At 45.1% G+C, this 115,343-nt stretch carries 105 protein-coding genes, 1 tRNA gene, 1 other RNA gene, 1 pseudogene, 1 riboswitch and 3 other annotated features (2 of these 112 cut by a window edge); of the genes and pseudogenes, 91 read left to right on the top strand and 17 right to left on the bottom strand.

The window, feature by feature from the left end; genetic code table 11:
- A protein-coding gene (gene ileS, locus BLV66_RS00610) for an isoleucine--tRNA ligase (protein WP_086985416.1) crosses the window boundary here: on the top strand, positions 1-2,355 show its 3' portion. It extends 426 nt beyond the left edge of the window; only the last 2,355 of its 2,781 coding nucleotides appear in the window; the start codon falls outside the window, past its left edge; the stop codon is at positions 2,353-2,355.
- Positions 2,356-2,635: 280 nt separating this feature from the next.
- On the top strand, positions 2,636-2,836 hold the full coding sequence (locus BLV66_RS00620) for a cold-shock protein (RefSeq protein WP_068560061.1): 201 nt from the start codon (positions 2,636-2,638) through the stop codon (positions 2,834-2,836).
- A 170-nt stretch (positions 2,837-3,006) separates the two neighbouring features.
- Here BLV66_RS00620 and BLV66_RS00625 read toward each other — a convergent pair whose 3' ends face one another.
- From BLV66_RS00625 to BLV66_RS00635, 3 genes are all read right to left on the bottom strand, one after another.
- Positions 3,007-3,255, bottom strand: coding sequence for a GlsB/YeaQ/YmgE family stress response membrane protein (locus tag BLV66_RS00625; protein ID WP_086985414.1), 249 nt, complete (start codon positions 3,253-3,255; stop codon positions 3,007-3,009).
- A 242-nt stretch (positions 3,256-3,497) separates the two neighbouring features.
- Positions 3,498-4,721 (bottom strand): toxic anion resistance protein, encoded by a 1,224-nt coding sequence (locus tag BLV66_RS00630; protein ID WP_086985413.1) that lies wholly within the window; start codon positions 4,719-4,721, stop codon positions 3,498-3,500.
- 11 nt (positions 4,722-4,732) lie between these two features.
- Positions 4,733-5,452, bottom strand: coding sequence for a 5-bromo-4-chloroindolyl phosphate hydrolysis family protein (locus tag BLV66_RS00635; protein ID WP_086985412.1), 720 nt, complete (start codon positions 5,450-5,452; stop codon positions 4,733-4,735).
- A gap of 211 nt (positions 5,453-5,663) precedes the next feature.
- Here BLV66_RS00635 and BLV66_RS00640 point away from each other — a divergent pair, with 211 nt between their 5' ends.
- The 9 genes from BLV66_RS00640 to BLV66_RS00680 all read left to right on the top strand — a co-directional run bounded on the left by BLV66_RS00640 (position 5,664) and on the right by BLV66_RS00680 (position 13,662).
- On the top strand, positions 5,664-6,224 hold the full coding sequence (locus BLV66_RS00640; protein WP_086985411.1) for an NUDIX domain-containing protein: 561 nt from the start codon (positions 5,664-5,666) through the stop codon (positions 6,222-6,224).
- Position 6,225: 1 nt separating this feature from the next.
- On the top strand, positions 6,226-6,633 hold the full coding sequence (locus BLV66_RS00645; protein ID WP_086985410.1) for a hypothetical protein: 408 nt from the start codon (positions 6,226-6,228) through the stop codon (positions 6,631-6,633).
- A 33-nt stretch (positions 6,634-6,666) separates the two neighbouring features.
- Entirely contained in the window at positions 6,667-7,359 is a 693-nt protein-coding gene (locus BLV66_RS00650) for a 5'-methylthioadenosine/adenosylhomocysteine nucleosidase (RefSeq protein ID WP_086985409.1), read from the top strand.
- Between the two features lie 189 nt (positions 7,360-7,548).
- Positions 7,549-9,057: a helicase HerA-like domain-containing protein gene (locus BLV66_RS00655; RefSeq protein ID WP_086985408.1), complete on the top strand. Its 1,509-nt coding sequence runs from the start codon at positions 7,549-7,551 to the stop codon at positions 9,055-9,057.
- Between the two features lie 239 nt (positions 9,058-9,296).
- Positions 9,297-10,250 carry an ABC transporter permease gene (locus BLV66_RS00660; protein ID WP_086985407.1) on the top strand — a complete coding sequence of 318 codons (954 nt, stop codon included), beginning with the start codon at positions 9,297-9,299 and terminating at the stop codon, positions 10,248-10,250.
- Positions 10,247-11,209: an iron chelate uptake ABC transporter family permease subunit gene (locus tag BLV66_RS00665; protein WP_086985406.1), complete on the top strand. Its 963-nt coding sequence runs from the start codon at positions 10,247-10,249 to the stop codon at positions 11,207-11,209. The genes BLV66_RS00660 and BLV66_RS00665 overlap by 4 nt, the downstream gene beginning before the upstream one ends.
- Positions 11,206-11,967, top strand: coding sequence for an iron ABC transporter ATP-binding protein (locus BLV66_RS00670; protein WP_086985405.1), 762 nt, complete (start codon positions 11,206-11,208; stop codon positions 11,965-11,967). Before BLV66_RS00665 ends, BLV66_RS00670 begins: the two co-directional genes overlap by 4 nt.
- An 18-nt stretch (positions 11,968-11,985) precedes the next feature.
- A complete protein-coding gene (locus tag BLV66_RS00675) occupies positions 11,986-12,954 on the top strand; it encodes a siderophore ABC transporter substrate-binding protein (protein WP_086985404.1) in 969 nt (322 codons plus the stop codon).
- An 81-nt stretch (positions 12,955-13,035) separates the two neighbouring features.
- Positions 13,036-13,662, top strand: coding sequence for a DUF1054 family protein (locus tag BLV66_RS00680; RefSeq protein WP_245826651.1), 627 nt, complete (start codon positions 13,036-13,038; stop codon positions 13,660-13,662).
- Between the two features lie 425 nt (positions 13,663-14,087).
- Here the strand turns inward: BLV66_RS00680 and rpsD are convergent, their stop codons facing one another.
- Positions 14,088-14,699: a 30S ribosomal protein S4 gene (gene rpsD / locus BLV66_RS00685; protein WP_086985403.1), complete on the bottom strand. Its 612-nt coding sequence runs from the start codon at positions 14,697-14,699 to the stop codon at positions 14,088-14,090.
- Between the two features lie 416 nt (positions 14,700-15,115).
- Between rpsD and BLV66_RS00695 the strand changes: the two genes are divergently transcribed.
- From BLV66_RS00695 to BLV66_RS00795, 21 genes are all read left to right on the top strand, one after another.
- On the top strand, positions 15,116-16,834 hold the full coding sequence (locus tag BLV66_RS00695; RefSeq protein WP_086985401.1) for a septation ring formation regulator EzrA: 1,719 nt from the start codon (positions 15,116-15,118) through the stop codon (positions 16,832-16,834).
- 164 nt (positions 16,835-16,998) lie between these two features.
- A complete protein-coding gene (locus tag BLV66_RS00700) occupies positions 16,999-18,135 on the top strand; it encodes a cysteine desulfurase family protein (RefSeq protein ID WP_086985400.1) in 1,137 nt (378 codons plus the stop codon).
- Positions 18,136-18,164: 29 nt separating this feature from the next.
- On the top strand, positions 18,165-19,379 hold the full coding sequence (thiI, locus tag BLV66_RS00705; protein ID WP_086985399.1) for a tRNA uracil 4-sulfurtransferase ThiI: 1,215 nt from the start codon (positions 18,165-18,167) through the stop codon (positions 19,377-19,379).
- Between the two features lie 84 nt (positions 19,380-19,463).
- Complete coding sequence (gene tpx, locus BLV66_RS00710; protein ID WP_086985398.1) at positions 19,464-19,958, top strand: thiol peroxidase; 495 nt, start codon at positions 19,464-19,466, stop codon at positions 19,956-19,958.
- Between the two features lie 44 nt (positions 19,959-20,002).
- Positions 20,003-20,227, top strand: a binding site (T-box leader).
- A gap of 65 nt (positions 20,228-20,292) precedes the next feature.
- Entirely contained in the window at positions 20,293-22,941 is a 2,649-nt protein-coding gene (locus BLV66_RS00715) for a valine--tRNA ligase (RefSeq protein ID WP_086985397.1), read from the top strand.
- Positions 22,942-23,036: 95 nt separating this feature from the next.
- Positions 23,037-24,347 carry a bifunctional folylpolyglutamate synthase/dihydrofolate synthase gene (locus tag BLV66_RS00720; protein WP_086985396.1) on the top strand — a complete coding sequence of 437 codons (1,311 nt, stop codon included), beginning with the start codon at positions 23,037-23,039 and terminating at the stop codon, positions 24,345-24,347.
- A 1-nt stretch (position 24,348) separates the two neighbouring features.
- Positions 24,349-25,008 carry an HAD family hydrolase gene (locus tag BLV66_RS00725; RefSeq protein ID WP_086985395.1) on the top strand — a complete coding sequence of 220 codons (660 nt, stop codon included), beginning with the start codon at positions 24,349-24,351 and terminating at the stop codon, positions 25,006-25,008.
- A gap of 59 nt (positions 25,009-25,067) precedes the next feature.
- Positions 25,068-25,757, top strand: a complete 690-nt coding sequence (radC, locus tag BLV66_RS00730) for a RadC family protein (RefSeq protein ID WP_176974078.1) — start codon at positions 25,068-25,070, stop codon at positions 25,755-25,757.
- Between the two features lie 190 nt (positions 25,758-25,947).
- Positions 25,948-26,148 carry a cold-shock protein CspD gene (cspD, locus tag BLV66_RS00735; protein WP_086628303.1) on the top strand — a complete coding sequence of 67 codons (201 nt, stop codon included), beginning with the start codon at positions 25,948-25,950 and terminating at the stop codon, positions 26,146-26,148.
- A gap of 291 nt (positions 26,149-26,439) precedes the next feature.
- Entirely contained in the window at positions 26,440-27,453 is a 1,014-nt protein-coding gene (locus tag BLV66_RS00740) for a rod shape-determining protein (RefSeq protein ID WP_086985997.1), read from the top strand.
- 46 nt (positions 27,454-27,499) lie between these two features.
- Positions 27,500-28,354, top strand: coding sequence for a rod shape-determining protein MreC (gene mreC, locus BLV66_RS00745; protein WP_086985394.1), 855 nt, complete (start codon positions 27,500-27,502; stop codon positions 28,352-28,354).
- Positions 28,354-28,878 carry a rod shape-determining protein MreD gene (gene mreD / locus BLV66_RS00750; protein WP_086985393.1) on the top strand — a complete coding sequence of 175 codons (525 nt, stop codon included), beginning with the start codon at positions 28,354-28,356 and terminating at the stop codon, positions 28,876-28,878. The genes mreC and mreD overlap by 1 nt, the downstream gene beginning before the upstream one ends.
- A 79-nt stretch (positions 28,879-28,957) precedes the next feature.
- Positions 28,958-29,208 (top strand) — a binding site (T-box leader).
- Between the two features lie 103 nt (positions 29,209-29,311).
- The gene (locus BLV66_RS00755; RefSeq protein WP_176974080.1) at positions 29,312-30,109 is read left to right on the top strand and encodes an amino acid ABC transporter substrate-binding protein; all 798 of its coding nucleotides are present in this window, start codon (positions 29,312-29,314) and stop codon (positions 30,107-30,109) included.
- A 30-nt stretch (positions 30,110-30,139) separates the two neighbouring features.
- On the top strand, positions 30,140-30,940 hold the full coding sequence (locus BLV66_RS00760; RefSeq protein WP_086985392.1) for an amino acid ABC transporter substrate-binding protein: 801 nt from the start codon (positions 30,140-30,142) through the stop codon (positions 30,938-30,940).
- A 32-nt stretch (positions 30,941-30,972) separates the two neighbouring features.
- Positions 30,973-31,608: an amino acid ABC transporter permease gene (locus BLV66_RS00765; RefSeq protein WP_086941783.1), complete on the top strand. Its 636-nt coding sequence runs from the start codon at positions 30,973-30,975 to the stop codon at positions 31,606-31,608.
- Positions 31,609-31,623: 15 nt separating this feature from the next.
- Positions 31,624-32,304 (top strand): amino acid ABC transporter ATP-binding protein, encoded by a 681-nt coding sequence (locus tag BLV66_RS00770; protein WP_086985391.1) that lies wholly within the window; start codon positions 31,624-31,626, stop codon positions 32,302-32,304.
- 175 nt (positions 32,305-32,479) lie between these two features.
- Positions 32,480-32,553 (top strand) — a sequence feature (ribosomal protein L21 leader region).
- Between the two features lie 16 nt (positions 32,554-32,569).
- Entirely contained in the window at positions 32,570-32,878 is a 309-nt protein-coding gene (gene rplU / locus BLV66_RS00775; RefSeq protein ID WP_086628296.1) for a 50S ribosomal protein L21, read from the top strand.
- A 14-nt stretch (positions 32,879-32,892) separates the two neighbouring features.
- Positions 32,893-33,228, top strand: a complete 336-nt coding sequence (locus BLV66_RS00780) for a ribosomal-processing cysteine protease Prp (protein ID WP_086985390.1) — start codon at positions 32,893-32,895, stop codon at positions 33,226-33,228.
- Positions 33,229-33,262: 34 nt separating this feature from the next.
- Positions 33,263-33,547 carry a 50S ribosomal protein L27 gene (gene rpmA / locus BLV66_RS00785; protein ID WP_068560128.1) on the top strand — a complete coding sequence of 95 codons (285 nt, stop codon included), beginning with the start codon at positions 33,263-33,265 and terminating at the stop codon, positions 33,545-33,547.
- A 130-nt stretch (positions 33,548-33,677) separates the two neighbouring features.
- Positions 33,678-34,691: a class I SAM-dependent methyltransferase gene (locus tag BLV66_RS00790; RefSeq protein ID WP_143033071.1), complete on the top strand. Its 1,014-nt coding sequence runs from the start codon at positions 33,678-33,680 to the stop codon at positions 34,689-34,691.
- 50 nt (positions 34,692-34,741) lie between these two features.
- Entirely contained in the window at positions 34,742-35,932 is a 1,191-nt protein-coding gene (locus BLV66_RS00795) for an acetate/propionate family kinase (RefSeq protein ID WP_086985388.1), read from the top strand.
- A gap of 405 nt (positions 35,933-36,337) precedes the next feature.
- Here BLV66_RS00795 and BLV66_RS00800 read toward each other — a convergent pair whose 3' ends face one another.
- The 4 genes from BLV66_RS00800 to BLV66_RS00815 form a co-directional block, all read right to left on the bottom strand.
- Positions 36,338-36,805 carry a universal stress protein gene (locus BLV66_RS00800; protein WP_086985387.1) on the bottom strand — a complete coding sequence of 156 codons (468 nt, stop codon included), beginning with the start codon at positions 36,803-36,805 and terminating at the stop codon, positions 36,338-36,340.
- A gap of 98 nt (positions 36,806-36,903) precedes the next feature.
- Positions 36,904-37,206 carry a hypothetical protein gene (locus BLV66_RS00805; RefSeq protein ID WP_086985386.1) on the bottom strand — a complete coding sequence of 101 codons (303 nt, stop codon included), beginning with the start codon at positions 37,204-37,206 and terminating at the stop codon, positions 36,904-36,906.
- A 113-nt stretch (positions 37,207-37,319) separates the two neighbouring features.
- Positions 37,320-37,509: non-coding RNA, 6S RNA (ssrS, locus tag BLV66_RS00810), on the bottom strand.
- Positions 37,510-37,613: 104 nt separating this feature from the next.
- Positions 37,614-38,885 carry a replication-associated recombination protein A gene (locus BLV66_RS00815; RefSeq protein WP_086985385.1) on the bottom strand — a complete coding sequence of 424 codons (1,272 nt, stop codon included), beginning with the start codon at positions 38,883-38,885 and terminating at the stop codon, positions 37,614-37,616.
- A 193-nt stretch (positions 38,886-39,078) separates the two neighbouring features.
- Between BLV66_RS00815 and gshAB the strand changes: the two genes are divergently transcribed.
- The 22 genes from gshAB to BLV66_RS00925 all read left to right on the top strand — a co-directional run bounded on the left by gshAB (position 39,079) and on the right by BLV66_RS00925 (position 63,899).
- On the top strand, positions 39,079-41,370 hold the full coding sequence (gshAB, locus tag BLV66_RS00820) for a bifunctional glutamate--cysteine ligase GshA/glutathione synthetase GshB (protein WP_086985384.1): 2,292 nt from the start codon (positions 39,079-39,081) through the stop codon (positions 41,368-41,370).
- Positions 41,371-41,380: 10 nt separating this feature from the next.
- Positions 41,381-42,472 carry a hypothetical protein gene (locus tag BLV66_RS00825; RefSeq protein ID WP_086985383.1) on the top strand — a complete coding sequence of 364 codons (1,092 nt, stop codon included), beginning with the start codon at positions 41,381-41,383 and terminating at the stop codon, positions 42,470-42,472.
- Between the two features lie 30 nt (positions 42,473-42,502).
- A complete protein-coding gene (locus BLV66_RS00830) occupies positions 42,503-43,645 on the top strand; it encodes a cysteine desulfurase family protein (RefSeq protein ID WP_245826650.1) in 1,143 nt (380 codons plus the stop codon).
- A 54-nt stretch (positions 43,646-43,699) separates the two neighbouring features.
- Positions 43,700-44,047, top strand: a complete 348-nt coding sequence (locus BLV66_RS00835) for a cysteine desulfurase (protein WP_086985381.1) — start codon at positions 43,700-43,702, stop codon at positions 44,045-44,047.
- A gap of 273 nt (positions 44,048-44,320) precedes the next feature.
- Positions 44,321-45,097 (top strand): formate/nitrite transporter family protein, encoded by a 777-nt coding sequence (locus tag BLV66_RS00840; protein WP_086985995.1) that lies wholly within the window; start codon positions 44,321-44,323, stop codon positions 45,095-45,097.
- A 267-nt stretch (positions 45,098-45,364) separates the two neighbouring features.
- Positions 45,365-45,940: a xanthine phosphoribosyltransferase gene (locus tag BLV66_RS00845; RefSeq protein ID WP_086985380.1), complete on the top strand. Its 576-nt coding sequence runs from the start codon at positions 45,365-45,367 to the stop codon at positions 45,938-45,940.
- Between the two features lie 172 nt (positions 45,941-46,112).
- The gene (locus BLV66_RS00850) at positions 46,113-47,405 is read left to right on the top strand and encodes an O-acetylhomoserine aminocarboxypropyltransferase/cysteine synthase family protein (protein ID WP_086985379.1); all 1,293 of its coding nucleotides are present in this window, start codon (positions 46,113-46,115) and stop codon (positions 47,403-47,405) included.
- Between the two features lie 120 nt (positions 47,406-47,525).
- On the top strand, positions 47,526-48,119 hold the full coding sequence (locus BLV66_RS00855; protein WP_086985378.1) for a TraX family protein: 594 nt from the start codon (positions 47,526-47,528) through the stop codon (positions 48,117-48,119).
- 137 nt (positions 48,120-48,256) lie between these two features.
- Complete coding sequence (gene mnmA, locus BLV66_RS00860; protein WP_086985377.1) at positions 48,257-49,381, top strand: tRNA 2-thiouridine(34) synthase MnmA; 1,125 nt, start codon at positions 48,257-48,259, stop codon at positions 49,379-49,381.
- 394 nt (positions 49,382-49,775) lie between these two features.
- Complete coding sequence (gene recD2 / locus BLV66_RS00865) at positions 49,776-52,274, top strand: SF1B family DNA helicase RecD2 (protein WP_086985376.1); 2,499 nt, start codon at positions 49,776-49,778, stop codon at positions 52,272-52,274.
- Positions 52,275-52,485: 211 nt separating this feature from the next.
- A complete protein-coding gene (locus BLV66_RS00870; protein WP_086985375.1) occupies positions 52,486-53,592 on the top strand; it encodes a DUF7278 family profilin-like fold-containing protein in 1,107 nt (368 codons plus the stop codon).
- A gap of 320 nt (positions 53,593-53,912) precedes the next feature.
- Complete coding sequence (gene alaS, locus BLV66_RS00875) at positions 53,913-56,564, top strand: alanine--tRNA ligase (RefSeq protein ID WP_086985374.1); 2,652 nt, start codon at positions 53,913-53,915, stop codon at positions 56,562-56,564.
- A gap of 211 nt (positions 56,565-56,775) precedes the next feature.
- Complete coding sequence (locus tag BLV66_RS00880; RefSeq protein WP_086941762.1) at positions 56,776-57,045, top strand: IreB family regulatory phosphoprotein; 270 nt, start codon at positions 56,776-56,778, stop codon at positions 57,043-57,045.
- Entirely contained in the window at positions 57,042-57,458 is a 417-nt protein-coding gene (gene ruvX, locus BLV66_RS00885; RefSeq protein WP_086985373.1) for a Holliday junction resolvase RuvX, read from the top strand. The genes BLV66_RS00880 and ruvX overlap by 4 nt, the downstream gene beginning before the upstream one ends.
- An 85-nt stretch (positions 57,459-57,543) precedes the next feature.
- A complete protein-coding gene (locus BLV66_RS00890) occupies positions 57,544-57,876 on the top strand; it encodes a DUF1292 domain-containing protein (RefSeq protein WP_086985372.1) in 333 nt (110 codons plus the stop codon).
- Positions 57,877-58,151: 275 nt separating this feature from the next.
- A complete protein-coding gene (mltG, locus tag BLV66_RS00895) occupies positions 58,152-59,324 on the top strand; it encodes an endolytic transglycosylase MltG (RefSeq protein WP_086985371.1) in 1,173 nt (390 codons plus the stop codon).
- A gap of 41 nt (positions 59,325-59,365) precedes the next feature.
- Entirely contained in the window at positions 59,366-59,995 is a 630-nt protein-coding gene (gene udk, locus BLV66_RS00900; protein WP_086985370.1) for a uridine kinase, read from the top strand.
- Positions 59,996-60,246: 251 nt separating this feature from the next.
- Positions 60,247-60,726 (top strand): transcription elongation factor GreA, encoded by a 480-nt coding sequence (greA, locus tag BLV66_RS00905; RefSeq protein ID WP_086628273.1) that lies wholly within the window; start codon positions 60,247-60,249, stop codon positions 60,724-60,726.
- A gap of 286 nt (positions 60,727-61,012) precedes the next feature.
- Positions 61,013-61,747 (top strand): cell wall-active antibiotics response protein LiaF, encoded by a 735-nt coding sequence (gene liaF, locus BLV66_RS00910; protein ID WP_086985369.1) that lies wholly within the window; start codon positions 61,013-61,015, stop codon positions 61,745-61,747.
- Complete coding sequence (locus tag BLV66_RS00915) at positions 61,744-62,814, top strand: sensor histidine kinase (protein ID WP_086985368.1); 1,071 nt, start codon at positions 61,744-61,746, stop codon at positions 62,812-62,814. The genes liaF and BLV66_RS00915 overlap by 4 nt, the downstream gene beginning before the upstream one ends.
- Positions 62,815-62,859: 45 nt before the next feature.
- Positions 62,860-63,492: a response regulator transcription factor gene (locus BLV66_RS00920; protein WP_086985367.1), complete on the top strand. Its 633-nt coding sequence runs from the start codon at positions 62,860-62,862 to the stop codon at positions 63,490-63,492.
- Positions 63,493-63,590: 98 nt separating this feature from the next.
- Positions 63,591-63,899, top strand: a complete 309-nt coding sequence (locus tag BLV66_RS00925) for a HesB/YadR/YfhF family protein (protein ID WP_086985366.1) — start codon at positions 63,591-63,593, stop codon at positions 63,897-63,899.
- Between the two features lie 61 nt (positions 63,900-63,960).
- On the opposite strand, the gene rnjA is transcribed toward BLV66_RS00925, so the two are convergent.
- Both rnjA and BLV66_RS00935 read right to left on the bottom strand, forming a co-directional pair.
- On the bottom strand, positions 63,961-65,637 hold the full coding sequence (gene rnjA / locus BLV66_RS00930) for a ribonuclease J1 (RefSeq protein WP_086985365.1): 1,677 nt from the start codon (positions 65,635-65,637) through the stop codon (positions 63,961-63,963).
- Positions 65,634-65,852, bottom strand: a complete 219-nt coding sequence (locus BLV66_RS00935) for a DNA-directed RNA polymerase subunit epsilon (protein ID WP_086985364.1) — start codon at positions 65,850-65,852, stop codon at positions 65,634-65,636. Before BLV66_RS00935 ends, rnjA begins: the two co-directional genes overlap by 4 nt.
- 363 nt (positions 65,853-66,215) lie before the next feature.
- Between BLV66_RS00935 and BLV66_RS00945 the strand changes: the two genes are divergently transcribed.
- From BLV66_RS00945 to BLV66_RS00960, 4 genes are all read left to right on the top strand, one after another.
- Entirely contained in the window at positions 66,216-67,946 is a 1,731-nt protein-coding gene (locus BLV66_RS00945) for an ABC transporter ATP-binding protein (RefSeq protein ID WP_086985362.1), read from the top strand.
- Positions 67,943-69,724, top strand: a complete 1,782-nt coding sequence (locus tag BLV66_RS00950) for an ABC transporter ATP-binding protein (protein WP_086985361.1) — start codon at positions 67,943-67,945, stop codon at positions 69,722-69,724. The genes BLV66_RS00945 and BLV66_RS00950 overlap by 4 nt, the downstream gene beginning before the upstream one ends.
- 14 nt (positions 69,725-69,738) lie before the next feature.
- Complete coding sequence (locus BLV66_RS00955; RefSeq protein ID WP_143033072.1) at positions 69,739-70,521, top strand: Cof-type HAD-IIB family hydrolase; 783 nt, start codon at positions 69,739-69,741, stop codon at positions 70,519-70,521.
- A 69-nt stretch (positions 70,522-70,590) separates the two neighbouring features.
- A tRNA-Ala gene (locus tag BLV66_RS00960) sits at positions 70,591-70,663 on the top strand.
- A 204-nt stretch (positions 70,664-70,867) separates the two neighbouring features.
- Here BLV66_RS00960 and BLV66_RS00965 read toward each other — a convergent pair.
- A complete protein-coding gene (locus BLV66_RS00965) occupies positions 70,868-71,779 on the bottom strand; it encodes a DNA/RNA non-specific endonuclease (RefSeq protein WP_176974081.1) in 912 nt (303 codons plus the stop codon).
- Between the two features lie 146 nt (positions 71,780-71,925).
- On the opposite strand from BLV66_RS00965, the gene BLV66_RS00970 reads away from it, so the two are divergent.
- Together BLV66_RS00970 and BLV66_RS00975 are read left to right on the top strand one after the other, a co-directional pair.
- Positions 71,926-72,915, top strand: a complete 990-nt coding sequence (locus BLV66_RS00970) for a hypothetical protein (RefSeq protein ID WP_086985359.1) — start codon at positions 71,926-71,928, stop codon at positions 72,913-72,915.
- A gap of 779 nt (positions 72,916-73,694) precedes the next feature.
- Positions 73,695-73,916, top strand: coding sequence for a hypothetical protein (locus BLV66_RS00975; RefSeq protein ID WP_086985358.1), 222 nt, complete (start codon positions 73,695-73,697; stop codon positions 73,914-73,916).
- A 29-nt stretch (positions 73,917-73,945) separates the two neighbouring features.
- Here the strand turns inward: BLV66_RS00975 and BLV66_RS00980 are convergent, their stop codons facing one another.
- Positions 73,946-74,128, bottom strand: coding sequence for a hypothetical protein (locus tag BLV66_RS00980; protein WP_143033073.1), 183 nt, complete (start codon positions 74,126-74,128; stop codon positions 73,946-73,948).
- Between the two features lie 378 nt (positions 74,129-74,506).
- Positions 74,507-74,644: a hypothetical protein gene (locus tag BLV66_RS15480; RefSeq protein WP_086985356.1), complete on the bottom strand. Its 138-nt coding sequence runs from the start codon at positions 74,642-74,644 to the stop codon at positions 74,507-74,509.
- 404 nt (positions 74,645-75,048) lie between these two features.
- On the opposite strand from BLV66_RS15480, the gene panB reads away from it, so the two are divergent.
- From panB to panD, 3 genes are read left to right on the top strand one after another with little or no spacing between them, the layout of a single operon-like run.
- Positions 75,049-75,888 carry a 3-methyl-2-oxobutanoate hydroxymethyltransferase gene (panB, locus tag BLV66_RS00990; RefSeq protein WP_439848965.1) on the top strand — a complete coding sequence of 280 codons (840 nt, stop codon included), beginning with the start codon at positions 75,049-75,051 and terminating at the stop codon, positions 75,886-75,888.
- A gap of 15 nt (positions 75,889-75,903) precedes the next feature.
- The gene (gene panC / locus BLV66_RS00995; protein WP_086985354.1) at positions 75,904-76,746 is read left to right on the top strand and encodes a pantoate--beta-alanine ligase; all 843 of its coding nucleotides are present in this window, start codon (positions 75,904-75,906) and stop codon (positions 76,744-76,746) included.
- Between the two features lie 15 nt (positions 76,747-76,761).
- On the top strand, positions 76,762-77,148 hold the full coding sequence (gene panD / locus BLV66_RS01000) for an aspartate 1-decarboxylase (protein WP_086628237.1): 387 nt from the start codon (positions 76,762-76,764) through the stop codon (positions 77,146-77,148).
- A gap of 72 nt (positions 77,149-77,220) precedes the next feature.
- Here panD and BLV66_RS01005 read toward each other — a convergent pair whose 3' ends face one another.
- Together BLV66_RS01005 and BLV66_RS01010 are read right to left on the bottom strand one after the other, a co-directional pair.
- Complete coding sequence (locus tag BLV66_RS01005; protein WP_086985353.1) at positions 77,221-78,180, bottom strand: lactate/malate family dehydrogenase; 960 nt, start codon at positions 78,178-78,180, stop codon at positions 77,221-77,223.
- Between the two features lie 3 nt (positions 78,181-78,183).
- Positions 78,184-78,897 (bottom strand): HAD family hydrolase, encoded by a 714-nt coding sequence (locus BLV66_RS01010; protein ID WP_086985352.1) that lies wholly within the window; start codon positions 78,895-78,897, stop codon positions 78,184-78,186.
- A 200-nt stretch (positions 78,898-79,097) separates the two neighbouring features.
- Positions 79,098-79,252, top strand: a riboswitch (Lysine riboswitch).
- Positions 79,253-79,444: 192 nt separating this feature from the next.
- On the opposite strand from BLV66_RS01010, the pseudogene BLV66_RS15955 reads away from it, so the two are divergent.
- Together BLV66_RS15955 and BLV66_RS01025 are read left to right on the top strand one after the other, a co-directional pair.
- A pseudogene (locus tag BLV66_RS15955) lies at positions 79,445-81,123 on the top strand (ABC transporter substrate-binding protein/permease).
- A gap of 22 nt (positions 81,124-81,145) precedes the next feature.
- On the top strand, positions 81,146-81,883 hold the full coding sequence (locus BLV66_RS01025) for an amino acid ABC transporter ATP-binding protein (RefSeq protein WP_086985349.1): 738 nt from the start codon (positions 81,146-81,148) through the stop codon (positions 81,881-81,883).
- A gap of 55 nt (positions 81,884-81,938) precedes the next feature.
- Here the strand turns inward: BLV66_RS01025 and def are convergent, their stop codons facing one another.
- The gene (gene def, locus BLV66_RS01030) at positions 81,939-82,499 is read right to left on the bottom strand and encodes a peptide deformylase (RefSeq protein WP_086985348.1); all 561 of its coding nucleotides are present in this window, start codon (positions 82,497-82,499) and stop codon (positions 81,939-81,941) included.
- Positions 82,500-82,719: 220 nt separating this feature from the next.
- On the opposite strand from def, the gene gdhA reads away from it, so the two are divergent.
- The 22 genes from gdhA (at position 82,720) to holA (ending at position 108,706) form a co-directional block, all read left to right on the top strand.
- Positions 82,720-84,066 (top strand): NADP-specific glutamate dehydrogenase, encoded by a 1,347-nt coding sequence (gdhA, locus tag BLV66_RS01035; RefSeq protein WP_086985347.1) that lies wholly within the window; start codon positions 82,720-82,722, stop codon positions 84,064-84,066.
- 612 nt (positions 84,067-84,678) lie between these two features.
- On the top strand, positions 84,679-85,788 hold the full coding sequence (pdhA, locus tag BLV66_RS01040) for a pyruvate dehydrogenase (acetyl-transferring) E1 component subunit alpha (protein ID WP_086985346.1): 1,110 nt from the start codon (positions 84,679-84,681) through the stop codon (positions 85,786-85,788).
- A gap of 2 nt (positions 85,789-85,790) precedes the next feature.
- Complete coding sequence (locus BLV66_RS01045; protein ID WP_086985345.1) at positions 85,791-86,768, top strand: alpha-ketoacid dehydrogenase subunit beta; 978 nt, start codon at positions 85,791-85,793, stop codon at positions 86,766-86,768.
- Positions 86,769-86,874: 106 nt separating this feature from the next.
- A complete protein-coding gene (locus tag BLV66_RS01050) occupies positions 86,875-88,518 on the top strand; it encodes a 2-oxo acid dehydrogenase subunit E2 (protein WP_086985344.1) in 1,644 nt (547 codons plus the stop codon).
- Positions 88,519-88,527: 9 nt separating this feature from the next.
- Positions 88,528-89,934, top strand: a complete 1,407-nt coding sequence (gene lpdA, locus BLV66_RS01055; RefSeq protein WP_086985343.1) for a dihydrolipoyl dehydrogenase — start codon at positions 88,528-88,530, stop codon at positions 89,932-89,934.
- Between the two features lie 102 nt (positions 89,935-90,036).
- Entirely contained in the window at positions 90,037-90,315 is a 279-nt protein-coding gene (locus BLV66_RS01060; RefSeq protein ID WP_086985342.1) for a UPF0223 family protein, read from the top strand.
- 48 nt (positions 90,316-90,363) lie between these two features.
- Positions 90,364-91,137 (top strand): inositol monophosphatase family protein, encoded by a 774-nt coding sequence (locus BLV66_RS01065; protein ID WP_086985341.1) that lies wholly within the window; start codon positions 90,364-90,366, stop codon positions 91,135-91,137.
- A 466-nt stretch (positions 91,138-91,603) separates the two neighbouring features.
- Complete coding sequence (acnA, locus tag BLV66_RS01070) at positions 91,604-94,315, top strand: aconitate hydratase AcnA (protein ID WP_086985340.1); 2,712 nt, start codon at positions 91,604-91,606, stop codon at positions 94,313-94,315.
- Positions 94,316-94,367: 52 nt separating this feature from the next.
- Positions 94,368-95,516: a citrate synthase gene (locus BLV66_RS01075; RefSeq protein WP_086985339.1), complete on the top strand. Its 1,149-nt coding sequence runs from the start codon at positions 94,368-94,370 to the stop codon at positions 95,514-95,516.
- On the top strand, positions 95,513-96,787 hold the full coding sequence (icd, locus tag BLV66_RS01080) for an NADP-dependent isocitrate dehydrogenase (RefSeq protein WP_086985338.1): 1,275 nt from the start codon (positions 95,513-95,515) through the stop codon (positions 96,785-96,787). The genes BLV66_RS01075 and icd overlap by 4 nt, the downstream gene beginning before the upstream one ends.
- Positions 96,788-97,156: 369 nt before the next feature.
- On the top strand, positions 97,157-98,995 hold the full coding sequence (typA, locus tag BLV66_RS01085; protein WP_086985337.1) for a translational GTPase TypA: 1,839 nt from the start codon (positions 97,157-97,159) through the stop codon (positions 98,993-98,995).
- Positions 98,996-99,212: 217 nt separating this feature from the next.
- Complete coding sequence (locus tag BLV66_RS01090; protein WP_086985336.1) at positions 99,213-99,512, top strand: Fpa/YlaN family protein; 300 nt, start codon at positions 99,213-99,215, stop codon at positions 99,510-99,512.
- Positions 99,513-99,520: 8 nt separating this feature from the next.
- A complete protein-coding gene (ftsW, locus tag BLV66_RS01095) occupies positions 99,521-100,690 on the top strand; it encodes a putative lipid II flippase FtsW (protein ID WP_086985335.1) in 1,170 nt (389 codons plus the stop codon).
- A 185-nt stretch (positions 100,691-100,875) separates the two neighbouring features.
- The gene (locus tag BLV66_RS01100) at positions 100,876-101,904 is read left to right on the top strand and encodes a CAP-associated domain-containing protein (RefSeq protein WP_086985334.1); all 1,029 of its coding nucleotides are present in this window, start codon (positions 100,876-100,878) and stop codon (positions 101,902-101,904) included.
- 94 nt (positions 101,905-101,998) lie between these two features.
- On the top strand, positions 101,999-102,442 hold the full coding sequence (locus tag BLV66_RS01105; RefSeq protein WP_086985333.1) for a YlbF/YmcA family competence regulator: 444 nt from the start codon (positions 101,999-102,001) through the stop codon (positions 102,440-102,442).
- 4 nt (positions 102,443-102,446) lie between these two features.
- Positions 102,447-102,767 carry a YlbG family protein gene (locus BLV66_RS01110; RefSeq protein ID WP_086985332.1) on the top strand — a complete coding sequence of 107 codons (321 nt, stop codon included), beginning with the start codon at positions 102,447-102,449 and terminating at the stop codon, positions 102,765-102,767.
- 44 nt (positions 102,768-102,811) lie between these two features.
- On the top strand, positions 102,812-103,378 hold the full coding sequence (gene rsmD, locus BLV66_RS01115) for a 16S rRNA (guanine(966)-N(2))-methyltransferase RsmD (protein ID WP_086985331.1): 567 nt from the start codon (positions 102,812-102,814) through the stop codon (positions 103,376-103,378).
- A 4-nt stretch (positions 103,379-103,382) separates the two neighbouring features.
- Positions 103,383-103,898, top strand: a complete 516-nt coding sequence (gene coaD / locus BLV66_RS01120; protein ID WP_086985330.1) for a pantetheine-phosphate adenylyltransferase — start codon at positions 103,383-103,385, stop codon at positions 103,896-103,898.
- Positions 103,899-104,049: 151 nt separating this feature from the next.
- Positions 104,050-104,742: a helix-hairpin-helix domain-containing protein gene (locus BLV66_RS01125; protein WP_086985329.1), complete on the top strand. Its 693-nt coding sequence runs from the start codon at positions 104,050-104,052 to the stop codon at positions 104,740-104,742.
- A gap of 60 nt (positions 104,743-104,802) precedes the next feature.
- The gene (locus BLV66_RS01130) at positions 104,803-105,312 is read left to right on the top strand and encodes a ComE operon protein 2 (protein WP_086985328.1); all 510 of its coding nucleotides are present in this window, start codon (positions 104,803-104,805) and stop codon (positions 105,310-105,312) included.
- A 20-nt stretch (positions 105,313-105,332) separates the two neighbouring features.
- Complete coding sequence (locus BLV66_RS01135; protein ID WP_176974082.1) at positions 105,333-107,648, top strand: DNA internalization-related competence protein ComEC/Rec2; 2,316 nt, start codon at positions 105,333-105,335, stop codon at positions 107,646-107,648.
- Between the two features lie 23 nt (positions 107,649-107,671).
- Positions 107,672-108,706: a DNA polymerase III subunit delta gene (holA, locus tag BLV66_RS01140; RefSeq protein ID WP_086985993.1), complete on the top strand. Its 1,035-nt coding sequence runs from the start codon at positions 107,672-107,674 to the stop codon at positions 108,704-108,706.
- A 338-nt stretch (positions 108,707-109,044) separates the two neighbouring features.
- Here holA and rpsT read toward each other — a convergent pair whose 3' ends face one another.
- Positions 109,045-109,299, bottom strand: coding sequence for a 30S ribosomal protein S20 (gene rpsT / locus BLV66_RS01145; protein WP_068562182.1), 255 nt, complete (start codon positions 109,297-109,299; stop codon positions 109,045-109,047).
- Between the two features lie 262 nt (positions 109,300-109,561).
- Here rpsT and uvrB point away from each other — a divergent pair, with 262 nt between their 5' ends.
- The 4 genes from uvrB to citX all read left to right on the top strand — a co-directional run.
- A complete protein-coding gene (uvrB, locus tag BLV66_RS01150; protein ID WP_086985326.1) occupies positions 109,562-111,553 on the top strand; it encodes an excinuclease ABC subunit UvrB in 1,992 nt (663 codons plus the stop codon).
- 138 nt (positions 111,554-111,691) lie between these two features.
- Positions 111,692-111,961 (top strand): 30S ribosomal protein S15, encoded by a 270-nt coding sequence (gene rpsO / locus BLV66_RS01155; protein ID WP_086628176.1) that lies wholly within the window; start codon positions 111,692-111,694, stop codon positions 111,959-111,961.
- Between the two features lie 223 nt (positions 111,962-112,184).
- The gene (pnp, locus tag BLV66_RS01160) at positions 112,185-114,293 is read left to right on the top strand and encodes a polyribonucleotide nucleotidyltransferase (RefSeq protein ID WP_086985325.1); all 2,109 of its coding nucleotides are present in this window, start codon (positions 112,185-112,187) and stop codon (positions 114,291-114,293) included.
- Positions 114,294-114,900: 607 nt separating this feature from the next.
- Positions 114,901-115,343, top strand: partial view of a citrate lyase holo-[acyl-carrier protein] synthase gene (gene citX, locus BLV66_RS01165; RefSeq protein ID WP_176974083.1) — the 5' portion only. It continues 121 nt past the right edge of the window; only the first 443 of its 564 coding nucleotides appear in the window; its start codon is at positions 114,901-114,903; the stop codon falls past the right edge of the window.

Consider the following 115,343-nt stretch of genomic DNA (forward strand, 5'->3'; position numbering starts at 1 on the left):
GGAATCGCAGGTGATTGGGAAAATCCATACGTGACCTTGTTGCCTAAATATGAAGAAGCGGAAATCCGTGTGTTCGGAAAAATGGCGGAAAAAGGCTACATCTATAAAGGTCTAAAACCGATCTATTGGTCGCCTTCAAGTGAATCTTCGCTGGCGGAAGCCGAAATCGAATATAAAGATGTGAAGTCTGCTTCCATCTATGTGGCTTTCCAGGTCAAAGACGGCAAAGGCCTGTTGGATAACGATACAGCACTCGTCATCTGGACGACGACGCCGTGGACTTTACCGGCAAACTTGGGCATTTCCGCTAATGCTGATTTCGAATATGTGGTTGTTTCCGCTGATGGAAGAAAATTTGTTGTTGCAAAAGAATTGCTGGGAACAGTCAAGGAAGCTATTGGATGGGAATCTGTGGAAATCCTGCAAGAACTGAAAGGCTCGGAGCTGGAGTACATGACTGTGCAGCATCCGTTCTACGATCGCGAATCATTGATCATGGTAGGCGAGCACGTAACGCTTGAAGCAGGTACCGGTTTGGTCCATACGGCTCCTGGACACGGTGAGGATGACTACCTGGTCAGCAAAAAATATGGTCTGGAAGTATTATCACCGATCGACAACAAAGGTTGCTACACGGCTGAAGCGCCAGGTTTCGAGGGCGTATTCTACGACAAAGCCAATAAGCTTATCACCGAATTGTTGGCTGAAAAAGGCGCTTTGCTGAAACTGGACTTTTTCGTCCACAGCTATCCGCATGACTGGCGCACAAAGAAACCGGTCATCTATCGTGCAACACCGCAATGGTTCGCATCAATCGACAAATTCCGTCAAGACATCCTGGACGAAATCGAAAATGTTGAGTGGCTGCATCCATCCGGTAAAGTCCGCTTGTTCAATATGATCCGCGACCGTGGGGATTGGGTCATTTCCCGTCAACGTGTTTGGGGCGTTCCGTTGCCGATTTTCTATGCGGAAAATGGAGAACCTGTCATCACGCCAGAAACAATCGACCACGCTGCGAAACTAATCGGCGAATTCGGATCGAACGTCTGGTTCGAAAGAGAAGCGAAAGATTTGCTTCCTGAAGGGTTCACGCACCCAGGGAGCCCGAACGGCACATTTACGAAGGAAATGGACATCATGGACGTATGGTTCGATTCCGGGTCTTCGCACGAAGCCGTACTGCGTGCAAGAGAAGATTTGACATTCCCAGCTGATATGTACTTGGAAGGCTCCGATCAATACCGTGGTTGGTTTAATTCGAGCATTACGACCAGTGTTGCGATCAACGGAGTAGCACCTTACAAAACAGTCCTTTCCCAAGGTTTTGTTCTGGATGGGGAAGGCCGCAAAATGAGCAAATCATTGGGCAATACTGTCCTGCCGGAAAAAGTTGTCAAGAACATGGGCGCAGACATCGTCCGTCTCTGGGTATCCAGTGTCGACTACGAATCCGATGTCAGAATCAGTGACGACATACTGAAACAGGTTTCCGAAACTTACCGTAAAATTCGCAACACTATGCGTTTCCTGATCGGAAATACGGAAGATTTCCAACCGAAAGAACATACAGTGGCTTATGCGGATCTGCGCAGTGTCGATCAATACATGATGACACGGTTAGATCAAGTTGTAGAGACATGTGTGACAGCCTATAAAGAGTACGAGTTCTCGACCATCTACCAAACAATCATGAACTTCTGTACAGTTGATTTGTCGGCATTCTATCTTGATTTTGCAAAAGATGTTGTTTATATCGAAAAAGAGGATAATCTAGAAAGACGCGCCATGCAGACCGTATTTTACGAAGTATTGGTTAAGTTGGCAAAACTTTTGACGCCGATCATTCCGCACACAACCGAAGAAATTTGGAGTTTTCTGAAGGAAGAGGAACAATACGCTCAACTGGCTGAATTGCCGGAAATCAGCGTTCGTGAAGACCAAGCGGAGGTTTTAGGCCAATGGGAGAAATTCATGGCTATCCGCGATGCAGCATTGAAAGCATTGGAAGTAGCGCGAAATGAAAAGACAATCGGAAAATCTTTTGAAGCGCATCTGACTCTGTTTGTTGACGAAGATACAAAAGCATTGTTCGCGTCTCTTGATGCGAACTTGGAACAATTATTCATCGTTTCACAGCTTGACATCAAAGAATTGGTAGCTGCTCCAGCTGAAGCGATGCAATTCGATAATCTTGCCATTCTTGTGGAGCATGCACATGGGGAAACCTGTGAAAGATGCCGTGCCATCAAAGAAGAGGTCGGAACAATCGAGGATGCCACATCCTTATGCGAACGTTGTGCAGATATTGTGAGATCTGAATTTCCAGAAGCACTCGTGCAGGAAGAAGCATAACCTATCTCGCCTTGAATAAAATAGTTTAAACTATGTAAACAATTAAGTTGAAAGCACGCAAGAGGACGTCATTTGACGTCGTTCTTGCGTGCTTCTGTTGATTTTAGGCCGAAGGAGCAGTTTTGCCCACTGTCGATTCATTTTCCAAAGAAAGCGCATAACTTTCTCTTGAAATCGGATGAGATATTCGTTATAATTATATTAGTAATTTGTGCTAATATGATAGCAAATAATTGTATTAGCATTTTACCAATGAAAATTTTGGAGGTATAACACGATTATGGAACAAGGCAAAGTAAAATGGTTTAATGGCGAAAAAGGTTTTGGTTTTATCGAAGTTGATGGAAAAGACGATGTATTCGTGCATTTCTCAGCTATCCAAGGCGAAGGTTTTAAAACTTTAGAAGAAGGCCAAGATGTTGAATTCGAAATCGTTGACGGCAACCGTGGTCCTCAAGCAGCTAACGTTGTAAAATTATAATCCTATTTTTTTAACATTAGCGAATTCAAAGCGTACTGGGAGTTTTGTGACTCCTGGTGCGCTTTTTACATGCAAAAAAAACGTTGTTTCGACAATCCTTTTCAGGATCGCAAAACAACGCTTTTATCACAAAAACAGACAGACGTCTGCTAAAATTCGGTGGGGAAAGGTTACTTTTTCATGCTTCTCATAGCAAAGGATACGATGAAAATCAGGATGACCGCCCCGACTAATGCAGGAACGATATAGAATCCTCCGATTTCAGGACCCCATGCTCCAAATAAAGTTGTTCCTAACCATGAACCGATGAAACCAGCAACGATATTTCCGATAATGCCGCCCGGAATATCTTTACCCATGAACGATCCTGCTAAAGCGCCTAGGATACCACCAACAATTAAAGACCAAATTAAGCCCATTTCTTTTCCTCCTCTTTCTAATTACAAGTGCGGTAACAATATAGTTATTTCCAATTAACTATACTCTTATTATATATAAAATGAGTCACATTACAAATAATATGCCCTCGAGATGAGAGGTTTTCTGAAAATGGATAGAATAGTATTTTAAATTTCGCTCCCGAAAAAAGGAGTTCCATCGTACGAGATTGCATTAAGGAGAAAACAAAAGGCCGTCTCAATTGCGAGACAGACCTCTAATATTAGTTGATTTGTTGTTCCTGTTGGTGGATATTCAACAATTTGACTTTTAAATCATTCTCCATCAGCGACAGTTCCTTTTCGGCTTCTCTGCGTTTGATTCGGCCTTCCTGCTGAATCTTCAGCGTCTCTTCCAATGTTTCAATCAAATCTTGCTGCGTCTGTTTGAGTGTTTCGATATCGATCACACCCCGTTCATTTTCTTTAGCGGTTTCGATGGCTGATATTTTCAACATTTCGGAGTTCTTGCGCATCAGATCATTCGTGGTCTGAGATACCTGTCTTTGAGCCGTTACTGCATCTTTTTGTCGCAGAAGGGTAAGGGCGATAGCCACTTGGTTTTTCCATAAGGGAATGGCGGTGTGAATCGAAGATTGGATTTTTTCTGCTAATGCCTGGTTTGTATTTTGAATCAAACGGATCTGTGGCGCTTGTTGGATCGTCATCTGCCTGGTCAAGCGTAAGTCATGGGTCCGTTTTTCGAGGCGGTCAAGGAACTGCTTCAGATCATTGACGATCTGCACATCCATTTGGCTTTGGGAAACCTCCGCAGTCTGGATTGCTTTCGGGATCGCATTTTTCTGGAGATCCTCCATTTTCACTTCACCGGCCGCGATGTAGATGTTTAAGGCCTCAAAATAATCTTTGTTTTTTTGGTAAAGCTGTTCCAGCGTAACGTTGTCGTTCAGCAGACCATTCTTTTCTTTATCCAGTTTGATTGCAATTTTGTCGATTTGGGCGCCTATCTTTTGGTATTTTGCCGTCATTTCATAGGCGGATTGCTTTACCTTGCCGAAGATTTTGCGGAAGACATTGTTGTCCTCGGCCCGCAGGTCTTCCGGTTTAGCTTCGTTGAGCCTGTACATAAGGTCGTTCAAGGAATCGCCGATTTCACCAGTGTCCTGGTTCTGCACATGGTCCAACATCGAATGGGAGAATTCCCCTAATTGTTTTTGAGCCGCAGCGCCATAGCTGATGATGGCTTGCATATTGTTCTCATCGATTTGGCTGGCTAATGCCATCGCTTGTTTTTGTCTTTCTTCCGGCAACCGGTCGATCAGCCGGTCCGGGTTTATTACCTCGGCCGCAGCTGTAGTTTTATCAGCAACCACTATTGGTTGCGCAAATGGATCCGAAAAAGGATTGGCCAGTAAATCGTCCAATTCTTGGTTAACATCCTTGCTGTCTGTTTGTTTGTTCAGTCCGGTAGCATCAAATTGATCCATCAGTATTCCCCCTATATCTCTTCGTCCAAAGCATTTTCGTTGCCTTTTCCTTCATTATCCCTTTTCAAAACTTGCTTGGCAAGTTCCAACTCGATATCCATATCTTCGATATCATTGGACATGAAGCGCACGTAATCTTCAGCAACCAGACGACACATATCATCGATTGTTTTCGAGCAGTTATCCAAGGCTGTGTAGGTTTCTTTCGTCTTCGAAACGTGGTTATCGATTGCGATGTATTTTTCTGTCAGCTCTTTCAGATTGGGAAGATTGGTGTATAGGAATTTATCGACTTCGTGCAATCGGTTAGGCTGATTGACGATATTTTTGAAAAAATCTTTCAGTATGTCCACCGTATCGTTTCGTGCCGCGATAGCTTTTAATTTTGATCGCTGCTGTAGATTCGATTCGATGTCTTGAATCGTATTTTTGGCTTGCTCCATCGTGTTGCGGAAATAGGCAATCTGTTCCTTGGTCATCCCTTTTGAGTGGTAGAAAGCTTCTTTTTCCGTACTAACTTTTCCCAGTGCTCCCCGTTGTTTCGCGGTTTTCCGTGGCCATTGCATGCTTCCACCGCTTTTGACGTAATATAGGATGATGCCCAAGCCGATGGTCATCCCAATCGAGGTCCAGAAATCGAATTCGAAGATGAAAAAGAATATCACTAATGCAATCAGGCAAACTACGCTGGAAAACGTATATTTCAATATATCCTTGATGTTGCTCCACATAAATTTTTCCTCCTTTAATAACGTGCTGTTCACTTCGTCTGTGCTTATGCTATTATTTTAGCATAAAAGCCTATTAAGCACCTATCGGCCGAAAGGATGATTTTCAACGGCAACACCCATTTGGGCTGAATCTCTCGCGGCTCTTGTAAATAGCGGAAAAGATAGGTTATGATAATACGTGATCAGGATAGTAGATTTGGAGGAACATAAAATGGAATTTGAAGAAAAAACATTGAAAAGTGAAAAAATATTTGACGGTGTCTTGCTGCATTTGGTGAGGGAAGAAGTATTGTTGCCAAACGGAAAAACTTCTGTCAGAGAGATGATCAGGCATCCGGGTGCTGTAGCGATGATACCATTCACCTTGGACGGGAAAATGGTCATGGTCAGACAGTTCCGCAAACCATTGGACCGGACCGTTGTCGAAATCCCGGCAGGTAAATTGGAGACATCCGATGCTGAACCTTTGCTGGCAGCGATTCGTGAGCTGGAGGAAGAAACAGATTATCGTGCCGAGAAATGGTCCGAATTGACGGTTTTTTATCCAACACCTGCTTATTTGGATGAGCGGATCACAATCTATCTGGCGGAGGGCTTGACGAAAGTCGCTAATTCTTTGCCGATGGATGACGATGAATTCATTGAGATCTTGGAATTAACATACGACGAAGCGAAAGTCTTGCAGGAATCCGGAGAAATCTGCGATTCGAAAACAATTTATGCCATGCTGTACTGGGAGATGCGTCTTTTGCGTGAAAGAATAGAGGGATAGTATGTCAGAACCAAAGAAACCGCTGATCACCCGGGAGCGTTATCGTCAGTACAAAAGAGACCAAACAACAAAAACGGGGACAGATGAAAAGAAAGTCGCTCCGCGGATAAAAGATACAGAGCGTTCCGCTCCGACAACGGAAAAGAACAACAAACAGCAAACTGTTTCTGCGGGAGAGAAAAAAAATATTCCGACCGAAAAGAAAAGGTCGGAGAACGGTAATAAAGTCAAAACAGCCAAGCCAAAGGCGATGCTGTTCCGTAAAGCAGACAAACCTACGACTTCTATGAAGGTGGAGCGTCTGACGGACAAAGAAAGAGGCAGAAAGTTGGACAACTATCTGAACAAAGCCATCCTGATCGTCATTTTGTTGATCATCTTGGTTTTTGTGATAGCCTTTGTCTTATGATCTAACAATGCAGCTACAAGGAAGGAAACACTCATGATTGGAATTATTGGAGCAATGGAAGAAGAAAATCGTATTTTGTTGGAAAATATGACTGAAAAGATAGAGGAAGTACACTTTCATCTCGCCTTTACACGAGGCAAAATCGAAAATCAGGATGTAGTATTGGTGCAGTCAGGCATCGGTAAAGTCAACTCGGCCATAGCGACCGCCTTCATCATTGATCGTTATCGTCCCGATTTCGTCATCAATACCGGTTCGGCTGGCGGATTAAACGCAGCCTTGCATGTAGGGGACGTCGTTGTGGCGGATAAAGTTGCTTATCATGATGTGGATGCTACGGCATTTGGTTATTCGGTGGGACAAGTACCCCAAATGCCCCATTATTATACAGCTGATAAAAAAATCGTTGAAAAAATTACGCGGGCAGCTGAAAAAGTCGGTTTGCATGCTGTGCAAGGGACGATTGTTTCCAGCGATTCTTTTATCGCTTCTGAAAGCGGCACAAACCGTATCAAGGAACATTTTCCTGACGCTTATGCGACCGAAATGGAGGGCGCATCAATTGCCCAGGCTTGCTACGTATTGGGCACACCCTTCGCGATCATCCGCGCCATTTCGGACGGAGCAAGTGAGGGGGCGGCGCTGACGTTCGACGAGTTCATAGTCGAAGCCGGAAAGAAATCCGCGGAAATGGTCATCGAATTACTGAAGAATAACGAAGAATAGAAGCTTTCCGTGAAGGAAATCCAGTAGCTTACGAATGGGACCACTCAACCGAAAATGGCGGAGTGGTCCTTTGTTTTCTGTAGCGCTTCAGGGTACTATTACTTTTCAAAAGAAAGTGTTTACTGTTGTACGGGTTTTTCAAAATATTGTACAATAAGGATGAGATGTCAGGCTAAGGAGGGGTTTTGGATGCGCCAAGAACTGGTGATCGGGAAAGGGGACAAACCGGCAATCATCCATTTGGACAAGCTGAATCGCCACGGTTTGATCGCCGGAGCGACCGGTACGGGAAAAACGGTGACTTTGAAAGTGATAGCGGAACAATTGAGCAAAGCGGGGATTCCGGTATTCCTTGCGGACGTCAAAGGTGATTTGGCAAGCATCGCGGAACCGGGTGAGTTGAGCGGGAAAATAATGGAGCGAGTAACGAAACTGCAGCCGGAGGATTTTGAGCCGCGCGCTTACCCTGTTGAACTTTTGGATATCTTTGGATCGAACGGTGTACCGGTTCGGACAACCATTTCCGATATGGGGCCGATCCTGTTGTCGCGTCTGTTGGGGCTCAATGAAACGCAGGAAGGAATCATGAACATTGCGTTCAAAGTGGCGGATGAGAAACAACTCTTGCTCATCGATATCAAAGATTTGCGGGCGATACTGAATTTTGTCGGAGACAACGCCACAGAATTACGCCGGGAATACGGAAATATTTCAAAGCAATCGATCGGTGCAATCTTAAGAGGTTTATTGGTGATCGAGGAACAAGGCGGTGATCTATTCTTTGGAGAGCCGATGTTCGATATCCAGGATTTATTGAAAACAGATGCAGCCGGGCGCGGTTATGTGAACATTCTGATGGCGAATCGCCTGTTCATGTCTCCAAAACTCTACTCGACATTCCTGCTGTGGTTCCTTTCTGAACTGTATGAGCAATTGCCGGAAGTCGGCGATCTTGAAAAACCCAAGCTTGTCTTCTTTTTTGATGAAGCGCATGTCCTATTTCAAGATGTTCCGGATGTTCTTGAGGAAAAAATCGAACTCATCGTCCGGCTGATCCGTTCCAAAGGGGTCGGTGTTTATTTTGTGACGCAAAATCCCACCGACTTGCCGAATGCTATTTTGAGCCAATTGGGCAACAAAATTCAACATGCTCTGCGAGCCTTTACCCCTAAGGAGCAGAGGACCGTCAAAGCGGTTGCCGAAACGTTCAGGCAGCTGGATGGGGAAGAATTGGACAAGAAATTGATGGAGCTGAAGGTTGGTGAAGCGTTAGTCTCCTTTCTCGATCCGGAAGGAATTCCCGGCTATGTTCAGCAAGTCATGATTTATCCTCCAGAGAGCAAAATGGGCATCTTGGATCCGCTCGTCAAAGAAGAAAAGATCAACCGTTCTTTGCTGTACTACAAATACAGTGAGGAAATCGACAGGGAATCCTCCTACGAACAACTGCAGCGGCTGTCAGAAATCAAAGCGATTGAGTTGGAAGAAAATGAAGAGCTTGCCGCAAGGGACAAGGAAAAAGCCGAACAGTTGAAGCAACATAAAAAAGAGCGCCAAAAAGAACAAACCCAGCAAAAATGGTCGAGCAGTTCCCGCGATTCGACGATGGATAGATTCACAAAAAATTTGATGTCGCAAGTAGGCAGGGAAGTCGGGCGCGTCATTTCGCGTGGCATCTTGGGCATCCTGAAAAAATGAAGACAGACCGAAAAGACCAGTCCCACACAAGGGCTGGCCTTTTTCGTTTCTTTTTTTGATGAACTGAAGAAATGAAAACGCTCCCCTTTTAGCCACTTACTTTTTTTCATGAAAATCTCATATTTGGTATTGTGTTTTATTTCAGTATCCAGTAGAATAGCACCTATACCGTCAATTGAGAATGATTCTCAATTAGAAACGTTATCATTAAGGAGTTGTTCTTGGAAGATGGTGAATAGATGTTGAGAAAAATGTTGCTCGTTCTGGCGTTGGTAGGAGCGATGGTGCTGTCTCTGGGTGTGGGGACTGCTGCATTTTCGGTGGAACAGTTTCTGGTCGGGAGCAACACTGACCGTCTGATACTGTTGTCGTCACGGCTGCCTAGGACGATTACGGTTCTCTTGGCTGGAGCAGGATTGTCCTTATCCGGGCTGATTATGCAATCATTGACACAGAACCGATTTGCCGCTCCCGATACTGTCGGAACGGTGGATGCGGCGAGAGTGGGCATGCTGTGCGGCATGATTTTCTTTCCGGGCTTATCTGTTGTGGGGAAGATGACTCTTTCATTCCTCTTTGCAGCGGCAGGAACCTTCCTGTTTTTGGTGGTCGTGAATCGCTTGCCTTTCAAGAGCCAGATGACGATCCCTTTGCTGGGTCTGATGTACGGAAATATTTTGGGAGGGATTGCCAATTTTTTTGCCTTCCGCTTCAACGTCACGCAAAATCTTTCCGCTTGGATGCAAGGGGATTTTTCATTGGTCATCAAAGGACAATACGAGGGGATGTACCTCATTTTCCTGTTGTTTTTGGCACTTTATTTTTTTGCCGATCACTTTACGATTGCGCGCTTCGGGAAAGATGCGGCCAAAAATCTCGGACTGCCTTTTGAAGCCGTCTTGTTCCTCGGGACACTGTTCGTCGCCGTGGCTGTCGCTGTCATCCTGAGTACGGTCGGTAATCTGCCGTTTTTGGGAGTCATTATCCCGAATCTCGTATCGTTGCGCTTCGGCGATAATATCCGCAATACGCACGGTAAGGTTGCGTTGTTCGGAGCGGTTTTTTTGTTGCTTTGTGATGTGTTCGCGCGATCGGTCATTCCTCCATACGAAATACCGGTGGAAACGGTATTGGGTGTTTTCGGCGGCGGCTTGTTCCTGTGGTTGCTGCTGAAGGGAGGGCGAACCGCATGAAAAACGTGCTGAAAAACCGCATCGTCATGAAAAGGTTGGCTATCCTGGCGGTGGCTTTGGCTTTCCTTTATTTTTTTTGGAATCAAGGCTACGGAAATGTATTCATTATGAAGTTGCGGATCACGAAGCTTTTGACGTTTGCGGTCATCAGCATCAGCACTGCCTTTGCAACAGTCAGCTTTCAGACGGTCGTGCATAGCAATTTTTTGACCCCCAGCATCCTTGGGGTTGAATCCTTCTATCGCCTCCTGCAGACAGTGTTGATGTTCTTCAGCTTCTCGCTGCTGGGCAACCAATTGAATGCTGAATGGCAGTTCATTTTTCTGTTGTTGCTGATGCTTGGCAGTTACTTGTTGCTGTACCGGCTTTCTTGGAACCGGAAAAATTACGATATGCAAGTCATCCTGATGATTGGGCTCGTTATGGGTACCTTCTTCAACAGCATCAGTTCCTTCATGCAAGTGTTGATGGACCCGAATGAGTACGATAAACTGCAGACGAAACTGTATGCCAGTTTTCAGAACATCAATGATTCCGTGCTTATTTTGGCTGTTCCGATTGCCTTGTTTTCGATTATAAGTTTGTGGCGTAAGCGGAAGGTATTGGAAGTTTTGGGACTGGGTACACAAACGGCCAAAAATTTAGGGGTCGCCGTCGAAAAAGAGACGAAATTTACCTTCATGCATGTCATCCTATTGATGACAGTCTCCGCAGCGCTCGTTGGACCTATGATGTTTCTCGGTTTTGTGGCAGCGAACATTGCTTATCGTCTGTTCAGGACGTATTGCCTGAACTACCTGCTGCCTGGTGCGAGTCTGCTAAGTTTTGTGATGGTCGTGGCCGGACAATTCCTGGCAGAGGAAGTTTTCAAGTTGCAGACGAATTTGAGCATTCTGGTCGAACTGTTCGGAGGAATCTATTTCTTTTGGTTATTATGGAAGGAAAGGGGCAAATTATGAAAATCAGTCATGTCAGCAAAGCCTATGAGGATGAAAAAGTATTGGATGACATCTCATTGGCGATCGAGAAAGGTAAGATTACAGCTTTTATCGGTCCGAATGGGGCAGGCAAAAGTACGCTCCTTTCGGTCATCAGCCGGCTTTTGATAAAGGACGAGGGTCTATTGACGATAAATGGGAAAGAAATCGAGGCCTGGCAATCTGATGAACTGGCGAAGGAGCTTTCGATCCTGAAACAACAAAATGCCTATCAAGTGCGCATGACGGTCCGCGAACTGGTCTCGTTCGGTAGGTTCCCCTATACGAAGGGCAGGCTGAATGAAGAAGATCATGCAATGATCGACAAGGTTTTGGGCTATCTGAACCTGGTAGAATTCTCAAACCGCTATCTTGATACTCTGTCTGGTGGGCAACTCCAGCGGGCGGCCATCGCGATGATACTGGTACAGGATACCGAGTACATCTTATTGGATGAACCGCTGAACAATCTCGACCTGAAACAAAGCATCGTGACGATGCAGACCATCCGGAATTTGGCGGATGAATTGGGTAAAACCATTCTGGTCGTTATCCACGACGTCAATTTTGCTTCCGTTTTTTCGGACAACATCATTGCCATGAAAAACGGAAAAGTGTTCCGGAGCGGTACGGTCGAGGAAGTCATCCGGACACAAGTTTTGCAGGAATTATATGAAGTACCACTGGAAGTCATTACAACTGCGGATGGGAAAAAACATTGCACCTATCAAGCAATTTAACATAGAGGAGAATGGAAAATGAAAAAATGGCAAAAAACAATCATAAGTTTGGCTTCAATCTTCGCACTTGGGGCTTGCGGCGCCCGCGAGGTGGCTGATGATGCGGCGGATTCAACAACAGCGATTTTGAGTACGGAATCCGAAGCTACGATGACCATCGAGGACGCACGCGGCTCCGTAGAAGTGCCGAAAGACCCTGAAAACGTCGTTGTTTTGGATTTCGGACATTTGGACACACTGATCGCATTGGGTAAAGCGGATGCAGTCACTGGCACGGCAACCGAAAACATGCCGGCTTATCTGGCTGATACGGCAGATCAATTCGAAAATGTAGGGACGCTTAAAGAACCGAATGTTGAAGCATTGGCTAATTTGGCGCCGGAACTCATCATCATTTCGAACCGATTGGTGGACTTTGCGGAACAACTGGAGGAAATCGCACCTGTTGTCGTGCTCAGTGTTGATTACACGGATTATTGGGGGTCGGTTCAAAAAAACATCACTACCTTAGGGACGCTCTTCGATGAGGAGGACGCAGCCAATGAGGCCATCGCTACCTTGAACGATGAGATTGAGGCCGTGCAAGCGAAGACAGCCGGAATCAGCGAGAAAACATTGACGTTGCTCCTGAACGATGGCAGCATGTCGGCCTTCAGCACAGGCTCACGCTTCGGATTCATTTATGATACATTGGGCTTCACACCTGTCGATGCAACGATCGAGGATTCCACGCATGGACAGTCAGTCGGGTATGAAGGGTTGCTGGAAATCAATCCGCAGATTTTATTTGTCGTCGACCGCACAGCAGCGATCGGGACGGCATCCAATGAGAACGCAGCGTTGTTGGAGAATGATTTCGTCTACCAAACGGATGCTTATAAAAACAATAAAATCATCAACCTGTCTTCTGACTTGTGGTATCTCTCCGGTGGTGGGATAGAGTCGATCCACTTGATGGTCGAAGAGATCGTAGCGGATTTCCAGTAATCAAAAGCGGAATCAAAAGATTGTCCATCCTCTGATTTTTTCTCTATAATGATGGGAGGAAATCAGAAAGAGGTGCACGGTTTGGCAGAAAATTACTTCAATATGGAAGACTTCAACGTTTTTGACATTCAGGGACTCGACGAGAGGATGACAGGCATCCGCGAACGGATCCAACCCAAGTTCCAGCATTTCGCAGCAGCGGGGGCCCGCTTCATCGTTTCGGAAGAGCATGCTGAATCGGTTCCCGTGCATGTTGCCAAACACCTGCGCCGCACGAAGTATGCACCCGAGAATACTTGGTGCGCCATCGGTGGGGACGCGAGGGGCTACAAAAAGTATCCGCATTTCCAAATCGGGATTGCAAAAGAGGGGGTCAGCTTTTATCTTTGCCTGATTGATCAACCCGTCAAAGAAAAAGAGATGGCTGCTGCTTTATTGGAAAGGATTCCTGAATTGGAGCAGTTGCCGCGTGATTACGTCGTTTCTGTCGATCATACCGTGCCGACTGTTCAGCGGATAGAGGCTGTCGATTGGCAGCCTATCCTGGTCCGGCTGCGGGATGTGAAGAAGGCTGAACTGCTGATCGGCCGCAAATTGGCGCCAGCCGATCCGCGGTTAGCGACGGAAGCAAGCACGCTGGCAGTGATGAAGGAAACACTCCGTGAACTGCTGCCAATCTACCGGACCTGCATGGAACAGTATCGCTAAACGCGAAACCCAAGACAAAGCAAAAAGGACTGAACAGCAATCCCGCTGTTCAGTCCTTTTTGCTTTGGAAAATGATTTATCTTTCAAAAAAGTTGGCTAGCTTCACGGGTAAGCCCTTCGGAAAGGATAAAGGAACCCCTTGTCTCTACGAGCCAAGATACTATTCGACTAACCTGCTGACGCAGGAAGTCTCTCAGCATATTGCGCTCTACGATGCTCAGTTGCATGGGACTCTAAGGGATTCATCCCTTAAACTCCCAGTACAAGGTGACCGTAGGGAACGTTGCGTGGCAGGAAACACTGTGACCGTTTAGGTCACAGTGTTTCCTTAACAAGGGCTGAACGAACCCGTTTCGCTTTTCTAACAAAAAGAAACGGCAAATTGCTTTGCCGTTTCTTTGATGCAGAGCTGATCTCCGGGGAGATTAGCCTAATTTGTTGTAGTATTCTACTACGAATGACTCATCGATTTCAGCTGGCAATTCTTCGCGAACTGGCAGACGGTTCAATGAACCTTCGAATGTTTCTGTGTCGAAGGTGATGAAGTCTGGACGTCCGAACAAAGCTTCAGCAGCAGCTTTAACAACTACTAAGTTTTTAGATTTTTCGCGCAAGCCGATTACTTGGCCGACAGCCACTTCGTATGAAGGGATATCAACACGTTTGCCATCGACAGTTACGTGACCGTGGTTAACTAATTGACGTGCTTGACGACGAGTAGAAGCTAAACCTAAACGGTAAACTACGTTATCCAAACGTTGTTCCAATAAGATCATGAAGTTAACACCTTGTTTACCTTCTTTGATTTTACCAGCTTTTTTGAATAAAGTTGCAAATTGACGTTCGTTCATGCCGTACATGTGACGCAATTTTTGTTTTTCTTGCAATTGCATAGCATATTCAGATAATTTTTTACGGTTGTTAGGGCCGTGTTGACCTGGAACGTATGGACGACGCTCCAATTCTTTACCTGTTCCCAAAAGGGAGATGCCTAAACGACGAGCCTGTTTCCAGCTTGGTCCTGTATAACGTGACATAATAAAATTCCTCCAATAAATGTTTGATTTTTGGAGTAAAATAAGAATGATAAGTCAGCAATGCGTGCAGTTGATCCTTCAATCTTCACCTTATGCAGCCGCAAGGGTACGCAATTGAACCATCTAACCGATGGCGATGAACTGTTGACGCGGGTGCTTCTTTCTCGCTGCATTATTTTACACAAAGATTATTGTACCAAACAACAGAAGTTAATGCAATGGAAACGTGATGTTTTTCAGACTTTTCCCGGCAACGCAACGCGCTCACTGTTCAAAGAAAAGGAATTCCGTTCCCTTATTATTTTCTGGTTTCTGATTGGTTCTTTCTATGTTATACTAAAAAATGAGATATATTGGGCGTTTTCAATTTTCAGATCAAATAAACGAAATTGTCGGAATAGGTGGAGGATTTATTGATGGAGTTTATATACTGGTTAGTAGCGATAATATTGTTAGTGTTGATCGGGTACGGTGCGATCATGTATTTGACGAGGCAACAAGCGAATCGAATCAAAGAAATCGATGAGAAGAAGCAAAAGGCGATGGCCATACCTGTGGCCGATAACCTGTTCACATTGAAAAATATGAATTTGACAGGGCAAACAAAGCGTACATACGAAAGTTGGCAAGCTACATGGCAGACCATCACGCGTTTTCAGTATCCTGAAATTGAGGCGGCACTTGTCAGTGCTGAACAATACATCCAACGCATGAACTTCATCAAGGCGAAGCAAGCCATTTCGCAAGCGGATCAACTGATTGACGAAACGAAAAACAGCGTTGAAAAAGTGAACAAGGCACTCGAAAAACTATTAGAAAGTGCACAGGAAAACCGCAAAGAGTTGGAAGAAATCCAGGAACGCTATAATAAAATCCGCAAACAATTATTGGCTCACAGCTTTACATTCGGTCCAGCCATCGAAACGTTGGAAAAGAATCTGAATTACATGGAGTTGGATTTCACGAAATTCAATTCATTGACGAACGAAGGCGACCATATGGAAGCTAAAGAAATCTTATCCCGTATCGAGCAGGATCTGCTTGTTATGGAAGAAGTCGTTGAAAAGATCCCTCAGTTGAACGAAAAAATCAAAACAGAGTATGAGGAACAAGTAAATGATCTGAAAGACGGCTACCAACGCTTGTTGGATGAAAAGTACATTTTCGAAGGTGTGGATGTCTCCGTTGAGATAGCCGCTGTTGAAAAAGAAATTCAGGAAGCAAAAGATTCCATCGCCCTTGCCGATATCAATGAAGCAGGCAAGAAGATGGATAAGGTAGAACGCGATATCGAGGCGGTCTATGCCATCATGGAAAAAGAAATGGAAGCTAAAGAATTTGTGGGCCGTCACACGGCAAATCTGCAAAAGAAAATGGATCATGTCCTGCAGAGCAACCGTTATGTGCTGCTTGAAATCGATCGTGTCTCCCAGAATTATTTCTTGAATAAAAATGAATTGGGCCGTGCACAAGAATTCGAAGAGCAGTTGCTGAAGGAAAATGAAGCCTTGCGTTACTATGATAAGATGATGAAGGAACATGAAATTTCCTACTCGGTTGTCCGCGAATATTATGAAAAAATCAGCCAACGCCTTTCGGAAATCGACAAGGAACAGTCTGAATTGGTGAGCAACCTCAGTGACTTGCGCAACCGCGAAAAGGAAATCAAGGACAGCATCGATTTGTACGAGTTGGATATGCGCAACATGAAACGGACAATCGAGAAATACCATCTGCCGGGATTGCCGAAAATCTATTTGGATCTTTTCTTCTCGGTCACGGATCGTATCGAGGATTTGGCTTCCAAGCTTAACCGGGTGAAAATCGACATGGACGAAATCGATGCCATTTCCAAGATGTGCGAAGAGGACATTGAAATGTTAGATAACCAAACGCAAACGATTGTGGACAACGCGATGCTGACAGAGTATATGATCCAGTACGCAAACCGTTTCCGTCATTCGCATGTAGAGATCGAAAATGCCATAAACAAAGCTTTGGTGCTTTTCCATCGTGAATATGACTACGCAGGTGCGTTGGAAGCAATCAAAATCCCGTTGAATCGCATCGAAGCAGGGGCTGCACGCAAAGTGGAAGAGTCTTACCAGGAAGAAAAAAATCGTCACTACTATTAAATGCAGAACAAATAAAGCTAAGGGGTCGGGACAATGTCTCGGCCCTTTTTTTACGGGAACAGAATAAAATTCAGCCGTATGCTTTAAATGGTCAGGCATTTTCTATATAATAGATAGGATGTCCCGATGAGAGTGCAAAGTTATTTAAGGAAGTGTAGATAAAGATGATTTATTTTGACAACAGTGCAACAACAAAAATGTATCCGGAAGCTATAGATACATACCGGAAGGTCAATGAACAATTTTTTGGTAATCCTTCCAGTCTGCACAGATTAGGCAATGAAGCGGATGCTTTGTTGCAGCAATCGCGCAAACAGATTGCACTATTGCTGGGTGTCCAGCCGGATGAAATATTCTTCACGAGCGGTGGTACAGAGAGTGACAACTGGGCGATCAAAGGGACCGCGATGGAGAAGTTTGCAGTAGGGAAACACATGATCGCTTCTTCCGTTGAGCATCCTGCCGTATCAAAGTCGTTGGAGCAGTTGGAAAAGTTAGGGTTTGAAATCAGCTACGTGCCTGTCGACGCGAACGGAATCGTGTCTATTGAGGAGCTTGAAAAAACCATAAGAAAAGATACGATCCTGCTGAGCGTTATGGCCATCAATAACGAAGTCGGCAGCATCCAACCGATCGAGGCTATCGGCGAGTTGCTGGAAAATTATCCTTGGGTCCATTTCCATGTGGATGCCGTGCAGGCTGTCGGTGAATGCGAGCCGCTGATCCGACATCCAAGAGTGGATCTTCTGTCGCTTTCAGCGCATAAATTCCATGGCCCCAAAGGCGTCGGCATCCTCTATAAGAAACATGGCAAACGGATCGCGCCGTTGTTGACGGGAGGCGGGCAAGAATCGGGCATGCGCAGTACGACGGAGAATGTCGGGGGAGTCGCAGCGATGGCGAAAGCTTTGCGTATGACGCTTGAAAATAGCGCGTTCAGCCGAAAACAAGAACAGTTGGTTCGTGGTAAATTAGTTGCCGCTCTTTCGGAATATAAGGATGTCCGTATTTTTTCTCCTGAAGATGGCGCCGGCCACATTCTCTGTTTTGCTATGAAAGGCGTCAGGGGAGAAGTGATGGTCCATGCTTTCGAAAGCATAGGTATCTTCATCTCAACCACCAGCGCCTGCTCAAGCAGAAAGAAGGGGACGCCATACACGCTAGGTTCAATGGGTGTACCGGTTTCCTGGAGCCAGTGCGCTGTCAGGATAAGCCTTTCCGGCGAGAATACGATTTCGGAAGCGGAAATCTTCATAGAACATTTCCGGACACTGCATCAACAGTTCAAAAAGATACAATAGAATAACTAACAGATTGGAAGAGAACATAAATGGAAACGCACATTCAAATCCGCTTTGGCGAACTGTCGACCAAAGGGAAAAACAAAAAACGTTTTGTCCAACAGTTGGCGCAAAACGTCAGAATGGTCACAAAGGATCATCCTCAGATCAAAATCAAACCCGAGCACGATTCTATGTTATTGGATCTGAACGGAGCTGACGAGGCTATCATTATCGAACGCCTGCAGCATGTGTTCGGTATTCAAAACTTTTCGCCCGTCTATCTCGTTTCGCGCGATCTTGATGAAGTGAAACGGGTATTGGTGGAGTTGCTTGCCAAAATGGAGACGGCCGGAAAGACATTCAAGATAGCTACGCGTCGCGCGGATCACGCCTACGAGCATGACACGACCTTCATGAATGCCGAGTTGGGGGCAACTGTGCTGAATGCTTTCCCTGGTATTTCAGTCAAGATGAAGCAGCCGGATATCCTTGTACGCGTAGACATCAAAACCAACGGAATCATGCTCAGCACGCAAACCTATCAGGGGGCTGGAGGATTGCCTGTCGGTTCCAGCGGCAGAGGGATGCTGATGCTTTCCGGAGGCATCGATTCACCGGTTGCAGGTTATCTTGCCATGAAACGCGGCGTAAAGATTGAGGCAGTACACTTCCACAGTCCGCCTTACACAAGTCCGCAAGCGTTACAGAAAGCCAAGGATCTGGCTGCCAAATTGACTAAATTCGGCGGTGAAATCCAGTTCATCGAAGTGCCGTTCACGGAGATCCAGGAAGAAATCAAAGAGAAGATTCCTGCGGATTATCTGATGACGATCACACGCCGGATGATGCTGCGCATCACCGATGCTATTAGAGCCGAGCGCAAAGGCCTGGCTATTTTTAATGGAGAATCTTTGGCTCAAGTCGCTTCCCAGACGCTGGAGAGCATGATTGCCATCAACGATGTCACAACGACACCGATCATTCGTCCTGTCGCAACGATGGATAAATTGGAAATCATCGATTTGGCACAAAAAATCGATACCTTTGATCTATCGGTGCAACCGTTCGAAGACTGTTGTACGATTTTTGCGCCACCGTCACCCAAAACGAAACCGCATTTGGATAAGGCCAGACGATTTGAAGCGATCCTTGATGTGGAACCGCTCGTGGCACGCGCGGTTGCAGGCATTGTCATATCAAGCATAACCGGCCGAGAGGATACCGCCAGCCAAGACGAAGCTCTCTTTTCGAATTTGCTGTAACCTGCACGGCAAGAGCGTATCCTTACCATAAATCACCACTTATCTGTATAATGAGATTACTATCGGATAAGGGGGAATGTTTTCATGCAAGTAACATTAAAAGGTGAAATTGTTGAAGTTTTAGGAACTCAACCCGTAGTTGGGGAGAAGGCACCAGCATTTTCGTTGTACAATACAGAAGACGAAAAGGTATCTTTGGATGATTTGCGCGGTTCGGTTGTCTTGATCAGCGTATTCCCGGACATCAACACGAGCGTTTGCGACAAACAAACACGCAAATTCAACGAGACGGCAGCAAATATCGAAGGTTTGACCTTGTTGTCAGTTTCGAAAAATACAAAAGAAGAATTGATCAACTGGTGCTCGGCAAACGGCATCGATATGCAGATGTTGCATGACGATGCAGGCGAGTTTGGGGAAGCGTATGGGCTGAAAGTGCCCAAATTAGGCAATAAGTTGGCCCGCAGCGTATTCGTCATCGACAAAGAAGGCGTTCTTTCCTACATGGAGATCGTGCCTGAAATCGCGACGGAACCGAATGAAGAAGCAGCATTGGCAGCTGCGAAAAATTTACTTTAATCGCATTGAGATTTCAATCAAAAGGTGCTAAACTAGTGAAGTATAAATAAGCGTCGATCAAGAAGAGTAGCTTACCCGGAACTACATAAGAGAGAAAAGCGTTTGGTGAAAGCTTTTTTGGGGAAGGAAAGTGAAGTAGCTTGTGAGCAAGTTGCGTGAAGGTCTGTGGACTGGGTAGCGCAGCTCGGAGTATTCTCCGTTATCAAAAAGAGAGACAGGGATTTGATTCCTGTAATTTAGGTGGTACCGCGATTCATATCGTCCTGCATATTCGTATGCAGGGCGATTTTTTTTCGCAACAAATCGATGAAAAAAAGAGAGAGGAAGTGGCTGAATGTCTAAAGCAGATGCAATGCCGACAAAGTATCAACCCCAGCAAGTAGAAGCAGGGAAATATCAAAAATGGGTGGAAGCGGGGCTGTTCAAGCCTAGCGGCGACAAAAGCAAAAAACCGTATTCGATCGTGATTCCGCCTCCGAACGTAACCGGCAGACTGCACTTGGGCCATGCCTGGGATGTGACGCTGCAGGATATGTTGATCCGCCAAAAACGCATGCAAGGATTCGATACGCTGTGGTTGCCTGGGATGGACCACGCCGGCATCGCCACCCAAGCCAAGGTTGAAGCGAAATTAGCCGAGGATGGACTTACCCGCTATGACCTGGGCCGGGAAGCCTTTGTCGACAAGGTATGGGAATGGAAAGAGGATTACGCTAGCGTTATCCGCGAGCAATGGGGAAAAATGGGCATTTCCGTTGATTATGACCGCGAGCGATTCACGCTCGATGAGGGTTTGTCGGATGCAGTTCGCAAAGTCTTTGTTGGATTGTACGAAAAAGACTTGATCTATCGCGGCGCATACATCATCAATTGGGATCCCAAAGCGAAAACAGCCTTATCCGATATTGAGGTAATCCACAAGGACGTTCAGGGCGCTTTCTATCACTTCCGCTATCCGATGACGGATGGCTCAGGCTACCTGGAGTTGGCGACTACCCGTCCCGAAACCATGTTGGGTGACACAGCCATCGCAGTTCATCCGGAAGATGCAAGATATCAGCAGTTCATCGGCAAGACCGTGACATTGCCGTTGGTGAATCGGGAAATCCCAGTCATCGCTGATGATTATGTTGAGATGGACTTCGGGACTGGTGTTGTTAAGATCACACCCGCTCATGATCCGAACGACTTTGAAGTCGGTTTACGCCATGATTTGCCGCAAGTGAACGTCATGAACGATGATGCGACGATGAACGAAGCAGCCGGAAAATATGCAGGCATGGATCGTTTTGCAGCGCGCAAAGCGATCATAAAAGATATGAAAGAACTGGGCTATTTGGTCAAAATTGAAGAAATGACCCACAGCGTCGGACATTCGGAACGAACAAACGTTATTGTGGAACCACGCATCTCAACGCAATGGTTCGTCAAAATGCAACCATTGGCTGAACGTGCGGTCGAAAATCAATCCACAGAAGAAAAAGTTTCCTTCTATCCTGAACGATTTGAGAATACTTTCCTGACTTGGATGGGCAACGTCCATGACTGGGTCATCTCTCGCCAATTATGGTGGGGACATCAAATCCCGGCTTGGTATCATAAGGAAACCGGCGAAATGTACGTAGGCATGGAAGCTCCGAGCGACAGCAAAAACTGGACGCAGGATGAGGATGTTCTGGATACGTGGTTCAGTTCAGCACTTTGGCCGTTCTCGACAATGGGCTGGCCGGATGAAGATGCGGAAGATTTCAAACGTTATTTCCCTACCAGCACGTTGGTTACCGGCTATGACATCATCTTCTTCTGGGTAAGCCGGATGATCTTCCAGAGTCTGGAGTTCACCGAAAAGCGTCCGTTTGAGAATGTACTGATCCATGGTCTGATCCGTGACGAGGAAGGCCGCAAAATGAGTAAATCGCTCGGAAATGGAATCGATCCGATGGATGTGGTCGAAAAATACGGAGCGGATGCCTTGCGTTGGTTCTTGGCGAACGGTTCTGCACCGGGTCAGGATGTCCGCTTCAGCTATGAGAAGATGGATGCATCCTGGAACTTCATCAACAAAATCTGGAATGCAAGCCGTTATGTGCTGCTCAATTTGGAGGATCTGACTTTCGACGCTATCGACATCTCAGGGGAAAAGACGATCGCCGATAAATGGATCCTTTCCAGCTTGAACAAGACCATAACAAAAGTGACGGATCTGTTCGAGAAATTTGAATTCGGTGAAGCAGGCCGTTTGTTGTACCGTTTCATCTGGGATGATTACTGCGACTGGTATATCGAAATGTCCAAAGAAGTTCTGCAAGGGGAAAATGAAGAGGCAAAACGGACAACCCGCAGCATCTTGGCGTATGTTTTGGATAATGTCTTGCGCTTATTGCATCCGGTCATGCCTTTCGTCACCGAAGAGATTTGGCAGAATGTACCGCATCAAGGCGATTCCATCGTGACGGCAGCCTATCCGGAAGCAAAGGCCAGCTATATCGATGAAGCAGCTGAAGAAGCGATGGAAAAACTGATCGAATTGATCCGCGGCGTCCGCAATGTCCGCGCTGAAATGAACACACCGTTGTCCAAAAAAGTTCCGATGCAGCTGAAAGTGAATGACGAGGCAACCGAAGCGATTTTCCGCGCCAACGAATCGTACATCTTCCGTTTCTGCAATCCGGATACGCTGGAAATCGGTCTACACATCCAAGCAGCCAGCGACGCTGTCACCGTAGTTTTCTCAGGTGGAGAGGTGTACATGCCGTTAGCCGGTCTGATCAAATTGGAGGATGAGATTTCCCGTCTCGAGAAGGAAGCGGAGAAATTGACCAAAGAAGTCGACCGTGTGGAAAGCAAATTGAATAACGAAAAATTCGTCAGCAAAGCCCCGCAGGCTGTAATCGAGGGTGAGAAACAAAAAGGAACGGAATACCGCGAAAAATTGGTGGCCGTGGAAGAACGCATCGCTGCCCTGAAAGAACAGTTGGCTTGACCATAGAATTAAATTGAATTGAACAGGAAGAACCCTATTAGCAAGCGCCTTTGTGGATAGGGTTCTTCTTAAATGGAAATGGAGTGAAGCGGTAGATGTTTGCAACTTATGAAGAAGCGATGGAATGGATCCATACCCGCAAAGGCATGGGTCCTAAACCGGGAATAGTCCGAATGAAATGGTTGATGGAAAAACTGGATCACCCGGAACGTAAATTCAGATCCATCCATATTGCCGGAACAAATGGAAAAGGGTCGAATGTTGCTTACTTAAGGAACCTGTTTATGGCGGCTGGCTATACGGTGGGAACCTTCACCTCGCCGCATATCGTCAGTTTCAATGAAAGGATCGGCGTGAATGGAGCGAACATCCCAGATGAGGACGTATTGGAACAAGCGAACATTCTGTACGCACTCTATGAGGAAATCGGCCTGACGGATATGGGCCCGCTGACAGAATTCGAAGTAGTGACCGCCATGATGTTCTCCTATTTTGGCTCCCATCCGTGCGATGTCGTATTGTTGGAAGTCGGCTTGGGCGGTCTATACGACAGCACGAATGTTGCTGAGCCGGATTTGTCGCTCATCACGACGATAGGCAAAGATCACAGCAATATTCTCGGAAATACAATTGAGAAAATCGCCTATCAAAAAGCGGGCATTATCAAGAAAGGGACACCGGTCGTCATTGGAAGATTGCCTGAAGCTGCTTTGTCGGTGATGCGGGACACTGCGGAAAAAAAGGCCGCGCCCTTGCATATATTCGGCCCGGATTTCAAAGTCTCCAATTGGCATGAGGGTTCTGATTACCATGAAGTCTTTGACTTTGCCTCTCCGTTGGGCACGTTTGAAAACCTGGAAATTGCCTTGATGGGTGGCCATCAAGTCGATAATGCAGCCACTGCGCTGCAAGCTTTCTTGTTGTTCTGCCAAAAATACGCTTTAGACTATTCGGAAATCACGATAAAAGCAGGACTTCTGGGGACAGCTTGGCCGGTTCGAATGGAAATCGTTTCGCAAGAACCGTTTGTCATGCTGGATGGTGCCCATAATATCCCGGCTATGGAAGTTCTGACTGAAGCGATCAAGAAGAAGTTTTCGGATAAGGACATCACCATTCTGTTGGCGGCGTTGGCGGATAAGGACCTGGAGGAAATGGGCCGGTTGATCAAGTCAATCCCTGACAGCAAGCTTTACGTGACTAGTTTTGATTTCCCCAGAGCTGCATCGGTCAAGGAACTGTGCGAGCGGATGGGCGTACCCGAAGCTGCAGCCTATAAAGATTGGAGCATTGCAATCGATGATCTGAAGGCGAAGCAATCCGAAGAGGGGCTGTTATTGATTACAGGCTCACTGTATTTTCTTTCCGAAGTAAGACATTATTTATTAAAGAATAAGGAGTTTTGAGATGCGTAAAAAAGCGGTCATTTTTGATATGGATGGATTGATGTTCGATACGGAGACGTTGGGATACCAAGCACAAGGTGAATTGGCTGAAGAGCTGGCTTTGCCGATAGCTTTCGACTTCGATTATTACCTGAAACAAGTAGGACGATCCGATAGGGATGTGATGCCTGAATTGGCCTCTGACTTCGGTGACGCTGAACTGGCGGAGCGATTCCTGAGAAAAATGAAAAAAAGGCAGACAACCATCGCTTCCGAGCAGGGACTTCCAATCAAAAAAGGCCTGTATGATTTGCTGGCCTTTCTGAAGGAGGAAGGTGTGGTATGCGTCGTTGCTTCCAGCAGCCGAAGGAGAGAGGTCAGCTTCTACCTTGAATTGGCTGATATTTCGCAATATTTCCGCTACCAAGTCTGCGGTGATGAAGTGTCCTTCGCCAAACCGGATCCGGAAATTTTCCTGAGTGCCTGGAAACCCCTCGGCATTCCGAAAGAGGACTGTCTGATCTTGGAAGACTCGCTTAACGGCATCCGTGCGGCCTATGATGCGGGCATTGAAGTAATCATGATCCCGGATCTGATTGTTCCGGATGACGAAGCGAAAGCAAAAACGACGGCCATTTTGCCGGATCTGCACGCGGTCATGGATTGGTTGAAAGAGAAATAACCTGTTTTGACCCTTCCTGCGTATCTATTGAGTAGACGGAAGGAAAGGGGTAAAACAGGATGGTGCAAGAAACAAATCTACTGATGGAGGTTCCGAAAGCCTCTCGCCCGCGTGAAAGGTTGGATCAATTCGGAGAAAAAGCTCTAGCGACGCATGAATTATTGGCGATCATTCTGCGTACAGGGCCCAGGGACAGCAATGCTATGCAGTTGGCTTTACGAGTGCTGAATGAGTTCGAGGATTTGCATTCTTTAAAGCTGGCCTCGCTGGAAGAATTGACTTCGATCCACGGAATCGGCCGAACCAAAGCGATCGAAATAAAGGCCTGTGTCGAATTGGGAGTCCGTGTAGCCAATGCCACGCAATTGAAGTGCGGTACGATCACCTCGACGCAAAGCGCCGGAACACTTTTGCAGAAAGAGATGCGCGACCTCCAGCAGGAACACGTGGTGGCTGTCTATCTGAACACAAAGAACGAAATCATCAAGAAAAAGACGATATTCATAGGCAGCCTGAACAGTTCGGTTGCGCATCCACGCGAAATTTTTCGTGAGGCGGTAAGGTTTGCCGCGGCTAGGATCATCCTTGCGCACAATCATCCTTCCGGAAATCCCGATCCCTCTGAAGCTGACTTGGTGTTTACTCGCCGAATGGTGGAATGTGGAGAAATGATGGGTATTGAGATTCTCGATCATTTCATCATCGGGGTCGATGATTATCTCAGCCTGCGGGAATACGGGATCATTTAGTCGCTGATTCCGCAAATATTTCCATTAGCTGAAATGAAAATTTGATGGCAAAAAACTTGCAATATCGGAAAACCTGATATATCATTATATTAGTGTTTTTGTTTGGTAAAGAGAAGATTGTCTTGAACATTCCTATCGTACCAAAAGCAAGAATCACATTTTTAGTGCTTTGCACGAGGAGGAATTTTTCATGGAAAAAGGAACAGTAAAATGGTTTAACGCAGAAAAAGGTTTTGGATTTATCGAACGCGAAAGCGGAGACGATGTATTCGTACATTTCTCAGCTATTTTAGGCGACGGATTCAAATCATTAGAAGAAGGACAAGCAGTTTCATTCGAAATCGTTGATGGAAACCGTGGACCGCAAGCTTCTAACGTAGAAAAAATCTAATTTTCCTTAACTTAAACGATCAAAGGGTCCGGGACACTGTCTCGGGCCCTTTTTAAATGCTGAGCTGCTTTATGCTTTACAGCGACAAATGTATAAATATTGCGTCAATTTGAATGGTTTTATTGCGTCAGTATTACCGATCGACGGCATTCCTGTCAAATAGATTAATTCTTTCTTTTGTTTGTTACATTGATGTTTTTCTTGTTCCGGTTTGTGGTAAAATAGAAAAGAATTTGTTTGTGGGAGAGTTTGTAGTCAATCAGACGGAAGGATGAGAAGTACTTGGTAAGTTTGAATTTTAAGGGTAAAAACATCGGAATTGATTTAGGTACGGCCAATACGATCGTCTTCATAGCAGGCAAGGGCATCGTAATCAGAGAACCTTCTGTCGTTGCTAAAAATATCCATACGGGGGAGATTCTGTCCGTTGGGGAAGAGGCTTTCCAGATGCTTGGTAGGACACCCGGCACCATTGTGGCATCCCGCCCGATGAAAGAAGGCGTCATTGCGGATTATGATACAACTGTCGCAATGATGAAATATTTCATCAAAAAAGCGACTGGTAATGCATTCATAAAACCATATGTGATGGTCTGCGTACCGAGTGGTGTGACGGAAGTCGAGAAACGTGCAGTGCTGGACGCTACCCGGACCGCCGGCGCCAAAGAAGCATTCATCATAGAAGAACCTTTCGCTGCCGCGGTGGGCGCGGGACTTCCCGTGCATGCACCTACAGGCAATATGGTTGTGGACATCGGTGGTGGGACGACGGATGTCGCGACAATTTCCCTTGGTGGAATCGTTACAAGCCGCTCGAGCACCGCTGGGGGTGATCGTATGGATGAGGCGATCATTCAATTCATACGCAAAAAATACGGTCTGCTGATCGGTGAGCGCACTGCCGAAAACATCAAAATAACAATCGGCTGTGCCGACATCGAACAGGCAGCTTCTTACGGCTCCATGGAAATAAGAGGCCGGGATATGGTGAACGGCCTGCCCAAAACTTTGGAGATCCATGCTGAGGATGTAGCGGTTGCGATTCATGATGTGGTCGAGAACATCATCCTTTCTGTGAGGGAAGTGCTGGAAGAGACCCCTCCCGAAATATCAGCTGACGTCATTGACCATGGTATTGTTCTGACAGGCGGCGGCGCTTTGTTGAAAAACATAGCTGAAGTCATTTCCGCGGAAGCGGAAGTTCCTGTGTTTATCGCCAACGATCCATTGGATTGCGTTTCCATCGGGACAGGCGAAACATTGAAGAATATTAACGTGTACAAACGTAAGAATTTAAGGCCTTAAGCATAATGAATGTAATTGAAAGTGATGTACGAAATGAGGTGTCAATGTGAATCAGTTTTTTAACAATAAAAAATTGATCATCCTATTGATCAGTGTGATCACCTTTATCAGCTTGATAGCATATTCTCTCACCAACAACAGAGAAGATACATCGATACCGCAACAAGTAGGGAACGATGTGACAGGCTCCATTGCGAGAATATTTTCGAAGCCGGCGGAAGTAGTGGCGAATTTTGTTGATTCAGTCGATAACCTGATGAATACGTATGAAGAAAATCAAGCTTTAAAAAGTAAAATTGATACCGTTTATGAGCTGCAAGTGAAAGTCTATAATCTGGAGCAAGAAAATGCACGGATGCAGGAAGAACTTGAATTAAAAAGCACTTTATCAGAATATGAACAAATCAATGCATCTGTAGTATCCCGCAACCCGGATAGTTGGTTGAACCAAATCGTCATCGACAAAGGGTCACAGGACGGGGTAGAGGTCGACATGTCGGTGATGGCAGGAAACGGTCTGATCGGTCGCGTATCTGAAGTCAATTCAACCAGCGCGAAAGTTCTTTTGTTGACTACTTCGAACGATACGACCAACCGGGTATCAGCTGAAATCCAAACGGAATCCGGTCCCGTTCATGGCATCGTCAATGGCTATGATGAGAACACAAAGATGCTATCCATGTCCCAGATTGCCCCTGATGCGGTGATCAATCCGGGCGACAGTGTGATCACTTCAGGATTGGGGGGCGTTTCGCCAAGCGCCTTGTTAATCGGAACCGTTAAAGAAGTATCCATGGACAGCTACGGCTTGTTCAAACAGGTGACGATTGAGCCTGCCGGAGAGGTTTATAATATCCGATTTGTGACGGTCATCAAACGGCTTAGCGGGAGTGGTGAGTGATGGTGCAGAATAGATCTTTGCATCACACTTATTTCATCCCCGTGATGCTTTACTTACTGATGATTTTGGATGGCTTTTTGATCAATGCCTTCCCGGGCCAGTTCGTCAGTGAAGAGTATATCCTCGTGCCCCACCTGGCGCTGTTCGGATTCGTGCTCTTTTCCTATTATTTCCCAAAGCAGCCGATGCAGTTGTACGCGGTTCTGTTCGGGCTACTGTTCGACAGTTATTACAGCGGCATTTTGGGCATTTACGCAGTGGCTTTTGCGGTGATCGTGTATTTCGTGAAGAAAATGCAAAAATATCTGACGGAAAATGTTTTCGTGTTGGCCTTGTTGTTCATCATGGCAATTGTAGCGGTAGATTCATTCGTTTTTGGCTTTTACAGCTTGATGGACATTACGCAGCTTGATTTCAGCGCTTTCGCTTCAGAACGCCTAGGACCCACAATCGTGTTGAACATTGTGTTGTTTATTGTAATATATTATCCATTGTTTAAGCTTGTATCCTGGATGTATGATTAAACAGGATGAGAAATGAATGAGACTTTTTTTAATGAAATACTTGCATTTAACGAACGCTGTGGTATTATTGTCTTAAATTCTAAATGCATTGAAGAGAAAAAGTAACTTTTGCCTATTTCCAGAGAGTTTGCGGGTGGTGCGAGCAAACAATAGCGATCAGTGAAATCACGTCTCTGAGCAAGAATACCGAAAAGACAGTATCCGCTGCCCTTAGTAGGTTGACTCGGTTGTGCCCGTTACAGCACTGACGTTTCAAATGGAACGTTATGAGGCGGTTTCTGTGAAGATGCCGCAAAAAAAGGTGGAACCACGACTTCAATCGTCCTTTAACTTCAGCAGGAAGTTAAAGGGCTTTTTTTATTGGAAATGGCTTGATGAGGGGCCACCACAAAATATGGTAATAAAAAAGTACACATATATGGAGGAGAAGAATATGAAAAAATTAGCATTAATGTTATTGGCGTCTACAAGTTTATTGGCTGCGTGTGGTGGAGGAGCTACTGAGGATTCTTCTGCAACCGGATCTGAAGCTTCAGGAATCAAAGAAACATTGGTGATGGGGCTGGACGATACCTTTGCACCGATGGGCTTTAAAGATGAGAGCGGTGAAATCGTCGGTTTCGATGTCGACTTGGCGAAAGAGGTTGCTGAACGTTTGGATGTGGATATTACTTTCCAACCGATTGATTGGGCAATGAAGGAAACTGAATTGGATTCCGGCAACATCGACATGATCTGGAACGGCTATACCATCACGGAAGAGCGCAAAGAGAAAGTACTTTTCACAGAACCTTATCTGAACAACAGCCAAATCATCGTCACAATGGCAGGAAGTGATATTGAGACAAAAGCCGATTTGGCTGGGAAAGTAGTCGCGACGCAACAAGGGTCTGCAGCATTCGATGCCATCAATGCCGACGAAACAGGAATTGCGGCTAAGTTTGATGGGGGAACGCCGATCTTGTACCCTACTTTCAATGACGTGTTCAACGACCTGGAAAGCGGCCGCAGTGATGCAATCGTCGTTGATGAAGTGTTGGGCCGTTACACAATGAAACAAAAAGGCGAGGAAAAGTATGCCGTTCTTACCGATAATTTTGGCGATGAAGAATATGGTGTGGGTGTCCGCAAGGAAGATGTCGCACTGAAAGAAGCGATTGATGAAGCGTTGAATGATATGCGTGAAGATGGAACGTACGATGAAATCTATACAACTTGGTTCGCTGAATAACATAATTGTTTGTTGAAGGAGGAAAGCCGCATGTTGGATGAGTTAAAAAAAGCTGCCTTGATCGGAGCGGGTTTATTGTTGTTGGCTGGATGCAACGGCGGGACTGCTGATGACGATTCCGCCAGCTCGGAAGCTGTTGCCGAGGAAACGCTTATTGTGGGTTTGGATGACACGTTTGCGCCGATGGGATTCCGTGACGACAACAATGAAATCATCGGATTCGATGTCGATTTGGCGAAAGAGGTCGGTGAACGGATCGGAGCCGAAATGATTTTCCAACCGATTGATTGGGCAATGAAGGAAACCGAACTGGATTCCGGTAACATCGACATGATCTGGAATGGCTATGCCATCACGCCGGAAAGGGCCGGAAAAGTACTCTTGAGCGAACCTTACATCGTGGATGCACAATCCATCATCGTTTTGAAGGACAGCGATATCCATACGAAAGCTGACCTGGAAGGGAAGCTGGTTTCGACACAACAATCCTCCAGTTCTGTTGATAAAATCATGGAAGATGCATCAGGGATATTTGAAAAATTGGGAGGGGATCTGGTGCTCTATCCTTCCAATAACAATTCCTTCAGCGACCTGGAATCGGGCCGCGTGGATGCCATCGTCGTAGGTGAAGTATACGGGCGTTACTACATGAAACAGTCCGGTAAAGACATCTACCGTGTTCTTGATGATAACTTCGGGGAAGACGAAATGGCAGTTGCCTTCAAAAAGGATAACACGGACTTGCAGGAGCGTGTCGATGCAGCTTTGGCCGACATGAAGGACGACGGAACCTTCGATGAAATATACGATAAATGGTTTTATAATGAATAACGAAAATATAGGGTAAGAAAGAGGTTTATGAAATGGACTTGATACAGACGATACTGCCATCATTGCTTGACGGCTTGAAGATGACACTTACGTTGTTCTTCATCATTGGGATCTCCAGCATTCCATTAGGGTTTCTGATTGCCGTCATCCGGGTTTACGGACCGAAGTGGCTGGGTTTTCTGATTCAGATATATGTCTTCATCATGAGAGGGACGCCATTGCTGTTGCAATTGATGTTTGTTTTCTTCGGTTTGCCACTGATAGGCATCACGTTGGATCGTTTTTCAGCAGCAATTTTGGCATATATGATCAACTACGCTGCCTATTATGCGGAAATCTTCCGTGGAGGTATCACTGCTGTTCCAAAAGGACAGTTCGAGGCCATTTCGGTGTTGGGTATTGGTAAGGTCAGAGGGTTTTTCAAAATCATCATTCCGCAGGTCACTAAGATCGTGTTGCCATCTGTAGGGAATGAAGTGATTGCGCTAGTAAAAGATACATCTTTGGTTTATGTCATCGGTCTCGGGGAACTGTTGCGCGCAGGGCAGATTGCTGCGAATACATATGCCTCGTTAGTGCCTTTCTTGGCTGTAGGTATCGTCTATCTATCCGTCACGGCGGTCATTACGGTGCTGCTGAATAAACTTGAATCCAAAGGGAACTTTTAGGGGGGAGCGGCAATCATGTTATTAAATGCGATGAATTTAAAAAAGTCTTATCATGACATAACCGTTATCGATGATTTTTCTTTCCACATCGATTCCAACGAGATCGTTGTGCTTGTGGGGCGTTCCGGAACGGGTAAAACAACATTGATGCGTTTGCTCAACAATCTTGAAAAAACAGACCAAGGCACCATTTCAATCGAGGATGCCGTCTTATGCAAACAAGGTTTGAAGGGCGCAGAATATGCAGACCGCAAAAAAAGGCGCCTTTACCAAAATAAAATCGGCATGGTGTTTCAGGATTACGCTTTGTTCCCTAACCTTACTGTGCTGGACAACCTGCTCGAGGCGCCGCTTGCGCAAAAGTTGGGCAGCCGTGTAGAGTTGGCGGCGAAGGCAGCCGGATTATTGGAGCAAATGGGATTGGAAGACAAACTGGAGGCGATGCCGTCGACTTTGTCTGGAGGCCAGAAGCAAAGGGTCGCAATCGCTCGGGCGATGATGCTGAATCCACGCGTACTTTGTTTTGACGAACCCACTTCTGCGCTCGATCGCGAATCCTCTGACAGCATAGGCAAGCTGATCCAGGAAATCGCTGCTGGAGGAACCGGCGTCCTGATTGTAACGCATGATATCGAGTTCGGGGAAAAATACGGCACCCGGATAGTATCATCAAGCGAATTCTTAAGAAATCATTGATCAAAATGCAGAAAATCGGACAGTCCGAACAAAAAACAGGGTAGCTACCCTGTTTTTTATTTAACCATTTTTTTATCCTCAGTGGAACAAATGATAGCTTATTTGATGAATGTTTTGATTTAGGTTGACTTGAGGCTCAATTTTTGATAAGCTATTAATGTTGTAAATGTGCGCACCACGGCTACAACCGCACGAATGGGAGTCATAAGACCTTAAAGGGCACTTCGTTTGGCGAGTCTAAGTAAAATAAGGAGGTGCAGAGAATATGTACGCAATTATCGTAACAGGTGGTAAACAATTAAAAGTTGAAGTTGGACAAGCGATCTACATTGAAAAATTAGATGCTGAAGCTGGTGATAAAGTAACTTTTGATGAAATCGTATTTGTAGGTGGAGAAGAAACCAAAATTGGCGCTCCATTCGTAACAGGTGCTTCTGTAGAAGGCACTGTTGAAAAACAGGGCAAAGAAAAGAAAGTAACTACTTTCAAATACAAGAGAAGAAAAGATACACACCGCAAGCAAGGTCATCGTCAACCTTATACAAAAGTAATCATTGACGCAATCAAAGCATAAGAGTGTGAATAACCATGATTGAAGTGAAATTTAAAGAAGATGACCATGGCAACCTGCTTTCTTTCGAGATTACGGGACATGCCGGGTATGGAGTAGCAGGTGAAGATATTATCTGTGCCGCTGTTTCCGTACTGGCCATCGAAACTGTGAATAGCGTTGAACGTTTAGCCGGTTACCAGATGCTTGTTGATGAAGCAAATGATGAAGGCGGGTATCTCTATGCGGAAATACTTTCCGAAAGGGAAGCGGAACAGCAATACATTACGCAGATTTTACTGAAGCATCTATTCTATTCGCTGGAAGATGTCGCTCAGACATATCCTGATTATGTGACCATAAAAATGCAATAAAAACTGTACTACTTAATAAGGAGGTGCAAACCACATGTTGAAATTGAATCTACAATTGTTCGCTCACAAAAAAGGGGGCGGATCTACTACCAACGGACGTGAGTCCCAATCTAAACGTTTAGGCGCTAAACGTGCAGATGGACAAACAGTAACTGGCGGATCGATTTTGTACCGTCAACGCGGAACAAAAATCCATCCAGGTACTAACGTCGGTATCGGTGGAGATGACACTCTATTTGCAAAAGTTGACGGTGTCGTTCGTTTCGAACGTTTAGGCCGTGACAAAAAACAAGTTTCTGTATACCCTACAGCTAAATAATACTTGTACTTTTGCCGATCAACCAATTACATACACACAAAAAACCTTGCGGGGGCAAATGATCAGTCACTTCCTTCGCAGGTTTTTTTGTATTTTATAGAATGACAAAAAGTAAGGGACGGTGAATGACTTGAAAGCAACAAATGTCGAGAGTCTTTTCGGATTAATGGATGAAGCTATCAAATTACTTCAAACGGAAGCTGAACTTTCATATGTAGAAGCGTTGTCCGAAACGTTGGAAAATCTTTCCTTTGAAGGGAAAGCACAACAAGTGGAAGGTTTGCCCTCAAAAGAGGCAGTCGAACGTTTGAACAGCCTCTACAAAAAGATGAATTTGGAAGCGTTGGATAAAGAAATCATCCGTAAGAGCATACAATTGACTTTCATCAAAGCAACGAAAGAAGATAAGCTCCAGATGAATCATCAAATGACACCGGACACGATTGCATATCTGATCGCTTATTTCATCGGAGAAATAAAAAAAGATAAGACAGAAAAACTGCATGTTTCAGATCTGGCAGCAGGAACAGGGAATCTTCTCAATATCGTTCTGGAGCATTTGACAAGCAGAGGCAATGAGGTGACTGCGGAAGCAGTTGACAACGATGACCTGTTGATCAGTGTCGCGGCGAACAGCGGATCCTTGATAGGATTATCCGAAAAAATCCATTATACCCACTCGGACAGCCTGCAGGAACTGTTGATTGAACCATCGGATATCATGGTATCGGATTTTCCAATCGGCTATTATCCAGTAAACGACCGCGCAAAAAACTACAAAACAGCTTTTTCGGAAGGGAATTCTTTTGCTCATTTCTTAATGTTTGAACAAAATGTGAACTATTTGAAAGAATCCGGCTGGGGGATTTTTATCGTTCCATCGGATATTTTTGAAACAGATAAAACATCTGTATTAATGGGGTGGCTAAAGGAAAACGTTCATATACAGGCATTTTTGAGCCTTCCAGCAGATCTGTTCCACAAAAATGGAATGAAAAAATCAATCATTATTGTTCAAAAAAATGGTGAAAAATCGATTCAAGCCGAACAAGTGCTTTTGGGGGAAATTCCAGATCTTAAAAACGCACAAAAGATGCAATCTTTCCTGGATATTTTCCACAATTGGAGCGCAAAGATGATATAATATTTATTAGAGATATAATAAAAATCAGTCAATTTAAAGGAGAGAAAAAAATGTCAAAAATCATCGCTATCAATGCTGGTAGCTCAAGCTTGAAATTTACATTATACGCTATGCCTGATCAGGAAGTTCTTGCAACCGGAATTATCGAAAGAATCGGTTTGAACGATTCCGTCTTCACCATCAAACACGGAGAAGGCGAAAAATTCCAAGTAACGGAAGATATTGCGAACCATGAGATCGCAGTGCATAACTTACTGGATCAATTATTAGCACTAAACATCATTTCAAGCTACGATGAGATCACAGGCGTCGGCCACCGTGTCGTTGCCGGCGGAGAAATCTTCAAAGATTCTGCGCGAGTGGATGATCTTGTTCTGGAACAAATCGAAGAATTGGCTGAATTGGCTCCATTGCATAACCCAGCTAACGCTACAGGAATTCGTGCGTTCAAAAAATTGTTGCCTGACATCACAAGTGTTGCTGTATTCGACACTTCTTTCCATACAACAATGCCGAAAGTAAATTACCTTTACAGCATTCCTATGGATTACTATGAAAAATATGCTGCCAGAAAATACGGCGCACACGGAACAAGCCACAAATACGTTGCTGAACGCGCTGCTGAAATGTTGGGCAGACCGATCGAAGAGTTGAAGATCGTTACGTGCCATATCGGAAACGGCGGTTCCATAACTGCTGTTCAGGGCGGAAAATCAATCGACACATCCATGGGCTTCACACCATTGGCAGGTATCACAATGGGAACACGCTCAGGTGACATCGATGCATCTTTGATCGCCTATTTGATGGGCAAACTGGGCATCACAGACATCAATGAATTCGTAGACATCCTGAACAAAAAATCAGGCCTGTTGGGACTTTCCGGCGTATCAAGCGATATGCGCGATGTTGAGACAGCAGCAGAAAACGGCAATGATCAAGCTCAAATCGCATTGGATATCTTCTACAACCGTATCCAAAAATACATAGGGCAATACGTTGCAATCATGAACGGTGTGGATGCGATCGTCTTCACTGCCGGCGTTGGTGAAAATTCTGCACCTACCCGTAAAATCATCATCGATGGCATTTCTTGGTTCGGTTGCGAAATCGACGACGAAAAGAACAATGTCCGCGGTGTTGAAAGAATCATTTCAACTGATGATTCAAAAGTTAAAGTATTGTTGATCCCAACGGACGAAGAGGTAATGATCGCTCGTGATGTTGTGCGTTTCAGCTAAAAATAAGAAAAGCGGAACGGGTTCGCCTCGCCCTTGTTAAGGAAACACCGTGACCTAAACGGTCAAGTACGCTGATGTCACAGTGCGAGATCAGAGGGCCTCCCTGTGAGGCCAGTTGCTGAGAGACTTCCTGCGTCAGCAGGTTAGTCGAACAGTGTCCTTGGCTAGTAGGAGACAAGAGGTTCCTATATGCCTTTTCTGAAGGGCTAACCCGTGAAGCTGACCATCTAATTTGGAAGCATGAAACATTTTGCAAACCTGCGAAAGACCAAAGATGATGAACTTTAGGATTCAAAAATAAAGGACGCTTTCTTATTACAACAAAAAAATTCCGTTATGCCAGTAATTGGCATAACGGAATTTTTTTGTTGAATACTTTTAAGCAGAAGGCTAGGCCGTTGCTTGTCATTTTTTGGGTTTTGGTTTATTCTCCAGGTCGGTCCGGACGACTAGCACATCGCAAGGTGCGTTGCGGATGACGTACTCCGAAACGGAGCCGATGAATAGTCTTTCGACGGCATTAAGGCCGGTCGCGCCGATCATAATCAGATCAACGCCGTATTCGGCAGGCAAATCTTTTGCGATGATGGCTTTTGGTGACCCATATTCGATGACGGTTTGAACATCCGTTATGCCTTCGTTTGTGGCATAGGTTTTGTATTCTTCCATCAACGTTTTGGATTGGCGGACAATTTCATCTGTGAAGCTGCCTTCAAACCCTGTAGGGGTCTGTATGGCTCTTGTATCGATAATATGAGTGATGATGATGGCTGCTTTATTCCGTTTGGCCACTTCCACTGCTTTACGGAAGGATAATTCTGATTCTCTCGATCCGTCAACCGGTATCAAAATTTTCTTATACTCTTGAAACATATTAACCACTCCTCTAAACTAGTATCGCTTACAAGTTTATTTTACTTCACTTTCCATAAAAATGAAAGCGTATGCGATTCTTTGCGGGAATTTATTGGTCAGCGACCCTGATTTTTCATCATGCCGGCCAGCCGGATACTGAAGAGTGCGGTATAGCCTGAAGCAATCAGCACAGCAAATGCATAAAGCAGAGCACTCCTGAAGAAAATTGTAAGCAGGCAGAGAAAACCAATCAACATGTACAGGGCTCCGCCGTTACGGAAAAAGAGCCAAATCTGATGGCGTTGCTGTTCGGTGATCCGATCTGGAGTCAATACGAAAACAGTGGGGCCTTTCAATGTCATGAAAAGTCCGGTCGAAACCAATAATAATGAAAAAAGGGCAATCAACAATTCAACCAAAGTGCGTCCTCCTCAAGGAAATTGCGGGATATTTGCTGAAAAAATGCTTTCCCATATTTTTAGTCTGCAAAAAAAGCTGCTCAAAGAGCAGCTCCAAAAGTATAAAACTTTATTAGAAATCCGATGGTGCCGGTGAGTATATTCTACTAGTTTTGAACCCGCATATAAGCAGGTGGGCTCCAATATCCAGTCTCTAACTACCAAATGATAAGGCGTGTTATCCACTGAGATAAACAGGATCCCAAGGTAGTAATAAATTGTTCGGTCAACACATTGAGAATATGTCGAACACCTCAGAAATCTATATACGTATAGTAGCATACTAATCAATAGTTGGCAAGCAAAACACAAGCATTTTAATCGGTAAACGTCACAGTAGCAACAGGTTAAACGCTACCAAATGGTACTCATGAATCTTTGTTGAAGCGGTGCTGCAATTGGTTAGCCAATGCTTGCTCGTATTTGCCTGTCGCAGCCGGCTCATAGTAGCGACGATTCTTCAGCGAATCCGGCAAATATTGTTGTTTGACCCAGTGATCCGGGAAATCATGCGGGTATTGATAACCGATGCCGCGGCCCAACTTATTAGCGCCGCTGTAATGGGCATCGCGCAGACTATCCGGTATGTTCCCAGACTTTCCGGCGCGCACGTCCGCGAGAGCACTGTCCAAGGCAAGATAGGCCGAATTTGATTTCGGCGAAAGGGCCAGATCGACGACAGCATTGGCCAAGGGAATCCGTGCTTCCGGCAAACCTAGCTTTTCTGCAGCCTGAACAGCCAAAACGGTTCGGGCCACAGCTTGCGGATTGCCTAAACCGATGTCTTCATAGGCACAGACCATCAACCGCCTGCAGGCGATCAGCAATTCGCCAGCTTCCAACAACCTGGCCAGATAATGCATGGCTGCATCGACATCGCTGCCGCGGATCGATTTTTGGAATGCCGATATAACATCGTAATGGGCATCGCCGTTCTTATCGTGGACCAAAGCTTTCTTTTGAACACATTCCTCAGCGATGTCGAGGGTGATGTGGATGGTGTCGTCTGCATCCGGTTTGGTGGATAGGGCTGCCAACTCCAAGGCGTTGAGAGAACCGCGGACGTCACCCATCGTGCTCCTGGCAAAATGGAGCAAGGCGTCTTCATCGATCACAATTTTTTCTTTCCCCAAACCGCGCTTTTCATCTGCAATGGCCCGTTCCAGCGCTAATATGACATCCTGTGTTGTCAGGGATTTCAACTCGAAAATCTGGGTTCGGCTCCGGATTGCGGGACTGATGCTGATGTATGGATTTTCAGTGGTGGCGCCGATCAGGATGACCTGACCGCTTTCAAGGTGCGGCAAGAGAAAATCCTGTTTGGGCTTGTCCAGTCGGTGCACCTCGTCCAACAAGAGAATGACCTGGCCGGAAAATTTGGCTTCCTCCACGACGATCTGCAGGTCTTTTTTTGTGTCGGTGGCGGCGTTCAGTTGACGAAAAGCCGAATGGGTCGATCCGGCGATGGCGCTCGCGATACTGGTTTTGCCGATTCCAGGTGGGCCGTACAGTATCATGGAAGACAACATCTTGGCATCAACCATGCGGCGGATGATTTTATTTTCACCCACCAGATGGCTTTGGCCTATGACTTCATCGATGTGGACGGGACGCATACGATATGCTAAAGGTTGTTTCATTATTCTCCGCTCCTTTTTCTCTACCCATTATATGCCATCTCCTAAAAAAGAACAAACATTCGCCCGGCTATTTCTTTTTGGCAGATTTGTGAAAATTGATTGAAAAGAAAAGCAGGCAACATCTTTACTATTTACAAGCAGAAAAGCTATAATGAATACATTGAAAATTGGAAGCAGAAAGTGAGAGCACACAATGACAGATTTCAAGGAGATTATTCTAACACATAAATTATCGGCATTATTTTCGAAAGCCTCTTTTGGAATCGAAAAAGAAAGCCAGCGGATAACGGGTGCAGGCACGATCGCTAAGACAAACCATCCTGCAATATTCGGGAATCGCAGTTTCCATCCGTACATCCAGACTGATTTTGCGGAAAGCCAACCGGAATTGATCACACCGCCGATGCAGTCGATAGAGGAAACACATGAATGGCTGACGGCTATACATGATGTCGTGCTGCGGTCGTTGCCGGAAGATGAATATCTGTTGCCTTGCAGCATCCCGCCGACCATGCCGGCGAGCGAAGAAATTAAAGTAGCCAGGTTGGACAGTGCGGATGATGTGGCGTACCGGGAGTACCTTGTATCTGTTTACGGGAACAAAAAACAGATGGTAAGTGGCATCCATTTCAACTTCGAGTTGAATCCTGCCCTCATCAAAGAGCTTCATCAGCTTTCCTGTTCTGCTGGGACGCTTAAAGCGTTCCAATCGGATGTCTACTTGAAGATGGCTCATAACTTCATCCGTTATCAATGGATTATGACTTATCTTATGGGAGGATCCATTTCCGCGGATAGGTCCTATTTCGAAAAAGAAATACAGGATGATTTGCCTTTGGATGGGTACACAAGAAGTATCCGCAGCAGCAAATATGGATACGTAAATAAAGCGGATGTGCATGTTTCTTTTGAATCGATTGATGCCTATGTGCAGGATATCGAACAGATGGTAATAAGCGGTAAGCTTATTGCCGAAAAGGAGTTTTATTCCACTGTCCGTTTCAGAGGGGCCAACAAAGCGCGTGATTTACTGACGAACGGAATCGCTTATCTCGAATTCAGGTTGTTCGATTTGAACCCCTTCGCTGAGTTTGGAATGCATAAAGAGGATATGTACTTCATCCATTATTTCTTACTCTATTTATTGTGGATCGAGAAGGATGCCAGCGAAGAAGAGATGAAAATCGGAAAAGAAATGAATTACAGCACTGCATTGGAGAATCCTCTGCAGCCATCCGCGTTCCAAAAGGAAGGACTGTCCGTCCTGGAGGGGATGTTGCAGATGCTGGAAGCGATTGGCGCAGAAGAGAAAATCAACGCCATCGTCAAAGAAAAAATCGAAGCATTCTACAATCCGGAGAAAACAGTGGCAGGCCAGATGGTCAAAGCAGTGGACGCGGCAGAGGACAAAACGACTTGGGCCACATCATTGGCCAAAAAGTACAAAGAAGCTGCTTGGAAACGTCCGTATGCCTTGAGAGGCTTTGAGGACATGGAACTCTCCACACAGATCCTGATGTTCGATTCCATCCAAAAAGGCTTAAAAATCAACATGCTCGACCGCTATGACCAATTCATCTCGCTGACCTACAAGAACCATCGCGAATACGTGAAGAACGGTAATATGACGGCAAAGGACAGTTATATCGGCCCACTCATCATGGAAAACAAAGTCGTCACAAAAAAAATACTGGCGGAGAACGGATTCGCGGTGCCGGACAGCGGTGAGTATCATTCTGTGGCAGCCGCCCTACGCGACTATTCTATCTTTGCCGGGAAAGGCATCGTCGTCAAACCAAAGTCAACCAACTATGGACTAGGTATTTCCATCTTCAAGGACGGTGCAACAGCTAAAAACTACGAAAAAGCGGTACGCATCGCATTTGAAGAGGATGAGGATATATTGGTCGAGGATTTCTTGGCCGGAACCGAATACCGATTCTTTGTCATCGGCAATGAAACAAAAGCCGTGTTGCTGCGTGTCCCTGCCAACGTGGTAGGCGATGGCAGCCACACGATCCGTCAATTGGTCGAGGAGAAGAATAAAGACAGTCTCCGCGGAAAAAATCACCGGTCCCCTTTGGAATTGATAGCGACTGGGGAACTCGAAAAATTGACGATCCAAGGGCAAGGGTATAGTTTTGACAGTGTTCCGTCTGCAGGGAAAACTGTCCGTCTGAGGGACAATTCAAACATCAGTACCGGTGGTGATTCAATTGATTTTACAGATCAGATGGACGACAGCTACAAAAAGCTTGCTGTGCAGATGGCAGCCTCACTGGGTGTGGCGGTCTGTGGAGTGGATATAATTATCCCGGATCATTCGGTCCCGGCTACGAAAGAGGAGCCGAACTACGGGGTGATCGAGGCGAATTTCAACCCAGCCATGCTGATTCACATTTATCCGTACCAAGGGAAAAGCCGACGCTTGACGATGGAAATCCTTCGCTTATTGTTCCCGGAAATGCAGCTGGAGGAAGAGTAGGGGGAACTTCATGAAAAAATCATTTCTGAGAATTGCCAGCCATATTACCATTGCTTTCATCATGTTTTACGGATATCTCATCGCGAAGGGATTCAACGACTGGGGGAATCTGTCGTCATTTGATCCCCTGCTCGTTCCAGCTCTGTCGGCAGGCCTGTTCCTATCAATCCACGTGCATGTCTTTCTTCATGAAGGGGGACATTTTCTCTTTGGAAAATTGAGCGGTTATCAGCTAGTCAGCTTTCAAGTCAGACGTTACAAATATAGCCAAGCAGATCACAGCCTGCATCATATGCAGGCTGCCTCCCCGTTACTGGCGGGCCAATGCTTGATGGCACCGCCTGAAGGGGACTATGCGGAATTGCCGTATCGCAGTTATCTGCTGGGTGGCATTATGGCCAATGCTTTGACGGGCACAATCTTGTACTGCTTGGCTTTTTTGATGGAACTGAAGACAGGTTCCCTGTTCGTTTTGTTCAGTTTGGTGCCTGTCTGGATGACTTTAGCGAACCTGCTGCCGAAAGCGCAGAATGATGGAGCCTTGCTGAGGGAAGCAAGCCGATCATTGCCTGCGCGCAGGCTCCTGTTCCAGCAATTAGAGATGGCACAGCTTATCGAAGAAAAAGTACCTTTTGCCGACTTACCGGACGCCTATTTCGAAAGTATACACGATGCTCAGTATCAAAAAACCTTCCTGGTGGACTACTTCTACATGGTCGCATATGTCCGCGCTTTGGGGGAACTGGATTTTGAAGAAGCCGATTCATTGTTGCAGACTTTTTCGGCCAACCGTCCAGTAGAAGAGTCGGTCTATTGGCCCGTTTATATGATGGAATCTTTGTTTTGCGATGCGCTGTTCGGTCGGCTCGCTAATGCAGAGGAAAAATACATCCAAATACAAGCCCATCCTTTGTTGAAAAGGTACTGGATCGCAAACAACAGAATAAGGGCAGCGTATGCGTTTTTCTGTCTTACTGATATTGCAGAAACGAAGAAATTGCTGGGACGGGGTCCAGCAACTGCCCAAGATTCCTCGAAGGAAATGGAAACCAGCATCGAACTGCGCCTATACCGTTGGCTCAACAGTTATTTTGAACACTAGAAAGACTTGAGACAGAAAGAAGGTAACAAATTGATTTATTTCGATCATGCCGCTACGACTCCAGTGAGACCTGAAGTTGTGTCGGTCATTCAGGAATCGCTTATCGAAGATTTCGGCAATCCTTCTAGCACCTATGCTCTGGGAAGACGAACAAGACAGCATATCGACCAGTCACGCAGGATTTTTGCGGCATCCATCCAAGCAAATCCCGCTGATATCATCATCACAAGCTGCGGCTCCGAATCCAACAATACAGCGATCATACCGACTGCGTTGGCTCTGAAGGAAAAGGGCAAACACCTTATCACTTCTGCAGCGGAACACCATGCAGTCCTGCATCCGATGCATTATCTGGAAACGTTAGGCTTCGAGGTGACTTATCTGCCGGTGGATGATACCGGAAAAGTAACCTTGCAATCCGTGAAGGGTGCGATACGCGAGGATACAATCCTAGTCTCGTTGATGTATGCCAACAACGAGGTTGGCAGCATCAATCCGATTGCCGCAATCGGCGCGTTTTTGGCCGAGCAGAACATCCTGTTCCACACCGATGCCGTTCAAGCATATGGCAGTGAGCGGATTGATGTGGGGCAACAGCATATCGACTTCTTATCGGTTTCCGCGCATAAAATCAATGGCCCCAAAGGCATCGGATTTTTATACCGCAAAAATAACCTGCATCTGCCTAATTTCATCCATGGCGGCAGCCAGGAGAACGACCACCGTGGCGGTACAGAAAATACGCCGTACATCAGAGGGTTTGCTGAGGCCGTCACTCTGATGGAAGCAGAACGCAAAGAGAGTAATCGCAAAAAGCGTGAACTAGGCGAGTATTTCCTGAGCGGACTTGAAAAAAGCGGGATCCCATTTAAATGCAATGGTGCCTACTCTGAAGGGGTACCGCATATCTTGAATATCTGGCTACCCGGCATGCGTTCCGACAAAATGCTGATCCAATGCGATCTCAAAGGGATCATGCTGGCGGCCGGATCCGCCTGTACAGCCGGCAGCCTTGAACCGAGCCATGTATTGGCTGCGATGTACGGAATGGATAATCCGCGCGCAGCGGAATCCTTGCGCATTTCATTCGGACCGGATAATACTACTGATGAGGCGGACACACTGATTGCCTTGCTGAAAAGCATCTACAATAAGCAATACAAGAACGTCTGAACGAAAGAAAAAAATGTGTTATGATAGAGAAAACGTTATCTTGGAGGACTGCATATGGCATTCGAAAAAAATGTATCTTTAAAGGGATCCGGAAAAACCTTTCGATTGAACGAACAGGTGAAACGCTACACTTTGCGCGACAATGGTTTTGAAGAAACCAAAAACGGCAATTTCCAAATGGTCCGCGATTTGGACAACAGCGTGTTAAATAAACAAGGGATCAAAGTGAAAATTGTCGTTGCTGCCGATCTGAAAACATTGAAAGTTTCTACAACGACGAGCAACGGATTGCAGACAGTGGATGTCTACGGCAAGGCAACCATGGCGGCTGCGAAAGAGCAGCTGGAATACATTTTGGACAGTCTGGTCGAAAATGGCGTCCTGGCTGAAGTGTCGGAGTGATCCAAACTTATTTGTGATATCTGAAAACAACGGACCGGTACTGTGAGAGTTAATTCTTATGGCCGGTCTTTTTTTGTTACAAAATAAAAAGTGTAATTCGCTTGGATGCATGTGCACCAAAAAAACACGATGGACACTATAAGTGCATTAATATAATTATATAAACCGCTATTTTTTTCATTCCATTTTCTATGAGATATGGTATACTTATTCAGAATCGCACAAACAATTCGGGAGATGAAGAAAGTGGAACAAAAATATCAAGGCGCAGCTATGACTACTGTTGATAAAAGCGCCCTAAAGAAGTCAAATTTATTTGAGACTTCGCAAGTAAAATATTTCATCAGATGTATGCTTGCCGGTATGTTTTTGACGTTGGGTACATCAATCGCTGTTATGGTCGCTGAAAAAGCAGAACATATGCTGCCAGGTAGCGGGAAGTTTTTCTATTCATTCATGTTTGCATGGTCTTTGGTCATGATCAATTACATGAACACAGAATTGGGTACATCCAATATGATGTACATGACGGCAGCTGTTTACCGCAAGGTGTTGGCACCAAAAAGAGCTTTAGCAATTTTATTCGCTTGTATCCTTTTCAACCTAATCGGAGGCGCAATCGCTTCATTCGTCATGTCATTCACGAATATTTTCCAAGATTTGCCGGCTGAGCACTTCCTGTTCCATGCAGTTGAAGGCAAATTGCTCAAAACACCTATACAGATGGTAGCCGAAGGTATTTTCGCAAACGTCATCGTAAATACGACTGTATTTGTGAGCGCCCATATGAAGGATGACGCGGGCAAACTTTATTCGACTATTTTCATCATCTTCATCTTTGCATTCTTAGGTTTTGAGCACGTTATCGCCAACTTCTCTTCCTTCAGCCTTGCGTTTTTTGCATTCGGCGGCGCTTTGCCAGGGATGACGGTCGGCAGCGTACTGACGAACTGGTTCTTCGCTATGATCGGGAATTACATCGGCGGCGGATTGATCATCGGTTTGCTTTACTCATGGATGAACAAAGATTCCGAAGTATACGTTGACTAAGCTTCACCAATTGAAAACGAGAAGGGTCCGGTAGCCGGTATCCTTCTCGTTTTTTCTTCTGCGGATAAAAAAACTGTCCGAATGAAGATTTGTTCGTTTTTCCGGGTGAATGCTTGCACCAACCGGCGATAACGCTTACGCATGGTTGACAAAAGCGAAGATTATCTGTATTGTTTTACTGTTATTTGTTAATGGAAATAAGGCATGCTAGCCGACTTTAACAAGCGGCTGATAGATAGAACGAAATGCAATCAAGGAGGATTTTTTATGAAATTGCTAGAAGAACGCATATTGAAGGATGGTATCGTGTTGGGGGACAACGTGCTGAAGGTGGACAATTTCTTGAACCATCAAATCGACCCCGTATTGATGCAACAATTGGGGGATGAATTTGCACGGTATTTTGCTGACAAAAAGATCACCAAAATTTTGACGGTGGAGACATCCGGTATTGTGCCTGCAGTTTTCACAGGTTTGGCATTGGGAGTGAAAGTTGTTTTTGCAAGAAAACAAAAGAGTCTGACAATGAAAGACAATCTGTATTCGGCCACTGTTTACTCCTTCACAAAAGATGTCACCAACGAAATCACAATTTCCAAACAATATCTTGACGAGAACGATCATGTCCTGATCATCGATGACTTTTTGGCGAACGGACAGGCTACTAACGGCTTGATGGAAATCTGCAAACAGGCGGGAGCGGAGATTGCTGGAGTCGGTATCGTCATCGAAAAATCTTTCCAAAAAGGCCGAAAAATTTTGGAAGAACAGGGTATGGATGTCTATTCATTGGCGCGTATCAAGTCCTTTGAAGACGGCACGGTACAGTTCATCGAAGAATAGCAGCACAGGAAGGCAGATATTATCTGTCTTTTTTTGTTTTCAAACATGGGATTTTTGTGCTTTCAGGATCTTTTGATTTGGATTCAATATCTCCACAAAGCCTTTTGAAATTGTGGTAAAATATTAAATATACATGAGATTATGAGCGTTATCTTAACGAGGAGGTTCAATAATGAGAATCGAAACACAATGTTTACACGAAGGGTATCACCCAGGGAACGGGGAGCCAAGCGCGCTCCCGATATACCAAAGCACCACTTACAGATATGACTCCACGGAACATATCGGGAAATTATTCGATTTGACAGCTGCCGGACACATGTACTCGCGCATCTCCAATCCAACTGTTGGAGCCGTAGAAGAAAAGATCGCCGCTATGGAGGGTGGCGTAGGGGCTTTGTGTACAACTTCCGGACAGGCGGCCACCATGATCAGCTTGATGAACATCCTGAAGGAAGGGGATCATTTCATTAGCACCGCCTCCATTTATGGCGGAACAATCAATCTGTTCGCTGTAACCTTGAAGCGATTCGGAATCGAATGCACATTTGTCGATCAAGAACTGCCTGAGGAAGAAATCCAAAAAATGTTCAAGCCGAACACAAAGGCTGTTTTCGGCGAAACCATCGCAAACCCCGCTTTATCTGTTCTGGATATCGAAAAATGGGCAGCGATTGCGCATAACAACAACGTTCCTTTAATCGTGGACAATACATTCCCGACGCCATATCTTTGTAGACCGTTCGAGTTTGGAGCGGACATCGTGGTCCATTCCACCTCGAAATACATGGATGGCCATGCTGTACAGATGGGCGGGGTCATTGTCGACAGCGGCAATTTTGACTGGAAAAACGGTAATTTCCCGGAATTTACCGAACCGGATGAATCCTATCACGGCATTGTCTATACGGAAAGCTTTGAGAACGCTGCGTATATTACAAAAGCACGGGTACAGATGATGAGGGACATGGGGGCATACCCAACCGCTAATGCTGCCTTCTTATTAAATCTAGGACTTGAAACTCTGCCTGTGAGAATGGATAGACATTGCAGCAACGCCTTAAAAGTCGCCGAATATTTCAAAAAATCCGAGAAAGTCGAATTTGTGAATTATCCAGGATTAGAAGGAGACAAATACCACGAATTGGCAAATAAATATCTGCCGCTCGGAACGTGTGGCGTTATTTCACTATCCATCGAAGGAAGCAGAGAAAATGCCATCAAATTCATGGACAGTCTGAAGTTGGCTTCCAATGAAGTGCATGTTGCCGACATCCGGACTTGTGTGCTCCATCCGGCAAGTTCAACCCACAGACAGCTGACAGATGAACAACTGGCGGCAGCAGGAATCACGCCAGGCCTGATCCGCTTTTCGGTAGGGCTTGAAAACGTTGCTGACATCATTGAGGACATTGAGCAAGCTTTGGCAACCCTGAATTTGGATGCCAAGCCTTATACAGTCTGATCTACAGTTCCCCTGAAAATGAAGCAGAATTCCTTCCAAAGGTGTTCTGCTTTGTTTTCTTTAGAGTAGAAGATTTCTCTTTTGCATCCCATATAATTCAAGAAGATCGGAAGTGACGCAATGGCATACAACGACAAAACGGCACTCATCAAATGGATTGCGATCCTCACCATGACGATCGACCATATCGGCTATTATCTATTCCCTTCATTACTTTTTCTGCGTGTTGTCGGACGCATCGCTTTCCCTTGTTTTTTGTATACAACCGTGAAAGGTGTAAGTGAAACACGTGATTTCCGCAAGTATTTACTGCGCTTGGTCCTGACCGGGCTCATCAGTATGCCGATAACCGCACAAGTAGGGAATGTATTCAATATTCTTTTTACGTTGGCTCTTTTTGCCTTATCTATCAAAGACTTCCGTTTCATCTTGCCGGCAATCTTTTTGGTCCAGTTTACGGAATACGGCTTATATGGCTTTTTGATGGGGTGGACAATCTATGTACTGTCAGAAAAGCATGTTGGAGCAGGAATTACCTTGTTTTTGCTGGTGAATGCTTTGCAATTTCCCTCGTTGCAGGCATTCGCTGCAGTAGCGCTTATTCCTATGCTTCTGCCGGTTAATTTCCGGATCAGTCCGTTGCCGAAATGGGCCGGGTATGCCTACTATCCGGCCCATCAAGTTGTTCTAATACTTATCGCTAGGCTGATGTGACCGATAGCTTGTCTCCGGAAAGGCAAGAAAGCTTGAAATATGCGCTGGGATGGTGTAAACTGTCTCTTTGTATCGGATGTTACTTATATAATGTAAGAAGTGAGGAAATACACAAATCAAGTAAGGGTGTGAAAGGCATGCAAGACAATTCAAAAATACGCGTGGTGGTCGGAATGAGCGGAGGCGTTGATTCTTCTGTCACAGCATTGCTTTTGAAGGAACAAGGCTACGATGTCATCGGCATTTTCATGAAGAACTGGGATGATACAGATGAATTCGGGTTCTGTACGGCAACGGAAGATTATAAGGATGTGCAAGCTGTTGCGCAACAAATCGGGATTCCCTATTATTCCGTCAATTTCGAAAAGGAATATTGGGATAAGGTGTTCCAATATTTCTTGGACGAATACACGAAGGGACGGACACCAAATCCGGATGTCATGTGCAATAAAGAAATCAAATTCAAGGCCTTCTTGGATTATGCGATGGAACTAGGGGCGGATTATGTCGCAACGGGGCACTATGCGCAAGTTGTCCGTGACGAAGATGGCATTGCTCATCTTCTCAGAGGAGTGGACGACAACAAGGACCAAACCTACTTCTTGAATCAGCTTTCCCAAGAGCAACTTTCCAAAACAATGTTTCCACTTGGCGGAATCAAAAAGCCGGAAGTGCGCCGCATTGCTGAAGAAGCAGGTTTGGCGACAGCCAAGAAAAAAGATTCGACGGGCATTTGTTTTATCGGCGAGAAGAACTTCAAAGAATTCTTGACGAACTTTCTTCCAGCGATTCCGGGGAAAATGGTCACTTTGAGTGGCGAAGTGATGGGTGAGCATGCCGGATTGATGTACTATACAATCGGGCAAAGAAAAGGTTTGGGAATCGGCGGCGGCGGGGAATCCGACGATCCTTGGTTCGTCATCGGCAAGGACCTGTCGACCAACACGCTCTACGTGGGCCAAGGCTACCATCATGAGAACCTGTATGCCGACAGTCTGGATGCGACCGATATCCATTTTACCTCCGAAGGTAAGAAACCATCAGTCTTCACTTGCACAGCTAAATTTCGTTACCGTCAACAAGACACAGAAGTCACTGTCTTTCTGAACGAAGATCAGACGACTGCACGTGTTGAATTTGCGGAACCGGTCCGCGCCATTACACCAGGCCAAGCTGTTGTATTTTATGACGGTATGGAATGCTTGGGTGGGGGCACGATCGACAAGGCTTATCAAGCCGAACGCACCCTGCAGTACATCTAAATAAGAAAAGCGGAACGGATTTGTTCAGCCCTGAAAGAATTTTAGGAAATCGTGCCATGCAACGTTCCCTACGGTCACCTTGTACTGGGACTATAAGGGATGAATCCCTAAGACTTCCATGCAACTGAGCATCGCAGAGACCAGGGGTTCCTTTATCCTTCCGAAGGGCTAACCCGTGAAGCTAGCCAACGATTTGGAATGCATGGAAATTTTTTCAGTCTTGTGAACCGCCTACGGTGATGCGCTTTTGAATTTGAAATGGTTTATCTGTTAATAATGTGAGAGGCTGGTTTTTTCTCCGGCCTCTCTTTAATTTGGGCGGGAATTGTGGTATCGTTCTTAAAGAATCTTGTTACAAGTCTGAATATTATGAAAAAGGGAGGGGATCATCCGGATGGATACAGAACAAGGCTATATCGTTGGGGAAATTAAAGCGATTTTCTTTGAAAACGCGAGTAATTTCTACAAAGTCATACTGATTTCAGTCAGTGAATCGAATCTCCCGCAAAAGCATGATGAAATTGTAGTGACCGGAAGCTTCGGGCAGATAACCGAAGATACAGCTTACCGCTTTTTCGGTGAGGTCGTGGAGCATCCGAGATACGGCGTCCAATTCCAAGCCAATTCCTATCAGCAGGAAAAACCCACATCCAAAAACGGGTTGATTGCATTCTTGTCGGGGGAACGGTTCCCGGGTATTGGTAAACGCACGGCCGAAAAAATCGTCGAGACTTTTGGCGAGGAGGCAGTCGATGTTATCCTCGATGATCCGGAAGCACTGAAAAACATTAGCGGCATGACACCCAAGAAGAGAGAAATGATGCGCGATGTCTTGATGCAGACGCAAGGAACCGAGAAAATCCTGATTTCTTTGGGGAACTATGGATTCTCCAATAATCAGGCGGCGAATATCTTCCATTTTTACCGCACTGAAACGCTGACTGTCCTTAACGAAAATCCTTACCGCCTGATCGAGGACATTGAAGGCATCGGCTTCAAGAAGGCCGATCAACTGGCGGAGGAGTTAAATTTCGCCCCGGATCACACAAGCCGGCTGAAGGGTGGGGTGTTTGCGACATTGCAAGAACTCTGCCTCTCAAACGGGGATACGTATGTCGACGGGACTGTTTTGCTTGAGCGGACAATCCACTTGCTTGAGCAAAGCCGGCGTTTCATCATCGAGGATGCGCCGGTCATCGAGGCGCTAATGGAGATGGTGATGGACATGAAAGTGGTCGAGGATCACAGCCGTTTTGCAATCCCGTCTCTTTATTTCGCCGAAGAAGGCATCGCATCATCGATCGACAGGCTTTTGAAACGAAAGACGAAAATTGCTTACCCGGGAGTGGATTTGGATCTGGAAATCGAACATCTGCAATCAAACTTGCAGATCCGCTACGGCGCCTCCCAAATTGAAGCGATAAAAGCAGCTTTGCTATCACCGTTCTTCATCCTGACCGGAGGCCCCGGTACCGGAAAGACGACCGTTCTGAAAGGGATCGTGCGCATGTTCTCCGAACTGAACGATCTTCCGGAAGACCCTCACGACTATAAAGACGGACTTTTCCCGATATTACTTGCCGCTCCGACTGGACGGGCCGCAAAACGGATGCAGGAAACCACAGGTCTGCCCGGCAGCACGATTCACCGCTTGCTGGGCTTGACGGGCCAGGAAAAGGAATCCGAAGAACTTTATACGCAAGAGCTGGAAGGCAAGCTGTTGATCATCGATGAAGTTTCGATGGTGGATACATGGTTGATGCACCGGCTCCTGAAGTCTGTGCCATCAGGCATGCAAGTGCTTTTTGTCGGGGATAAGGACCAATTGCCGTCGGTAGGGCCGGGCCAAGTGTTGTTCGATCTTCTGAATTGCAAAGCGTTGCCGCAGGTCGAATTGAACGAGATATTCAGACAATCCGGCGATTCATCGATCATCCCGTTGGCGCACGAAATCAAGAACGGCATCCTCCCCCGCGATTTCCGGAACAATCAAGCTGACCGGTCGTTTCTGCCTTGCCAAACGCATCAGATCGAACCGGTGATCCGGCAAGTCGTCGAAAAGGCGAAGTCAAAAGGTTTCACCGCGAAGGATATCCAGATTCTGGCGCCGATGTACAAAGGCGCTGCCGGTATTGATGCCATCAATACGATGATGCAGGAGATCTTCAATCCGAAAGGGAACAAGAAAAGACGGGAAGTCGCCTTTTTTGATGTCGTCTATCGGGTAGGAGACAAAGTGCTGCAGTTGGTGAACCAACCGGAGAACAATGTCTTCAACGGGGATATGGGTGAAATAACCGCCATCCAATTCGCTAAGGAAACGGAAGAGAAAGTCGACCAGATCACGATCCTGTTCGATACTGTTGAGGTCACCTACAATCGGAATAACTGGAACAAGTTCGTGTTGGCTTATTGTTGTTCCATCCATAAATCGCAAGGCAGCGAATTTACGATGGTCATTCTGCCGATGGTAAAACAGTACGGGCGGATGCTGCGCCGCAATCTGCTTTATACAGCCATCACCAGGAGCAAAAGCAAATTGATTTTGTGCGGCGATTACGAAGCCTTCGAAACAGCTGTCGTAAGCACCGGGGATATCCGGAAAACAATGCTGCATGAAAAACTGGAACGAAACCTGAACAATGACAAGGTCTTCACTTCGGAAGAATCCGCAGAAAGCAAGGAAACGAAGGCACCCAGTGTTGGAATTGAGACTACTGAATCGTTCGCCGAAACCACTACCGAATCCACAACCCAAAAGTCAGAGAACAAAGAATCTCCAAAAATAATGCCTATCTACTATTTGACGATCGAACAGATTTCCGATGGGAGCATCGATCCGATGATCGGCATGGAAAATATAACGCCGGAAACTTTTATGAATGAAAAATAATTAGGGAGAAGTCCGTAGACAATAAAGAATTTGTCTGCGGACTTTTCTACTTTCAGAAAATCAGTGACGCCGTCTGCAATAACCAACGATGTCTCTTTAGTCGCTAGCTTCAGCAAAAGAAATAAGCTACTCGCCGCCTCAATATTCTGCTATACTGACAGTAAAGCAATTTACTGGTTTTCCAATACAGCTACAAGAAGAGAGTGGTATAATGGAACTATTTGATCAATTGATGAATCCGAACTGGAAGAATATCCCGATGGAGCACAAGCTTGTTCTGGCCAGCAGCGTTGTCCGTTATTTTGTAAATCCGCTGTTGTCTGTCGCGGACATCCGTCCGGCGTATTATCAGATGGGTGGCATAAAGACCGAAACGTTTACTGTGGACATAAACGGCGCACCGTTTGTTTTTGTGCCCGGACACAAGGAGGCAGTCCTCGGATGGGACAGCGGAATCAACGGCCTGGACCCATTGGACATCAGCTCCGATAGGAAAGAGATGTACCTCGCCATCGAAAATTGCCTGAAACTTTCTGTCCAAGGCGCTGAATTTTTACATGACGATCATTGGATGAAGAAGAAAATCGAACCGATCCATTCTTTGGATGAATTGGAAGAATTGGTCAACAGCCAAATGTCGCAGCTTCGGACGACAGAAATCCCTCCGTTATTGGTGGAAGTCAGTCCGACTTATGTGGGGATGACGAAAGTCGGGAATTATGCAGTCATAAACGGGAAATTTGAGGGCCAAAGCGATTGGTTCAGCATACACGAGAAGGCCATCCATCAAGCCTTGATGCCGAGCGCAAACGGATCATCGATATTTGCGGATTTTCCGGCGCATCTGGTCCAAAATGATTCCTTCTTCCTGAAACAGAACGAAGATTTGGATTCTTATACAGTTTTTGCGCCTTACCAGACCACGTATGCAGAAATGCGCAAGCAATTGGAAAAAGATGGCATGGGGTTGTTGTCCAGCGATGAATGGGAATATTGCTGCGGCGCATCGACGCGCAGGCTTTTCCGATGGGGGAATCAGTTGCATCGCAATCTGTTCGAACCGGAAGATAGCCATCTATACAAAAAAAACATGTTCGGCCTGGAAATCGCGAATATGGGTTGGGGTCCGGAACTTGTTGAAGACGGGTTGCTGGCCAAAGGCGGCTGGATTTTCATTCAAGCCGAGAATATACTGGAGAAACTTCTGCCCTACGCTACCTATTATGAAAACTATGCGGATGCTTTAACAGAAAAGCAGCAAGAGCCATTGACACCCGGTTATTACTGCGCAAGACGCTCCATCCGCATAGAAATGTGACCTGTTCTGCTTTTCTGAAGAACTGCTTGCAAGCGGCCTGTATTTTGGTTATACTAGTTTTTGATTGAAGCAAAGGATATAGGAATGGATAACAAAAGAGAGTTTCCGTTTGGTGAAAGGAAACGCATCCGTTTATGCTCCCTTTGCTTAAATATAGTAGAAATACTATCGCTTCCAGCGTTAACGGATCTGAGAGGTAATGAATGATCAAAACATTTCATTGCAAACAAGGTGGTACCGCGTCATTCGTCCTTGTATGCAGTGGGGTGTTTTTTATTTTATCCACTCCAAAAATAAATGAAGAGAAAAGGAAGGTAATAATGAAGAATCTGAAAAGCAGTGACATCCGTCAAATGTATCTTGATTTTTGGGCAACGAAAGGGTCAAAAGTGGAGCCGAGCGCTTCACTGATACCAGTCAACGATCCGACGTTATTATGGATCAACTCAGGCGTCGCAACATTGAAAAAATATTTTGACGGCACGTTGATTCCTGAAAATCCGCGCATCACCAATGCTCAAAAAAGTATCCGCACAAACGATATCGAAAATGTTGGCGTGACGGCAAGACACCACACATTATTCGAAATGTTGGGGAATTTTTCTATAGGAGACTACTTTAAAGAAGACGCAATCCCTTGGGCTTGGGAATTCTTGACTGATGAAAAATGGTTGGCATTTGATCCGGAGCTGCTTTACGTCACCTATTATCCGGAAGACACGGACACAAAGCGCATTTGGCAGGAAAAAGTCGGCTTGCCGGAAGATCACATCGTTCCGATCGCGGACAATTTTTGGGATATCGGGGCAGGACCATGCGGACCGGATACTGAAATTTTCTATGACCGCGGACCGTCCTTCCAAGATTTGCCTGACGGAGACCCTGAAATGTATCCCGGCGGGGAAAATGAACGCTACCTTGAAATCTGGAACCTTGTTTTTTCCGAATTCAACCACAAGCCGGACGGCACCTATGAGCCGCTACCGCACAAGAACGTCGATACGGGAATGGGTCTGGAACGGGTCACAAGCGTAGTCCAAAACACACCGACCAACTTCGAAACGGATCTGTTCATGCCGATCATCGAAAAAATCGAGACGCTGAGCGACGGCAAGAAGTACGGCGAAAACAAAACATTGGATATCTCCTTCAAAGTCATCGCTGATCACGTCCGCGCCGTCAGCTTTGCAATCGGGGACCGTGCCTTGCCATCCAATGAAGGCCGCGGCTACATATTGCGTCGTTTAATCCGCCGCTCTGTCATGCACGGGCAAAAATTGGGCATCGAAAAACTGTTCCTGAACGAATTGGTTCCGGTTGTGGCAGCTATCATGGAATCTTATTATCCTGAAGTCAAAGCGGACCAAGATTTCATCATCAAAGTCATCACAAATGAAGAGCAACGTTTCCAGGAAACGATCCATGAAGGGATGGACATCCTGAATAGCGTCTTTGAAGAGATGAACGAAAAGGGCGAAACTGCCGTAAACGGCAAAAATGCCTTCAAACTATACGATACATACGGCTTCCCGTTGGAATTGACGAGCGAATATGCCGAAGAAAAAGGCTTCACAGTTGATACAGCAGGGTTCAATCAAGAAATGCAGGAGCAACGTAACCGCGCCCGTGCAGCAAGACAAGTGGAAGACTCCTTCTCTGTGCAATCTCCTGTCTGGGCTGAAGTGCTGGTTCCAAGTACGTTTTCCGGATATGCACAAACAAAAATTTCGTCCGAGCTTTCAGTGATGGTTGCGAATGACGAAATCGTCGAAAAAGCAGCTGCAGATGACCGCGTTCAAATCATTTTCCGCGAAACACCTTTCTATGCAGAAATGGGTGGACAAGTCGCGGACAAAGGAACGATCGAAACCGAAGCTGGTGAAGTGGTCGCAGAGATTGAAGACGTGAAACGCGCCCCTAATGGCCAAACAATGCACATCGCGCGTGTCCTGACGGAAATCCATTCGAACGAAACTTACGTCCTGCACGTAGATGAAGCACGCAGAAGAAGCATCACAAGGAACCATACGGCGACCCATCTATTGCACCAAGCACTGAAGGATGTATTGGGGAATCATGCCAACCAAGCCGGTTCGCTGGTAAACCCGAATCAACTTCGTTTTGACTTCACTCATTTCGGCCAAGTAACAGCAGAAGAGTTGGTACAGATGGAAGAAATAGTGAATGAAAAGATTTGGGAAGCTTTGCCTGTCGTAACGGTCGAAACAACCGTCGATAAAGCGAAAGAGATGGGCGCTATGGCATTGTTTGGTGAAAAATATGGCAAAGAAGTCCGAGTGGTCGATGTCGGTGGCTATTCAATCGAACTATGTGGTGGGGTTCATGTACAGAATTCAGAGGATATTGGAGTCTTCAAGATTTTGTCCGAATCCGGAATTGGTGCGGGTGTCCGACGCATCGAAGCAGTGACCGGCCAAGCAGCTTATCAGTATTTCCGCACAAAAGAAGCTGAATTGAGCGAGGCGGCACAGCTTATGAAAGCCCAACAAACAAAAGAAGTAGCCGGTAAAATCAATCAACTCAAACAAGAAATGAAGGAAACGCAAGGCGAAAATGAGTCTTTGAAAGCAAAAATCATGAATGCTGAAGCCAAAAATCTCTTCGAAAACGTGGAAACCGTCAATGGTGTCACATATATCACCTATGAAACAAAAAATCAGGATATGAACGCGTTGCGTCAATTGGCTGACCAATGGCGTCAAAAAGCTGTATCTGATCTCTTCGTGGCAGCTTCGGCCACAGACGGCAAAGTCAATATGCTAGCTGCAGTATCCCAAGAGAAATTGGAACAAGGCTTAAAAGCCGGCGATCTGATCAAGACGCTTGCTCCATTTGCTGGAGGCAAAGGCGGCGGACGTCCGGATATGGCACAAGCAGGCGGAAATGATCCAGCAGGCATCCTGGATGCCCTGAAACATGTTGGCGTCTGGATCGAGGAAAATACAAAATAAGCATCCTTTCTCAGGGGCGGGCATTCAAAAAAGATGCCGGTCCCTGTTTGTTGGGCCAATCCGCATGAAACAAAATGCGGAATATACCAACAGGAGGGAAATTGGACAAGTCGCGACGCCCATCCGCAGAGGGCAGTGGCATTTCTTTGTTGTAGTTTTTTGTAATTTCTTGTAAAATGGTAAATATACTAAAGAAAACTGGGGTGTCGCTATGAGTTCGAAAGATGAAACGATGTTATTCAATTTTGATGACAATCTGAAAAAGAATGTACAAGAGACATTAGCCCTTGTTTATGACGCATTGGAAGAAAAAGGATACAACCCTATCAACCAGATTGTGGGCTACCTGCTTTCTGGCGATCCAGCTTATATCCCGCGTCATAACGATGCCAGAAACCTGATCCGCCGTCACGAACGTGATGAAATAATGGAGGAATTAGTGAAGAGCTATCTTTCTGGAACAGGCAGAATCATCCAATGAGGCTCATGGGCTTGGATGTCGGATCAAAAACGGTAGGAGTGGCCATCAGCGATCCGATGGGATGGACGGCGCAGGGGATCGAAATCGTCAAAATCGATGAGGCCAATGGCGTATTTGGCCTTGATCGAATTGCCGAATTGGTCAAGGAATATGAAGTTGAGAAATTTGTACTTGGCTTGCCCAAAAATATGGACAACAGCATTGGTTTCCGGGCGGAAGCTTCCATCGCTTATGGTAATTTGCTTGAAAAAGAGTTTGGTTTGCCGGTCGATTACGTTGATGAAAGACTTACCACTGTGCAAGCAGAAAAAATGTTGATCAATGAAGGAAATGTTTCCCGCAAAAAACGGAAAAAGGTTATCGACAAACTTGCTGCTGTTATACTTCTTCAGAATTATTTGGACAGCCAGTAAAGAGAGTGGTTTTTTTGTCCTATTTGCGTTACAATATCCTTTGTTTGAACGATAAAAATAATACTTAGATAAAGAGGTGCATACCATGACTGAACATAATCACGATCATGATCACAATCACGACCACGATCATGACCATGAAGATAACCACGAACACATCACAATCGTGGATGAGAACGGAAATGAAGAGTTATTCGAAATCTTATTCACTTTCGAATCAGACGATTTCGGAAAGTCATACGTGCTTGTTTACCCAGCAGGAGCTCCTGAGGGAGAAGAAATCGAATTGCAAGCTTATTCCTATGTTGAAACAGAAGATGGCGGAGAAGGCGATTTGGAGCCTATCGAATCGGATGAAGAGTGGGATATGATCGAAGAAGTCCTGAACACATTTATGGAAGACGAAGACCTTCAATAATAGTGTTAGTGACTTCTAAAGAAAATAAAGGAGGATCGGGACTATATTGTCTAGGTCCTCTTTTATTTTTTGGTTGCTGCGTTGCTTTTTTTAGCTTTTGGCAGCCCACTAGATCCGCGCTGATAAAATGATGAGAAAACTGTCCAATATGCTCCATATGTCTATGCAAATAGCGAAAAAGATTCAATTTATATAGGTTTTCGTGTATAATTACGGAAGTCGAATGGCTAATAGTCCACAAATAGCCATATACTCAAGTAAGGAGGGCCTCGTCTTTGTCACAAAATGATCAGCAAGAACCTCAAGAGCAACAAAAACTCATTCGGCCTACGTTGGAGAAAGAAGCCGTAGACAAAATGAAAATACGCAAAAAAGAACGGTCGCTAGTGCGAAAAATTGTTTTTGCAATCGTAACGATAGGGATCCTGTTAGGAGTCATCGTTGGCTTTGCCGGCTACAAATATATAACAGACGCACTTCAGCCATTGGAGCCAGAAAGTACGGAAGTCGTCGAAGTGGAAATTCCAATAGGGACGTCCACAAAAGGGATTACACAAATTTTGGAAGAAGGCAACGTCATCAGAAACGCGACCATCTTCAACTATTACATCAAGACGCAAAATGTTTCTGATTTCCAAGCAGGCTTTTATGAATTATCGCCTTCCATGAGCTTGGATGACATCATTGCGACGCTTCAAGCGGGCGGAAGTCCGGTGCCGCAATCGAGCGATCACAAAATCATCGTAAGAGAAGGCAATACGATCGAAGAAATCGCAACGGAAGTCGAAGAGAAGACGGATTTCACAGCTGAGGAATTTTTTGCGAAAGTGAATGATCCGGAATTCTTGACGAACGCAGTGGCACAATATCCTGATATCTTGACGGAAGCATTCCAACGCACCGATACGCGTTATCGTTTGGAAGGATACCTCTACCCGGCGACTTATGATTATGTTACCGGAAATAGTTTGGATGAAGTCATTTTACAGATGTTGAATAAGACGAATGAAGTGCTTACGCCATATACAGATCAAATTGCATCTTCAGGCTATACGCTTCATGAGATCCTAACAATTGCCTCACTTGTCGAAAAAGAAGGTGTTACTCCAGAAGATCGTGCGAACATTGCCGGCGTATTCTTTAATCGTCTAGAAATCGATATGCCGATACAATCGGACATCAGTATTTTGTACGCTCTGAATGAGCACAAGGAATTAGTCACGTTCGAGGATCTTGAAATAGATTCGCCTTATAACCTTTACAGGAATACAGGTATGGGTCCTGGGCCATTCAATAATCCAAGTGAAGGGTCCATTCAAGCGACACTATCACCAGCGGATTCTAACTATCTGTATTTCGTTGCAGATACAACAACCGGTATCGTTTATTTTTCCGAAACATATGAAGAACATTTACAATTGCAAAGCCAATACGTAGACAGCGAATAAGACGAATAAAGCGAGTTTCAAGAAGAGAGGAAGAAACACCAGTGAAAAAACCTATCGTTATTGGGGTGACAGGAGGATCAGGAAGCGGGAAAACCAGTGTCAGCCGGGCCATCTTAGACAAGTTTACCGATGTTTCCATTTTGCTGTTGGAACAGGATTTTTATTACAAAGATCAAAGTGATCTGCCGTTTGAGGAGCGACTGAGAACAAACTACGATCATCCGTTTGCGTTTGATACGGATCTGTTCATCGAAGATCTTAAAAAATTGATAAAATACGAGAGCGTCGAGCAACCGGTTTACGACTACTCCAATCACACGCGCAGCGATAAAGTGATCCATCGCGAGCCGAAAGAAGTCATAATCGTTGAGGGAATCCTGATTTTAGAGGATCAACGCCTTCGCGATCTGATGGACATCAAAGTCTATGTGGATACGGATGATGATATCCGTATCATCCGAAGAATCAAACGCGACATGGAATCGAGAGGTCGGACGCTTGATTCTGTCATCCACCAATATCTGACAGTGGTCAAGCCGATGCATCAGCAATTCATCGAGCCAACCAAAAAATTTGCGGATATCATAATTCCTGAAGGTGGACAAAATCAAGTCGCAATCGACCTGATGACTACCAAAATTGCTTCAATTTTGTCTGAAAATGCAGAATAATAATAGATACCTGTAATATTTTAAAAATATAATTGCTTTTACTGGAATTAAATGGTATTTTAAATTCACTATTAATTAGGCAGCCAATAAACGATGTAGAGCCACAGGAAATGATTATTTCTCTTTGGATGACATGCTACCTGTCCCAGATCCATTTGGCTTTCGAGGACAGCTATCAATAAAAAAAGGGAACTGCAGTCCTGTGCTGCATATTGAATATTGAATCATTACTTAAAAGGGGCATATTTCTTATGATTGAAAAAGCATATCCGATGACAGCTGAAGGTAAAGCCAAATTAGAAGCTGAACTTGAAGACTTAAAAGTGAATAAAAGAAGAGAAATCGTTGAACGCATCAAGATTGCCAGAAGCTACGGAGATCTATCCGAAAATTCGGAATATGAATCCGCAAAAGACGAACAAGCTTTCGTCGAAGGCCGCATCACAACATTGGAAAAAATGATCCGTTTTGCGGAAATCATTGAAGTACAAAACGTTGATAGCAATGTGGTTTCGATTGGACTGAAAGTGACATTCGTGGAATTGCCGGATGGCGATGAAGAAACGTACACCATTGTCGGCAGTGCAGAAGCAGATCCGCTTGAAGGTAAGATTTCAAACGATTCTCCGATCGCTAAAGCCTTGTTGGGCAAGCAAATCGGAGCAGAAGTAGCCATCGGCACACCTGGCGGCGATATGAACGTGAAAATCGTCAGAATCGAACAAGCTTAAAAAAAGCATTCAAGAAGAGGATAGGACAAAAATCATTCGGAATGATTCTTGTCCTATCCTCTATTTGTTTATGTTTCTTTTTGGCTCATCGGGTATAATGACAGAGTACATGTAATCAGTTGGACTGTACGACTTTAGTCTTAGCATACTATCCACCCTTAGCGCGCTGTCAAAGCGGTCCGGGTAATCTATAATGGAAGCAGATACTTACGTTCCTGCTTGCAGCGCCTGCAAGTCAGCGTTCAGCGGAAATGTATAAACCTCGAAGAGGAAGGAGGGGCTAAGGATGAAAAAGGGAGCCTTGAAATTATTTATGCTCATTGAAGGCCTATTGGGGTTGGCTGTCCTGTTCCAATTGGTTCAGGACACAGATTTGCTGTTGGTCTTTGTATTCGGGCTAATATTCATCAAATTCGGCACCGGAAAAGGCGAGCGTCGTCAGATTCTTGGCTTAGTCGGATGGTTTATGGTAGGCATGAGCATACTATCCACTTTCTCCGTGTGGCTAATGTTGATTCTTTTCATATTGTTCGTCGTCATCAATGGAAAAGGGATCTGGTCTGAGTTGAAACTGGATACTTTTGTGGACGTTCCTTGGGAAGAAAAATCGTTCCGTACAGTCAAAACGAAAGAACCGGAACAGCGGAACGGTTCCAGAAAGCGCCAGAAATGGATTGGAAACACCAGCTTCGGGTCGGATGTCTATGAATGGGATGATGTCAATCTGACCGTATTCATGGGTGACACGATAATTGATTTAGGAAATACGTTGCTGCCGAAAGAGGAAAATATCATTCTAATCCGCAAAGGGTTCGGAAAGACTAGGGTAATCGTACCTTTAGGAATCGGCGTAGCCGTCCATCATTCCACCATCAAAGGCCAACTTATGTTCAACGAAGATGAACTGGACTTGACCAATGAAACGGTCAAATTGTATAGCCGGGACTACGATGAGGCCAACCGAAAAATCAAAATCGTCTCCAATAGCCTGCTGGGTGATTTGGAGGTGATCTATCTATGAGGAGAAGCGCGGTTTTGATTCTGTTCAGCACGATACTAGGCGTCTTTGCTTTTATCGTGGCTGGTGTTTTATTTGCCTTGAGGCCGTATTTAAGTTATCAGGAACTGCTCGAGGTGGATCGTTTTTATGTACCGGCATTCCTTTACATCATCGTGTTGCTGCTGTTCGCTGCCATCGTTGTAACTTGGATCGCTCACTTTTATTTAAAAAATCAAGAAAATCGCATTAAGGATAAGTTGCATTGGCTTTATCTTGGCAACTATGAGCATACGGTATTTAACAACAAACAAGATAAATCATTATTTTTGGATCAGTATTGCCATGCAATCCATATTGAAATTGAAATGCTCAGAAAAAAGATGCTTAGCCTGTCCCGGGAAGTGCAGCATTTAAGTGCAAATCCTCAGCAGATCGGCAACGAAACAAAAGAAGAAATTCTTGAGCAAGAGAGGCATCGCATCGCGAGGGAGCTGCATGATTCCGTCAGCCAACAACTCTTTGCCGCTATGATGATGTTGTCGGCGGTCAATGAGCGGTCCGATGCTTTTCCAGAAAAAATACAAAAACAGATGCGCCTCATAGAAGGCATCATCAATGAGTCCCAGTCGGAGATGAGAGCGTTGCTCCTTCATCTTCGTCCAACTAAACTTGAAGGGAAATCCCTGAAAAAAGGGATCGAACAGTTGCTGGTGGAATTGAAGTCGAAAGTCCAAATTGCGATTAAATGGGAAATCGATGATGTCCACACGATGAGCGGCATCGAAGATCATTTTTTCCGTATTGTGCAGGAGTTGCTTTCGAACACCCTGAGGCATGCAAAGGCAAGCAATCTGGAAGTATATCTGAAACAAACCTTGCAAGAAATCAGTCTTCGTGTTTATGACGATGGCGTCGGCTTCGATACTTCGATCGAAAAATCCGGCAGCTATGGCCTGATGAACATAAAGGAGCGCGTGCAGGGGATGGGTGGGAGCTGTAAAATCATCAGTTTTCCCAAAAAAGGGACCGTGATTGAAATACGTATCCCCAATACGAATGTGAATACAAATGACGTAAGTGCTGAATAGGCTGAAAAAATTTCTGAGAAAAAAGTTTCATAAGGAGGGTTCAGATTGATACGTGTATTGATTATCGACGATCACGAGATGGTGAGGCTGGGATATTCAGCCTATTTATCCATCCAAGATGACATTGAAGTAATAGGGGAAGCGGAAAACGGCTTGATTGGCTATGAAATGGCATTGGATTTGCGCCCAGACATCATTTTGATGGATCTGGTCATGGAAGTCATGGATGGCATTGCCTCGACAAAAGCGATACTGAACGAATGGCCCAAAGCAAAAATTATCATCGTCACCAGTTTCATCGATGACGAGAAAGTCTATCCGGCATTGGAAGCTGGGGCTTCCAGTTATATGCTGAAAACTTCTTCAGCGCATGAAATTGCGGACGCAATTCGTTCCACTTACCACGGCGAGTCAGTCCTGGAGCCAGAAGTGACTGATAAAATGCTGGAGCGCTTCTCGAAAAGAAATATCCGGCCGTTGCATGAAGAGTTGACTGCCAGAGAGCGGGAAGTATTGCTTCTCATCGCGCAAGGTTACTCCAATCAGGACATTGCCGACCAACTGTTCATCACACTGAAGACAGTCAAAACACACGTATCCAACATTTTGACAAAATTAGAAGTGGATGACAGAACCCAGGCTACGATCTATGCATTCAAGCATCATCTGATCCAATGACTTTGAGCAAAGTGTTATAAAATGATGCTTCATTATGATAAGATGAATATGATAGAGAGTAGTAAGGGGGGCAGGCTGATTATCCAATCAGCGACTAGATGAAAATAGAGATCAGTGAACGCGCACAAAAGTGGTTCGAACAGGAAATGGGCATTTCAGGCAAAAAAGGGGTTCGCTTCCTTGGGAAAGTGTATGGCAGTAGCCAAATACATGAAGGGTTCTCGGTTGGGCTTGATGTGGATGAGCCAGTATCTCCGATAGGAAAAGTCGAGTACAATGGCATTTTATATTATGTAGAGGATGCGGATGATTGGTTCTTTAATGGCTATGACCTGCATGTCGGCTTCGATGAAAAACAACGCGAACCGGAGTATAACTTCATCGCACAAAATAAAGAGGACAAATAAAAAAGAGGGTGCTGGATTTTGATCCAGGCCCTCTTTTTGTGTTCAGTTCAGATTTTCAGGTTCAGACGCTCATGATGACAGGAACAATCATAGGACGACGCTCCGTTTTTTCATACAGGTAAGGCTGAATGGCGTTCGTAACCGTATCCTTCAATTTCTTCTCGGTTACAGCATCAGGGCCCTTCAACAAAGAAAGGACATCCTGGCGGACGATTGCTTGTGCTTCATGGATCAAATCGCCTGATTCACGCATATAGATGAATCCTCGGGAAAGGATGTCCGGTCCCGCCAATAAATCTTTGTTGCGGAAATCGGCGGTCAATACCACGACTACAAGGCCATCTTCAGAAAGGACACGGCGATCGCGCAAGACGATGTTACCGATATCGCCGATGCCTTTTCCATCCACATAGACGTCCGTTGCCGTAAAGCTGCCGGCGCGTCTCGCGGAATCAGCCGTCAGAGCAAGGATTTCCCCATTATCGGATATGAAGCAATTCTCGGTTGGAATGCCGACGGCTTCTGCTAATTCTGTATGAATCTTCAGCATGCGGTACTCTCCGTGGACAGGCATGAAGTATTTTGGTTTCATCAGGGTTAACATCAATTTCTGTTCTTGTTGCCCACCATGTCCGGAAGTGTGGACGTTGTTTACTTTACCGTGAACAACGGCTGCTCCAGCTTCCAAAAGCAGGTTGATGACGCGATTGACACTGGTTGTGTTGCCCGGAATCGGTGAACTTGAAAAAATGACTGTATCGCCCGGTTGGATGGAAATCTGTCTGTGTGTGCCGTTAGCAATCCGGCTTAATGCAGCCATCGGTTCGCCTTGCGATCCCGTACACATAATTAAAACCTTATCCGCGGGGAGGCTGTTCAATTCACGCGTGTCGATGAACAGATCATCCGGTGCCACGATGAAACCTAATTCTCTAGCCGTACGGAAGTTCGTCTCCATGCTGCGGCCAAATATAGCGATTTTTCGGCCCGTTTCGAGCGCGACTTCAGTGACTTGTTGCAATCTGTAGATATTGGACGAAAAGGAAGCAAAGATGATTCTTCCCGAAACTTTTTGAATAATGTTTTTAAGGGATTGACCAACAATTTGCTCAGATTGCGTAAATGTCGGTGTTTCCGCATTTGTGCTGTCGCTTAAAAGTAAAAGTACGCCTTCTTCACCGATTTTAGCCATCTTATGGATGTTTGCCGGTTTTCCGTTTGCAGGAGTGAAATCGAACTTGAAATCTCCTGTAAACACAATGTTACCAGGAGGGGTCTTGACCACGATCCCCATAGTGTCCGGTATGCTGTGCGTTGTTCCGAAGAAGCTGATGCTGGTTTTGCGGAATTTAATGATTGAATCTTCATTGATTTCGTACAGGATAGCATCTCTGAGCAAGCCGTGCTCATCCAGTTTATTGCGGATCATGGCGAGCGCCAGTTTTCCTGCGTAGATAGGGACATTCAATTCTTTCAAAAGAAACGGGACACCACCAATGTGATCTTCATGTCCGTGAGAAATGAACAATCCTTTAATTTTGGATTGATTTTGAACTAAGTAACTGTAGTCGGGTATCACATAATCAATACCAAGTAAGTCATCTTCTGGGAACATGATCCCAGAATCAAGAATGATGATTTCATCCTGGAATTGTATGCCATACATATTTTTGCCGATTTCCCCTAAACCCCCGAGGGCAAATACACCGACTTCATTGTTTTTTATATTAGGTTTCATACATTGAACTCCGTGATTTTAAAATTAGGATCTTTTTGTTCGTATTCTAAATGGCTGCCTTCCAAAGGTTGAATGAATTCAATGTTGTAGGGGGTATTTTGTTCAACTAATCTTCTGGCTATTACAAGGTCGGATGCCTCCACATAAAGAGATTCCGTGTTCTCTCTGGTTGGTGCATCAAATTTTGCTGGTTGGTATGTTACTTTAAATATCATATAGTTCACTCCATTTTTCTTATTGTTTTTGATAGTACTGTACTTAAAAATTACAATCTTAGTTTGTTAACTTGGTCAATAGTTGTATTTTTTCATACAATCGGTACTGTAAGTTTACCACAATTAAGGCAGTTAGTATAGAAATGACTGGCAAAATCATTTTTGCGGAGGTGCAAGCCTTTCCAATAGTAAGGCAATTCTCTTTTGTTTTTTTTAACGAAAGCAATCAATATTTTTGTAGACTTAAACACAGTAATTGGCTAGACTGGATAAAGAGGGTTTGGATGGCTGGACAGAAAAAAAAGAATTTTTTTGTCCTGAAGAACTCTGAAGAATCGTTTTTATTAAGGTAGGTGTATCGAAATGTCTTTAATTTGGCGTTATATCAGTCGATATAACAAATTATTTTTATTAAATGTGTTGGGAGCTTTTGGCTTTGTGCTTGTGGAATTGGGATTGCCCACGATGCTTGCAGGCTTGATCAACGAGACGGTTGCAGGTGGCGGAAAAGGGAATATTTTGAGCACGACTGCGGTTATGGTCGGCTTGGCCTTGATCGGTTTTGTGGGCAGAATCATTGTCGCCTATGCAACCGGCAGAATCACTACCAACATGGTAGCGGATATGCGCAATGATATGTACCAAAATATCCAGACTTTTTCCCATGAAGAATATGATCGCATTGGCGTTTCATCATTGGTGACGCGTGTCACCAATGATGCCTTCATTCTGATGCAATTCGCCCAGATGTTACTGCGTATGGGGTTGATGACCTTCATTATGATGTTTGCCAGCGCATTTATGATAGCGCGCACGAGTCCGGACTTATCGATTATCTTATTGCCGGCTTTTCCGGCATTGCTTGTGATGATCATTGTGATCGGCAAAAAATCACAGCCGTTATCTGAGGCGCAGCAGCAAAATCTTGATGACATCAACGGGAATTTAAGGGAATCGCTTTCCGGTATGCGTGTCATCCGAGCCTTTGTCCAGGAAGCTTTCCAAGCTGAACGTTTTGAGGGAGTCAACAACGCCTATAGCGTGGTTTCAAAAAAGCTATTCCGCCTGATGGCCTGGAATCAGCCAGTATTTTCGCATGTCATCAATCTGATTATCATCGCCATTATGTGGTTTGGTTCCGAGCAGATTGAGGGAGGCAGCCTTCAGCTGGGGGACATGACAGCTTTCATCGAATATAGTTTTCATGCTTTGTTTTCGTTTCTGAATTTTGCAGTCGTCTTCATGATGTACCCACGAGCCTCGGTTTCCGCGAAGCGGATCCAGGAAGTGTTGGACACTACCAGCAGCATTTTCCCGAATGAAGAGGGGATCACGGAAACCCTAACGCATGGTTATCTTAGTTTTGAAGCAGTCAGTTTTGCCTATCCTGGGAACACCGACACCCCGGTGATCAAGGATATTTCTTTTTCGGCTGAACCAGGGCAAACGATCGCTTTCATCGGCAGCACAGGGAGCGGAAAATCGACGTTAATCCAGTTGATTCCGCGTTTTTATGATGTCACAAAAGGGCGCATCCTGCTCGATGGGCATGATGTGCGCGATTATAATCTGAAAGCTTTGCGCAAAAAAATCGGCTTTATTCCGCAGAAAGCCTTGCTTTTCACCGGAACGATATCCGAAAATCTTCGTTACGGGAAATGGGATGCCTCAAAAAAAGAAATCGAAGAAGCCTCCGATATTTCCCAAGCCAAGGAATTTATAGCGCGCAAACCAAAACGTTTCGATGAACATTTGGCGGAAGGTGGAAGCAATCTTTCCGGAGGGCAAAAGCAACGCTTATCCATTGCCCGGGCGATCGTCCGCAAACCGGATCTTTATATCTTCGATGACAGTTTCTCGGCTTTGGATTACAAAACGGATGCGACCTTGCGCGCGCGGCTCAAAAAAGAGACCGGAAAAGCGACAGTCATTATTGTGGCCCAACGCGTCAGCACGATCATGCATGCAGACAAGATCATTGTAATGAATGAAGGTGAGGTCGTCGGTCAGGGCACCCATAAAGACCTGTTGCAGAATTGTGAAATCTATTATGATATTGCATCCTCGCAAATGAGCAAGGAGGAACTTTCATGAAAAAAGTGGACAAAAAAACGTTGCTCCGTGTATGGGACTACCTCAAATTTTACAAAATGAAGTTCTTCGGATCCATCTTGTTGACCATAGCGATGACGATACTGAACGTATTGGAACCTTTCATCATCGGATTTGCCATTACCGAAATAGGCAAAAATGTATCGGATATGTTGAAAGGCGTGGAAGGTGCCGGCATCAATTACGATTATTTGTCGAAAGTACTGATCATCTATTTTGTTCGGGCACTGCTTTACCAAGCTACGAATCTCTATTCTCAATTATTCATGACGGATGTCGTTCAGGATGCCATGCGTGATTTGCGCAAGGATCTGAGTGATAAACTGAACCAGCTGCCGATTGCTTACTTTGACCGCAACCAATTCGGGGACATATTGAGCAAAGTGACGAACGATGTCGATTCCATCGGCAATGCGCTGCAGCAGTCCTTGCTACAGGTGCTGAATGCCGTTTTGGGGATTACATTTGCGCTCATCATGATGTTCGCTATCAGTTGGAAGCTGGCTCTCACCATGGTCGTGCTAATTCCGTTGGCTAGCATCCTTTCCAAAAAGATCACGCAGCTGTCGCAGCCGTATTTCCGTGGACAAGCGAAATATCTCGGGCAACTGAATGGTTTTGTCCAGGAATCGCTGACCGGCTTCTCAATCATCAAGCTGTACGGCAAAGAAGGGGATGCTTTCGAGGAGTTCCATTCCATTAATGAATCCCTGAAAAAGAATGGCTTTAAGGCGGCCTTCATTTCCGGCCTGCTGTCCCCGGCTGTGGCGCTCGTCACCAATGCTTCCTATATCATCATCGCCGTGCTCGGGATTCTGCAAGCGATGGTTGGAGCGATGACAATCGGTAATGTGCAGGCTATGGTGCAGTACGTCTGGCAAGTGAACCAGCCGATATCGACTATCACACAATTATCTGCCATCATCCAATCGGCTGCTTCTTCCATACAACGTGTCTTCGATTTCCTTGATCAAGAAGAAGAGGTGCAAACAGAAGTGAAAATGAGTTTGCCGAGAGAAATCCGCGGTGATGTCACTTTTGAAAATGTATCCTTCAGCTATGACAAAGCAGATCCGCTAATCAAAAATTTCAACATCGACGTAAAAAGCGGCGAAACAGTGGCGATCGTCGGTCCGACCGGCGCCGGCAAGACTACGATAATCAATCTTTTGATGCGCTTCTATGAGGTGGATTCGGGCGCCATCAAAATAGATGGTTATGATACGAAAGACCTGACCCGTGCTGACTTGCGCTCCCAATTCGGGATGGTTTTGCAGGACGCATGGCTTTATAAGGACACAATCACAGGGAATATCCGCTTCGGAAAATTGGATGCGACCTTCGAAGAGGTAGTGGATGCGGCGACCACAGCCAATGTCCATCACTTCATCCAGACTTTGGGTGCAGGCTACGATACGGTCATAAACCAGGAAGCTTCCAATATTTCCTTGGGGCAAAAGCAACTGTTGACGATCGCCCGCGCCTTCATCGCGGATCCTAAAATCTTAATACTTGACGAAGCGACAAGTTCCGTAGATACTAGACTGGAAGCTTTGATCCAAAAAGCGATGAAACGCATCATGCAAGGCAGGACCAGTTTTGTGATCGCGCACCGACTTTCCACCATCCGCGACGCCGATTTGATTCTCGTCATGGATCAAGGCGAAATAATCGAACATGGCAAACACGCAGAGTTATTGGAAAGAAAAGGATTTTATTACGATTTGTATACGAGTCAATTTAAAAATGAGGCAGAATAAGAGGAGCAAAAAATTTGGAAAACAAAAAATTCATTTTCTTTGATATCGACGGAACATTGCTGAACGATGAAAAGATGCCACTTGAGAGCACTCTACAAGCTTTGCGCCAACTGCAGAAGAATGGGCACGAAATCGCGATCGCAACGGGGCGGAATCTATTTCTGGCCCAAGAGGTCATCGATACGTTCCAATTAGACAACTACATCGTCTGCAACGGAGCTGCAGGGTATTTCAAGCATGAACTCAAGTATGAAAACAAATTGGATCTGGATGCATTCGAAAAATTGCTGCAGATTTCCGATGAGAATGGCCATCAGATGGTCTACGAATCAGCGCATGCTTTGGCTCGTCGTCATGAATCGATTGAGAACAACGCAAGCGAAGCGATGCGCAGCATTGAGTTCGAAGTCCCTGACCATGATGAGTCTTTTTATCTGAACAATCCTCTTTATCAAGCACTTTTGTTCTACAAAGATGAAGAGAAAGCAATCTATGAAGACGGCGCTTTCCCGGAATTCCGTTTTGTGCGCTGGCACGATGCAGGTGTAGATGTGTTGCCGAATCCGGGATCAAAAGCACAGACTGCCCTGTGGATGGCGAAGCATCTGGGCTTTGCGCATGAAGATACAATAGCTTTTGGTGACGGAAACAACGATTATGAACTCATTTCCAGCGTCGGCTATGGGGTCGCAATGGGAAATGCGGTTGATCCCGTCAAGGATGTCGCCAAATTTGTCACGAAAGATTGTAATTCAGGCGGAATTGCCTACGCACTTGAAAAATTAGGCTTGTTATAGAAGTGAAAATAGGGTATCATATCATTCATAAGGCGTTTTTGCCGAACGTCGTTGATACCCTGTTATTTCGGGGGCGTAGCTCAGTTGGGAGAGTGCTTGACTGGCAGTCAAGAGGTCGTGGGTTCGAGCCCCATCGTCTCCATCAAATTACAAGATTAACCTTTAGAAACGTTGACAGGATGGTGTTCCTTCGACGTTCTTGAGGTTATTTTTTTGTTTCCACTCAGAAAAGCACCAAATTGATAAATACGCAATCAAAACCAACGCAGGCGTCAAATTTTCGACGCCTGCGTTGGTTTTATTTCAATCTATGTTGATTAAATTATCAACTGATATTTTTAAGTTATTAATTTACACCATCCTTGGGTTGATTGAATACATACACATTCAGGTCAACAGAATTATCCGTTACACTTTTCGCCATAATATGCATGCCTTCACACATTAATTCCTCTCCAATAAATATTGGTGTTACGCGATAGCGAACAACTGAGCCATGTTGAATAGCTTCCTTCACAATATCTTCTGCAGCGAAATACATAGTTGGATAATTAGCATTGCGGTATAGAGTGACCAGATTACGCCAGTCTTCTCCACTGCCACCCAGTACATCCGCTAACAGATGACCTCTATTAAGTTGTTCCGGATTGCCTGCGTTCTGCTCGCTTTTTTTCCATCCAGTTGGCAATATACGGCTGTCTGCATCTGTACCGGTGTCATACATGTTAGGTGTTACCATAGCATCCATAGTCGTCACACGATTCCAATCATCTAAATTTCCATACACCGCCCATCCTACACCGTCATACTTTAACTCTGCTGCTGTAAAGGTACTATTTCCACCATTCAGTATTACTTCATCTGCCCCAGTGTATGTTGGAACGTCTACTGCCGTTAAGATGGCAGAATTTACTTGTTCAATTGGAGTTTCGATTGGAATTTCAATTGGTGTTTCAAGTGAGGGATCTATTGATTCCACTTGGGTGAAATCCGGATTATCCAGTTCTATTGAAGTTTTCGATTCTATTTCTTTTATCGATTCAAATAATATTTCCGAATCTGTCGAACTAATTGATTCCGTTGAAATAAGCTCGCGTGATTTAGATTCTGTCTCAACTATAACTTGTGTTTCTTTTGTCGTATTCTCTACCGTGTTATTTAATGAATCGTTGCTAATTACCACACAAAAAACAATGGCGGGCACAAGTAAAAGCCCTAGCATACCGAAAAATGGGTTATCCCCACCTTTTTTTGACATTAACTTGTCCTCCTTTAACATACTATTTATATATTAACATCATTGTGAAATATTTTCCTTAGTACAATTGCTATTAATATTAATTAATATTAAAATGAGATTATAACAATTTAATATATTTGTTATAAACTGAAGGAGTGATAAAAATGAAAAAGATTGTTAATGTACTTGGCGTATTAGTTGCTTCAATTTTTACGATTGCCATATTTCCCATTATCTCACCTATAGTTCTCGTACTAGGCGGATATGGAATTTGGTATTTCTTAAAGAAAACTCCGAATCCGAAAAAAATGAAACTTGCTATACTTGGGGCAGTAATTGGATTATTCGGCTGTTTTGCATTAACAGGGTGTTCTGGAGGAGAAAACTCAGCTAATGAAACAACAGTAAAACAATCTCAAGTAGAATCATCCTCTACAAAAGAAAAGACAAAGAAAGAACTTGCAGCGGAAGAAAAGGCAAAGGTAAAATCTGAACAAGAAAAATTATTGAAAAATGCTACGGCTGCTATTTCATTAGTAGAAAAAAATCCATCACGTGTTAATTTTACTAAAGCAGCAAGTATTGTGGACAAACTAGACAAACCATCTCAAGAACTGACAGATAAATTAAAAGCTGTTGAAGAGAGAGTCATTCTAGAAGAAGAGAACCTAAAATTAGCGGAAGTTGCAATTGCATCAGCAGAAGCAGCCCAAACTAGAGAAAATTATGAAAACGCAAAATCAACTTTAGCAGTTTTGGTTATTCCAAATTCTACTTTTACGAACCGTTTATCTAACGTAGAGGGGGTTGTGGTAGAGAAAGAGGCTGCCGAACAAGCAGCTGCAGCTCAAGCTGAGGCTGATAGAATTGCCGCCGAACAAGCAGCTGCAGCTCAAGCTGAGGCCGATAGAATTGCTGCCGAACAAGCAGCCGCAGCACAAGCTGAAGCTGATAGAATTGCCTCGGAGCAAGCAGCCGCAGCACAAGCAGCTGTTCAGCCTGTTGGACAGACAGTTTATATCGCTCCGGGTTCAGGGACTAAATATCATTTTGATTCCTCATGCCGCGGATTGAATAATGCTAATTCGATCGTTAGCATGACATTATCTGCAGCTCAAGCCCAATCATATACGTTATGTGGATGGGAAGATTAGTTTGCTAATTTTAAGCATACTATGAATTCATAAAAATTAGCCCATGAGGATTTTAGGTTACTATAAATAAAAAAGAATGGCGAAAGCCATTCTTTTTATATGATTAAGTCCTTAGCAACGTAACGACAATCATAACGACTTGTACTTAAAGTCTATGATTACCTATCTATGTAATAACTTGATTTATCAGCGGTATGCTTGAATTTTACTATTTATCGGGGCTTATTATTTAATGAGATGATATACCCATCGTCTCCATCATATTAAATTAACAGACCTTAGAAGCGTTGATACAGAGACATTTCTGTATGTTTCTAAGGTCTGTTTTTTTGACCATGTAATGCTAAAAATTCACGTATGCGGCAAATTTATCAGCTGTTTTCGCCTTTTGCTTTTTCGGTTACATGAGCATAAATATTCAGAGTTACATCGCTGGACATGTTTAGCAATGCTCATTTTGAATAAAAACTGGTGTATAATTAACTTAAAGAGGTTAGCTCAGATGAATCAAAATAGTTAGGAGAATGTGAATAAAGCATCCAAAAAACAAAGATCAGATAGAAAAACTGGTTTGGGAAATCGATTCCATCAACTACACGGATATCTTGCAAAGCATGTAGGACGGTCTGGAGCGATGGGCCAAAACAACAATCATCGTTCGAAAATTGTACGAAATAGGAGAAATGGAAATTGCTGCCATATTGGGGCCGGGACTTTGGTTTGAAAAAGGCAGGGCTTAAGTCGACCATCAGGCGACAATACAAGGAAGAGGTTAAATAATGAGAAAGACAAAATATTACATAACGACGAGAGCGAATCGAAAAAATTTCCTTTTGAACTACGGCGACTGGATGTTTAAGTATGTCCCGGAGAGCAAAGCTTGGGAAGCATCCGATTATTGGTACGAAGAAATCATCATGAATGACTTCACAGATTTCGAGGAAATAACCGAGGAGCGCGCGAAAGAGATAATCGCGAATGACGGCGTCTTTCAAATTTAATAACAAAAATGAGTGTCTAATTTTTAAAATTAGATACTCACTTTTGTGTGCAAAATAAAAGGATGCAGCATCAATGGCATCCTTATATTGTAGAAGTAGGCAAAAAAACTGTTGTCCTTCTTTCTCAAACGCTTCGACAACGGGTGGCGGATGTTTTGTTTAAAATCGACATCTGGTACGGAAAAATAAGCGGAAGGTTTGTTGTTACTCACTGCATTACCTTTAGTGCGCGGCGCAGATGCATATTCAAGAGGTCCATCAATAGAAAAAAGCACCTATTCTTCTTTGCGAGGAGAATAGGTGCTTTTTTCGTTTGCGCATATCTTTGTGCAGATTGGATGTTTTATCCGATATCAAAAAATGAGAGAGAAGAAAAGTAAGCACGGTAAACGTTAGCATGCCAGAGCATAAAGTTAAGGTGCTTTTCACCAAAAGCGACGTAAACGCCGCAAAAAATATTCTCTCGATTAGCTTGGGACAAGCCTTGGTAAAATTAGCCTAAACCGCTGTCTTGGAGCTAAAACGCTCGCTAGACAAGTTATGGGTGTCCCTAGAAGATCGGTACTTCAGTGACGATGTAGTTCATCTGTTTATTTTTGCTTCTTTTTCAAATATTCCGCACGTATTTTTTCAAGTTGCTGCTTTTTATCAAATTTGGCAGGTGTCTGTTTTTCATGAAACTTTGTCACAGATGCCAGACCTTTATAATCCAATTGATATTTTCCCACTTTGTTCACCTACTTTTCTTGTCCTTAAAGAGAATCTCTTCAACAAATATATTATACCGTATTTTATCATTTTCTGCCAAAAGACTCCCACCTCTAAGCGATAGCGTAGGTGGGGGTAGTTCAATGTTGCTTATTGTTTAAGGAGATAGTAAACCCATCGTCTCCATAAAATTACAAAATAAACCTTTAGAAACGTTGACAGGACGGTATTCATTCGACGCTCTAAAGGTTATTTTATGTGTCTAAGTCTATTTCTACGTTTATTTCCACTTCATTTTTATTGGAATATCCAGCTGTCATGACAGCAATTGATTTTGGTAGGGCTTCCATTTTCAAAAAGTAGTTGACATTATTCCCCGCAGAACGTAATGTGTGAATAATATATTATATTGGATAAAGAGAGGATGAGAATTCGGGTGAAGAAATCGGTTTTGACTTTCCGCAATGCCAAGCAGAAAAATAAGCGGCTGACGATGCTGACTGCTTACGACTATTCCACTGCCAAGCTGATTGATGCTGCAGGGATCGACTCAGTACTCGTGGGTGATTCGCTGGGTATGGTGATGCTAGGGTATGAAGACACCTTATCGGTAACGATGGAGGATATGATCCACCACACGAAAGCTGTCGCCAGAGGGGTAAAGGATGCGTTGGTCGTAAGCGATCTGCCGTTCATGTCCTATCAGACCTCCGTCTATGATGCGGTATCCAATGCCGGCAGGCTGATCAAGGAAGGCCGGGCGCAAGCAGTCAAACTGGAAGGCGGCCTTGAAGTCTGCCCGCAGATTAAGGCGATTGTGGAAGCCTCCATACCGGTCATGGCACATCTCGGCCTGACGCCGCAATCCGTCAATGCTTTCGGTGGATTTAAAGTCCAAGGGAAAGATGAAGAAGCGGCGCGCAGCCTGATTGAGCAAGCGAAGGCTGTCGAAGCGGCAGGAGCCTTTGCGGTGGTGCTGGAATGCATTCCAGCCAAACTGGCCGATTTGATCACTAAAAGCATCTCGATTCCGACAATCGGCATCGGTGCGGGAAACGGCTGCGATGGCCAAGTGTTGGTCTATCAGGACATGCTGGGGCTCTATTCCGATTTCACACCAAAATTCGTCAAGCGCTATGCAGAAATCGGTCCGCAGATGCAAACAGCGATCGAAGGCTACATATCCGAAGTGAAAAGCGGCGCGTTTCCGGCAGCGGAGCACACCTTTGCGCTGTCCGATGCGGTCATCGAAAAATTATATTAGAGGGGTAATCACTTAATGAAGATTGCAGCTACAGTTGAAGAAATCCGCAGTGCCGTGAAGGCCTGGAAAAAGGAAGGTTTGTCGGTAGGTTTCGTTCCGACGATGGGCTATCTCCATGAAGGCCATCAAAGCTTGATGCAGAAAGCCGTCAGCGAAAACGATCGGGTGGTCGTCAGCATTTTTGTGAATCCGATGCAGTTCGGACCAACAGAAGACTTGGAAAGCTATCCAAGGGATCTGGAAAAGGATGCCGCTTTGTGCGAAGCCAGCGGAGTGGAGCTGATTTTCCATCCCGAGCCGAAGGAGATGTACCATTCAGATTTCAGCAGCTTTGTGGACATGCATGGCCTGACGGAGAGATTGTGCGGGAAAAGCAGGCCGGCCCATTTCCGGGGCGTGTGCACAGTCGTGACAAAGCTGTTCAACATCGTGCAGCCGGACCGTGCCTATTTCGGACAGAAGGACGCCCAACAGTTGGCGGTCATCCAGCAGATGGTCCGCGACCTCAATATGGAGGTCACCGTCATCGGCTGCCCGATCATCCGGGAAGCGGACGGATTGGCGAAAAGTTCGCGCAACAGTTACCTGTCAGCGGATGAGCGCAAGGCAGCGTTGGTGCTTAGCCGAGCGCTCGAAGTCGCGAAACAGTTGCTTGCAGATGGCGAGCAGGACGCTGCCAAGATCCTGAAGGCCATTTCGGAAACGATCCAAGCCGAACCGATGGCGAAGATCGATTATGTGGAGTTGGTGGATGCGCGAACGCTACAGCAAGTGGACAGCGTCGAGCGACCTGTATTGGTGGCTTTGGCAGTCTATATCGGGAAAACGCGTCTGATCGATAATTTTATCACGGAATAAGTGGGGGGAAAAACAATGCAACTAAATATGCTAAAAAGTAAAATACACCGCGCCGTCGTTGTCCAGGCGGAGCTTTCCTATGTAGGCAGCATCACTGTCGACAAGGATCTGCTTGATGCTGCAGGGCTGATCGAATATGAGAAGGTCCAGATCGTCGACATCGACAACGGGGCCCGGTTCGAAACTTACGTCATCGCAGGCGAACGCGGCTCGGGCATGATTTGCCTGAATGGTGCCGCCGCCCGTTGCGTTCAAGTATCGGACAAAATCATCATCATGGCCTACTGCATGATGGACGAACAGGAAGCAAAGGAACACAAGCCGCTTGTGGTGTTCGTGGATGAGCAGAATGCCATCACAACCGTAACAAGATATGAAGAACACGGCAGACTCAGCATGTAAGCTTTCTATTTAGGTACAAAAAAGAAGCGCAACCGCATCGATCCAGTCGGACCTGATGCGGTTGCGCTTTTCCTATTGCACGGATTGCAGCGTGAGCTGAATATCTTTGATGGAGAGTTGCAGTTTTTCGTATTCCTCATCATCCAGCGGCAAGGGGATCTGTTTCTCCAAGCCGTTCCTGCCGATGATGCAAGGCATGCTGAAGGCCGCTTCACCATGGCAATTGTATAAACCGTCAACGGTTGCGGTCACAGGGAAAATGCTTTTCTCGTCCAGCATGACCGCGCGGGCCAAGGCTGCTGAGACTTCCCCGATGCCTGAATTGGTCCAACCTTTCCAGTTGAAGACATCGGAAGCTGTGTGCACCACTTCTTGGCTGACGAATTTTCGGTCCAATGGTTCCGCAGGGTCCAATAAAGCATCGCTTTGGGTAAGCGTGAGCGCACCCACAGTTGTGCTGCTGAAAGCTGGGAAGGCTGTGCTGCCGTGTTCACCCATAATGTAGCCGCTGACGGTTTTGGGATCGACCTGATAGTGGGCAGCAACAATCTGACGGTAGCGGAAAGTATCCAAAGTCGTTCCGGTGCCGAAAATCTTGCCTTTCGGATAGTCGAACTCATTCTCGGCGATATAGGTGATCGTATCGACCGGATTCGTTATCAGGATGATGATGGCGTCTTTTGTGTGCTTGGTGATGCCAGCCATGATTTTGCGTATTTCAATGGCATTCTCCTTGCCCATCAACGCTCTTGGGGGCATCTCCTCACCCGGGCGCGGCTTCTCGCTGACGCCCGCGGAAATGATGATGACGTCGGCATCGGCGCAGTCCGCATAGTCGCCGGCATAGATTTTACTGTTTGTCCTGTAGCTTGCTGCCAGCGCATGGCGGTGGTCCAGGGCTTCGCCTCTTGCCGTGTCCTCGTTGCTGTCGATCAGAACGATATCAGAAAATAAGTTGAGGTGGCTGCAGTCAGTCAATACTTGCGAACCGACATGGCCGACCCCGATGATGGCTAATTTTATTTGGATCATAAGTCACATTTCCTTTCGTTTTGAAATATTGTCATTGATGGCTTGGTGCATGTCCCCTACAGTGTAGAATGTGGGTTCCAGCACCGCTTTTTCATCCTCCGGCTTCCGGCGATGGTTGAACCACAATGATGTCCACCCAGCAGTCTGGCCACCGATGATGTCCGTTTCGTAGGTGTCCCCGATGAAGAGTAGCTCATCAGGCGAGGCCTCTAAAGCCGCCTGCACATGCGCGAAAGCCTCGGCGTGGGGTTTTGGGAAACCGATTTTTTCGGAAATGAAGATGCGCGCTGGCGGCACCCATCTCTCCAGACCCAGCGCAGTGAACTTCTTCATCTGGTGCTTTTCAGGACCGTTTGTGAAGACCGCAATCGGAATGTTCTGACTTTCCAACTCATTCAAAAGCTGCTCGATCCCTGGACTTAACGTGATTTCTGCTTGCCTTTTTTGGTAGGTTTCCTGGAAGTGCATCGCCTCTTCGCTAGTAAGCGGAAGGCCCAGGTCAGCAAACGTATGCTGGGTGCGCATGATATGGGACTCGGACAGCGTCAGATTCCCACTGGAGAACAGGTCGAAAGCGGCATCGCAATGCTCGCGAAAAAGAGCAAATGTGGCTTCGTCGCTGAAGATGGTCTCCATGCGGTAATTGTCCAACGCTCGAAAAAACGGACTGGCTGTGTCGTATAAAGTATCGTCCAAATCGAATAGAATAGTAAGCATTATTAAGGTAGTTCCTTCCTTTTGTCGTTGTAGTCAGTATAGCATCCGAAACCGTTTTTTTGAAATGGGGAAAATAGGGAATGCGCGTCAAGATGCACGGCAATGGAATGGGCTGCTAAAATGGCGGGGCAAAGCGCTTTTTGTTGCAAATTAAAAATCAGTACAGTATAATAACATACAATAATGTCATACGATCATACAATAATGGAAGAGGCTGCGAACATCAAGAGTAAAATGCCCGTTTGAAAGGGGTGTTCGCCGAAATACAGCGTTTGCTGTGTTGGGGTCAGGGTTAAGAATCCTGACACTGTCAGAACGATTTGCCCAAAATCGTTTGTGGAGTACTTTCGGTATTGCGGGCAGAAGGAAGCTGGATTATAGGGCCTTTTGCTTTATAGTCTATTTTTTTGCACAAAAACGGACTGAATTATCGTTGTTATGACGCTCTATGGGTAGAAAGGTGGACAAAAGCGGCTGTATAAGAAGGGTTAATTTTTATTATTTTTGAGCAGTTAAAAAGGACTATATACATTAGGAGGAAATAGAGATGACAGTAAAAACATGGAAAAAAACAATGGCGGCATTGACAGGCTTGTTTATTTTGGCGGGTTGCGGTAACGGAGCCACTGATGATTCATCCGCGGCTAATGGCACAGCGGATTCTGAAACATTCACGGTTGGAATGGAAGCGGGCTATCCTCCTTTCAACTGGACCCAAAATGACGACAGCAACGGTGCTGTGAAAATCGACGGCGCTGATGGTTATGCAAATGGCTATGATGTTCAGATGGCACAAAAAGTGGCAGATGGATTAGGCAAAGAACTGGTCATCGTCAAGACGGAATGGGATGGCTTGGTGCCGGCATTAGTTTCATCCAAAATCGATGCTATCGTTGCAGGCATGTCTCCGACGGATGAACGCAAAGAAGCGATTGATTTCTCTGATTCCTACTATACGACTGAACTTGTTATTGTCGTAAAAGCGGATGGCGCTTATGCAGATGCGACAACTTTGGCTGACTTCGCGGATGCGAAAGTCACTGCGCAGTTGAATACGTTGCACTATGGCGTCATCGATCAGATTGAAGGCGTGCAAAAGCAACCGGCGATGGACAGTTTCACTTCCATGCGCGTAGCTTTAGAATCGGGCACAATTGATGCTTACGTATCGGAACGTCCAGAAGCCATCAGCGCTTCATCAGCCAATTCTGCATTCAAAATGATCGAATTGGATGAAGCGGATACGTTTAAATTGTCCGCAGCTGATTCAGAAATCGCAATCGGTTTGATCAAAGAAAGCGAATTGAAAGATCAGATCAATGAGATCTTGAGCGGCATCACCGAAGAAGAACGCATCCAAATGATGGATGAAGCAATCCAAAACCAGCCATCAGCTGAATAATTCTGGTGGACGGAACATCAAAAAGGGGCATACATTAAATGGAGTTTAGTTGGGTTATCCGAATCATCGAAGAAAACTGGAGACAGTTTTTATCAGGTGCATGGACAACATTATATATAGCTTTAATCGGAACTGTAATCGGACTGGGTATCGGTCTTATGATCGGCGTCATCCGTACGATACCGGTTGCGGAATCAGGATGGAAAAAACACGCGTACAATGTGGTGAATTTTTTGCTGTCATGCTACATCGAAATTTTCCGAGGAACGCCGATGATCGTGCAAGCGATGGTCATCTATTATGGGGCGGCTTTGGCATTTGACATCGACATGAACCGTATTTTTGCAGCGTTGCTGATTGTATCAGTCAATACGGGAGCTTATATGTCGGAGATTGTCCGAGGTGGAATCATATCCATCGACAAAGGGCAATTCGAAGCTTCTCAAGCGATCGGGATGAATCATCTGCAAACGATGCGGAATGTCGTCATGCCGCAAGTGATCCGGAATATTCTGCCGGCTACAGGGAACGAATTCGTCATCAACATAAAAGATACATCCGTATTGAACGTCATTTCCGTTTCGGAATTGTTCTTTACGACCAAATCGATTTCCGGGAATAACTTCCGTTATTTTGAATCATTCTTCGTGGCTTCAATCATTTACTTCGTCATGACCTTCACGGTGACGCGCGTCTTGCGTGCCATCGAAAGAAAAATGCAAGGCCCTGATAATTATCAGATGATGGGTGCAGGACAAGACCAATTGACTACACCAGAATTAATGGCTCGCAAAAAACAAGCAGGAAGAGACAGAGCAAATTAATTGCCACAGGAGGAATCATTTGATGGAAAAAGTAATTGACGTACAACATCTGAAGAAAAACTTCGGTCAACATGAAGTACTGAAGGACATCGATTTCAGCGTGAATAAAGGAGAAGTTGTGTGTATCATCGGTTCATCGGGATCCGGTAAATCGACTCTGTTGCGCTGCATCAATCTGCTTGAAAAACCTACAGCGGGAGAAATTATCTACAACGGCGAAAACGTTCTGGACTCGAAACATGACATCTTCAAGTACCGCAGTAAATTAGGGATGGTATTCCAGCAGTTCAATCTGTTCAATAACTTGGACGTGTTGCATAATTGTACGGTAGGACCTGTGAAGATCCTTAAAAAGTCCCAACAGGAAGCCGAAAAGATCGCCATGGGTTATCTGGAACAGGTTGGCATGGGAAACTTCATAAACGCCAAACCAGATCAATTGTCAGGCGGCCAAAAACAACGCGTCGCTATCGCTCGCGCGTTGACGATGGAACCGGATGCGCTATTGTTTGATGAGCCGACATCGGCTTTGGATCCGGAGATGGTGGGAGAAGTATTGAAGGTCATGAAGGATCTTGCCAACAGCGGGTTGACGATGATTGTCGTGACGCATGAAATGGAGTTCGCGAAGGAAGTTTCCGATCGCGTTATCTTTATGGATCAAGGCGTCATCCTGGAGCAGGGAGCCCCTGATCATATCTTTAATCATCCAAACGAGGCTCGCACGAAGCAATTCCTGGAAAGATATCTAACAAAATAAAAACAAAGAAGAGCGTTTCTGCAACTACTGCAGAAACGCTCTTCTTTTTCATTTCCTATTCAATTATGATGACGTCGTCTTCAACGGCAAAAGGCGCTTGTTCATTGATGTGGTCGTAGAACATGACCCCGTTGAGATGGTCGATTTCGTGTTGGACCACGATGGCTATGTAGCCTTTGTAGCGAGCCTTGTGTGTCACTCCTTCGGCATCCTGGTAAGATACCGTAATACGGCTATGTCTGACGACGAACCCTGGTACTTCGCGATCCACTGAAAGGCAACCTTCGCCACCTTTAAGGCAGGCACTTTCGATGGAATGGCTGACGATTTTAGGGTTGAACATCACTTTGGCCAATTCAGGAGGATCATCTTCATACTCCCCAGGTATCAATAGTGCAACGATGCGCTTGGAAACGTCGATTTGCGGCGCTGCCAAACCGACACCTGCGCGCAAGTTAAGTTGCGCGGCGATTTTTTCATCCTGACTGTTCGAAAGGAACTCCATCATTTCTGTGGCGATTTTTCGATCCTCGGCAGATAAAGGGAAAGTGACCAAGTCAGCCGACCTCCGCAATGTAGGATGACCTTCACGGATGATGTTATCCATAGTGATCATTCATGCATTCCTCCTTTTGCTGGTTTTTATATTGAAATGATTGGGCTAGCAAACTACAAAACACTTCACGTTACATAGTACACGTTTCGAAAAAAAAAAGCTAGACCGATCTTTTCCCTTGTAATAAAGAAGAGGTATGTGTAAAATAGGAAAATGAAAAAATGATTACACGACGGTGTGAGTTTTTTTTAACTTTATAGCGAAAGAAGAGATGATTTTTATGACAGTTGCTAAAGATTATATTGAAAAAGTCTATAAAAAGGTTGAAGACAGAGGCCCGCATCAAAAAGAATTCTTACAGGCGGTAAGGGAGTTGTTCGACACGATCGAACCAGCTTTGGAAAAGAATCCGCACTACATAAAATGGAATATCCTTGAAAGAATGGTAGAACCTGAACGTATCGTTTCCTTCCGTGTTCCTTGGATGGATGACAAAGGGGATGTTCAAGTCAGCAAAGGTTTCCGTGTCCAATTCAATTCAGCAATCGGACCATACAAAGGCGGTTTGCGTTTCCACCCGACCGTCAACGAAAGCATCCTGAAATTTTTAGGTTTCGAACAGATATTCAAAAACAGCCTGACCGGATTACCGATCGGTGGCGGTAAAGGTGGATCTGATTTTGATCCTAAGGGCAAAACGGATGCAGAAGTGATGCGTTTCTGCCAATCCTTCATGACTGAGCTACAAAGACACATCGGTCCTACTTTAGACGTCCCTGCTGGCGATATCGGTGTCAGAGGACGCGAAATTGGTTACATGTATGGCCAATACAAACGCTTGAACGGCGCTGAGACAGGCGTTCTGACCGGCAAACCGGTAGTCATGAACGGAAGTTTGGCACGTACAGAAGCGACTGGATACGGCCTGGTCTACTATACACAAGAAATGTTGAAAGCGAATGGGAAATCGTTTGACGGCCAAAAAGTTGTAGTATCTGGAAGTGGAAATGTTGCCATTTATGCTATCCAAAAAGTTCATGAATTTGGCGGAACCGTTGTAGCTTGTTCCGATTCCAACGGATATATCTACGATGAATCAGGTATCGATGTTGCTTTGCTTCAGGATATCAAAGAAGTTCGTCGCGAAAGATTGACTGCCTATGCTGCAGAAAAAGCGACAGCAGTATATAAAGATGGTAGCGTGTGGGACTTCGATCTGAACTACGATATTGCTTTGCCTAGCGCAACCCAAAATGAAATCGACAAAGAACAAGCCGAAAGATTAGTCAAAGCTGGCGTTTATTGTGTCAGCGAGGGCGCAAACATGCCGAGCACTCTGGAAGCTGTAGAAATTTATGCGGACAATAACATTTTTTATGGGCCGGCAAAAGCAGCCAATGCAGGCGGAGTAGCGACTTCCGCGCTGGAAATGGCGCAGAACAGTGCCCATAGTCATTGGACATTCGAAGAAGTCGACGGCAAGCTGCAAGAGATTATGGCAAACATCTTTAAGACAGCTGAAAAAACAGCTGATGAATATGGTATGCCAGGCAACTATTTAGCCGGTGCCAACATCGCGGCGTTTGTGCAAGTTGCAGATGCTATGATTTATCAAGGTTTAGTTTAAAATCAGTTTCAGCATAAATTTTTATAAAAAGGTTATTTCTTAATTGAAATGGCCTTTTTTCTTTGTTTTTGAGAGGAATGCACATGCGTTTTAATCCTATTTTCATAGTGATGAGATTGTGATTTCGTGAATGAATGGAATAGTGGGCTGAAAGCCGCGAAAAAATAGCAAACTGGTTATGAAAAAGTACTGAAACTGGTTATCCCAAAAAGGGTAGTTATAATAAAAAGACTGTTATACTTTTGAAAGCCTATTCCATCAATGATTTACAATTTTAATAGAAACAGTTTTCGTGGAGTTTTAATACAGAGTCTTTGTGTCTGATTGCGGCAATCTGTAAACATACATAATTATAATGATTCAATAATAAAACACAGATACAAAAATAATGTTCGTTACATACTGAACAAAACGCTTATGTTAAACGCTTACAATTAAGTAGTAGCCGATATTTTGTGCACAAAATATGAAAACTTTCCTTTTGCCTTGCATATATCTCGGATGCGTGGTAAATTATTCATGTAACAACTGTGAATTGATACAGTTGAAATCATCTGTATAAACCTCATCGACAGAGATGAAATATCAAGGAATAGAGAGGAAAGTGTTAGCATGGCTACAAAACAAACAAAAATCGACATTGACGCATTATTAAGCAGCACGAACACAGATTTTCGCATGGTCCAAATCATGGATGAAGAAGGGAATATTGTAAACCCTGACCTTATGCCAGATCTTTCTGATGAACAATTGGTTCAATTCATGACAGATATGGTATGGTCCAGAATTTTACATGAACGTTCAACTGCGTTGAATCGTCAAGGTAGATTAGGTTTCTATGCGCCGACAGCCGGTCAAGAAGCAAGCCAATTAGGAAGTATCGCAGCAATCGAGAAGGAAGATGTTTTGTTGCCTGGTTACCGTGATGTTCCTCAGCTGATCAAACATGGTTTGCCGTTGACGCAAGCTTTCCTTTGGTCAAGAGGCCACGTGGATGGCAATAAATACGCTGAAGATATCAAAGCTTTACCACCACAAATCATCATCGGCGCACAATACGTGCAAGCTGCCGGAGTTGCGTTGGGCTTGAAGAAGCGTAACAAGAAAAATGTAGCGATTACATATACTGGTGATGGCGGAAGCTCGCAAGGGGATTTCTATGAAGGCATCAACTTTGCCGGATCCTACAAAGCACCTGCTCTATTCTTCATCCAAAATAATGGATGGGCGATTTCAACACCTCGCCACGTGCAGACCGCTGCTCAAACTTTGGCACAGAAAGCTGTCGCTGCCGGAATCCCTGGTATCCAGGTAGATGGAATGGACATGCTGGCTGTATACGCCGTAACTAAAAAAGCAAGAGAATATGCTGTTGCAGGAAATGGCCCTGTCTTGATCGAAACAATCTGCTACCGCTTTGGTCCGCATACTTTATCAGGTGACGATCCAACGCGTTACCGTGACACTGCTGAATTGGAAGGCTGGCAAGCAAAAGACCCATTGATCCGCATGCGCAAATTTTTGACGGCAAAAGGTTTATGGTCTGAAGAAAAAGAAAATGAAGTAATCGAATCAGTCAAAGAAGAAATCAAAGATGCCATCAAGGAAGCTGACCAAGCTCCTAAACAAAAAGTATCTGACTTCTTGAAGAGCATGTTCGAAGAACCAAACCAAACTATGGCAGAACAAATCGCTTACTACGAAGCAAAGGAGACTAAATAATCATGGCACAATTAACTATGATCCAAGCCATCACTGATGCGCTTGCAATTGAACTTGCAAACGATCCAAACGTTTTGATCTTCGGAGAAGACGTTGGTAAAAACGGCGGTGTATTCCGTGCAACACAAGGACTTCAAGAGAGCTTCGGAGAAGACCGCGTGTTTGATACTCCTTTAGCTGAATCCGGTATCGGTGGTTTGGCATTCGGTTTGGCGCTGGAAGGTTTCCGTCCCGTTGCGGAAATCCAATTCTTCGGCTTTGTATTTGAAGTAATGGATACTGTCGTAGCGCAAGCTGCACGTACACGTTACCGCATGGCAGGCACGCGTAATCTGCCTATCGTTTTCCGCTCTCCTTTCGGTGGGGGTGTGCATACACCTGAATTGCACTCTGATAACTTGGAAGGCTTGATGGCTCAATCACCAGGTTTGAAAGTGGTTATCCCTTCGAACCCATACGATGCAAAAGGGTTGTTGATTTCAGCTATCCGTGATAACGATCCCGTTGTCTTCTTGGAGCACATGAAATTGTACCGTTCATTCCGTGATGAAGTTCCTGAAGAAGCGTACACTGTTCCTATCGGCAAGGCTGCCATCACAAAAGAGGGATCTGACGTGTCCGTCATCACTTACGGCGCTATGGTTCGCGAAGCTATCAAAGCTGCAGAAACACTTGAAAAAGAAGGCATTTCGGTTGAAGTAATCGATTTGCGTACGGTTGCTCCACTTGATGTCGAAACGATCATTGCCTCTGTACAAAAAACAGGCCGTGTCGTAGTAGTCCAAGAAGCACAGCGTCAAGCTGGTGTGGGCGCAATGGTCATGTCCGAAATTTCTGAACGTGCAGTGTTATCGTTAGAAGCTCCTATCGGACGTGTAGCTGCTCCGGATACTGTCTTCCCGTTCGGTCAAGCAGAAAACATTTGGTTACCGAATGCTACTGATATCGAAAACAAAGTAAGAGAAACTTATCATTTCTAAGAGCTGAAAGCTTGAACAAATACAATTCCATATCACAGAGAATTGTATTTGTTCGCTTTTGTGCGTCGGGAATCCAAAAATAGACAAATGAAGGGAAGTTAAGAAAATGTCTTTTAAATTCAAGTTGCCTGCTTTAGGCGAAGGTATCATGGAGGGTGAAATCGTTTCTTGGTCAATCAAAGAAGGCGACACCATCAATGAAGATGACATATTATTAGAAGTACAAAATGATAAATCAGTCGAAGAAATCCCATCCCCAGTAACCGGGAAAGTCTTGAAGATTGTTGCGCCAGTAGGTACGGTTGCAGTCATCGGAGATGTATTGGTGGAAATCGACGCTCCAGGTCATGAAGATGAAGGTTCTGAAGCTCCTGCACCAGCATCAGCTTCAGCGGCAGCAACTCCAGCAGCACCTGCAGCTTCAACAGGAGGATTGTTCCAATTCAAATTGCCTGCTCTAGGCGAGGGTATCATGGAAGGTGAAATCGTTTCATGGCCTATCAAAGAAGGCGATATGATCAATGAAGATGATACATTGGTTGAAGTGCAGAACGACAAATCTGTTGAAGAGATTCCATCTCCTGTAACAGGCAGAGTAGTCCGCATCGTAGCGCCAGTAGGTACGGTGGCAGTCATTGGAGACGTATTGGTGGAAATCGATGCACCAGGCCAAAACGGCCCAGCTGCCGCAGCACCAAAAGCAGCCGCAGCACCTGTGGCTGCTTCAAATGCACCAGTGTCATCAGGCGTGGTTACGGCAGCAAATCCTAATAAGCAAGTTTTGGCTATGCCATCCGTCCGTCAATACGCACGCGAAAAAGGCATCGACATCACTGCAGTTGCACCGACAGGAAAAGGCGGTCGTGTACTGAAGGAAGATATTGATAACTTCAGCGGAGTAGCTCCACTGGCAGCGAAAGCTGTGACTCCAGCAGTCCAAGCTCAAGCTTCGGCACAAGCAGCAGTCCAAGCGGCTCCGGTAGCTGCAGCGGCCCAAGCAACACAAGTTGCAGCACCAGCTCAACCATTCACCTCTAATATGGGCGAAGCGGAAACACGTCAAAAAATGTCTCCGATGAGAAAAGCGATTGCGAAAGCAATGGTCAACAGCAAGCATACAGCGCCTCATGTAACTTTATTTGATGAAGTTGAAGTGTCCAAATTATGGGATCACCGCAAGAAATTCAAAGATGTTGCTGCAGCACAAGGAACAAAACTTACTTTCTTGCCGTATGTCGTCAAGGCATTGGCAGCGACTGTACGCGACTTCCCTATCTTGAATGCATCTATCGACGATGCAGCCCAAGAAATTGTGTTGAAGAACTACATCAACATCGGTATCGCTACAGACACCGACAATGGTTTATATGTACCGAACGTTAAAAATGCTGATTCAAAAGGCATGTTCAAAATTGCCGATGAAATCAACAACATGGCTGCACAAGCCCATGACGGCAAACTGGCAGCTGCGGATATGAGAAACGGCTCTGTTACTATCAGCAACATCGGTTCTGTTGGCGGCGGATTCTTCACGCCAGTCATCAACTACCCTGAAGTAGCCATCCTAGGTGTTGGAACGATTGCACAACAAGCTATCGTCAATGCAGAAGGCGAATTAGCAGTCGGTCGCGTTATGAAACTTTCATTGAGTTTCGACCACCGTATCGTTGACGGCGCAACTGCTCAAAAAGCAATGAACAACATTAAGAGATTATTGGCTGATCCAGAATTATTATTGATGGAAGGGTGAGAATAGACAATGGTAGTAGGCGATTTCGCAGTTGAGTTAGATACAGTTGTTGTTGGAGCGGGACCTGGTGGCTATGTAGCTGCCATTCGCGCTGCACAATTAGGACAAAAAGTAGCAATCATCGAAAGAGAATGGATCGGAGGCGTTTGTTTGAACGTCGGTTGTATCCCTTCAAAAGCTTTAATTTCTGCTGGACATCATTATCAAGAGGCTTTGGATTCCTCCGTTTTCGGTATCACAACTGAAAATGTGAAGCTGGACTTCTCGAAAACACAAGAATGGAAAGACAATAAGGTCGTTAAAACATTGACGTCCGGTGTCGAGTACTTGCTGAAGAAAAATAAAGTTGAAATCATCCGTGGAAATGCATTCTTCAATGACGGAGAAACATTGCGTGTTTTCACCGAAGATGCAGCACAAACGTATACTTTCAAAAATGCGATCATCGCTACTGGTAGCCGTCCAATCGAAATCAAAGGTTTCAAATTTGGCGGACGCGTCATCGATTCCACTGGTGGATTGAATTTGACTGAAGTTCCTAAAAAATTAGTCATCGTCGGTGGCGGCGTCATCGGTACTGAACTGGGCGGAGCATACGCTAACTTAGGCGCTGAAGTGACTATTCTTGAAGGCTCTCCACAAATTTTGCCGACATTCGAAAAAGATATGGTTAAATTTGTTGAAAAATCATTCGAAGAAAAAGGTGTTACAGTCGTCACGAAAGCAATGGCTAAAGAAGCTGTTGATAACGGAAACAGCGTAACAGTTAAATATGAAGCAAACGGTAAAGAAGAAGTTATCGAAGCTGACTATGTGATGGTTACTGTCGGTCGCCGCCCGAATACGGATGACCTAGGACTTGAAGTAGTCGGAGTTGAAATGACTGAACGTGGTTTGGTTAAAGTTGATAATCAAGGCCGCACAAATGTAAAACACATTTTTGCGATCGGCGATATCGTTCCAGGTGCTGCATTGGCTCATAAAGCCAGCTACGAAGCTAAAATTGCGGCTGAAGCTATTGCCGGACATCCTTCTGCGATTGATTACCGCTCTATGCCAGGGGTTGCCTTTACGGATCCAGAATTAGCGACCATCGGTTTTACCGCTGCTGAAGCGAAAGATAAAGGTCTTGACGTAAAAGCATCCAAATTCCCATTATCAGGGAACGGCCGTGCTTTATCATTGAACCAAACAGAAGGCTTTGTCCGTTTAGTTACGACAAAAGAAGATAACGTTCTTGTCGGCGCGCAAGTTGCCGGTGTGAACGCCAGCGAAATCATCGCTGAACTGGGCTTGGCGATTGAAGCTGGAATGAACGCGGAAGATATCGCGTTGACAATTCACGGTCATCCATCATTATCCGAAACAATCATGGACGCTGCCGAATTGGCTTTGGGTATGCCAATCCACATCTAATTCCAAAATAGTCACAAGTAGAGAGAATCCGGACCCGGATTCTCTTTATTTTTTTTGTCATGTATAATATAGTAGAAACAGGAATCAGATGGAGGGAATAATATGCAACATTACGACTATCCGTTCGAAGTGGAGTGGACCCAAGAGGAGATTGTTAAAGTCATCTCTTTATGGAATGCTGTCGAACGAGCTTATGAAAGTGGAATCAGCAAAGAAGATTTTATGAAGGCTTACCGAGAATTTAAGACGGTGCTGCCTTCGGTCGGTCAAGAAAAGAAATACGGTAATCAGTTCGAAAAAGAGTCAGGCTACTCTTTGTATAAAGTGCTGCAGGAAGTAAAGAAAAGCGAAAAAAACAAAATTTTTCTAGGAGAACGTTAAATGACTGGATAAGGCGCAGCTAGAAGAGTGGCAGAAGGGAGGAGCCGAATGGATCAAATCGAAAAAAGACACAGCCTGATCAAGTCTTGGTTGTATGAAGCAGCAGACTTGCTGCGGGAATCATTCAACAAGGAGCTTGAAATTAAAGAAAAAACATCGCGAACGGATCTGGTGACAAACATGGATCGGGAAATCGAGGTGTTCCTGTATGAGAAAATAACTGCGCATTTCCCGGATGAGCGCATTTTGGGAGAAGAAAGCGTAGGGCATGATATACGGGATCTGGAAGGAATTGTCTGGATCATCGATCCGATTGACGGCACCCTCAATTTCATCAAGCAGAGAGCAAATTTTGCCATCATGATCGGTATCTATGAAGATGGTGTCGGTCATTTGGGATATATTTATGATGTTGTAAGGGACGAGCTTTATTTTGCGGTTCGCGGCAACGGTGCGTATTGCAATGATCGGAAGCTGCCGATGGTGGAGGAGTTGCCTTTATCAGAAGGGTTGGTGGCAATCAGCAACCGATTGGTGGTTGCTGATGCAGATGAAGCGCGCAGAATCGCAAAAAACAGCAGCGGCTTGCGCGTTAATGGCTCTGCAGGCTTGGAGACGGCTTGGGTTGCCTCTGGCAAATTGATAGCTTATATCGCTCCCTCCTTAGCTCCATGGGACATCGCCGCCGGATTGGTCATAGCCGAAGAGGTAGGTTTGGTCTATAGACAAGTTACGGGAGAAAAAATAAACCTGCTGCAGTATAATGCGGTGATTGTCGCCAACAGATATGCTTTCCAGGAGATCCGGAACGAATGGCAATGAGTGTCAGAACCTCATTAAGATTAAAATAAAGTGGACAAGGTGCAGACTGATGCATTTTGTTCACTTTTTTTTGGTTCACGAAAGATGTCAGGAATTATGACATTAAAAGGCATGATTTAAACGATTATATTCACTTGTGTTGAAAAAAGAAATTACTTTTCTCAGAAAGAGAATCAGATCAAAAATAATAAATGTGAAAAAAACGATAAAATGATAATAAAATGAGGATATGCGAGCTTTTTTAATGAGATTTCATTAGGCGGGGTTCTCATTTTCGAGGCAATCGGAAAGACCCTCTCATTTTTTTAATGAAAAACCTTACAAATCCATGTAAGGTTTTTCCGGTTGTTCTTGCGTACTTGCGGTATTTTTTTTATTTAAAACATTTACATTTGATTAAATTATGGTTATAATTTTCGTATTCAGTGAGTTGAATGTGAAATAGATGATAAATGGGGGTTATACAATGTCAGATTTTAATCAAAATGCCATAGCTTCTTTTAGTTTAAATGGTCATCAGTATGAATACTATAAATTAAAAAAATTAGAAAACAATGAAAAAATAAAAATCGCTAAACTGCCTTACTCGATTCGAGTGCTGCTCGAGTCCTTGTTACGTCAAGTTGGAGAAAGCGGCATCAAGGAAGAACATGTTGTCACTTTATCTAACTGGAGTGCAACGGAAACGAATGAAGGCGAAATACCCTTCAAACCTTCCCGCGTTATTCTGCAGGATTTTACGGGAGTGCCGGCAGTTGTTGACTTGGCTTCCTTGAGAAAAACAGTCTTTGATTTAGGCGGAGATCCAGCGATCATCAATCCGGAAGTGCCTGTTGATCTGGTCATCGATCACTCCGTACAAGTTGATAACTTCGGATCTCCACAAGCTTTGTTGGCTAACATGCGGATGGAGTTCTTGCGCAATCAGGAACGTTATCAATTTTTGAGCTGGGCGCAAAAAGCATTCGATAACTATCGTGCTGTACCACCTGCTACTGGTATTGTACACCAAGTCAATATTGAATACTTAGCATCAGTCGTCACCGAAAAAGCGATTGATGAAAACAGAAGCTTAGTTTTCCCAGACACTTTGGTGGGAACGGATTCGCATACGACAATGGCAAATGCGCTTGGCGTATTGGGCTGGGGAGTAGGCGGAATCGAAGCAGAAGCCAGCATGCTTGGTGAGCCTTCTTTCTTCCCTGTTCCTGAAGTCGTAGGTGTACGCTTCATCAATTCATTGCAGGAAGCAGCTACCGCAACTGACTTGGCCTTGAAAGTCACCCAGAAATTGCGTGAAATGAAAGTAGTCGGAAAATTTGTCGAATTCTTCGGTCCGGGATTAGCTTCCATGACGTTAGCGGATCGTGCGACCATCGCCAACATGGCGCCTGAATATGGTGCGACCTGCGGCTTCTTCCCGGTTGATGATGAAGTGCTTAACTACTTGACGTTGACAGGCAGAGATGAAAAGCATGTTTCTATAGTAGAAGAATATGTTAAGGCTAATGATCTTTACTACCGTGTTGAGGATCCAGAGCCGGAATACACCACAGTCGTTGAAATCGACTTAAGCACAATCGAAGCCAATGTTGCAGGACCGAAACGCCCGCAAGATCTGGTGCCTGTATCGAAATTAAAAGAAGATTTCCAAAGATCCTTGGTCGCGCCGAAAGGCAATGCCGGATTTGGATTATCCGAAGATGAAAAAGAAAAAGAAGTCTCGCTGATCCTCGATGGAGAAGAAGTGAAGATGAAAACAGGCGACATTGCGATTGCGGCCATCACAAGCTGCACGAACACATCGAATCCATACGTAATGTTGAGTGCCGGATTATTAGCGAAACGAGCAGTGGAGTTGGGACTGAACGTTCCGAAATATGTTAAGACTTCGTTGGCACCCGGATCAAAAGTGGTTACTGCTTACTTGGATAATGCCGGCTTACTGCCTTATCTGGAAGAGTTGGGCTTCAATACTGTTGGCTATGGCTGTACGACTTGCATCGGAAATTCAGGACCGCTTTTGCCTGAAGTGGAAGAAGCAATCAAAAACAACGACTTATTGGTTTCAAGCGCATTGAGTGGAAACCGTAACTTTGAAGGCCGGATCCACGCATTGGTCAAAGCCAACTACTTGGCATCACCGCCATTGGTAGTCGCTTATGCTTTGGCTGGTACGATGAACATCGATCTGAAAACCGAGCCGATCGGTAACAGCAAAGACGGTCAACCTGTCTACTTGGCTGATCTGTGGCCGGAAAGACACGCTGTCGAAGCGATGATTCGGGATTTTGTAACACCTGAGATATTCAAAGAGGAATATCTGCATGTGTTTGATGACAATGCTGAATGGAATGCAATCGAAACGAATGATGATGCTTTGTACAAGTGGGAAGAGGGATCGACTTACATCGCAAATCCGCCATTCTTCGAGAATTTATCTCCTGAACCGAAACCAATCGTATCTTTGAATGGGCTATCGGTATTAGGTAAATTCGGTGACTCGGTTACGACAGATCACATTTCCCCTGCAGGAAGCATCGACATCAGCACGCCTGCTGGACAATATTTGTCTTCTAAAGGTGTGGGCGTCCGTGATTTCAACTCATACGGCGCAAGACGGGGAAATCATGAAGTGATGATGCGCGGCACGTTGGCGAATATGAGAATCCGCAATCAACTGGTATCCGGCAAAGACGGTGGCTTCACGATTTACTGGCCGACTGGCGAAGAGATGAGTATCTTTGATGCATCAGAAAGATACCGTCAAAACGGAACTGGATTAGTGATTTTTGCAGGTGACGATTATGGGATGGGTTCTTCCCGCGATTGGGCTGCTAAAGGTGTCAAACTTCTTGGAGTCGAAGCAGTCATCGCCAAGAGTTACGAAAGAATCCACCGTTCGAATCTTGTGATGATGGGCGTATTGCCTTTGCAATACCAAACAGGCCAAGATGCAGAAAGTTTGGGACTGGACGGATCGGAAAAAATCACAATCGATTTGAACGATAGTGTCGGCATCCATGCGGAAATTCCGGTGACGGCAGTCAAATCGGATGGTCAAGAAATCAAATTCACGACCATTGCCCGTTTTGATTCTGAAGTCGATATGACTTACTACCGTAATGGAGGCATCCTGCCGATGGTGATCCGTAAAAAAATGGGGCTTGCTTATTAAGCAGCAAGCCATCCAATTTGCTGAAGAGAGGTTTTTGAGAGGAGAGAAAATCATGGAAGTACATAAAGGATTAGCAGACGTTGTCGTATCAGAAACCTCCCTAAGCGCAATTGTTGAGGGACAATTATCCTATTCAGGATATAATATCGACGAATTAGTGGAAAAGGATGCATCGTTTGAGGAAATCATCTTTTTGTTGTGGAATTCAAGAATGCCTGATCGGGAAGAATTTGCGCAGTTGAAGCACGATCTTCACACGCATATGGCCTTATCTGAAAGTGTCATTGCTTGCCTGAAAATCCAGTGCCGCCAAAATTTGCACCCGATGAGTGTGTTACGCACGACTGTCTCACTATTGGGTGTATTCGATCCGTATGCGGAAGATATGGACGAACGTTCTGTCTATATTCAAGCAATCTCGATACAAGCAAAAATTCCGACGATAGTAGCCGCATTCGCGCGATTACGCAAAGGTTTGGATCCGATTGCGCCACGCGAGGACCTATCGTTCGGAGCTAATTTCCTGTATATGTTGACAGGGGAAGAGGCGAATCCGGATTTGGTCAAAGCGTATAATCATTGTTTGGTACTCCATGCCGATCACGATCTTAACGCATCAACCTTCACTGCACGCGTGGCAGCCTCCACACTGACGGATGTCTATTCTTGCATCACGGGCGCCATCGGAGCTCTTAAGGGTCCCTTACATGGTGGCGCAAATGAGCGCGTATTCGATATGCTCTCTGAAATTGCTGAATCAGACACCAGAGATGTTCCGGGCTATTTGAAATCAAAATTGGACAATAAAGAAAAAATCATGGGATTTGGGCACCGTGTCTACAAGACGGAAGATCCCCGCAAAAAACATTTAAAACGTATGGCTAAGGAATTGACTCAGGAATTCGGAAAAGAAGATTTGTATGACCTTTCCTGCGAGGTAGAGGACTACCTGTTGAAGGAAAAAGGCTTGATTCCGAATGTGGATTTCTACTCGGCCACTGTTTATCATTGCTTCGGGATAGAACATGACCTCTTCACGCTGTTGTTTTCAATGAGTCGTGTTTCCGGGTGGTTAGGGCATGTGTTTGAACAAAAGCGTGAAGCTACCTTGATCCGTCCGCGTTCAAAATACGTGGGGGCCGTTAATCTTACTTATATTCCTTTGACTGAAAAAGAAACTATTGGAGGTACTGCACAATGACAGTTGGCGAAAAGATTGTTATGAATGGAACAGGGTTGCATACACCTGATTTTCCGATTATCCCTTTCATCGAAGGGGATGGCATCGGTCCAGAAATTTGGCGAGCATCCAAAAAAGTATTTGAAGCCGCAGTTGAAAAAGCTTACGGCGATTCCCGGAAAGTAGTTTGGAAAGAGGTGCTGGCAGGTGGTAAGGCTTTCGATTTGACCGGTTCTTGGTTGCCTGACGAAACCATGGATGTTATCCGTGAGCATTTAGTGGCCATCAAAGGACCACTGACGACACCAATCGGCGGAGGAATCCGTTCCTTAAACGTTGCTTTGCGTCAGACATTGGATCTGTTCGTCTGTCTGCGTCCTGTCCGTTATTTCGAAGGCGTGCCGACACCACTGAAAGAACCTGAAAAAACCGATATGGTCATTTTCCGGGAAAATACCGAAGACTGCTATGCCGGGATCGAGTTTGAAGCGCAAAGTGAAGAGGCAAAACGAATCATTGAGATTCTTCAAACCGAATTCGGCGTGAATAAAATCCGCTTCCCTGAAACATCAGCAATCGGCGTCAAGCCGGTTTCAATCGAAGGATCGGAACGATTGATACGCAGCGCCATCAAATATGCATTGGAAAATGGACGCACTTCCGTGACATTAGTCCACAAAGGCAACATCATGAAATTCACGGAGGGTGGCTTCAAGAAGTGGGGCTATGCCCTGGCGGAACGCGAATTTGGCGATAAAGTCTTCACTTGGGCCCAATACGATGCCGTAAAAGCTGCGGATGGCAGAGCGGCAGCGGATAAAGCTTATGAAGAGGCTGTTGCAGCAGGAAAGTTGATCATCAAAGACCGCATTGCGGACATCTTCCTACAGGAGATTTTGATGAACCCAGAAAACTACGATGTCATCGCCACCTTGAACCTGAACGGTGACTACATTTCTGATGCGCTAGCTGCTCAAGTGGGCGGAATCGGGATTGCACCAGGTGCGAATATCAACGAGGACACAGGGCATGCCATTTTCGAAGCTACACACGGTACGGCACCGGAATATGCCGGTTTGGACGAATTGAATCCTTCATCGGTATTGTTGTCAGGCGCTATGTTGTTCGATTATATCGGCTGGAATGAAGTCAGCGACTTGATTACTCGTGGAATCGAAAAGACGATAGCGAATAAAACGGTCACACGCGATTTTTATTACCTGATGAAGGACGAAGCTGCTCAAAAAGTCAGCTGCTCCGGATTCGCGGAACTGGTCATCAAAAACATGTAGGAACCAATCAAAAAATCAGAGGCATAATCATTCTGGATTATGTCTCTTTTTGCGGATTAACGCAGAAAGGAGCCGGGCAGCTGAATCTGGGCTAGCCATCACCATCTGCAAGAGAGTGACGACTCAAGGAAAAACTTTTTCAAGAAAGCCGTTACATTGAACTTTTTTCTTTCCAAATGGTTCAGGAGGTGATAGACTGGACAAGTTGATAGTTGTCTTCATGAGTTTTCAGCGGGTTTTCACCTATTCCGCAAACGAAAACTGATGGGAAGTTCAAATTCAGAATTGTGATCGACTATATAATGGCAGTAGCAGTTGGCATATCAAACAGCAGTGAAAAACAAGTAAAATTTTGGAGGAAAACAACAAATGGAATTTAGAAAAGATATTCGTAATGTTGCAATCATCGCCCACGTTGACCATGGTAAAACAACATTAGTAGATGAATTGTTGAAACAATCGGATACATTGAACGCTAGAACTGAGCTTATGGAACGCGCAATGGACTCCAACGATCTTGAAAAAGAACGCGGAATCACGATCTTGGCGAAGAATACAGCCGTACAATACAAAGGTACGCGCATCAACATCATGGATACACCGGGTCACGCGGATTTCGGTGGAGAAGTAGAACGTATCATGCGTATGGTTGATGGTGTAGTTCTTGTTGTCGATGCTTACGAAGGTACGATGCCGCAAACGCGTTTCGTATTGAAAAAAGCTTTGGAGCAAAAACTGATTCCTATCGTCGTAGTAAACAAAATCGACAAACCGACTGCTAGACCAGCTGAAGTTGTGGATGAAGTTCTGGAATTATTTATCGAATTGGGCGCTGATGACGAGCAATTGGAATTCCCGGTTGTCTATGCTTCTGCAATGCATGGTACTTCAAGCATGTCCGATGATCCTGCCGAACAAGAAGATACAATGGATAACGTTTTTGATGCAATCATCGAACACATTCCAGCTCCAATCGACAACTCTGCTGAACCATTGCAATTCCAAGTAGCTTTACTTGACTATAGTGACTTTGTTGGCCGTATCGGTATCGGACGCGTATTCCGTGGCACAATCAAAGTTGGGGACCAAGTATCCTTACTTAAATTGGATGGCACATCCAAGAATTTCCGTGTATCAAAACTGTTCGGCTACTTTGGTTTGGACCGTATCGAAATCGAAGAAGCAAAAGCGGGCGATTTGATTGCCATTTCCGGTATGGAAGATATCTTTGTTGGTGAAACAGTGACTCCTGTTGATCATCGTGAAGCTTTGCCTGTTCTGCATATCGACGAGCCTACATTGCAAATGACTTTCCTTACAAACAACTCTCCTTTCGCAGGCCGTGAAGGTAAATGGGTCACTTCCCGTAAAATCGAAGAGCGTTTGATGAAACAATTGCACACAGACGTATCTTTGCGTGTTGATCCTACCGACTCTCCTGATGCTTGGGTCGTTTCCGGACGTGGTGAATTGCACTTGTCCATCTTGATCGAAAACATGCGTCGTGAAGGTTACGAATTGCAAGTATCCCGTCCAGAAGTTATCATCAGAGAAGTTGATGGCGTAAGATGCGAGCCGTTTGAACGTGTTCAGATCGACACCCCAGAAGAATACATGGGTTCCGTAATCGAAACAATCAGCCAACGCAAAGCTGAAATGCAGGATATGCAAAACAGCGGCAATGGCCAAGTCCGTATCATCTTCCTGGTTCCATCACGTGGACTGATCGGTTACTCTACTGAATTCTTATCCATTACACGCGGTTATGGTATCATGGCTCATACGTTTGAAGCGTACTTGCCAGAGTTGCCAGGAAAAATCGGCGGACGAAGCAAAGGCGCGCTTGTCTCTACTGAAACAGGCAAAACAACCACTTACGGCATCATGGGCGTAGAGGATCGTGGAACGATCTTCATCGAACCTGGTGTGGAAATCTACGAAGGTATGATTGTCGGCGAAAATGCCCGCGACACAGATATCGCTGTTAACATCACAAGAGCGAAACAAATGACGAATATTCGTTCTGCAAATAAAGATTCTACGAACGTGATCAAACGTCCACGCACATTGACGTTGGAAGAATCGCTTGAATTCATGGGAGAAGATGAATATTGCGAAGTGACACCTCAAAGTGTACGTCTGCGTAAACAAATCTTAGACAAAAATGAGCGCGAAAAATCTGCTAAACGCAAGAAAAAAGCAGAATAATCTGACAGTAAGTTCTGGAAAAGGGTCCTTGGCAACCATTGCCTCGGGCCTTTTTCTCTACCATTCTCCGCAATCCGCTGGGGTATGAATGGCGGTAGGCGTCAGCCTATTTGTTTGGTATAATAGTCTGGAAAGACCATACATTTTTTGTATCAACCGCAAAGAATGCGGGGTAATTTGAGATAAAATGAAGTAAATTTTGAGGGGAGGAATTAAAATGGATAGCATCAACAAAACAACTGCTTTGGAAATCTTGATGCAGGATGCTGAAAAGATCTACAAATTAATCAATAGCCAAAAGGAACACCTCTGCTTTGCGAACTGTCCAGCCTTCGAGGATGTGGTGGATACGCAAATGTACGGATTTTCCCGTGAAGTTGATTATGCCGTGAAATTGGGAATCATCTCGAAAGAAGAGGGACACAAGATATTGAGTGATTTGGAATCTTCTTTGAACGCCATGTACACGAACTATTTTGATCAATCGAAAAACGATTCCGCCGACAAAGGGGTTTAGTTGTCTACATGATTAAAAATACAATCAATAAGAAATTCTCCTATATGGATTGGCGTCTTCTGATCCCATACATCATACTGTCGGGTTTCGGGATACTGATGGTCTACAGCTCCAGCAGTTACCGTGCCATGACGGATTACAATAATTCGGAACATTTCTTTTACAGGCAAATGTTATTCGCTATCCTAGGTTTGTTCGGTGCGCTGTTTGTTTCATTTCTTTCAAAACGTCTGTTCAAAAATGAAAAGCTGCTTACTTATGTTTTGTTTGGTCTTTTCGTCATCTTGACTTACCTTTTACTTTGGCCGGGTACGGCGACAAAAGGGGCGCGCGGGTGGATTTACATTGGATCTTTCGGATTCCAACCCGCCGAGTTCATGAAATTGAACCTGATTCTTTACTTGTCCTGGTTCATTTCCAAACACCAGTCCCGCATCAATGACGCTTTTTACGATACAATGAAGAAACCGCTCTTGATAATTGCGGCAGCAGTGGTAATGGTCTTCTTACAACCCGATCTTGGCGGGGCTGCCATCATTGCTTTCATCTGCCTCGTGCTGTTCCTACACAGTGGAGTCAAGGTAAAATATGGGGTAATAATTTTTGGGGCAATCGGAGCGACATACGCGCTGATTATTGTCATGGTGAAAACACTCGGGAGTAGCATCCCATTCATCCAGTCCTACCAGATGGAAAGGATCACCTCATTTATCGATCCGTTTGCCGACATACAGGATTCCGGTTACCAAGTGGTGAATTCTTACTACGCTTTAAGCAGGGGTGGCCTTTTCGGTGTAGGCATCGGTGAAAGTATCCAGAAGTCCGGCTATTTGCCGGAACCCCACACCGATTTCATATTGTCTATCATCGGGGAAGAGTTGGGCTTGATGGGTGTTGCGTTCGTTTTGGTACTGTTTTTCTATATGGTCTATCGTATTTTTAAGAATGCGATCAAAATTAAAGATCCGTTTGCCCAACTGGTCTGTATCGGAATTGGTACTATGTTCCTGGCTCAGGGAGTCATCAATGTTGGCGGAGCAACCGGCCTGATGCCCTTGACTGGAGTCACCTTTCCGTTCGTCAGTTATGGAGGGTCCAGTTTGTTAGTATCCGCTGTTTCGATCGGATTGGTCAACAATATGTACATCAACGATCAAATTTCCAAACAACCAAAATAAGCATGGTAAAAGAGTCGGAAAACCGGCTCTTTTTTTGGATGGCGGCTTCGATTCCGCAATCTGTGGGTACAGCCGAACAACAGCTGCCGGAAGCTTTTCGTATGAAGCGAAAATAGAGTATAATAGGATTTATCGTGGTATTCTTTGCCATCTTGACCGTTCAGAAATCACAAGGAGGGATAGGGATGAAATTTTCCATCAAAGTAGTGTCACTGTTCATTTTGTTCACTTGTATTGCCTATGCGCTCCCTCTCTATGTGGACAATGGGGAACGAACCACACCGCCTGCAAGCACCGCGAGGAACGAGCAGGCTTCCATTGATGAAAATGAAGGGTATCCTTTGCCAGTGACGGGGTATGAATCCTACATCGGTCAGCCTATTGCCGCCTACACGGCCAAGCATGGCAATCCGATTCGCATCGGTAAAGCCTATGGAGGTAGTGAGTGGTGGGTATTCGGAACAAATGCTGTCGACTACATCCAAATTGGTGTCAAGGATGATACCATCCGTTCCCTCTATATTTTGGGAAACAAAATCGAAACGGGCATGTATACGATTGGCATGACCCATGAGAATGTACTCGATGAGGGTTACTTGGCACGGAACTTTCAGTTTACTGTCGATGATACGCCATATGAACTGGAATTGTCCAAAAAACAAAAAAAATTGACGCCCTTGATTCAGTTTGAGAACGGCAGCTTTGTGATTTTGCTGTTTGACGACGTGACAGAAACGGTTTATGGGATGTACTTCCTTTCGAATGAGGCGCTGCTGGATTTGGAGTATTATTCTGTCGTCTCCGAAGCAACCTATGAAATCGAACGTGACGACTGGGAACGAAGCGTTGCTGCGGACGAGGAAAATGTTCTGCAAATCAAAAGCATATTAGGCGTACTGCGGGAACGAAGAGGTTTGACGATGTTCCAGGAATCCGAAGAGTTGATTGCAGCTGCGGGTGACCTTATGCCGAGTCAAGCAGGTATCAATGACTTTACGGCAGCCTTTACTTTATCGGATCAACGTATCGATAAAAAATTAGCGGAAGTTGTCCCCGATGCGCGAACAGGTTTTGTCTTTGATGACGAATGTTACAGTGTTCCCGCTCTCTTCCTGAAGCTGCTGCAAGAGGATAATGTCATTTTTGATGACTATCTGACGCGCTACGCTGTTGCAGGAAATGAGCATTACCATTTGATCCTTTTGGGCGAATAGAGTATCTAGACCGATAAAAACGGTTGAGTCGCCCGTTATTTCAAGCTATACTACAAAGTAGACATCATCAAAACACACAAGGCAGGGGAAACAGATGATCATCAATGAAGCGTACTTTGCGTTGGAAGACCAAACGTTCCGGCTTGTGGAAGCAATCTGTAGCGGAGAAACTATGTCATCTTATAAGGAAACGAAGCGTATTCTTGCAAAAAATGAAGAGGCTAACGCTAAGATAAGGGCATTTAATGAAGCGAAAGAGGCATACGAGCGGGTGGAAGCCTATCCTGACTTTGCGCCGGATTATGCGGAAATCAAACAACGCGTTTACCAAGCAAAGAGAATCATGGACTTGGATGAATCCGTCTATCGCTTTCGTGCAGCGGAACGTGAATTACAAGTACTTTTGGACAAAATTTCCGAGAGATTGGCGCATGCCATTTCACCGAATATATTAGTTTCTGCAGGGGACCCATTTTTTCAATCAGGGGATTCAAGTATGCCTGCAGCTTGTCAGATACATATTTCCAGTAGGGGGTAAACACATGAGCTTAGAAGTGACCAAAAGGCAGGGAATCGTTGTCTGGGTTTATACATTGAGACAGATAAAAAATTTGAAAAGATATGGTTATATCCATTATGTTTCAAACAGAATGAAATATGTCTTATTGTACGTTGACCAAGAAGAGGCACAGGCCATAGCAGAAAAATTGAACAGTTTGCATTTTGTCCGGAAAGTGGAATTGTCGCATCGTCCTGAAATCGACATGACCCTGAAGAATGCACTTCCTGACAGGAAAGATCGCAGTAATCCTGAAGCGGAATACAACGTGTCCGCTTTTGAAACGAAGACTTATTCTTTTTAGAATGCATACCGAAATAAAAAATATTTATTTGTAGGTGAGGACAGATGCGAGTTATCGCAGGAGAATACAAAGGACGTAGATTAAAAAGCGTTCCTGGCAGCAATACACGCCCGACGACCGACAAGGTCAAAGAGTCCTTGTTCAATATCATCGGTCCGTTTTTTGATAGCGGAATCAGCCTGGATATGTTTGCAGGCAGCGGTGGTTTATCAATCGAAGCAGTTTCCCGCGGAATCGATAGAGCGGTAATGTTCGAAAAAAACCGCAAAGCGCTTGATACGATCAGGGAAAATATCGCAGTCACGAAGGAAGCGGAAAAATTCACTCTTTATGCAGGGGATGCGCGAAAAAATCTTCGCGTCTTCGCTTCGGAAAATCCGAATACACAATTTTCTTTGGTTTTTCTTGATCCGCCTTATGCTGAAGAAAAAACGGTGGCTGATATCACTGAAATGATCGCTTTGAAGTTGGTCAACGAAGAAACCGTATTTGTCTGTGAAATGGCAAAAGAAAACACGTTGCCTGAACAGATCGGGCCATACGGGAAATGGAAACGAGCCGTTTATGGAACCATCGCTATCGAAATGTTCGACTACAATCAGGAAGGTTGATCCCATGAAAAAAACAGCGCTATTTGCGGGGAGTTTTGATCCTTTGACAAACGGGCATATTGACACGATTTCCCGCGCAGCCATTGTTTTCGACGAAATCGTTATTGCCGTGTCGACCAACACATCCAAGCAATCTTTATTTGACGGTGAACAAAGGATACAGTTGGTTGCCGAAGCTATGCGTGACTTTCCACAGGTCCGCGTCATCCGCCATACCGGTGGGCTTACGATTGAAATGGCAAAGGATGTAGGTGCCTGCGCGCTTTTACGCGGAGTGCGAAACGTAAAGGACTTCGAGTACGAACACAGCATTGCCTCGATGAACAAGCTGCAGGCTCCGGATCTGGAGACGGTGATTCTGTTGTCTTCAGAAAACTATCGTTACCTCAGTTCCAGTCTGATCAAGGAAGTCGCGATGTTCGGCGGGGATGTATCCACCTTGGTGCCGGCCAACATCAACGCCGCTATCGTTCAGAAATTCAAGGACAGCGCGTTCAAGGGTAAAAAAATATCGGAATGAATCGAGCATTTGCATAAGGTTAGGAGAGGAGCCATTGGTTCTTTTCCTAACCTTTTTATTTTGCTGCCCAAGTGGAGAGATATTTTCGGACGGTTGAATATTTCTGTGCTTTTTCGCGTATGTTGTCAATAGATGCGAAAGGAGGGATAGCTTGGATGCTATTCGGGAATGGCTTGCTTGGCATAAGCAGGAAGTGTTCAGATTTGCCGTCTTGTTTTTGTTTCTTTCTGTAGGTCTCTTTGGGCTAGGCAGATTGATACACGGCAATACGACAGAAACCGGCGCGGGAGAACTACAGTTGGATGAGACCTTTCTGGCGGCAAGCTCTGCTGAGACAAACCAGTCTTCAGTGCACTCGGAAGAGTCGGGGCCAATCCAGGAAATCATCATCGTGGACATCAAAGGCGCCGTAAAAAATCCAGGTGTATACCAGGCTGATGCTGATATGCGTGTTATTGACATAATTGATTTGGCGGGTGGTTTAAGTGAAACGGCGGATGCCGATACAGTGAATCTGTCCCAGCGCGTGACGGATCAGATGGTAATCTATATCGCTGCAGTCGGGGAAGAATCCAATCATCCGATTGTGGTGCCAGAAAACACGCTGACTGGACAAGAAACTGAAAATCAAGAGGCTGAAACCGATAAAGTAGACATCAATACGGCGGATACGGTGTTGCTGCAGACATTGAACGGGATAGGTGAAAAAAAAGCTGCGCTCATCATTGCGTATCGTGAGGAGAACGGCTCTTTCCAGACGATCGAGGAAATAATGGAAGTTTCAGGAATCGGTGAAAAAACCTTCGAGGGGTTTAAAGATCTAATCATGGTCGGAGCAAAATAAAATTGAATCAAGGGAGCGGCTCTTGTATACTTAAATTTATATATGGATGGAGGTTACTGCATGGAAAGAATTCCTTGGAATCAATATTTTATGGCACAAAGCGTGCTGCTCTCGCTGAGGAGCACTTGTAAACGGTTGGAGGTCGGGGCGACAATCGTCAGAGACAAACGCATCATTGCCGGAGGATACAACGGGAGTGTTTCCGGCGACGTCCACTGCATCGATGAGGGTTGCTACGTCGTGAACGGGCACTGTGTCCGCACTATTCACGCGGAAATGAATGCAATCCTGCAGTGCGCCAAATTCGGCGCCCAGACCGAGAAAGCGGAAATATATGTGACACATTTTCCTTGCTTGCAATGCACAAAAATGATTTTGCAGGCCGGCATCAAGAAAATCTACTATTTGGAAGACTATCATAATGACTCTTACGCCGTCCATCTTTTGGATGCAATGGACATTCCGTATGAACAAGTCCCCCTCGATCCGGATTATTTTTCTCAATTACTGAAACGAAAAGAACAATCAGATGATGACTCTGCTGCTTGTTGCGGTCATCATGATGCCTGACCATTAAAGGCTATCTGCTTTTGCCTGCCTTGCTCGTCTTCCCGATAACCATTATTGGGTTTGACGGAACCAACGTTTTTGCATGGGGACTGTTGTTGGTCATTTTTGCGCGCCTTTTCTTTATGGGATCCAAGCTTTTGAACGGCATTGCTGCCGCTATAGTGACCGCAAGCCTTCTCAGCTTGCTAATCCACCAATGGACAAGTGTATCTGACTTCACTGCTCAGGAAGCGGAAGTAATCACAACAGCTACGCTACAGTTGGATCCGAATGATATGCGGATCAACGGCGATTTGGTGACTGGAGAAGCTCTGCTGCAATCGGAGGGCAAGGAGGAAAAGGTTTATTTCTATTACACGATCGAAACGGAAGAAGAAAAGTTCGACTGGGAGCAACAACGGTTTCCCCAACGGATCGTTGCCACAGTCGAGTTAGAGGAGCCAGAAGCTGAGCGGAATCTATACCAATTTGATTTTGGAGATTATCTGAATGCGAAAAGCATCTATTGGGTCGTCACGGTCGAAGCGATAGAGTCTCGGAGCGAGGAGCGTTCTTTCTGGTCTTGGCCAAGCAACATCAGGAGATCCATCATTTTGATGCTGGAAAAGTTACCCGCTGTCCAGACGACCGATTACATCCAAACAATGTTATTCAATCAGTCGCATGCCCTTGCGGGGGATACTTTGGATGCCTACCGTGGAATCGGGTTATTGCATCTTTTTTCCATCTCCGGTATGCATATTCAGCTTCTGCTATCCCAGCTGCGTTTTATCCTGCTGCGGATGAAAGTCAGCCATGAGACCACGGACAAGTTGCTTGTCGTATTTTTGATCGCTTACGGTGTGTTGACCGGGTGGGGAATTGGTGTCTTCCGGGCCATCTGTACGCATTTTATCCTTTTGATGGGGAAAATCACCGGCCGTCGGGTTGAAGCGAAGGATGCCTTCGCGCTTACAGTGATGATTGCTGTTTTTTACAATCCGCTGCTTATCTATTCGGCAAGTTTCCAATTGAGCTATCTTTTGGCGGGGGTGTTGTATTTCATTGCTCCGGTTAGTTCGGAATGGAAAATGAATGGCCTGTTGAAGGATATCTGTTTGACGGCCCTGATGACGTTGGCGTCCTTTCCTGTCGTCGCCTATCATTTTTTTGAGGTTTCCTGGCTCGGAATCTTTGTGAATGTAATCTTTTCGTTCTGTTTTTCTTGGTTGCTTTTCCCGCTGTTTTGGTTGTTGTTCTTTGTCGTGCTTTTTTCCCCGGAAACGCCTTTGCTGGGATTACTTTGCGCAGTGTCCGACAAATTGCTCAGCTTATTGGAAATCTTCGCAAGAGCAGCCGCGGATTTGGATTTTGCGAGACTCATAACAGGGAGACCACCTGCCTTATATTTTGCGTTGGTCTGGATCGCATTGATTCTGCTCTTGCTGAGTGTTGAAAAGAAACAAAGGGATATCCGGATACTTTGTTTTCTGATGGCTGCGGTCGGTTTGTTTTCCTTCGCCCATCAGCTTAATCCTTCCGGAAAAGTCGTAATGCTTGATGTGGGGCAAGGGGATGCCATTCTGATTATAACGCCGTTTCATCATCGGGTCATTCTGATAGACACGGGCGGCATGTTGACTTTTGAAAAAGAAGCCTGGCAAGCCCGGGAAACAGCGACCACCGCCGGCGAAAAGCTGGTGTCGATCATAAAAGCGGAAGGCGTGAAAAAATTGGACAAGGTCTTTCTCACGCATGCCGATCAGGATCATGTTGGTTCGTTGGGTGAACTCGCCGAAGGCTTGCCGATCGATGCGGTCTATTTTCCTAAAGGAGCGGAAGGGAATGCGGCGTTCGCCGCAGTGCTCCTTGAACTGCAAAGTCAACACCAAGTGGGGCTGTTCCCTTTGTTGGGCAAGGTCGACCTGGAGATTGATGCTGATTTTATTTTTCACATCCTGGCCCCTTTAGCGCCGGGAGAAGGCGGAAATGAGGATTCATTGGTCATCCAAACAAGCATAGGCGGTTTGGATTGGCTGTTCACAGGCGATCTCGGAGAAGAAGGGGAAGATTTGCTGATGCGCACTTATCCTGATCTGAAGACCGATATCCTGAAAATAGGTCACCACGGGAGCGCAACATCCAGTTCGGAAGGCTTCTTGAATCATGTCCAACCTGAATTGGCCTTGATATCCGTTGGGAAACAGAACCGTTATGGTCATCCGGATGCGGAAATACTGGAACGTCTGGAATCGCGGAATATTACTATATTTCGCACAGATCGACAGGGCGCTATCCACTTCCGGTATGGGTCAGGGGAAACAGAATGGCGAACCATTTTGGAGAACAAAAAATAATAATAATGAATGGTGGTCCAAGCGTGAATTATACAACGGAGATGTCCAAAATAAAAAAAGGTCAGCTACAACCGGTCTATTTATTTTTGGGTAAAGAAGATTTTTTTATAGAAGAAGCGAAGCAATTGTTGCTGCGTACAGTGGTTGACGAAGCCGACAAGGATTTGAATGTCGGCATATTCAATATGGATGGGACGTTGTTGGATCGGGCTCTTGAAGATGCGGAGTCGCTGCCTTTTTTTGGGGAAAGGCGTTTGGTCATCATTGAAAACCCACTTTTTTTGACAGCCGAAAAACCCAAAAATGGGCTGGAACATGATCTTGCCTGGTTGGAGGGTTACCTGGAGAACCCTTCGCCCTCAACAATTCTAGCTATTTTTGCGCCTTATGAAAAATTGGACAGCAGAAAAAAAATATCGAAACTCCTGGCTAAGAAGGCCGTCACTGTTGATGTTTCTCCTTTGGCGGAAAAAGAAGCCCGCAAATTTTTGGGGGACATGATAAAAAATGAAGGCTATCTGATGGACCGCGACGCACTTGAGCTATTTTACGAGCGGATCGAAAATCAGCTTTCGCGGGGAATGAGGGAGTTGCCTAAGTTGTTTCTCGCCGGATCTGAAAACAAAAAACTCACCAAAAAGATGGTGATCGACTTGATCCCGCGAAATCTGGAACAAAATATTTTTGAATTGGTGACGCAGGTTCTGAACAAGAACACGTATCTGGCCATCCAGATTTATCGGGATCTGTTGCTCCAAAAAGAGGAACCGATCAAAATCAATGCTATCCTTCTGGGGCAATTCCGGCTGTTGCTGCAAGTTAAGCTGCTCTCAAAAAATGGGTATCAACAAACCGATATCACCAAAGTGTTGAAAATCCATCCTTATCGTGTGAAACTTGCTTTCCAGCAAGTGAGAAATCTTTCCGAAAAGGTATTGGCGGATGCATTTCAGGGATTGGTCGAGACGGAGTATAACATGAAGACAGGGCAGGGGTTGAAAGAGATACAATTTGAGTTATTTCTGATCCGCTACGCAAACGCAATACCCAAACAATAAAATTAAAGGAGAAAAGCGGAACGGGTTCGGTCAGCCCTGAAAGAAATTTAGGAAATCGTGCTCCGCAACGTTCCCTACGGTCACCTTAGACTCCCATGCAACTGAGCATCGTAGAGCGCAATAGGTACGATTTACCTAATTTCAGAAGGGCTAACCCGTGAAGCTGGACATCATTTTGTATGCGTGAAATAAGTTGCAAATCAGTTTAACACCTGTGGTGATACGCTTCTTAGTTTGATAAGTTATACAAATTACTTTCATACGAAAAAGGCCGAGGACGGACCAGTTGGACTGGTCTGTCTTCGGCCTTACGTTTTGAAGTCTCTTAAATCAAAAAATTATTTTGCTAATTTTTTAGTTAAACGAGAAATGTCGCGAGACGCTTTGTTTTGATGAATTAAGTTTTTAGAAGCTGCTGAATCGATAGATTTAACTGCTGCCTTTAATAATTCTTCGCTATTTTCAGCGCCTTCTGCTACTGCAGCTTCAAATTTTTTGATAGCTGAACGCATAGCACTCTTTTGAGCGTTGTTTTTTAGGTTAGCTTTTTCGCTAGTGCGAACGCGTTTGATTGCTGAATCGATATTTGGCATTGGGTTCACCCCTCTTTCCTTATTTCTATAACTATTAGGCTGTTTTGCCAACATGCCATATTATACATAATTTTGGAGGGTTGTGCAATAAAAAATGAAAGAGATTCCTTTTTTAATACTAGCGACCTAGAATTTCGAGATACATATTTTGAAATTTTTGGGTCAAAATCGGGCCAGGCAATGCCGAAAGCTCCAAAGTGTACGAAAGTATGTTTGGGTGGTAAAATACTTGTAACAGTAAGTGAAGAGGTGAATCGTCCATATGAAAGATCATTTTGAATTAGTTTCCCCATACCAGCCCAGCGGTGATCAGCCGGAAGCCATCAAAGAGCTCGTCGATGGGTTGAATCTGGGCAGAAGGGCGCAAACATTGTTGGGCGCGACCGGGACCGGTAAGACTTTTACGGTAGCGAACGTCATCCAAGCAGTAAACAAGCCGACGCTAGTCATTGCACACAACAAAACGTTGGCTGGGCAATTGTACGGCGAGTTGAAGGGATTTTTCCCGAATAACGCCGTCGAATATTTTGTGAGCTACTATGACTATTATCAACCCGAAGCATATGTTCCTTCCAGTGACACTTATATAGAAAAAGAATCCAGCGTAAATGATGAAATCGATAAACTGCGTCATTCCGCAACCAGTTCCTTGCTGGAAAGACGGGACGTCATTGTTGTGGCTTCCGTATCCTGCATCTATGGTCTAGTGAATCCACTGGACTATAAAGAGCATACTTTATCGTTGAGGCAAGGGATGGAGATGGAACGGAATGAACTGTTGCGCCGGTTGGTGGAAATGCAGTTTGAACGCAATGATATCGATTTTAGGCGCGGCTCGTTCCGTGTGCGTGGGGATGTGGTCGAAATTTTTCTGGCATCCCGCGACAACGAGGCCATCCGTGTCGAGTTTTTTGGGGATGAGATCGATCGGATCAGGGAAGTCGATGTGCTGACCGGAGAAATCAAGAACGACGTTGAACATTTTCCCATTTTCCCGGCCACTCACTTCGTGGCAAATGAAGAAAAAACTTTGCATGCAGTCGACATGATCCGGGCAGAACTGAAGGACCGTCTAAAAGTGCTGCGCGAAGAAAACAAACTGCTAGAAGCCCAAAGATTGGAACAGCGCACCAACTACGACATGGAAATGTTGATGGAAATGGGATACTGCAACGGAATCGAAAACTATTCCAGACATATGGATGGGCGCGCTCCTGGAGAGCCGCCATACACGCTGCTTGATTTTTTCCCGGATGATTATTTGATTGTCATCGACGAGTCCCACATCACGATGTCGCAAATACGCGGTATGTACAACGGGGACCGCTCTCGGAAAGAACAGCTGGTGGCATACGGCTTCCGTCTGCCGAGCACCTTGGATAACCGCCCGTTGATGTTGAAGGAATTCGAGGAACGGGTCAACCAGATCCTCTACATTTCAGCGACACCGGGCCCTTACGAATATGAACAAAGCCCTTATGTAGCCCAACAGATCATCCGTCCAACGGGTTTGTTGGATCCGATTGTGGAAGTGCGTCCTATCAAAGGCCAGATTGATGATCTGATCAGTGAAATCAATTTGCGCGTCGAACGAAATGAACGAGTGTTCATCACTACCTTGACGAAGAAGATGTCGGAAGACTTGACCGATTATCTTAAGGAAATCGGCATCAAAGTGAATTATCTGCACAGCGAAATCAAAACGATGGAGCGAGCGGAAATCATCCGCAATCTTCGTTTGGGAGAATTTGATGTTTTGATTGGAATCAACCTGTTACGGGAAGGGTTGGATGTTCCTGAGGTTTCGCTTGTCGCCATCTTGGATGCCGACAAAGAAGGCTTCCTGCGGAGCGAGCGCTCGCTTGTCCAGACGATCGGAAGAGCAGCCCGCAATGAGAACGGGAAAGTCATCATGTATGCGGACCGCATAACGGATTCCATGGAGCGGGCCATATTTGAAACGAACAGGCGCCGTGCGACACAAGAAGCCTACAACGTTAAGCATGGTATCACACCGAAAACGATCATTAAAGAAGTCCGTGACCGCATCAGCATCTCGCACACACCTGAAGATGCAGAAGGGGAAGTCAGCATTTTGAGCATCTATAAGGCGATGACGATGGAACAACGCCGCGAAGCGCTCGACCAACTGGATAGGGAAATGCGGGAAGCCGCTAAAGCCCTCAATTTTGAAAAAGCGGCAGAAATCCGTGACATGGTATTGGAGCTGAAAGCCGAATACAAAGGTTTATAAAAAAGTGATTTTCACTTGCAATCGGTAAGGAATTACGTTAAACTGTTCCATGTATTATATATACGACCTTCAACTTGGTTAAGCGAATCACCAACGTTTTACTCAGTTAAAGGTAACTTTATGAAAGAGGTGAAAAAAATGGCAATTTCAAAAGAACTTAAAAATGAAATCATCAAAGAATACGCTATTCACGAAGGAGATACTGGATCCCCTGAAGTGCAAATCGCAGTTCTTACGTATGAAATCAACCACTTGAACGAGCACGCACGCGTTCACAAAAAAGACCACCATTCTTACCGTGGTTTAATGAAAAAAGTTGGACACCGTCGTAATTTGTTGGCTTACTTGCGTAACAAAGACGTTCCCCGCTACCGTGAACTAATCCAAAAATTAGGCTTACGTCGTTAATTTCGTGGCTAAGATATATGAAGCGAGATTCCACTGTGAATCTCGCTTATTTTTTGGGATTTTTTGGACAATGAGTGCAAAAATGCTGAGCAATCAGCTATAATGGAATGAGGCTCCCGCTCTACAGACCGCTACTATACAAATGTGAGCTTATCAGCATCAGTAGGTTGACATTTGTTTAGTAGTTGGTAGATGGGAAGCATCGCAAAAGGAGAATGATAACATGTCAGAAAAAAAAGTGTTCCAAATGGACTGGGCAGGTCGTTTGCTGCAAGTCGAAATCGGCCAATTGGCTAAGCAAGCCAACGGTGCGGTATTGGTGAGATACGGAGATACTGTCGTATTGACGGCTGCTGTGGGTTCAAGAGAACCAAAGGATACCGATTTCTTCCCTTTGACTGTAAACTATGAAGAAAAAATGTATTCAGTCGGTAAAATACCTGGAGGATTCATCAAGCGTGAAGGCCGCCCAAGCGAAAATGCAACGTTGACGGCGCGTTTGATTGACCGTCCGATCCGCCCGATGTTCCCTGAAGGATTCCGCAACGAAGTGCAGATCACAAACGTTGTCATGTCCGTTGAACAGGATTGCGCGCCTGAAATGGCTGCTATGTTCGGTTCCTCTTTGGCTTTGGCGATTTCCGACATTCCATTTTTTGGACCGATCGCTGGAGTGAACGTTGGCCGTGTGGATGGCGAATATGTTTTGAATCCAACTGCTCCACAGAATGAAGCGTCTGATATTGAGTTGACTGTTGCCGGTTCGAGAGTCGCAATCAACATGGTTGAGAGCAGTGCTGCAATGGTTAATGAAGAAGATATGCTTGGGGCATTAATGTTCGGGCACAAAGCAATCCAGGAATTATGTGATTTCCAAGATAAAATCGTAGCAGAAGTCGGCAAGGAAAAAATGACAGTCAAACTTTTGTCTTTGAATCCTGAACTTGTAGCCGAAGTTACCGCTGCTTATGGCGAAAATATGACGGCAGCCATCATGACAGAAGAGAAATTGGCTCGTGAAGCTGCTATTGAAGATGTGAAAGCTGAAGCAATCGTATTCTTCAAAGAAAAGTATCTGGATGACGCCAACTTTGCACAAATTTCCAAAGAAGTCCGCCAAATCGTGGAAGACATGGAAAAAGACGAAGTGCGCCGTTTGATCACAGTCGATAAAATCCGTCCTGATGGCCGTAAAATCGACGAAATCCGCCCGTTGGCTTCTGAAGTCGGTTTATTGCCGCGCGTACACGGATCTGGATTGTTCACGCGTGGACAGACGCAAGCTTTGTCCACTTGTACTTTGGCTCCGCTTGGCGAACATCAAATCATCGATGGCCTTGGTATGGTAGACAGCAAACGGTTCATCCACCATTACAACTTCCCACAATTCTCGGTCGGCAGCACCGGCAGAGCAGGCAGTCCTGGACGCCGTGAAATCGGCCATGGTGCTTTGGGTGAACGTGCATTGAAGCAAGTCATCCCGACTGAAGCAGAGTTCCCTTACACAATCCGTTTGGTTTCGGAAGTATTGGAATCTAATGGGTCCTCTTCACAAGCAAGCATCTGCGCCAGCACGCTGGCAATGATGGACGCAGGTGTACCGATCAAAGCACCGGTAGCGGGTATCGCGATGGGCTTGGTTATGGAAGGCGACAACTACACAGTCTTGACGGACATTCAAGGTCTTGAAGACCACTTGGGCGACATGGATTTCAAAGTTGCCGGAACAAGTGAAGGCATCACTGCGCTGCAGATGGACATCAAAATCCAAGGTATCACAGAACAAATCCTGACTGAAGCGTTGATGCAAGCGAAAAAAGCGCGTATGGAAATCCTTGCTGAGCTGACAAGCACGATTGCAGCTCCTCGCGAAGAGTTGTCCCAATATGCTCCGAAGATTGAAATGATGCAAATCAAACCTGATAAGATCAAAGTCGTCATCGGTAAGGGTGGAGATACGATCAACAGCATCATCGAAGAAACCGGCGTGAAGATTGACATCGATCAAGATGGTAACGTGAGCATCGCTTCAGCAGATACTGCGATGATTGCCCGCGCGAAACAAATCATCGAAGAATTGACGCATGAAGTGAAGGTCGGCGAAATCTACGAAGGTACTGTAAAACGTATCGAAAAATTCGGTGCATTCGTCGGAATCACAAAGGGCAAAGACGGCATGGTCCACATCTCGGAATTGGCTAACGAGCGTGTCAAAGAAGTTGAAGACGTCCTAGCAATCGGCGACAAAGTCAAAGTCAAGGTCATCGAAGTCGATAGACAAGGCAGAATCAATCTTTCCCGTAAAGCACTATTGCCTAAGGAAGAAAAATAAACTGCTTATAACAGAATAATACTGTAAGCAAAGAACAGGCGAAACCTTCATAAAAAGGCGATGCCTGTTTTTTGCTGTTTGTAGTTAAAATCCGGGCCCGAAAGAAAGCTGCGCACAAGTATTCTAATAATACTGACAAATAGAGTAATATTGATTAATAATAGATTTTAATATTAAATCAATGAATTTTTTCCATAAAAGCGTTATTATAGTGTAAAGAGAAACAAATTTTTACGGCAACATTTTATGGATATATTTTCTGATTATATCGCCCTGGTTAATGTAAGCGCTTTATAAAAATGTGAAGTGTTGTTATTGGCTTGTGGCGTAGTCTACAGCAAAACCAAATAATGGCTCCGATTTCGCCTCCAAGACTCGTCTGTAGCAGAATTGTGTACATCGTGAAGCTTACACGGAAGCTTTTCTTACAAATAATGGTATCATCATTATCAGCAAACAATCTGTCGTTCAATCATAAAGAAGCATGAGATCAGACTTACGGGCAGCTCGAAGACGTAGAAAGACTAAACGGAAACAGTAACGAAACTGGATGATCCGGCTCAGTTTTTCGAAAGAGAACAAAATAAAATAGTAAAGGATGAGTGCAATGGTGCCAGAATCTATTTTCTCACAAGGTCAAATGCCGACGCTCAAGGAAGTGTTGGCCTCGAGGGAACAACGTGCTTTTTTTGAAGAAGAAATCAGCAAAACGAACGCAAACCAGACTTTGATTTCCCTTAAATGCAATATTCCTGGACCAGTCAAATATAATGCCATCGTTAGACAGATTTCTGAAATCGGCATCCAAGAAGTAAAAAATGCGATTCAAGCAAATAAATGGAAAGTCACCTATGAAAAATTGATGGACTTGGATACGGGTCCGGAATATTTTGTCGTCGTTGATACCTATCCAACTGCCGTGAAGCAAGCCGCTATCATGATAGAAGACGGCAGTTTGCTAGGCCAGCTGTTCACGATCAGCGTGTTTTATCTGGAAGAAGGCAAGATGATCGAGGTGCAGCGAATGGAAATAGGCTATGAACCGAGAAC

Source organism: Trichococcus collinsii (assembly GCF_900107505.1).
In the GTDB taxonomy this organism is placed as follows: Bacteria; Bacillota; Bacilli; order Lactobacillales; family Aerococcaceae; genus Trichococcus; species Trichococcus collinsii.

What these genes read in the sequence shown, in the direction of transcription:
- BLV66_RS00845 (WP_086985380.1), top strand. Translation starts at nt 45,365, where the DNA reads ATGAAATTGCTAGAAGAACGCATATTGAAGGATGGTATCGTGTTGGGG.
- BLV66_RS00665 (WP_086985406.1), top strand. Translation starts at nt 10,247, where the DNA reads ATGAAAAACGTGCTGAAAAACCGCATCGTCATGAAAAGGTTGGCTATC.
- BLV66_RS01060 (WP_086985342.1), top strand. Translation starts at nt 90,037, where the DNA reads ATGCAACATTACGACTATCCGTTCGAAGTGGAGTGGACCCAAGAGGAG.
- BLV66_RS00645 (WP_086985410.1), top strand. Translation starts at nt 6,226, where the DNA reads ATGTCAGAACCAAAGAAACCGCTGATCACCCGGGAGCGTTATCGTCAG.
- rpsD (WP_086985403.1), bottom strand. Translation starts at nt 14,699, where the DNA reads ATGTCACGTTATACAGGACCAAGCTGGAAACAGGCTCGTCGTTTAGGC.
- BLV66_RS01130 (WP_086985328.1), top strand. Translation starts at nt 104,803, where the DNA reads ATGGAAAGAATTCCTTGGAATCAATATTTTATGGCACAAAGCGTGCTG.
- BLV66_RS00635 (WP_086985412.1), bottom strand. Translation starts at nt 5,452, where the DNA reads ATGTGGAGCAACATCAAGGATATATTGAAATATACGTTTTCCAGCGTA.
- radC (WP_176974078.1), top strand. Translation starts at nt 25,068, where the DNA reads ATGGTGCAAGAAACAAATCTACTGATGGAGGTTCCGAAAGCCTCTCGC.
- BLV66_RS00935 (WP_086985364.1), bottom strand. Translation starts at nt 65,852, where the DNA reads ATGATATTTAAAGTAACATACCAACCAGCAAAATTTGATGCACCAACC.
- alaS (WP_086985374.1), top strand. Translation starts at nt 53,913, where the DNA reads ATGAAGAATCTGAAAAGCAGTGACATCCGTCAAATGTATCTTGATTTT.
- rnjA (WP_086985365.1), bottom strand. Translation starts at nt 65,637, where the DNA reads ATGAAACCTAATATAAAAAACAATGAAGTCGGTGTATTTGCCCTCGGG.
- BLV66_RS00850 (WP_086985379.1), top strand. Translation starts at nt 46,113, where the DNA reads ATGAGAATCGAAACACAATGTTTACACGAAGGGTATCACCCAGGGAAC.
- BLV66_RS00715 (WP_086985397.1), top strand. Translation starts at nt 20,293, where the DNA reads ATGTCTAAAGCAGATGCAATGCCGACAAAGTATCAACCCCAGCAAGTA.
- panB (WP_439848965.1), top strand. Translation starts at nt 75,049, where the DNA reads ATGAGAATTCGGGTGAAGAAATCGGTTTTGACTTTCCGCAATGCCAAG.
- lpdA (WP_086985343.1), top strand. Translation starts at nt 88,528, where the DNA reads ATGGTAGTAGGCGATTTCGCAGTTGAGTTAGATACAGTTGTTGTTGGA.
- rpsO (WP_086628176.1), top strand. Translation starts at nt 111,692, where the DNA reads ATGGCAATTTCAAAAGAACTTAAAAATGAAATCATCAAAGAATACGCT.
- BLV66_RS00870 (WP_086985375.1), top strand. Translation starts at nt 52,486, where the DNA reads ATGGAACTATTTGATCAATTGATGAATCCGAACTGGAAGAATATCCCG.
- BLV66_RS00825 (WP_086985383.1), top strand. Translation starts at nt 41,381, where the DNA reads ATGAAAAAATCATTTCTGAGAATTGCCAGCCATATTACCATTGCTTTC.
- BLV66_RS01090 (WP_086985336.1), top strand. Translation starts at nt 99,213, where the DNA reads ATGGATAGCATCAACAAAACAACTGCTTTGGAAATCTTGATGCAGGAT.
- BLV66_RS01105 (WP_086985333.1), top strand. Translation starts at nt 101,999, where the DNA reads ATGATCATCAATGAAGCGTACTTTGCGTTGGAAGACCAAACGTTCCGG.
- BLV66_RS00975 (WP_086985358.1), top strand. Translation starts at nt 73,695, where the DNA reads ATGAGAAAGACAAAATATTACATAACGACGAGAGCGAATCGAAAAAAT.
- BLV66_RS00855 (WP_086985378.1), top strand. Translation starts at nt 47,526, where the DNA reads ATGGCATACAACGACAAAACGGCACTCATCAAATGGATTGCGATCCTC.
- BLV66_RS00770 (WP_086985391.1), top strand. Translation starts at nt 31,624, where the DNA reads ATGTTATTAAATGCGATGAATTTAAAAAAGTCTTATCATGACATAACC.
- gdhA (WP_086985347.1), top strand. Translation starts at nt 82,720, where the DNA reads ATGACAGTTGCTAAAGATTATATTGAAAAAGTCTATAAAAAGGTTGAA.
- tpx (WP_086985398.1), top strand. Translation starts at nt 19,464, where the DNA reads ATGCAAGTAACATTAAAAGGTGAAATTGTTGAAGTTTTAGGAACTCAA.
- BLV66_RS00755 (WP_176974080.1), top strand. Translation starts at nt 29,312, where the DNA reads ATGAAAAAATTAGCATTAATGTTATTGGCGTCTACAAGTTTATTGGCT.
- BLV66_RS00815 (WP_086985385.1), bottom strand. Translation starts at nt 38,885, where the DNA reads ATGAAACAACCTTTAGCATATCGTATGCGTCCCGTCCACATCGATGAA.
- BLV66_RS01025 (WP_086985349.1), top strand. Translation starts at nt 81,146, where the DNA reads ATGGAAAAAGTAATTGACGTACAACATCTGAAGAAAAACTTCGGTCAA.
- mnmA (WP_086985377.1), top strand. Translation starts at nt 48,257, where the DNA reads ATGCAAGACAATTCAAAAATACGCGTGGTGGTCGGAATGAGCGGAGGC.
- thiI (WP_086985399.1), top strand. Translation starts at nt 18,165, where the DNA reads ATGGAAACGCACATTCAAATCCGCTTTGGCGAACTGTCGACCAAAGGG.
- rpmA (WP_068560128.1), top strand. Translation starts at nt 33,263, where the DNA reads ATGTTGAAATTGAATCTACAATTGTTCGCTCACAAAAAAGGGGGCGGA.
- BLV66_RS01065 (WP_086985341.1), top strand. Translation starts at nt 90,364, where the DNA reads ATGGATCAAATCGAAAAAAGACACAGCCTGATCAAGTCTTGGTTGTAT.
- BLV66_RS00670 (WP_086985405.1), top strand. Translation starts at nt 11,206, where the DNA reads ATGAAAATCAGTCATGTCAGCAAAGCCTATGAGGATGAAAAAGTATTG.
- BLV66_RS01100 (WP_086985334.1), top strand. Translation starts at nt 100,876, where the DNA reads ATGAAATTTTCCATCAAAGTAGTGTCACTGTTCATTTTGTTCACTTGT.
- BLV66_RS00795 (WP_086985388.1), top strand. Translation starts at nt 34,742, where the DNA reads ATGTCAAAAATCATCGCTATCAATGCTGGTAGCTCAAGCTTGAAATTT.
- pnp (WP_086985325.1), top strand. Translation starts at nt 112,185, where the DNA reads ATGTCAGAAAAAAAAGTGTTCCAAATGGACTGGGCAGGTCGTTTGCTG.
- uvrB (WP_086985326.1), top strand. Translation starts at nt 109,562, where the DNA reads ATGAAAGATCATTTTGAATTAGTTTCCCCATACCAGCCCAGCGGTGAT.
- BLV66_RS01050 (WP_086985344.1), top strand. Translation starts at nt 86,875, where the DNA reads ATGTCTTTTAAATTCAAGTTGCCTGCTTTAGGCGAAGGTATCATGGAG.
- acnA (WP_086985340.1), top strand. Translation starts at nt 91,604, where the DNA reads ATGTCAGATTTTAATCAAAATGCCATAGCTTCTTTTAGTTTAAATGGT.
- rplU (WP_086628296.1), top strand. Translation starts at nt 32,570, where the DNA reads ATGTACGCAATTATCGTAACAGGTGGTAAACAATTAAAAGTTGAAGTT.
- liaF (WP_086985369.1), top strand. Translation starts at nt 61,013, where the DNA reads ATGAAAAAGGGAGCCTTGAAATTATTTATGCTCATTGAAGGCCTATTG.
- greA (WP_086628273.1), top strand. Translation starts at nt 60,247, where the DNA reads ATGATTGAAAAAGCATATCCGATGACAGCTGAAGGTAAAGCCAAATTA.
- BLV66_RS00720 (WP_086985396.1), top strand. Translation starts at nt 23,037, where the DNA reads ATGTTTGCAACTTATGAAGAAGCGATGGAATGGATCCATACCCGCAAA.
- def (WP_086985348.1), bottom strand. Translation starts at nt 82,499, where the DNA reads ATGATCACTATGGATAACATCATCCGTGAAGGTCATCCTACATTGCGG.
- BLV66_RS00800 (WP_086985387.1), bottom strand. Translation starts at nt 36,805, where the DNA reads ATGTTTCAAGAGTATAAGAAAATTTTGATACCGGTTGACGGATCGAGA.
- BLV66_RS00965 (WP_176974081.1), bottom strand. Translation starts at nt 71,779, where the DNA reads ATGTCAAAAAAAGGTGGGGATAACCCATTTTTCGGTATGCTAGGGCTT.
- BLV66_RS00625 (WP_086985414.1), bottom strand. Translation starts at nt 3,255, where the DNA reads ATGGGCTTAATTTGGTCTTTAATTGTTGGTGGTATCCTAGGCGCTTTA.
- mreD (WP_086985393.1), top strand. Translation starts at nt 28,354, where the DNA reads ATGGTGCAGAATAGATCTTTGCATCACACTTATTTCATCCCCGTGATG.
- coaD (WP_086985330.1), top strand. Translation starts at nt 103,383, where the DNA reads ATGAAAAAAACAGCGCTATTTGCGGGGAGTTTTGATCCTTTGACAAAC.
- BLV66_RS01075 (WP_086985339.1), top strand. Translation starts at nt 94,368, where the DNA reads ATGGAAGTACATAAAGGATTAGCAGACGTTGTCGTATCAGAAACCTCC.
- BLV66_RS00655 (WP_086985408.1), top strand. Translation starts at nt 7,549, where the DNA reads ATGCGCCAAGAACTGGTGATCGGGAAAGGGGACAAACCGGCAATCATC.
- gshAB (WP_086985384.1), top strand. Translation starts at nt 39,079, where the DNA reads ATGACAGATTTCAAGGAGATTATTCTAACACATAAATTATCGGCATTA.
- panD (WP_086628237.1), top strand. Translation starts at nt 76,762, where the DNA reads ATGCAACTAAATATGCTAAAAAGTAAAATACACCGCGCCGTCGTTGTC.
- BLV66_RS00890 (WP_086985372.1), top strand. Translation starts at nt 57,544, where the DNA reads ATGACTGAACATAATCACGATCATGATCACAATCACGACCACGATCAT.
- BLV66_RS00880 (WP_086941762.1), top strand. Translation starts at nt 56,776, where the DNA reads ATGAGTTCGAAAGATGAAACGATGTTATTCAATTTTGATGACAATCTG.
- BLV66_RS00765 (WP_086941783.1), top strand. Translation starts at nt 30,973, where the DNA reads ATGGACTTGATACAGACGATACTGCCATCATTGCTTGACGGCTTGAAG.
- BLV66_RS00630 (WP_086985413.1), bottom strand. Translation starts at nt 4,721, where the DNA reads ATGGATCAATTTGATGCTACCGGACTGAACAAACAAACAGACAGCAAG.
- BLV66_RS00700 (WP_086985400.1), top strand. Translation starts at nt 16,999, where the DNA reads ATGATTTATTTTGACAACAGTGCAACAACAAAAATGTATCCGGAAGCT.
- BLV66_RS00915 (WP_086985368.1), top strand. Translation starts at nt 61,744, where the DNA reads ATGAGGAGAAGCGCGGTTTTGATTCTGTTCAGCACGATACTAGGCGTC.
- BLV66_RS00950 (WP_086985361.1), top strand. Translation starts at nt 67,943, where the DNA reads ATGAAAAAAGTGGACAAAAAAACGTTGCTCCGTGTATGGGACTACCTC.
- BLV66_RS00650 (WP_086985409.1), top strand. Translation starts at nt 6,667, where the DNA reads ATGATTGGAATTATTGGAGCAATGGAAGAAGAAAATCGTATTTTGTTG.
- BLV66_RS00695 (WP_086985401.1), top strand. Translation starts at nt 15,116, where the DNA reads ATGGAGTTTATATACTGGTTAGTAGCGATAATATTGTTAGTGTTGATC.
- ftsW (WP_086985335.1), top strand. Translation starts at nt 99,521, where the DNA reads ATGATTAAAAATACAATCAATAAGAAATTCTCCTATATGGATTGGCGT.
- rsmD (WP_086985331.1), top strand. Translation starts at nt 102,812, where the DNA reads ATGCGAGTTATCGCAGGAGAATACAAAGGACGTAGATTAAAAAGCGTT.
- BLV66_RS00780 (WP_086985390.1), top strand. Translation starts at nt 32,893, where the DNA reads ATGATTGAAGTGAAATTTAAAGAAGATGACCATGGCAACCTGCTTTCT.
- BLV66_RS00660 (WP_086985407.1), top strand. Translation starts at nt 9,297, where the DNA reads ATGTTGAGAAAAATGTTGCTCGTTCTGGCGTTGGTAGGAGCGATGGTG.
- BLV66_RS00725 (WP_086985395.1), top strand. Translation starts at nt 24,349, where the DNA reads ATGCGTAAAAAAGCGGTCATTTTTGATATGGATGGATTGATGTTCGAT.
- cspD (WP_086628303.1), top strand. Translation starts at nt 25,948, where the DNA reads ATGGAAAAAGGAACAGTAAAATGGTTTAACGCAGAAAAAGGTTTTGGA.
- BLV66_RS00760 (WP_086985392.1), top strand. Translation starts at nt 30,140, where the DNA reads ATGTTGGATGAGTTAAAAAAAGCTGCCTTGATCGGAGCGGGTTTATTG.
- BLV66_RS00620 (WP_068560061.1), top strand. Translation starts at nt 2,636, where the DNA reads ATGGAACAAGGCAAAGTAAAATGGTTTAATGGCGAAAAAGGTTTTGGT.
- BLV66_RS00835 (WP_086985381.1), top strand. Translation starts at nt 43,700, where the DNA reads ATGGCATTCGAAAAAAATGTATCTTTAAAGGGATCCGGAAAAACCTTT.
- BLV66_RS00675 (WP_086985404.1), top strand. Translation starts at nt 11,986, where the DNA reads ATGAAAAAATGGCAAAAAACAATCATAAGTTTGGCTTCAATCTTCGCA.
- ruvX (WP_086985373.1), top strand. Translation starts at nt 57,042, where the DNA reads ATGAGGCTCATGGGCTTGGATGTCGGATCAAAAACGGTAGGAGTGGCC.
- panC (WP_086985354.1), top strand. Translation starts at nt 75,904, where the DNA reads ATGAAGATTGCAGCTACAGTTGAAGAAATCCGCAGTGCCGTGAAGGCC.
- rpsT (WP_068562182.1), bottom strand. Translation starts at nt 109,299, where the DNA reads ATGCCAAATATCGATTCAGCAATCAAACGCGTTCGCACTAGCGAAAAA.
- pdhA (WP_086985346.1), top strand. Translation starts at nt 84,679, where the DNA reads ATGGCTACAAAACAAACAAAAATCGACATTGACGCATTATTAAGCAGC.
- BLV66_RS00945 (WP_086985362.1), top strand. Translation starts at nt 66,216, where the DNA reads ATGTCTTTAATTTGGCGTTATATCAGTCGATATAACAAATTATTTTTA.
- BLV66_RS00640 (WP_086985411.1), top strand. Translation starts at nt 5,664, where the DNA reads ATGGAATTTGAAGAAAAAACATTGAAAAGTGAAAAAATATTTGACGGT.
- typA (WP_086985337.1), top strand. Translation starts at nt 97,157, where the DNA reads ATGGAATTTAGAAAAGATATTCGTAATGTTGCAATCATCGCCCACGTT.
- BLV66_RS00925 (WP_086985366.1), top strand. Translation starts at nt 63,591, where the DNA reads ATGAAAATAGAGATCAGTGAACGCGCACAAAAGTGGTTCGAACAGGAA.
- BLV66_RS01005 (WP_086985353.1), bottom strand. Translation starts at nt 78,180, where the DNA reads ATGATCCAAATAAAATTAGCCATCATCGGGGTCGGCCATGTCGGTTCG.
- BLV66_RS00970 (WP_086985359.1), top strand. Translation starts at nt 71,926, where the DNA reads ATGAAAAAGATTGTTAATGTACTTGGCGTATTAGTTGCTTCAATTTTT.
- BLV66_RS00840 (WP_086985995.1), top strand. Translation starts at nt 44,321, where the DNA reads ATGACTACTGTTGATAAAAGCGCCCTAAAGAAGTCAAATTTATTTGAG.
- BLV66_RS01010 (WP_086985352.1), bottom strand. Translation starts at nt 78,897, where the DNA reads ATGCTTACTATTCTATTCGATTTGGACGATACTTTATACGACACAGCC.
- recD2 (WP_086985376.1), top strand. Translation starts at nt 49,776, where the DNA reads ATGGATACAGAACAAGGCTATATCGTTGGGGAAATTAAAGCGATTTTC.
- icd (WP_086985338.1), top strand. Translation starts at nt 95,513, where the DNA reads ATGACAGTTGGCGAAAAGATTGTTATGAATGGAACAGGGTTGCATACA.
- BLV66_RS01110 (WP_086985332.1), top strand. Translation starts at nt 102,447, where the DNA reads ATGAGCTTAGAAGTGACCAAAAGGCAGGGAATCGTTGTCTGGGTTTAT.
- BLV66_RS01045 (WP_086985345.1), top strand. Translation starts at nt 85,791, where the DNA reads ATGGCACAATTAACTATGATCCAAGCCATCACTGATGCGCTTGCAATT.